This window comes from Pseudarthrobacter sp. NamB4, assembly GCF_005796185.1.
In the GTDB taxonomy this organism is placed as follows: Bacteria; Actinomycetota; Actinomycetes; order Actinomycetales; family Micrococcaceae; genus Arthrobacter.
Map to the genome: position 1 here is coordinate 1 of NZ_VAHM01000013.1, position 115,343 is coordinate 115,343.

The 115,343-nt window shown below is 65.5% G+C and carries 103 protein-coding genes, 4 tRNA genes, 1 pseudogene and 1 riboswitch (1 of these 109 running past the window's edge); of the genes and pseudogenes, 37 read left to right on the forward strand and 71 right to left on the reverse strand.

The window, feature by feature from the left end; genetic code table 11:
• Positions 1-281 precede the first annotated feature (281 nt).
• The 5 genes from FDW81_RS12835 (at position 282) to fabF (ending at position 5,325) form a co-directional block, all read left to right on the forward strand.
• The gene (locus FDW81_RS12835; protein WP_138134577.1) at positions 282-1,526 is read left to right on the forward strand and encodes a CdaR family transcriptional regulator; all 1,245 of its coding nucleotides are present in this window, start codon (positions 282-284) and stop codon (positions 1,524-1,526) included.
• An 88-nt stretch (positions 1,527-1,614) separates the two neighbouring features.
• Positions 1,615-2,544, forward strand: coding sequence for an ACP S-malonyltransferase (locus FDW81_RS12840; RefSeq protein ID WP_171027204.1), 930 nt, complete (start codon positions 1,615-1,617; stop codon positions 2,542-2,544).
• Positions 2,541-3,602 carry a beta-ketoacyl-ACP synthase III gene (locus FDW81_RS12845; protein ID WP_138134579.1) on the forward strand — a complete coding sequence of 354 codons (1,062 nt, stop codon included), beginning with the start codon at positions 2,541-2,543 and terminating at the stop codon, positions 3,600-3,602. Before FDW81_RS12840 ends, FDW81_RS12845 begins: the two co-directional genes overlap by 4 nt.
• Positions 3,603-3,679: 77 nt before the next feature.
• On the forward strand, positions 3,680-3,925 hold the full coding sequence (locus FDW81_RS12850) for an acyl carrier protein (RefSeq protein ID WP_009359314.1): 246 nt from the start codon (positions 3,680-3,682) through the stop codon (positions 3,923-3,925).
• A 164-nt stretch (positions 3,926-4,089) separates the two neighbouring features.
• A complete protein-coding gene (gene fabF / locus FDW81_RS12855; RefSeq protein WP_138134580.1) occupies positions 4,090-5,325 on the forward strand; it encodes a beta-ketoacyl-ACP synthase II in 1,236 nt (411 codons plus the stop codon).
• Between the two features lie 98 nt (positions 5,326-5,423).
• Here fabF and FDW81_RS12860 read toward each other — a convergent pair whose 3' ends face one another.
• The 4 genes and pseudogenes from FDW81_RS12860 to FDW81_RS12875 form a co-directional block, all read right to left on the reverse strand.
• Positions 5,424-5,927 (reverse strand): DUF3145 domain-containing protein, encoded by a 504-nt coding sequence (locus tag FDW81_RS12860; protein WP_138134581.1) that lies wholly within the window; start codon positions 5,925-5,927, stop codon positions 5,424-5,426.
• A gap of 237 nt (positions 5,928-6,164) precedes the next feature.
• Complete coding sequence (locus tag FDW81_RS12865) at positions 6,165-7,091, reverse strand: tyrosine recombinase XerC (protein WP_138134582.1); 927 nt, start codon at positions 7,089-7,091, stop codon at positions 6,165-6,167.
• Positions 7,092-7,184: 93 nt separating this feature from the next.
• Positions 7,185-8,372 (reverse strand): DNA-processing protein DprA, encoded by a 1,188-nt coding sequence (gene dprA, locus FDW81_RS12870; RefSeq protein WP_370279013.1) that lies wholly within the window; start codon positions 8,370-8,372, stop codon positions 7,185-7,187.
• 11 nt (positions 8,373-8,383) lie between these two features.
• Positions 8,384-9,856: pseudogene (locus tag FDW81_RS12875) on the reverse strand (YifB family Mg chelatase-like AAA ATPase); the annotation flags it as partial.
• Positions 9,857-9,872: 16 nt separating this feature from the next.
• Between FDW81_RS12875 and FDW81_RS12880 the strand changes: the two are divergent.
• From FDW81_RS12880 to FDW81_RS12910, 8 genes are all read left to right on the forward strand, one after another.
• The gene (locus FDW81_RS12880; RefSeq protein WP_171027205.1) at positions 9,873-11,387 is read left to right on the forward strand and encodes a recombinase family protein; all 1,515 of its coding nucleotides are present in this window, start codon (positions 9,873-9,875) and stop codon (positions 11,385-11,387) included.
• Positions 11,388-12,196: 809 nt separating this feature from the next.
• Positions 12,197-12,574 (forward strand): hypothetical protein, encoded by a 378-nt coding sequence (locus tag FDW81_RS12885; protein WP_138134586.1) that lies wholly within the window; start codon positions 12,197-12,199, stop codon positions 12,572-12,574.
• A gap of 59 nt (positions 12,575-12,633) precedes the next feature.
• Positions 12,634-12,984, forward strand: coding sequence for a hypothetical protein (locus FDW81_RS12890; protein ID WP_138134587.1), 351 nt, complete (start codon positions 12,634-12,636; stop codon positions 12,982-12,984).
• Positions 12,985-13,043: 59 nt separating this feature from the next.
• A complete protein-coding gene (locus FDW81_RS12895) occupies positions 13,044-13,799 on the forward strand; it encodes a hypothetical protein (protein ID WP_138134588.1) in 756 nt (251 codons plus the stop codon).
• Between the two features lie 80 nt (positions 13,800-13,879).
• Entirely contained in the window at positions 13,880-14,128 is a 249-nt protein-coding gene (locus FDW81_RS12900) for a hypothetical protein (RefSeq protein ID WP_138134589.1), read from the forward strand.
• Positions 14,129-14,250: 122 nt separating this feature from the next.
• Positions 14,251-14,931, forward strand: a complete 681-nt coding sequence (locus FDW81_RS12905; RefSeq protein WP_138134590.1) for a hypothetical protein — start codon at positions 14,251-14,253, stop codon at positions 14,929-14,931.
• Between the two features lie 230 nt (positions 14,932-15,161).
• Positions 15,162-15,284, forward strand: a complete 123-nt coding sequence (locus FDW81_RS18620; RefSeq protein ID WP_255467116.1) for a hypothetical protein — start codon at positions 15,162-15,164, stop codon at positions 15,282-15,284.
• Between the two features lie 145 nt (positions 15,285-15,429).
• Complete coding sequence (locus FDW81_RS12910) at positions 15,430-16,329, forward strand: hypothetical protein (RefSeq protein ID WP_138134591.1); 900 nt, start codon at positions 15,430-15,432, stop codon at positions 16,327-16,329.
• A gap of 146 nt (positions 16,330-16,475) precedes the next feature.
• Here FDW81_RS12910 and FDW81_RS18145 read toward each other — a convergent pair whose 3' ends face one another.
• From FDW81_RS18145 to FDW81_RS12995, 17 genes are all read right to left on the reverse strand, one after another.
• Positions 16,476-16,718, reverse strand: coding sequence for an HNH endonuclease (locus FDW81_RS18145; protein WP_171027206.1), 243 nt, complete (start codon positions 16,716-16,718; stop codon positions 16,476-16,478).
• 383 nt (positions 16,719-17,101) lie between these two features.
• Positions 17,102-17,725, reverse strand: coding sequence for an HIRAN domain-containing protein (locus FDW81_RS12920; RefSeq protein ID WP_138134593.1), 624 nt, complete (start codon positions 17,723-17,725; stop codon positions 17,102-17,104).
• Positions 17,726-17,744: 19 nt separating this feature from the next.
• Positions 17,745-18,512: a hypothetical protein gene (locus FDW81_RS12925; RefSeq protein ID WP_138134594.1), complete on the reverse strand. Its 768-nt coding sequence runs from the start codon at positions 18,510-18,512 to the stop codon at positions 17,745-17,747.
• Entirely contained in the window at positions 18,502-19,023 is a 522-nt protein-coding gene (locus tag FDW81_RS12930) for a hypothetical protein (RefSeq protein WP_138134595.1), read from the reverse strand. Before FDW81_RS12930 ends, FDW81_RS12925 begins: the two co-directional genes overlap by 11 nt.
• A 260-nt stretch (positions 19,024-19,283) precedes the next feature.
• On the reverse strand, positions 19,284-19,640 hold the full coding sequence (locus FDW81_RS12935; protein ID WP_138134596.1) for a YraN family protein: 357 nt from the start codon (positions 19,638-19,640) through the stop codon (positions 19,284-19,286).
• 119 nt (positions 19,641-19,759) lie between these two features.
• Positions 19,760-20,086: a DUF2469 domain-containing protein gene (locus tag FDW81_RS12940; protein WP_138134597.1), complete on the reverse strand. Its 327-nt coding sequence runs from the start codon at positions 20,084-20,086 to the stop codon at positions 19,760-19,762.
• A gap of 50 nt (positions 20,087-20,136) precedes the next feature.
• The gene (locus FDW81_RS12945; RefSeq protein WP_138134598.1) at positions 20,137-20,940 is read right to left on the reverse strand and encodes a ribonuclease HII; all 804 of its coding nucleotides are present in this window, start codon (positions 20,938-20,940) and stop codon (positions 20,137-20,139) included.
• Positions 20,941-20,942: 2 nt separating this feature from the next.
• A complete protein-coding gene (gene lepB / locus FDW81_RS12950; RefSeq protein WP_138134599.1) occupies positions 20,943-21,767 on the reverse strand; it encodes a signal peptidase I in 825 nt (274 codons plus the stop codon).
• Between the two features lie 3 nt (positions 21,768-21,770).
• Positions 21,771-22,448: a signal peptidase I gene (gene lepB / locus FDW81_RS12955; RefSeq protein WP_138134600.1), complete on the reverse strand. Its 678-nt coding sequence runs from the start codon at positions 22,446-22,448 to the stop codon at positions 21,771-21,773.
• A gap of 81 nt (positions 22,449-22,529) precedes the next feature.
• Entirely contained in the window at positions 22,530-22,889 is a 360-nt protein-coding gene (gene rplS / locus FDW81_RS12960; RefSeq protein ID WP_013601396.1) for a 50S ribosomal protein L19, read from the reverse strand.
• A gap of 237 nt (positions 22,890-23,126) precedes the next feature.
• Entirely contained in the window at positions 23,127-23,939 is an 813-nt protein-coding gene (trmD, locus tag FDW81_RS12965) for a tRNA (guanosine(37)-N1)-methyltransferase TrmD (RefSeq protein WP_138134601.1), read from the reverse strand.
• Positions 23,940-24,488 (reverse strand): ribosome maturation factor RimM, encoded by a 549-nt coding sequence (gene rimM / locus FDW81_RS12970; RefSeq protein WP_138134602.1) that lies wholly within the window; start codon positions 24,486-24,488, stop codon positions 23,940-23,942. It lies immediately after the preceding gene.
• Between the two features lie 111 nt (positions 24,489-24,599).
• Positions 24,600-24,842: an RNA-binding protein gene (locus FDW81_RS12975; protein ID WP_138134603.1), complete on the reverse strand. Its 243-nt coding sequence runs from the start codon at positions 24,840-24,842 to the stop codon at positions 24,600-24,602.
• Position 24,843: 1 nt separating this feature from the next.
• Entirely contained in the window at positions 24,844-25,266 is a 423-nt protein-coding gene (rpsP, locus tag FDW81_RS12980; protein ID WP_138134604.1) for a 30S ribosomal protein S16, read from the reverse strand.
• 205 nt (positions 25,267-25,471) lie between these two features.
• The gene (locus FDW81_RS12985) at positions 25,472-25,912 is read right to left on the reverse strand and encodes a hypothetical protein (protein WP_138134605.1); all 441 of its coding nucleotides are present in this window, start codon (positions 25,910-25,912) and stop codon (positions 25,472-25,474) included.
• Positions 25,913-26,045: 133 nt separating this feature from the next.
• On the reverse strand, positions 26,046-26,921 hold the full coding sequence (locus tag FDW81_RS12990) for a VOC family protein (RefSeq protein WP_138134606.1): 876 nt from the start codon (positions 26,919-26,921) through the stop codon (positions 26,046-26,048).
• Between the two features lie 111 nt (positions 26,922-27,032).
• Positions 27,033-28,115: an amidohydrolase family protein gene (locus FDW81_RS12995; RefSeq protein ID WP_138134607.1), complete on the reverse strand. Its 1,083-nt coding sequence runs from the start codon at positions 28,113-28,115 to the stop codon at positions 27,033-27,035.
• A gap of 90 nt (positions 28,116-28,205) precedes the next feature.
• A riboswitch (TPP riboswitch) is annotated at positions 28,206-28,313 on the forward strand.
• On the opposite strand from FDW81_RS12995, the gene thiC reads away from it, so the two are divergent.
• Entirely contained in the window at positions 28,308-30,143 is a 1,836-nt protein-coding gene (thiC, locus tag FDW81_RS13000; protein WP_138134608.1) for a phosphomethylpyrimidine synthase ThiC, read from the forward strand. It overlaps the preceding riboswitch by 6 nt.
• Positions 30,144-30,215: 72 nt before the next feature.
• Here the strand turns inward: thiC and FDW81_RS13005 are convergent, their stop codons facing one another.
• Entirely contained in the window at positions 30,216-30,947 is a 732-nt protein-coding gene (locus tag FDW81_RS13005; protein WP_138134609.1) for an alpha/beta fold hydrolase, read from the reverse strand.
• Positions 30,948-31,048: 101 nt separating this feature from the next.
• A complete protein-coding gene (gene ffh, locus FDW81_RS13010; RefSeq protein ID WP_138134610.1) occupies positions 31,049-32,632 on the reverse strand; it encodes a signal recognition particle protein in 1,584 nt (527 codons plus the stop codon).
• Positions 32,633-32,716: 84 nt separating this feature from the next.
• Here ffh and FDW81_RS13015 point away from each other — a divergent pair, with 84 nt between their 5' ends.
• Positions 32,717-34,120: a glucose-6-phosphate dehydrogenase gene (locus FDW81_RS13015; RefSeq protein ID WP_138134611.1), complete on the forward strand. Its 1,404-nt coding sequence runs from the start codon at positions 32,717-32,719 to the stop codon at positions 34,118-34,120.
• A 77-nt stretch (positions 34,121-34,197) separates the two neighbouring features.
• Here the strand turns inward: FDW81_RS13015 and FDW81_RS13020 are convergent, their stop codons facing one another.
• Together FDW81_RS13020 and FDW81_RS13025 are read right to left on the reverse strand one after the other, a co-directional pair.
• On the reverse strand, positions 34,198-34,536 hold the full coding sequence (locus FDW81_RS13020) for a P-II family nitrogen regulator (protein WP_013601408.1): 339 nt from the start codon (positions 34,534-34,536) through the stop codon (positions 34,198-34,200).
• On the reverse strand, positions 34,533-35,894 hold the full coding sequence (locus FDW81_RS13025; protein ID WP_138134612.1) for an ammonium transporter: 1,362 nt from the start codon (positions 35,892-35,894) through the stop codon (positions 34,533-34,535). Before FDW81_RS13025 ends, FDW81_RS13020 begins: the two co-directional genes overlap by 4 nt.
• 225 nt (positions 35,895-36,119) lie before the next feature.
• On the opposite strand from FDW81_RS13025, the gene FDW81_RS13030 reads away from it, so the two are divergent.
• A complete protein-coding gene (locus FDW81_RS13030) occupies positions 36,120-37,361 on the forward strand; it encodes an MFS transporter (RefSeq protein ID WP_370279024.1) in 1,242 nt (413 codons plus the stop codon).
• Positions 37,362-37,439: 78 nt separating this feature from the next.
• Here FDW81_RS13030 and ftsY read toward each other — a convergent pair whose 3' ends face one another.
• The 9 genes from ftsY to coaD form a co-directional block, all read right to left on the reverse strand.
• On the reverse strand, positions 37,440-38,645 hold the full coding sequence (gene ftsY / locus FDW81_RS13035; protein ID WP_138134613.1) for a signal recognition particle-docking protein FtsY: 1,206 nt from the start codon (positions 38,643-38,645) through the stop codon (positions 37,440-37,442).
• Between the two features lie 84 nt (positions 38,646-38,729).
• Positions 38,730-42,317: a chromosome segregation protein SMC gene (smc, locus tag FDW81_RS13040; protein ID WP_171027207.1), complete on the reverse strand. Its 3,588-nt coding sequence runs from the start codon at positions 42,315-42,317 to the stop codon at positions 38,730-38,732.
• Between the two features lie 137 nt (positions 42,318-42,454).
• A complete protein-coding gene (locus FDW81_RS13045) occupies positions 42,455-43,486 on the reverse strand; it encodes a PD40 domain-containing protein (protein WP_138134614.1) in 1,032 nt (343 codons plus the stop codon).
• Positions 43,483-44,769, reverse strand: coding sequence for an MFS transporter (locus FDW81_RS13050; RefSeq protein WP_370279025.1), 1,287 nt, complete (start codon positions 44,767-44,769; stop codon positions 43,483-43,485). The genes FDW81_RS13045 and FDW81_RS13050 overlap by 4 nt, the downstream gene beginning before the upstream one ends.
• Before the next feature lie 128 nt (positions 44,770-44,897).
• The gene (mutM, locus tag FDW81_RS13055; protein ID WP_138134616.1) at positions 44,898-45,869 is read right to left on the reverse strand and encodes a bifunctional DNA-formamidopyrimidine glycosylase/DNA-(apurinic or apyrimidinic site) lyase; all 972 of its coding nucleotides are present in this window, start codon (positions 45,867-45,869) and stop codon (positions 44,898-44,900) included.
• A gap of 4 nt (positions 45,870-45,873) precedes the next feature.
• A complete protein-coding gene (gene rnc, locus FDW81_RS13060) occupies positions 45,874-46,602 on the reverse strand; it encodes a ribonuclease III (protein WP_138134617.1) in 729 nt (242 codons plus the stop codon).
• Positions 46,603-46,623: 21 nt separating this feature from the next.
• Positions 46,624-46,827: a 50S ribosomal protein L32 gene (gene rpmF, locus FDW81_RS13065; protein ID WP_009356569.1), complete on the reverse strand. Its 204-nt coding sequence runs from the start codon at positions 46,825-46,827 to the stop codon at positions 46,624-46,626.
• Between the two features lie 36 nt (positions 46,828-46,863).
• Positions 46,864-47,388 carry a DUF177 domain-containing protein gene (locus FDW81_RS13070; RefSeq protein WP_138134618.1) on the reverse strand — a complete coding sequence of 175 codons (525 nt, stop codon included), beginning with the start codon at positions 47,386-47,388 and terminating at the stop codon, positions 46,864-46,866.
• 123 nt (positions 47,389-47,511) lie between these two features.
• Complete coding sequence (gene coaD / locus FDW81_RS13075) at positions 47,512-48,012, reverse strand: pantetheine-phosphate adenylyltransferase (protein ID WP_138134619.1); 501 nt, start codon at positions 48,010-48,012, stop codon at positions 47,512-47,514.
• Positions 48,013-48,055: 43 nt separating this feature from the next.
• Between coaD and FDW81_RS13080 the strand changes: the two genes are divergently transcribed.
• Positions 48,056-49,285: an aminotransferase class I/II-fold pyridoxal phosphate-dependent enzyme gene (locus tag FDW81_RS13080; RefSeq protein WP_240720261.1), complete on the forward strand. Its 1,230-nt coding sequence runs from the start codon at positions 48,056-48,058 to the stop codon at positions 49,283-49,285.
• Positions 49,285-50,070 (forward strand): spermidine synthase, encoded by a 786-nt coding sequence (locus FDW81_RS13085; protein ID WP_171027208.1) that lies wholly within the window; start codon positions 49,285-49,287, stop codon positions 50,068-50,070. Before FDW81_RS13080 ends, FDW81_RS13085 begins: the two co-directional genes overlap by 1 nt.
• A gap of 38 nt (positions 50,071-50,108) precedes the next feature.
• On the opposite strand, the gene rsmD is transcribed toward FDW81_RS13085, so the two are convergent.
• Genes rsmD through thiL form a run of 4 tightly spaced genes read right to left on the reverse strand, consistent with a single transcriptional unit; the run spans position 50,109 to position 55,015 of the window.
• On the reverse strand, positions 50,109-50,753 hold the full coding sequence (gene rsmD / locus FDW81_RS13090; RefSeq protein ID WP_138134621.1) for a 16S rRNA (guanine(966)-N(2))-methyltransferase RsmD: 645 nt from the start codon (positions 50,751-50,753) through the stop codon (positions 50,109-50,111).
• A gap of 45 nt (positions 50,754-50,798) precedes the next feature.
• Positions 50,799-53,066, reverse strand: a complete 2,268-nt coding sequence (locus FDW81_RS13095) for an ATP-dependent DNA helicase RecG (RefSeq protein WP_138134622.1) — start codon at positions 53,064-53,066, stop codon at positions 50,799-50,801.
• Positions 53,056-54,042 (reverse strand): DAK2 domain-containing protein, encoded by a 987-nt coding sequence (locus FDW81_RS13100; protein ID WP_138134623.1) that lies wholly within the window; start codon positions 54,040-54,042, stop codon positions 53,056-53,058. The genes FDW81_RS13095 and FDW81_RS13100 overlap by 11 nt, the downstream gene beginning before the upstream one ends.
• A 22-nt stretch (positions 54,043-54,064) precedes the next feature.
• Positions 54,065-55,015: a thiamine-phosphate kinase gene (thiL, locus tag FDW81_RS13105; RefSeq protein WP_138134677.1), complete on the reverse strand. Its 951-nt coding sequence runs from the start codon at positions 55,013-55,015 to the stop codon at positions 54,065-54,067.
• A gap of 279 nt (positions 55,016-55,294) precedes the next feature.
• Between thiL and FDW81_RS13110 the strand changes: the two genes are divergently transcribed.
• Complete coding sequence (locus FDW81_RS13110; protein WP_138134624.1) at positions 55,295-55,798, forward strand: DUF3515 domain-containing protein; 504 nt, start codon at positions 55,295-55,297, stop codon at positions 55,796-55,798.
• Between the two features lie 26 nt (positions 55,799-55,824).
• Here the strand turns inward: FDW81_RS13110 and FDW81_RS13115 are convergent, their stop codons facing one another.
• From FDW81_RS13115 to leuC, 6 genes are all read right to left on the reverse strand, one after another.
• The gene (locus FDW81_RS13115; RefSeq protein ID WP_138134625.1) at positions 55,825-56,973 is read right to left on the reverse strand and encodes a D-alanine--D-alanine ligase family protein; all 1,149 of its coding nucleotides are present in this window, start codon (positions 56,971-56,973) and stop codon (positions 55,825-55,827) included.
• 2 nt (positions 56,974-56,975) lie between these two features.
• Complete coding sequence (locus FDW81_RS13120) at positions 56,976-58,028, reverse strand: NAD(P)H-dependent glycerol-3-phosphate dehydrogenase (protein ID WP_138134626.1); 1,053 nt, start codon at positions 58,026-58,028, stop codon at positions 56,976-56,978.
• Complete coding sequence (locus FDW81_RS13125; protein ID WP_138134627.1) at positions 58,025-58,801, reverse strand: 1-acyl-sn-glycerol-3-phosphate acyltransferase; 777 nt, start codon at positions 58,799-58,801, stop codon at positions 58,025-58,027. The genes FDW81_RS13120 and FDW81_RS13125 overlap by 4 nt, the downstream gene beginning before the upstream one ends.
• 9 nt (positions 58,802-58,810) lie before the next feature.
• Positions 58,811-60,136 (reverse strand): UDP-N-acetylglucosamine 1-carboxyvinyltransferase, encoded by a 1,326-nt coding sequence (gene murA, locus FDW81_RS13130; RefSeq protein ID WP_138134628.1) that lies wholly within the window; start codon positions 60,134-60,136, stop codon positions 58,811-58,813.
• Positions 60,137-60,285: 149 nt separating this feature from the next.
• Complete coding sequence (gene leuD, locus FDW81_RS13135) at positions 60,286-60,888, reverse strand: 3-isopropylmalate dehydratase small subunit (protein ID WP_138134629.1); 603 nt, start codon at positions 60,886-60,888, stop codon at positions 60,286-60,288.
• A 9-nt stretch (positions 60,889-60,897) separates the two neighbouring features.
• Positions 60,898-62,352 carry a 3-isopropylmalate dehydratase large subunit gene (gene leuC, locus FDW81_RS13140; protein WP_138134630.1) on the reverse strand — a complete coding sequence of 485 codons (1,455 nt, stop codon included), beginning with the start codon at positions 62,350-62,352 and terminating at the stop codon, positions 60,898-60,900.
• Between the two features lie 113 nt (positions 62,353-62,465).
• Between leuC and FDW81_RS13145 the strand changes: the two genes are divergently transcribed.
• A complete protein-coding gene (locus FDW81_RS13145; protein WP_009356552.1) occupies positions 62,466-63,185 on the forward strand; it encodes an IclR family transcriptional regulator in 720 nt (239 codons plus the stop codon).
• A 66-nt stretch (positions 63,186-63,251) separates the two neighbouring features.
• Positions 63,252-63,830 carry a DUF1697 domain-containing protein gene (locus FDW81_RS13150; RefSeq protein ID WP_138134631.1) on the forward strand — a complete coding sequence of 193 codons (579 nt, stop codon included), beginning with the start codon at positions 63,252-63,254 and terminating at the stop codon, positions 63,828-63,830.
• 6 nt (positions 63,831-63,836) lie between these two features.
• Here FDW81_RS13150 and FDW81_RS13155 read toward each other — a convergent pair whose 3' ends face one another.
• The 8 genes from FDW81_RS13155 to FDW81_RS13190 all read right to left on the reverse strand — a co-directional run bounded on the left by FDW81_RS13155 (position 63,837) and on the right by FDW81_RS13190 (position 71,769).
• Complete coding sequence (locus FDW81_RS13155; protein ID WP_138134632.1) at positions 63,837-65,453, reverse strand: GTPase; 1,617 nt, start codon at positions 65,451-65,453, stop codon at positions 63,837-63,839.
• Entirely contained in the window at positions 65,450-67,243 is a 1,794-nt protein-coding gene (locus tag FDW81_RS13160; protein WP_370279029.1) for a dynamin family protein, read from the reverse strand. The genes FDW81_RS13155 and FDW81_RS13160 overlap by 4 nt, the downstream gene beginning before the upstream one ends.
• A gap of 212 nt (positions 67,244-67,455) precedes the next feature.
• A tRNA-Glu gene (locus FDW81_RS13165) sits at positions 67,456-67,531 on the reverse strand.
• Positions 67,532-67,667: 136 nt separating this feature from the next.
• Positions 67,668-67,739: transfer RNA gene (locus tag FDW81_RS13170), tRNA-Gln, on the reverse strand.
• Positions 67,740-67,848: 109 nt separating this feature from the next.
• Positions 67,849-68,586, reverse strand: coding sequence for an HAD family hydrolase (locus FDW81_RS13175; protein ID WP_138134633.1), 738 nt, complete (start codon positions 68,584-68,586; stop codon positions 67,849-67,851).
• Positions 68,586-70,100 (reverse strand): glutamate--tRNA ligase, encoded by a 1,515-nt coding sequence (gltX, locus tag FDW81_RS13180; protein ID WP_138134634.1) that lies wholly within the window; start codon positions 70,098-70,100, stop codon positions 68,586-68,588. Before gltX ends, FDW81_RS13175 begins: the two co-directional genes overlap by 1 nt.
• Before the next feature lie 48 nt (positions 70,101-70,148).
• Positions 70,149-70,925 (reverse strand): fumarylacetoacetate hydrolase family protein, encoded by a 777-nt coding sequence (locus tag FDW81_RS13185; RefSeq protein WP_138134635.1) that lies wholly within the window; start codon positions 70,923-70,925, stop codon positions 70,149-70,151.
• Between the two features lie 43 nt (positions 70,926-70,968).
• Entirely contained in the window at positions 70,969-71,769 is an 801-nt protein-coding gene (locus tag FDW81_RS13190) for an MBL fold metallo-hydrolase (RefSeq protein WP_138134636.1), read from the reverse strand.
• Positions 71,770-71,894: 125 nt separating this feature from the next.
• On the opposite strand from FDW81_RS13190, the gene FDW81_RS13195 reads away from it, so the two are divergent.
• The gene (locus FDW81_RS13195) at positions 71,895-72,485 is read left to right on the forward strand and encodes a hypothetical protein (RefSeq protein WP_138134637.1); all 591 of its coding nucleotides are present in this window, start codon (positions 71,895-71,897) and stop codon (positions 72,483-72,485) included.
• 62 nt (positions 72,486-72,547) lie between these two features.
• On the opposite strand, the gene FDW81_RS13200 is transcribed toward FDW81_RS13195, so the two are convergent.
• The 10 genes from FDW81_RS13200 to ilvD all read right to left on the reverse strand — a co-directional run bounded on the left by FDW81_RS13200 (position 72,548) and on the right by ilvD (position 87,683).
• Positions 72,548-73,660, reverse strand: coding sequence for a branched-chain amino acid aminotransferase (locus FDW81_RS13200; RefSeq protein ID WP_138134638.1), 1,113 nt, complete (start codon positions 73,658-73,660; stop codon positions 72,548-72,550).
• Positions 73,661-73,765: 105 nt separating this feature from the next.
• The gene (locus FDW81_RS13205; RefSeq protein ID WP_138134639.1) at positions 73,766-74,818 is read right to left on the reverse strand and encodes a 3-isopropylmalate dehydrogenase; all 1,053 of its coding nucleotides are present in this window, start codon (positions 74,816-74,818) and stop codon (positions 73,766-73,768) included.
• Positions 74,819-74,989: 171 nt separating this feature from the next.
• On the reverse strand, positions 74,990-76,549 hold the full coding sequence (gene metG, locus FDW81_RS13210; RefSeq protein WP_138134640.1) for a methionine--tRNA ligase: 1,560 nt from the start codon (positions 76,547-76,549) through the stop codon (positions 74,990-74,992).
• Between the two features lie 34 nt (positions 76,550-76,583).
• Positions 76,584-77,339, reverse strand: coding sequence for an ABC transporter ATP-binding protein (locus FDW81_RS13215; RefSeq protein ID WP_091721010.1), 756 nt, complete (start codon positions 77,337-77,339; stop codon positions 76,584-76,586).
• A complete protein-coding gene (locus FDW81_RS13220; RefSeq protein ID WP_138134641.1) occupies positions 77,336-80,131 on the reverse strand; it encodes an ABC transporter permease in 2,796 nt (931 codons plus the stop codon). Before FDW81_RS13220 ends, FDW81_RS13215 begins: the two co-directional genes overlap by 4 nt.
• Before the next feature lie 215 nt (positions 80,132-80,346).
• Entirely contained in the window at positions 80,347-81,936 is a 1,590-nt protein-coding gene (serA, locus tag FDW81_RS13225) for a phosphoglycerate dehydrogenase (protein WP_138134642.1), read from the reverse strand.
• A 127-nt stretch (positions 81,937-82,063) separates the two neighbouring features.
• Positions 82,064-83,089, reverse strand: a complete 1,026-nt coding sequence (ilvC, locus tag FDW81_RS13230; RefSeq protein ID WP_138134643.1) for a ketol-acid reductoisomerase — start codon at positions 83,087-83,089, stop codon at positions 82,064-82,066.
• 84 nt (positions 83,090-83,173) lie between these two features.
• The gene (ilvN, locus tag FDW81_RS13235; protein ID WP_009356538.1) at positions 83,174-83,686 is read right to left on the reverse strand and encodes an acetolactate synthase small subunit; all 513 of its coding nucleotides are present in this window, start codon (positions 83,684-83,686) and stop codon (positions 83,174-83,176) included.
• Between the two features lie 2 nt (positions 83,687-83,688).
• Positions 83,689-85,593 carry an acetolactate synthase large subunit gene (locus FDW81_RS13240; RefSeq protein ID WP_138134644.1) on the reverse strand — a complete coding sequence of 635 codons (1,905 nt, stop codon included), beginning with the start codon at positions 85,591-85,593 and terminating at the stop codon, positions 83,689-83,691.
• Between the two features lie 371 nt (positions 85,594-85,964).
• Positions 85,965-87,683, reverse strand: coding sequence for a dihydroxy-acid dehydratase (ilvD, locus tag FDW81_RS13245; protein ID WP_138134645.1), 1,719 nt, complete (start codon positions 87,681-87,683; stop codon positions 85,965-85,967).
• Between the two features lie 243 nt (positions 87,684-87,926).
• Between ilvD and FDW81_RS13250 the strand changes: the two genes are divergently transcribed.
• Both FDW81_RS13250 and FDW81_RS13255 read left to right on the forward strand, forming a co-directional pair.
• Positions 87,927-89,081 (forward strand): hypothetical protein, encoded by a 1,155-nt coding sequence (locus FDW81_RS13250; protein ID WP_240720265.1) that lies wholly within the window; start codon positions 87,927-87,929, stop codon positions 89,079-89,081.
• A 287-nt stretch (positions 89,082-89,368) separates the two neighbouring features.
• A tRNA-Lys gene (locus FDW81_RS13255) sits at positions 89,369-89,444 on the forward strand.
• Between the two features lie 175 nt (positions 89,445-89,619).
• On the opposite strand, the gene FDW81_RS13260 is transcribed toward FDW81_RS13255, so the two are convergent.
• Positions 89,620-90,072 carry a MarR family winged helix-turn-helix transcriptional regulator gene (locus FDW81_RS13260; RefSeq protein WP_138134680.1) on the reverse strand — a complete coding sequence of 151 codons (453 nt, stop codon included), beginning with the start codon at positions 90,070-90,072 and terminating at the stop codon, positions 89,620-89,622.
• A 96-nt stretch (positions 90,073-90,168) separates the two neighbouring features.
• On the opposite strand from FDW81_RS13260, the gene bcp reads away from it, so the two are divergent.
• The 8 genes from bcp (at position 90,169) to FDW81_RS13300 (ending at position 100,143) form a co-directional block, all read left to right on the forward strand.
• On the forward strand, positions 90,169-90,642 hold the full coding sequence (gene bcp / locus FDW81_RS13265) for a thioredoxin-dependent thiol peroxidase (protein ID WP_138134646.1): 474 nt from the start codon (positions 90,169-90,171) through the stop codon (positions 90,640-90,642).
• A gap of 109 nt (positions 90,643-90,751) precedes the next feature.
• A tRNA-Leu gene (locus tag FDW81_RS13270) sits at positions 90,752-90,833 on the forward strand.
• A gap of 207 nt (positions 90,834-91,040) precedes the next feature.
• On the forward strand, positions 91,041-91,715 hold the full coding sequence (locus FDW81_RS13275; protein WP_138134647.1) for a fasciclin domain-containing protein: 675 nt from the start codon (positions 91,041-91,043) through the stop codon (positions 91,713-91,715).
• Between the two features lie 172 nt (positions 91,716-91,887).
• A complete protein-coding gene (locus FDW81_RS13280) occupies positions 91,888-93,558 on the forward strand; it encodes an ABC transporter substrate-binding protein (RefSeq protein ID WP_171027209.1) in 1,671 nt (556 codons plus the stop codon).
• 79 nt (positions 93,559-93,637) lie between these two features.
• Complete coding sequence (locus tag FDW81_RS13285) at positions 93,638-95,140, forward strand: malate:quinone oxidoreductase (RefSeq protein ID WP_138134648.1); 1,503 nt, start codon at positions 93,638-93,640, stop codon at positions 95,138-95,140.
• Between the two features lie 70 nt (positions 95,141-95,210).
• Positions 95,211-98,444: an efflux RND transporter permease subunit gene (locus FDW81_RS13290; RefSeq protein WP_138134649.1), complete on the forward strand. Its 3,234-nt coding sequence runs from the start codon at positions 95,211-95,213 to the stop codon at positions 98,442-98,444.
• 116 nt (positions 98,445-98,560) lie between these two features.
• A complete protein-coding gene (locus tag FDW81_RS13295) occupies positions 98,561-99,670 on the forward strand; it encodes an LLM class flavin-dependent oxidoreductase (protein ID WP_138134682.1) in 1,110 nt (369 codons plus the stop codon).
• A complete protein-coding gene (locus FDW81_RS13300) occupies positions 99,670-100,143 on the forward strand; it encodes a MarR family winged helix-turn-helix transcriptional regulator (protein ID WP_138134650.1) in 474 nt (157 codons plus the stop codon). Before FDW81_RS13295 ends, FDW81_RS13300 begins: the two co-directional genes overlap by 1 nt.
• A gap of 59 nt (positions 100,144-100,202) precedes the next feature.
• Here FDW81_RS13300 and FDW81_RS13305 read toward each other — a convergent pair whose 3' ends face one another.
• The gene (locus tag FDW81_RS13305; RefSeq protein WP_138134651.1) at positions 100,203-101,009 is read right to left on the reverse strand and encodes a transglutaminase family protein; all 807 of its coding nucleotides are present in this window, start codon (positions 101,007-101,009) and stop codon (positions 100,203-100,205) included.
• Positions 101,010-101,710: 701 nt separating this feature from the next.
• Between FDW81_RS13305 and FDW81_RS13315 the strand changes: the two genes are divergently transcribed.
• Positions 101,711-102,370, forward strand: a complete 660-nt coding sequence (locus tag FDW81_RS13315) for a DUF1684 domain-containing protein (protein WP_138134652.1) — start codon at positions 101,711-101,713, stop codon at positions 102,368-102,370.
• A gap of 66 nt (positions 102,371-102,436) precedes the next feature.
• Here the strand turns inward: FDW81_RS13315 and FDW81_RS13320 are convergent, their stop codons facing one another.
• The 5 genes from FDW81_RS13320 to FDW81_RS13340 are packed head-to-tail and all read right to left on the reverse strand — an operon-like array spanning position 102,437 to position 108,394.
• Complete coding sequence (locus FDW81_RS13320) at positions 102,437-103,591, reverse strand: cysteine desulfurase family protein (RefSeq protein WP_138134653.1); 1,155 nt, start codon at positions 103,589-103,591, stop codon at positions 102,437-102,439.
• Between the two features lie 7 nt (positions 103,592-103,598).
• Entirely contained in the window at positions 103,599-104,516 is a 918-nt protein-coding gene (gene nadC, locus FDW81_RS13325) for a carboxylating nicotinate-nucleotide diphosphorylase (protein ID WP_138134654.1), read from the reverse strand.
• Entirely contained in the window at positions 104,509-106,383 is a 1,875-nt protein-coding gene (locus FDW81_RS13330; RefSeq protein WP_138134655.1) for an L-aspartate oxidase, read from the reverse strand. Before FDW81_RS13330 ends, nadC begins: the two co-directional genes overlap by 8 nt.
• Entirely contained in the window at positions 106,380-107,687 is a 1,308-nt protein-coding gene (gene nadA / locus FDW81_RS13335) for a quinolinate synthase NadA (RefSeq protein ID WP_138134656.1), read from the reverse strand. Before nadA ends, FDW81_RS13330 begins: the two co-directional genes overlap by 4 nt.
• Positions 107,684-108,394 carry an NUDIX domain-containing protein gene (locus FDW81_RS13340; protein ID WP_138134683.1) on the reverse strand — a complete coding sequence of 237 codons (711 nt, stop codon included), beginning with the start codon at positions 108,392-108,394 and terminating at the stop codon, positions 107,684-107,686. Before FDW81_RS13340 ends, nadA begins: the two co-directional genes overlap by 4 nt.
• A gap of 303 nt (positions 108,395-108,697) precedes the next feature.
• Between FDW81_RS13340 and FDW81_RS13345 the strand changes: the two genes are divergently transcribed.
• The 3 genes from FDW81_RS13345 to FDW81_RS13355 all read left to right on the forward strand — a co-directional run bounded on the left by FDW81_RS13345 (position 108,698) and on the right by FDW81_RS13355 (position 111,767).
• Positions 108,698-110,077, forward strand: coding sequence for an amino acid permease (locus FDW81_RS13345; protein ID WP_138134684.1), 1,380 nt, complete (start codon positions 108,698-108,700; stop codon positions 110,075-110,077).
• A 180-nt stretch (positions 110,078-110,257) separates the two neighbouring features.
• Positions 110,258-111,085: an alpha/beta fold hydrolase gene (locus FDW81_RS13350; protein WP_138134657.1), complete on the forward strand. Its 828-nt coding sequence runs from the start codon at positions 110,258-110,260 to the stop codon at positions 111,083-111,085.
• Positions 111,086-111,119: 34 nt separating this feature from the next.
• Positions 111,120-111,767 carry a phosphoribosyltransferase gene (locus tag FDW81_RS13355; RefSeq protein WP_138134658.1) on the forward strand — a complete coding sequence of 216 codons (648 nt, stop codon included), beginning with the start codon at positions 111,120-111,122 and terminating at the stop codon, positions 111,765-111,767.
• 196 nt (positions 111,768-111,963) lie between these two features.
• On the opposite strand, the gene FDW81_RS13360 is transcribed toward FDW81_RS13355, so the two are convergent.
• Positions 111,964-113,295 (reverse strand): MFS transporter, encoded by a 1,332-nt coding sequence (locus FDW81_RS13360; RefSeq protein WP_138134659.1) that lies wholly within the window; start codon positions 113,293-113,295, stop codon positions 111,964-111,966.
• Between the two features lie 309 nt (positions 113,296-113,604).
• Here FDW81_RS13360 and FDW81_RS13365 point away from each other — a divergent pair, with 309 nt between their 5' ends.
• On the forward strand, positions 113,605-114,339 hold the full coding sequence (locus FDW81_RS13365) for an IclR family transcriptional regulator (RefSeq protein WP_138134660.1): 735 nt from the start codon (positions 113,605-113,607) through the stop codon (positions 114,337-114,339).
• A gap of 60 nt (positions 114,340-114,399) precedes the next feature.
• Here the strand turns inward: FDW81_RS13365 and FDW81_RS13370 are convergent, their stop codons facing one another.
• A protein-coding gene (locus FDW81_RS13370; RefSeq protein WP_138134661.1) for an MFS transporter crosses the window boundary here: on the reverse strand, positions 114,400-115,343 show its 3' portion. Its footprint extends 493 nt past the window's final position; the window shows 944 of its 1,437 coding nt (coding positions 494-1,437); its start codon lies beyond the right edge, outside the window; the stop codon is at positions 114,400-114,402.

Here is a 115,343-nt window from a genome sequence, read left to right on the forward strand (position 1 = left end):
CGTTCCCTCGAGATGCTGGCGCGCCGCGGCGAGGTTGATGCCCAGGCTCCGATGAAGGCAATCGAGAAGTACAGGCTCCACAACGTGAACGCCGGCACCACCGGCAACGCGGGCGGAGAGGCCTGACCTCACCGTCTGACCCCGTACAGCGACGGCGGCCCCCTCCGAAAGGCGGGGGCCGCCGTCGTCCGTTTGGCCGGCCCGCCCTGTGACACAAGGCAAAGCAGATTGTAGCCTTCGCACAAATGGAGGTTGGGCGGCGCTGCCCGTATGCTCAAAGAATGCCAGCACCTGCCACCCCGTCCGCCCAGCGCAAACCCTCCACTCCGAAGGTCACGCCGGAGAAGTCAGAGACGCTCAAAAAGCTGCGGGCAAACGTGGGCCAGCTCTCCACCACCACCATGCGTGAGCTGGAAAAGTCCCTGCCCTGGTACAGCCGCCTCAGCTCAGACGAGCGCTCGGCGCTGGGGATGGTGGCCCAAAACGGCATCGCGGCCTTTGTCACCTGGTATGAGCGGCCAAGCTCCCCCTCGTGGATCCTGACGGACGTTTTCGGAACAGCCCCCACCGAACTGACCCGGTCGATCAGCCTGCAGAAGGCCCTGCAGCTGATCCGGATCGTGGTGGAAGTGGTGGAGGACCAGGTCCCGGTCATCGCACCCGAAGCCGACCAGCCGTCGCTTCGGGAAGCCGTGCTGCGGTACTCACGCGAGGTCGCCTTCGCTGCCGCCGACGTCTACGCCCGTGCCGCCGAATCCCGCGGGTCCTGGGATACCCGGCTCGAGGCCCTGATCGTGGACGCCATACTGCGCGGGGAGAACACGGACGCCCTGCGCTCCAGGATCGCTGCGCTGGGCTGGAAAGCCCAGGAACGGTTCACCGTCATGGTGGGGAATTCCCCCTCCGAGCCCAGCGCCAGCTATGTCAGCGAACTTCGCCGCATGGCAGGCCGCTACGCGGAGGATGCCCTGGTGGGGATCCAGGGTGACCGGCTCATCCTCATCCTGGGCGGGGTCACGGACCGCGAAACCGCGTATGTGAAGCTAAGCGACATGTTCGCTCCCGGACCTGTGGTGTACGGCCCCGAAGCGGGGTCCCTGCTGGAGGCCAGCGGGTCGGCCCAGTCGGCCTTCGCCGGCCTGACCGCGGCCAGGGCCTGGCCCTCCGCACCACGCCCTGTGGCCGCAGACGACCTGTTGCCGGAGCGGGTGATTTCCGGCGACGACGCGGCACGCCGTTCACTCGTGAAGAACATCTATCGGCCGCTCCTGGCGGCCTCGAACGGCCTGGTGGAAACGCTGGGAACCTACCTGGAGCTCGGGCATTCACTCGAGGCCACGGCCCGGGAACTCTTCGTCCATGCGAACACCGTTCGGTACCGCCTGAAGCGTGTCTGCGACGTAACGGGTTGGGATCCCCTCCTGCCGAGGGAGGCATTCGTACTGCAGGCAGCACTCGTGGTGGGCCGCCTTTCTGCCCCGCCAAAGGCTGCCGCCGAACGCCAGGCGTCCCGGAACCAGCCCTGAGTCGTTGTAGACTTCCTACAACCTGACCCCGTGAGCTTGGTGCGGACAAACACCGCTGGATCACACTGCAATTTGGAAAGCTGGATACGTGCTTGCAATAGTCTGCCCTGGACAGGGCTCACAAACCCCGGGTTTTCTGGCCCCCTGGCTGGAACTGCCCCAGGTGGCAGGCCAGCTGGCCTCCTTGAGCGACATCGCAGGCATCGACCTCATCGCGCACGGCACCACCTCGGATGAAGAAACCATCAAGGACACCGCTGTCGCGCAACCCCTGATCGTCGCTGCCGGCCTGGTGGCGGCGTCTTCCCTCTTTGACGTCGAACTAAGCTCGCTTCCGGTCATTTTGGCGGGTCACTCTGTTGGCGAGATCACCGCATCCGCCCTCGCCGGCGTGCTCACCGACGAGGAAGCAATGACGTTCGTCCGCGAGCGTGCCAACAGCATGGCAGAGGCCGCGTCCGTCACACCCACCGGCATGAGTGCCGTGGTGGGTGGTGATCCTGCTGACGTCCTCGCAGCCATCACCGCCTCCGGCGCCGCCCCCGCTAATGTCAACGGTGCCGGCCAGACCGTCGCCGCCGGAACTTTTGAACAGCTCAAGGCCCTTGCGGACAACCCGCCCGCCAAGGCGCGCGTGATTCCCCTGAAGGTCGCCGGCGCCTTCCACACGAGCCACATGGCACCCGCCGTCAGCGCGTTGAAGGCACTGGAACCGCAGCTGAAGCCGCAGGCGCCCAAGGTTCCGCTGCTGTCCAACTTCGACGGCGGCGAAGTCACCGACGGCCGCGACGGCGTCGAGAGCCTCATTGCCCAGGTGTCACGTCCCGTCCGTTGGGATCTGTGCATGGAAACAATGGTCAGGCGCGGCGTCACCGGCGTCATTGAGCTTGCTCCCGCCGGCACCCTGGCAGGCCTTGCCAAGCGGGGCATGCCCGGCGTCAAGACCGTCGCCGTCAAGACCCCCGACGACCTTTCCGCAGCCCTGGCACTCTTCGCAGAACTGGAGGGAAACGCATGAGCGTTCCCACGCTGAAGCAGGCTCCCCTCCAGGAGCACACCCGCATCCTTGGACTGGGCGCCTACCGCCCCAATGTCATCGTCACCAACGAGGACGTCTGCCAGTGGATCGACTCCTCAGACGAGTGGATCCGCCAGCGCACCGGTATCGTCACGCGCCATCGGGCCGCAGCAGATGTCAGCGTCATTGACATGGCCGAGGGTGCTGCCCGCGAGGCAATGGACAAGGCCGGCATCGAAGCTTCCGATCTCGGCGCCGTCATTGTCTCCACTGTGACCCACCCCTACGCCACCCCCTCTGCCGCTGCCAGCCTTGCTGACCGCCTGGGCGCCACCCCCGCCCCTGCTTTCGACATCTCGGCCGCATGCGCGGGCTACTGCTACGGGATTGCGCAGGGCGACGCGCTGGTCCGGTCCGGCACCGCCAAGTACGTCCTGGTGGTCGGCGCGGAAAAACTGTCCGACGTCATCGACAACCGGGAGCGCACCATCTCCTTCCTGCTCGGAGACGGAGCGGGCGCCGTCGTCATCGGACCTTCCGAAACCCCCGGCATCGCCCCGTCGGTCTGGGGCTCGGACGGCAGCAAGTGGGACGCCATCGGCATGACGCGGTCCATGCTGGATGTCCGCGACCTTGGCATGGCCGCCCGGCAGTCCGATTCCACTGGTGACCTCGCGCTCCTCGAGGAGGCGCAGGAACTCTACCCAACCCTCCGGCAGGACGGCCAGACGGTCTTCCGGTGGGCGGTATGGGAGATGGCCAAGGTTGCCCAGCAGGCCCTTGAGGCTGCGGGCATCGAGGCCGGGGACCTGGTGGCCTTCATTCCCCACCAGGCCAACATGCGCATCATTGACGAGATGGTGAAGAAGCTGAAGCTGCCCGAGACCGTTACAGTGGCACGGGACATCGCTGACGCCGGCAACACCTCCGCAGCCTCCATCCCGCTCGCAACGCACCGCCTCCTGCAGGAGAACCCGGGGCTGAGCGGCGGACTGGCCCTCCAGATCGGTTTCGGTGCCGGACTGGTCTTCGGTGCCCAGGTAGTTGTCCTTCCCTAGAAATGCCCGAGGGCCGCACCCGCGGCCTGACCCATTTCCGGCAGTCCCTGCCGGCAATACAAGAAAAGGAGCCACCAATGGCTAGCAACGAAGAGATCCTGGCCGGCTTGGCTGAAATCGTGAACGAGGAAACCGGCCTGGCCCCCGAGGCCGTGGAGCTGGACAAGTCCTTCACCGAGGACCTGGACATCGACTCCATCTCCATGATGACCATCGTGGTTAACGCGGAAGAGAAGTTCGGCGTCCGCATCCCCGACGAAGAGGTCAAGAACCTGAAGACCGTTGGCGACGCCGTCAGCTTCATCGCCGGAGCTCAGGCCTAGCCCTAGGCTTCTGCCGTCTTTTCGGCAATGGCAGGGCTGCCGGTCCGGTTGACTGGACCGGCAGCCCGCATTTTTCCGGCACATTCCCCAAAGCGGAACGCTGCCGAACATCACAACGCGGGACCTCCGGCAGACGGATTCCCCACCGACGAAAGAGTGATCCCATGACACGCAAAGTAGTCATTACCGGTCTGGGTGCCACCACGCCCATCGGCGGCGATGTGCCCACGATGTGGAACAACGCGCTCAAGGGGGTCTCCGGTGCCCGCACCCTGGAGGACGACTGGGTCAGCAAGTACGAGCTGCCTGTCCATTTCGCTGCACGCTGCAGCACGCCCGCCCTTGACGTGCTTAGCCGCGTGGAAGCCAGGCGCATGGACCCGTCCACCCAGTTCGGTGTTATTGCCGCCCGCGAAGCCTGGGCCGATGCCGGCATCACGGAAATCGACAAGGACCGGCTGGCCGTTGCCTTCGCAACAGGCATCGGTGGCGTCTGGACGCTGCTGGACGCTTGGGACACCCTGAAGGAGAAAGGCCCCCGCCGGGTCCTCCCTATGACCGTTCCCATGCTGATGCCCAACGGTGTTGCAGCTGCCGTCAGCCTGGACCTGGGCGCCCGCGCCGGCGCCCACACCCCGGTTTCGGCATGCGCCTCAGGCACCGAGGCCCTGCACCTCGGACTGGACCTGATCCGCTCCGGCAAGGCGGATGTGGTCATGTGCGGCGGCGCCGAGGCTGCCATCCACCCCATGCCCCTGGCGGCTTTTGCTTCAATGCAGGCCCTTTCCCGCCGTAATGATGAACCGGAGCGTGCCTCCCGCCCCTACGACACGGCCCGCGACGGCTTTGTCATGGGTGAGGGTGCGGGCGCACTGGTCCTCGAGGCCGAGGAACACGCGCTGGCACGCGGTGCCCGGATCTATGGTGAGCTTGCAGGAACTTCAGTCACCGCTGATGCCTACCACATCACTGCCCCGGACCCTGAGGGCCTGGGTGCCACCCGTGCCCTGAAGGCAGCGATGTTCGATGGCAGGATCCAGCCGGAGGACGTGGTGCACGTAAACGCCCACGCCACGTCGACCCCGGTGGGCGACAAGCCTGAGTACACGGCCCTCCGCGCTGCTTTGGGAGCCCATGTGGACAGCGTTGCCGTATCTGCGACCAAGTCGCAGATGGGCCACCTCCTGGGCGCATCCGGTGCCGTCGAGGCTGTCCTTACAGTGCTCGCCGTCCACGAACGGAAGGCGCCCGTCACCATCAACCTGGAAAACCAGGACCCGGAGATCCCGCTGGACGTCGTCACCTCTGCCCGCGACCTGCCCTCTGGCAACATCGTGGCGCTGAGCAACTCGTTCGGCTTTGGCGGGCACAATGCCGTGATTGCCGTCCGCAGCGCCTGACAGACTCTGGCGGACCTGATACCGCACGCATAAGAGGAGGCCCCGCCGGTTGGCGGGGCCTCCTCTTTGCTATGGAATAAGCGTCTGGTCGACGGCGGTCAGCCCACTTGGTGGAGCCAGCGCACAGGGGCTCCCTCGGCGGCGTGCCGGAAGGGCTCGAGTTCTTCGTCCCACGCTTCGCCGAGGGCGAGGGAGAGCTCGTGGTAGACGGCGGCCGGGTCGCCGGAGCCGGATTCGTAGGCGTAGCGGATCCGGTCCTCCGACACCATGATGTTGCCGTGGACATCCGTCACGGCGTGGAAGATCCCCAGCTCGGGCGTATGCGACCAGCGCCCGCCGTCAACCCCGGGGCTGGGCTCCTCGGTAACCTCGTAACGGAGGTGCGCCCACCCGCGCAGGGATGAGGCAAGCTTGGATCCCGTACCGGGGGCACCGGTCCAGGACAGCTCAGCCCGGAACATTCCGGGCGCGGCAGGCTGAGGGGTCCACTCAAGGTCCGTCCGCTTGTCCACGACGGATCCGATGGCCCACTCAACATGGGGGCACAAGGCCGTAGGGGCCGAGTGAACAAACAGCACACCGCGGGTCATTGCAACAGACATTCCATCCTCCATAGCTCTAGGTACGTCTTCCCCAACGACCTCTGCCTGGATGGAACTGCCGTGCCCTGCACTGCGGCGGTGGTTCCTGCCCGAATATTCAGATGTAGTGACTGCTGTTGTCCGTACCCCGTGGCGCAGGAAGCTCTAGAGCTTCAAGCGTGACTTGAAAGTTGCCGGACGTGACTCCTATTGTGCCGTACCCCACCGAATTACGCCAGTGCGATTCCTGCTGGCCCTTTATGCCCTCGGGTGGGCCTGCTGGTAGCTCTTCCGCAGCCGGTCAACGGAAACATGGGTGTAGATCTGGGTAGTGGCCAGACTGCTGTGTCCCAGGATCTCCTGGACGGCGCGCAGATCGGCGCCGCCGTCCAGCAGGTGGGTTGCCGCCGAGTGCCGGAATGCGTGGGGCCCGGATGCGGAGGTGTCGCCCAGTTCCTCAAATAGGCTGTTGACCATGGCCCGGACCTGGCGCTGGTCCACCCTGCCGCCGCGGGAGCCCAGGAAGAGGGCACGTCCACTGGTGGCCTTGGCGAACACGGGCCGGCCCCGCCGGAGCCAGTCGTCCACCGCAAGGGCAGCCGGAACGCCGTACGGGACGGTCCGCTCCTTGTTGCCCTTGCCGATGACGCGCAACGTCCGCCTGTCCGGGTCGAGGTCGTCAATGTCCAGCCCGGCCAGTTCGCCCACCCGGACACCCGTGGCGTAGAGCAGCTCCACGATGGCCCGGTTGCGGACGGCAAGCGGAGCACCTTCCGCCGCCGCCTCTTCCAGGCCTGCGAGCAGCCGGGCCAGTTGCCGGGCCTGCAGCACGCCGGGCAGGGAGCGTTCCCGTTTCGGGGCCTTAAGCCGCAGGGCAGGATCGGCGGTAAGGCGTTCCTCGCCCAGCGCCCAGGCAGTGAAAACCCTGATGGAAGCTGACCGCCGGGCAAGTGTTGTGCGCGCTGCACCGGCCTGGCTCTGCGTCCCGAGCCAGCGCCGAAGGGTGCCGAGGTCAAGGTCCACAAGGGCGCGTGCACCTTCGCCTGAGGCATGGGCAAGGAGGCTGCGGACGTCACCTAGGTAACCGCGGAGGGTATGCGGCGAAACTGCGCGCTCGGCGGTGAGGTAGCGCGCGAAGGCGTCAAGTGCAACGCCTAGCTCCGCGGGCAGTTCCTCGTTTTCCACTCTCCTACTGTCCCAGCTCCGGCCCGGAATGTACCGCCTGACACGGTGCTTCGGACCCGTACCTGCCCGATTGGTGCCCTGGCCACGGCTCCATCAGTTGTTGACCTTCCCGCGTTTCCAGCCGCCGCGCTCCGAGACGGCAAGGCCCATCAGGCCCAACCGGCCCAGCCCTGCGCGGACTGAGTCCTGACCCAGGCCCGCCACCACGCAGAGCTTGTCCACGGACGTGGTGGAACGCAACGGAAGCGCGTCCAGAAGGATCAGGTCTTCGAGCGTCAGCCCGTCCTGCACCGCCGCCTCCCCGTGGCGGGGATCAGGAAGCGCCGAGCCGCTTGGAGCGGCAAGTTCGGCGATTTCGGCAGCGTCGGTCACGCAGACTGCTCCCCCGTCCCGCAGAAGCCGGTGGCAGCCCGCCGAGTTGGCGCTGTGAACCGACCCAGGAACGGCGCCGACAGCACGTCCTAGAGTCTCCGCGTGATGTGCGGTGTTGAGCGCGCCGGAGCGCCACCTGGCCTCGACCACCACCGTCACGGCAGACAGTGCGGCAATGATGCGGTTACGTTGGAGGAACCGGTAGCGCGTCGGGGCGGAGCCCGGCGGCACCTCCGCGAGTACTGCTCCCTGGTTGCACACTGCCCGCAGGAGATCCTCATTGCCTGAGGGATAGAACCTGTCCACTCCCCCGGCCATCACCGCAATGGTGGGAACGGTATTGGAAGCCCCGGCCAGGGCAGCACGGTGGGCATGGGCGTCAATGCCGTATGCTCCGCCAGACACCACGGTAAGGCCTCTCTGGGCCAGAGAGTAGGCGATGTCCCCCGTGACGGCAGCCCCATAGCTGGTACTGTCCCGGGAACCGACAAGGGCAACCGATGCAGCAACTGCGGGAAGCTGTTGTTCCTGCCCCCGCCACCAGAGGCAGATCGGCTCCTGGATCCCGAGGTCGGCCAACTGGGTGGGCCACAATTCGTCTGAGGGAGTGATAAGCCGCCCGCCGAGGCGGGCCATGGTTGCGAGGTCACGGTCGGGAGCAAGGTCAGGTATGCGTGGTTGCCAGCGCTTCAGGGATGCGGCGATTCCCGACCATCCGGCGGAAGAACCGGAGCCAGCCAGGAGGGCGGTGATCTCCTGCTCCAGCTCCGGCCCTGCAGTTAGCTGACCGGTGGCAATACGTAGTGCGTCCACTGCCCCTGTTGCCTGGACAAGTGCAAGGCCTGCAGCGTCCTGCGGCTCCATCAGGCGTGACAGGGCTGCGCGGGACAGGTGTTCGCTGCTGGCCATGCTTGCTTCCTTCATGCTGCGGCCGCCGCTGCCTGCCGAAGCCCCAGGGCCTGCCCAATATCGTTCGTGTCCGGCCTCTCCCCGTGCCCCAGATCCGACAGCGTCCACGCCATGCGAAGTACCCGATCGTAACCGCGGGCAGTCAGAACGCCACGCTCCAGTGAATGGTCCAGGATGCGGGTGACGGCGGGAGGCAGCCGCAGCTCACCCCGCAAGACACGCCCAGGGACCTGCGCATTCGTCTCCAGCCCGTAGGGCCCGAGCCGCTCCAGCTGCCGAGCGCGGGCATCCCGCACACGCCGGGCGACGGTGGCTGTATCCTCCTCAACCCCTGCCTGGCCAAAATCGGCGAGGGAGACTCTCTCCACCTGCAGCTGGATGTCCACCCGGTCCAACAACGGCCCGGACAGCCGGGCCATGTACCGCCGCCTCATCAGCGGCGTGCAGGTGCACTCCAACCCTTTTCCGGTGGCCTTGCCGCATGGACAGGGATTGGCCGCAAGGACCAGTTGGAACCGGGCGGGATAGGCGGCGGTGCCGGCAGAGCGGTGAATCACCAGTTCCCCGCTTTCCAGCGGCTGGCGCAGCGCGTCCAGCACGCGGCGCTCATACTCCGGCGCCTCGTCCAGGAACAGGACGCCACGGTGTGCCCGTGATGCCGCTCCCGGCCGGGGAAGCCCGGAACCGCCGCCGATGATGGCTGCGGCAGTCGCGGAGTGGTGCGGGCTTTCGAACGGCGGACGCCGGAGGAGCTGGACCGAGGATGACGGCAGTCCGCACAGCGAATGGATGGCGGTGACCTCCATGGACTCATGGTCACCCAACTCGGGCAACAGCCCGGGCAACCGTTCTGCCAGCATGGTCTTCCCGGCACCGGGCGGGCCGGTCAGGAGAAGATGATGTGCTCCGGCGGCGGCGACTTCCAGCGCGCGCCGGGCATCGCCCTGGCCCGAGACGTCAGCCATGTCCGGGCAGGTGCCGGTTTCCGCGCCTGCGTCCCCGGTGCTGTCCATGTCCTCGGGTTCGAAATCCAGGACCAACTCCTGGGGGTCGGCCCCGAAATCAAGCGCCAGCCTCGCCAGGGTGCTGTACCCGCGCACATTGGCGTCCGGCACCAGCGCCGCCTCTGCCAGGTTTGCCTGCGCGACAACAATGTCCGGGTATCCGGCCCGTACCGAGGCCATGACGGCGGGGAGGACGCCCCTGACAGGGCGTAGCCTGCCGTCGAGACCCAGTTCGGCGATGAAGACCGTGCGCCCGGTGGGTTTGATGTCATTGGCGGCCCGCAGCACTGCCATGGTGACCGCCAGATCGAAACCCGAGCCCCGCTTGGGCAGTGAGGCAGGAATAAGGTTGGCGGTGATTTTCCGGCGGCTAAGGGGAATACCGGAGTTCTTGGCAGCGGAGCGGATGCGTTCCTTGGCCTCGTTGAGGGAAGCGTCCGGCAGGCCCAGGAGCACGAAGGCCGGAAGTGTTTGGCCGATTCCTTACAATCGACACATGAAAAATTCGACCCCGAAACGCGCAATATTGTATCTGCGTCTTTCTGTCTCGAAAGACGAGTCAACCTCGATCACCCGCCAGCGGCAGGAGCTAACCGCCCTTGCCAAGCGCGAGGAATGGACCATTGTCGAAACTCTCACCGACGACGGCCTCAGCGGTGGCAAGCCCCGCGCCAACGCCGACCACGCCCTCGCCATGCTCCGGAAGAACCAAGCAGACGTAATCGCCGTCTTCAAGTTCGACCGCTGGAGCCGCATGGGCGCTCGCGCCGTGGCTGACCTTCAGGACGCGCTCGACGAACGCGCCGCCAAGGGCAACCCGGCGCTGTTCATCGCGCTTCAAGACGGCCTCCGCTCCGACATGACAAGTTGGGATATTCACGTTGCACTCACTGCGGCGCTTGGTCGCTCCGAGCGCGAACTGATCCGCTCCCGCGTGAAGTCAGCCCGCAAGTACCAGCGCGAAGCACGTCGGCACTCCGGCATCCCGCCCTACGGCTACCGTCCCATCCCCCACCCTTCCGGCAAGGGCCGTGCTCTGGAACTTCACCCCGAGGAAGCTGCGCTCGTGCGCCGCATGGCGGACGAAGTCCTCTCCGGCGCAACCGGGTACGCCGTCGCTAAGCGACTGAACGCCGAAGGGATCAAGCCCCGGAGGGCGGCAAGGTGGAATGCCGCCACCGTCGCCGACCTGCTCCGCGGCGACGCAATCCTCGGATACATGAGCCACCGCCGCCCCGGCGACCCCTCCCGCGCAAGCCGCCCGCTCCTCGGCGAGGACGGCTTGCCTGAGCAGGTGTGGCCGGCAATCATCACGCCCGACGAATCGGCGGAACTGCGGGCCCTCCTCTCCCGGCGCCCCGACTGGAACTCAATGCCCGGCGCTGGAAGGAAGCGCGCTTCTCGCCTCTTATCCGACCTCGTGGAGTGCGTCACCTGCGGAAGCACGCTCCGCGTGAATTACACCGACAAACTTAAGAACGGCACCCGCGCCGCCCGCTATGTCTGCTCCGCGAGCGCCGGTGCATGTCCGAAAAAGGTAAGCATCCATGCCGTAATGCTGGAGGACTACGTCTCCAAGGAGTTCCTGGCCGTTGCTGGCGGAATGGAAGTCTTTGAGATCCGAGAGTCTAGGCGCGACACCGGGGAACTGGCGCAGGTCCAGCAGGCCATTACCGCCACGGCTGCGGATATGGCCATCCCTGGCGCTGACATAGCTGCCCTGGCTTCCCGGCTGACAGACTTGCACGCCCGCCGTGAAGCGCTGGAAGCCGTCCCCGTCGAAACCGTGGTCGAGTCAGTCAGCACCGGCGAGACGTTCGCCGAGGCATGGGAGAACCGCGACACTGCCGGACGCCGCACGCTCATCGCTTCAGTGTTGAACGGCCGAATCGTCGTAAACCCCGCCCCGCGAGGCACCCGCCAGATTGAGGACTCCCGGCTCTACATTCCTTGGCGGTGGACGGCGCCCGATCTGGAAGCTGAGCTGGTTGACGCCGCGAGGGCGGACTGACGGACGCAGAGGAGAGACCCGACCACGCCCGCGACCGCATCTACGGCGGCGGCCAGCCGTTCGAGCTCGGCTACGAGCCAGACGCCGATGATTTCCGGCGCTGGCTTCTCGCGGGCGCCGAACGGATCGTCAAGGCCGAGGAGGATCGTGTAAACGACCCGCCGCCGAACGACTGAGAAAAGCCCCGCCACCTTGGCGGGGCTATTTTCGTTCCGCATGAGCAAGACCGCCCGTTGGGGCAACCTTCTACGGTAGCGACAGAGGATTCATGAGCAAACAGGCGCGGCTGGCCGACTCCTCCCTTGAAAGGGTTTGAGGAGCCGACTTGATTCAGAGAAAAAAGTTGCCCTGGAAGCGAGCAAAAATGGCCCTCTGGCTCCCTCTGTATATGTAATCGGGACTTGCCGCCGCCAGCCCGCACCCACTAACGCCTTGTGCTTCCGTGCGGCGGCCAGACACTCGCCGCGCTGGTTTGGTTGAAGCTCGGCGCCTGTTGGAGAGCGTGTAAACGCACGCCGAGGCGGGCGAGCCGCCCCTTTGCCAGCTTGTGCGTCGACCAAAGACGCCGACGATGGACGCCGACGAGGGACAAGGGAGGTGGCCCAAACGGGTCACAGTGACGCTTCTACGTCTATCTCAATTAACCCCCTAAAAGGGTCTCTCTCTTATAGGTAAATGCAGAGAAGAAAGAAAACGTCACTGTGACCGCTTTGCGCCACCCAGCCCCTAAAACTTTGCAACCGGGCCGCCACCGGCGCCGACGTCATCGGCAACACCGCAACCGCCCCTGAAAGGAATCACACGGCACCATGCAACCCTTTGAACGTGACCTAGCCAACCTCCGCGACGGCCGCTACTACGCCAAGAAAGCCCAGAGGCCCGTCACGCTGAAGACTGCCTCAGGCGTAGCTCTGGAAATTCCTGGCCCGGCCGTCCTCGCAGAGGTCTACGCCCTGCCCTGGCTCCGCTCACGCGTCGACGCCTATCGCTCCGGCTCGGCCCTCTTGACCCGCCCCATCGATATCAGCGGAGAACCCACGCCCATTCACCAAGGCGAGCTCGCAAACGAGCTCCTGGCGGCTATCCAGCAGCTCCCGGAGCGCACCACCACCGAGGCTGGTCGGCCCTACCGCGACCTCGGCTCTACGCCACCGCGGCGTCACCCGGCGCTCGATCGGTCTACCTGACCGACGTCGTAACCTACACGCGGCGCTTATTGCCGGAGTGGCGGGCCCCGAAACTCGCAGTGGAACGCCCGCCGGCCAAGACCGCCGCCGAGCGCAAGGCCGCCAGCCGTGCACATATCAGGCGTGAAGAGGAATTGTCAGCCCGTGACTGGCTGGAAGGCTTTCTTACCGGCTGGGATGGCGACACAGACGCCCCCGTCCCCGGCTCCCGCTGGGTTGCGTACGAGCTCTACGAACTAGCCGTAGAGGCCATCGAGGAGAGCGTCGAGCTAGAAGAGGAACGCATCGACGGCGGTGACTACCGCGTGCCCCGACAGCGCGTCTTTTACGCCGTCGCTGACACGATCCTCGGCCCCCGCCGCCGCGGCGCCCACGGCTCCGCAAGGGTCTACGTGCTCCCAGGCAAATGACCTCACCGACCTCCGGCGTAACCCCGCGCCGGAACCCTAAATAACCGAAAGGAACCCCCGTGAATATCACCCGAAACGACGTGACCAGCGACATTCTCACCAGTGGAGGTAAAGCTCAGATCAGGGCCTCCGCTGACCCCCTGACCGCAGAACAGCGCGCCCTCTCCCCCGCGCTTACAAAGGCCTATGCCGCCATTGAGGAACAAAACGCCGCCGCGCAGGCCCTGACGGACCGGCTCCGGAAAGTAATAGCCGAGAAGAACGTACTGTGGCGATCCCGCAACTCATACGAGCGGTACGACCAGGAGCGTGAAGACGAGCTCAACCGCGAAATCCGGAACCTGGAACGCGCATTGCGACGCAATGAGAGCCTCGCGAAGGAACGTGCCATCGAATACCTCGTCCTCGCGTGGAATGATCCTCACCGGGACCGCATGAAGGCGGAGGGCGCCAACCTAGCCCTGGAAGCCCACGCGGACGCCGTAGCCGCCCTCGCCGCCCTGGAGGAAGCCCTCGCCCGCCGCGAGAAGTTCTACGCTTCGGCCGGCCGTCCTGCTATCTGGCGGCACCACTCAGAAACCATGAGTGTCCCGCGCAACGCCGGGCAGGTCCACCTCGCCCATCAGCTCATCGCCCGCGAGGTCAACGAGTTCCCTGCCGCAGATCTCAAGACCGTCGTCGAGGGTGGCCAGGTCAAATCCCTGGCCGAAATCCAGGCCGAACAGCAGCAGGCTCTTACCGATGCCACCGCGAAGATGAAGGCCGCTGCCCGCGAACGCGACCGGCGCCGGGTAATCAGCGAGAGGAACAACTGATGCCTGCGCCAAATTTGAAAGGCCGCCTCCTCTCCGCCACTGCCGCCAACCACTCCTCCGATACCCCCGAAAGGTAGACAATGCCCTCCTACAACGTGGTCTCCGCGATTGTCTCGAAAGTCCTGGCGAACAGCCCAGATCTCCCCGCCGATTACCGCGACGCCGACACCCAAACTCAGCGCCGCGTCGAGCGTATGGCCGAAACCCAGAGCACCACTCCGGCGCAAATCTGGGAAGTCATCCGCGCCCAGCACGTCAAGGACAAGGCCGAGGCTAAGGGCGAAGGCGGATTCGACGCCGCTGCAATCGCCAAATCCGCCCGCCGTTAGGCCCCTTGGCCCACATCAGAACTGAATAACCACCACGCCTCGAAGGCCGCCCGAACCACGCTACGGCGGCCTTCGGCGCGTAAATCCCCATTCCTCCGCACGAGAAAGCCCCCTGGATACACGTGGAAATCACCCCAACCATCCCCGCCGACGTCTCTGCAACCATCGACCGCCGCGCTGCCCGCCGCATGGAGAAGCTAACCAGGTTCGCAAAAGATCCGGACTCGATTGGCAAGGTGCCCGCGCCGCTCCGTAAACCCTTCAACCTCAAAAGCTGGCGGGCCCTAGCTGAAGACGTCCGCCTCCAGCACCTGACCAAAAAGGTCTGTGAGCAGCTCACGGCCGAGGAACTAGCGAAGCTCCAGTACCGCCAGAAGCTGAACGCCGCCCGCGCTGCTGTCCGCGAAGCTGCGAGGAAGCGCCCCTCCCGCCCGCCGGTAAAAGCCCTTTCCCTACCTGAGGCCAAGGCGCCCACCCTGACAGTAGTGAAAGCCCCCTCACCAGCCGCTCCCCGGCGTCGTCTTGTAGCTTGCGTCGCAGGCTGCGGCGAGTTCCACCCGGCGACTTCACATAAGCCGGTAGTCGTCTCCTGTGGCGGCTGGCTGGCAACCGGGAGGCGCAAGGCCCGCGACCTCTTCAGCGCGCAGAAGGAAGTAAGCCACGAAGGTACCAAATACCTGATTCGAGCACTTCGCCGCGAGGCTGAGGAAGCCCGCCGCCTCGCCGACTTCGGCGCCGAAGCCAAGAAGCAGGAGCGGAAGCCGAAGGCACGCCGCCGAGCAATCTGCTCGAACACTAGGTAAAAGGAAGCAACGGGGCGCCGTGCCCATCATGCGCGGCGCCCTTTTCCCGCTGACCCCGGCCACCCCCTCCCCCTACCCCTCCCTCCGAGCTCGAAGGGGCACAGCGTCTCCCTGTTAGCGCAGGTCTGGGGTTTTAGAGGTCTTGCCCACCGAAAGGACCGCCGATCCTCCTCGCGCCCTGAGCAGTTCGCGCCCCGCTTTGTCGCCACGGACACCCCGGCGTGGAGGCCATGCCCGACGGCCACGAGCTAACCGCTCCCGGCGTCCCCTCCGGCGCCTGCATGGCCCTGCCCTCCTCGGCACCGACGGTCCACGTCGGCGAGCTCGCCCTCCTGCCCGACACCGCCAATTAACCGCAGCTTCGCCCCTGAACTAACAGAAATGCCCCTCACACGAACCCCAGATCTTAACCCCGAGGCCCGCCGAGAGAAGCTTCTTCATTGCTGACCTGCGCGATCCTCTGTTCGCGATACTCCTGCATTGTGGAACCATATGGGAATGACCTCGAAATCTGCCCCGCCTGCGGCGCCGCTTGACGATCAGGCGCCAAAAAAGCGTAATTCAGTGTTTGTCGTATCGCCCATTGGCGCCCCAGGCACTGAAGCGCATCGCAAGGCGTCTTACGCGCTGAAGTACATCTTCCGGGAGGCCCTGAAGGGCGACGAATGGGACGTTCACCGGGCAGACGAGGGGGAGAGCCCGGACTCCATCGGTCAGCACGTAATTCGGAAGTTATGGGAGGCCGATCTGGTCATCGCGGATTTGACCGGTCATAACCCCAATGTTTTTTATGAGCTCGCGATCGCCCACGGTTGGCGGAAGCCGGTAGTCCACCTGATCGCCAAAGGGGAAACAATTCCCTTTGACATTGTGGACCAACGCACCATCTTTTATGACATTACTGACTTAGCATCAGTGGAGGCGACGGTCGAAATTCTCCGTAAATACGCCGAGTATGCGATGGCACATACCGAAGAGCTCATAACCCCGCTGTCAAGCTTTGAGAAATTCAGCCACATACGGGCCGACGACAGCGACGGTGGCGTGGCGGTCGCGGAGGTATTGGAGGAAGTCGTATCACGGCTTTCCAGACTTGAGCACACAATTACCCGACAGAGTGGAACGCATGTGTTCCACGGCGACGGCGCTCCATCTACGTGGTTCCCCCCGGGAAGCGGCAAGACAGCGGAACTTGTGGAGGAATACGCAAAGCTGCTGAACATTGTCAACATGGTCGAGGCCGAGGATTCTATGACAGAGACTTCCAAAGCGGTGAAGGACGAAGTGCAACGAAGAATGGATGCCCTCCTTAAACCGTATCCCAAGGTTATGAAGCACCAGCTACATCGGCGGGCCGAGGAGCTATTGGCGGACGGCTTCGCTGAACAGAAGTCGTGAAGGCCGAAATTGCGGCCTCCTCGTCTAAACGCTCGCCTTCCTTGTGCGCCAGCCGGAGCGCCACGCCGACAGCGAAGATCGTCTCGATCGCGGCCGCTAGTTCGGCAATATGCCCCAGTCCGGCGCGGTGAACAGTTCCCAAATATTCACCCGCAAAACCTCGTCCGTGCAGCGGCGCCGACAGCTTCGGCGTCAGCATACATCCCGTCCCCGAGCACGATGTTGCACCATCGGTGGGCGGTCCGGAGATTCTCCGGATCGTCGTCACGTCCGAACACAGCAATGGACGCAATATGGTCCAGCGTCGGATACCTGTCGTCGGACGGCCTGGCGTCAGGATCGGTAGGAAGCCCGCAGATTTGGCAAATGTAGTTGTCCCGCTCCAGCACCAACTTCCTATGCTTGGTGTGACCGCTGGATGATCCGCGCTTGCGAGCAGAAGGCGGGACCGACAGAACATCGGTAATACCTTTCCGGCGCTTGCAATGGGCGCACCGGCAGTCATCCGACCGTCCCCTCTTGTCCAGAACTGCACGACGGCAAACCTCGTGTTCCTTGACGAAGTCTGCCCGCGACTTGGCTGCCTCATGGGCCTCAGACCAGTAATAGATCTGGCAGCCATAGCAGAAGCCCAACGAGCTGGCCGCCGCCCGCCTCATGGCCCCGCAAAGGTTCGAGCAGTAGTCTCGGCTCCTCTGGTGGGACTCAAACTCGATGCCGCACCCTTCGCAAATTACCTGCTCACGAAAGGGCGGTCCTGGGGGGCGGGGCACTACTCCGCCTTTCCTACCGTCTTGGCAAACGACCTGAGCTTCGGAATTGCAGGAAGGTCCACCCACATGCGGATCGAGTTCGGCGCTGGCGCCGTGCCGCTGACCCGGTAGGCGCCGAACCCAAGCTCGTCAAAGATGGGAGACAGGGCCGCAGCCTTCGCCTCCGACAGGTGACCTATCTTCCGCCCCTTGCCGTAGACGGCGACGGCGTTCGCATCCCACTCATTCTTCGGCTCGCGGACAAGCAAGTACTCATTGCCACCGTGCTTGTATCGGCCTGCGTCGCTGACCCAGAACGCCGAGCCGACGATGCGGAATCGGCTGGACGGAAGCTCACGAAGGTCGAGGATAAACACCTTTGTATCGTCGAGCGTGACCTTCTTAATGCTCGCGGCCTTCGGCGTAAGCTCCCGCTCGGGCTCAGCCGCCGCCTCTTCAGCAGTGACGCTAGGCGCCAGCGGCGGCGCTTGTGGCTCCGGCGAGGTAACAGGGGCGTTCACAGCCACCGCTTCCCTCGGTGGTTGCGTCACCGCCACGGCAGGCTCATCCTCACGCCGTTTCGGCGCGTCTATGTCCTGATCCACGCCCTTCAGCCAGCCGGTTAGCTTCTTCATCATCCCCATGGGGGAAGCGTAACAGCGGCTATGACCCTTGCAGCGACTTGATAAGCTTCTCCGCTTCCTCGATGCCCGGCGGCAACAAACGGAGGGTGCTGTCAGCCTCGTCGAACTCAATCCACCGGGCCTTATGCAGTGGCCTCAGCGTCTGATTCCGCAGGTTGTGCTTGTTGCTGTGCTCCATCCAACGGATCACTTCACTTTCAGTCGCCTCGGTAACGCCGGCCAGAAGCAGCAGCAGTTGCTCCTTACGCGAGAGCCCTGGCTGGAGAACCCGCTTCTTGTCGCCGCGCTGCCACACCAAGGCGATCTGCCGCTCCACCAACTCCTCGACCACGTCAGCCGCCTCCTGCGTGCTGCACGTGTGAAGGAGCCTGACGAGCTCGGCGACGAGCCACTTACTCATGTAGAGGACAACGGTAGCGTCCATCTGGTTGGGGTCGACGTCGCCCCCGGCGTGCCCGACGCCGCGGTTGTTCCTTATCTCGTACAACCCCACCAGCATCCGAGGAATCTGAATCCTCGCCGACCGCACCGCCTGCGGGTACTTCTGTTCCAGCCCTTGGCACGCCTGAACCATGTTGCGGGGCTTCACGGCACGTGCTGAGTAGGTCCCTGACAGGTAGCCGTCGACGGCAGTAAAGACCGCTTCGCACAGCTTGCCGCCGTTGAGCTCCGACGGCTCCCACCTGTGCTGCTCGAAGTTAGCAACAACCTCGGTGAACGCCGAGAGCACATCAGTCGCCAGCCCGACGGGAAGGACGGACAGCGCTCCCTTGGCGTCAACCGGCATTCTCGACCATTTCTTCAACAGCCTTCAACCCCGGCTGGGTCAGCTTCAGAACCCGCCGCGTCTTGTCGGCAGCACCGCCACCCAACTGCGCCACGAACTTAGGCGACTTCGCCTTCATCCGATCCACTACCTTGTTGAGGCCCGGAATGTCCTCGCCTTGGTCCCTAAGGAGTTTATTGATGTCACCGTTGCCGAATGTCTCCTTTGCCAGCTTCACTTGCAGCCAGTAGGCCGCGACAAGAAAACGCTCCTGCGAGCCGGGCGGGCTGCAGTGGCTGTAGAGCTCCCCAAAGTGCTGGAAGCGATCCGCAATGGGGACTTCGGGGTCTGTCGCCTCCAACTCGCCAACAAAAACGGGTGATGCAGGCTCTGGCTCGTTCTGCTGCCGCTGCTGTGGAGACCGCCCCATCGTGAAATCTGACGCCGCCGCGTACTTCGCATACGCCCATCCCAGCACCCGCGCCCGGGTCTCGTCGTCAAGCGAAACGAAGGCGTCTTCGATGGCCCCCATAGCTTCGATCTCAGCACTTGGCATCTGTATCCCCATTTGATCGATCCGGCGGACCCCTCCGGCCCCTACCACAAGTTTACCGGCGGGTAGCGGATAGCACGCGGGAAACGAGCAAGAAACTACACATATGTCATTCCCCCGGTAGCGAACACACCTCATGTGTCATTTGCTGGACAACGGCTGGCCGATGTCGGCTTCCACTTCGACCAGGTATCCGTTCAGCCCCACCAGGGCAATGGAGTAGGTACGGCCCAGGGGCATCACCCCACCCCCCTGAGATGTTCCACCAGGGGGGAGCCGCCGCCGTCGTCAATCACCGCGATGACATCAACACGCCGCAGCGGCATCCCCAGCTCGCGGTCACGGCACCACGCGGCACCAAGCCGGTGAAGCCGGGCGAGTTTGCCGGGGCCGACGGCTTCGAACGGATGGCCGTAATCCAGGGAACGGCGGGTCTTTACTTCAGCGATAACCAGGGCGTCGCCGTCAAGGGCAACAATGTCTATTTCACCTTCGGTACACCGCCAGTTGCGCTCCACCACCAGCATGCCAAGGGTTTCCAGATAGTCAGCGGCCAAGTCCTCGCCGTGCCGGCCCAGCAGGTCTTTTGATTTCATTTCTACCTCCGCAACCAGCCTGATGCGGCGGGTTTACGGAGGACAGGGGGCCAGTCCCGTATGTGGACCAGCCAGGGCCGGAAGCCCCTGTGCAGGACAAGTCCGGGTAGGGTGAAGCGCTAGTGGCCCAAGTCGACGTCCTTCGGCAGCGCCAGTTCCTCGCTGCGCGGCAGCTCTTCGACGTTGACATCCTTGAAGGTCAGGACGCGGACACTCTTGACGAACCGCGCCGAGCGGTAGACGTCCCAGACCCAGGCGTCCTGCAGCGTCAGGTCGAAATAGACCTCGCCGTCCGCGCTGCGGGCCTGCAGATCCACATGGTTGGCCAGGTAAAAGCGCCGTTCGGTCTCAACCACGTAACTGAACAGGCCGACGACATCGCGGTATTCACGGTAGAGCTGAAGCTCCATGTCGGTTTCGTAGTTTTCAAGGTCCTCAGCACTCATGCTTCCATCTTGCACCATCCGCAGGTCTGCTGGCGCCCGGGCGGGAACCTTCAGCCTACGCCGGCCGGCTCTTCCGCGTCAGTTGGCTCTTCGCCGTCGTCCAGCTCTTCCCCGCCGGCCAGCCCGCCGTCGAGCAGGTCGCCGCCCAGGAGCCGCCAGCTGACCCGGTGGTAGGGCGTGGGGCCGGCTGCGCGGAGGACGTCGCGGTGCCGCACGGTGGCATACCCCTTGTTGATGTCCCAACCGAAGTCAGGAAACTCAAGGTGCAGTTCCCGCATCATCCGGTCCCGTTCAACCTTGGCGATGACGCTTGCCGCCGCAACACTCAGGCACTGCATATCGGCCTTGACCTTGGTGTGGACGGGAGCGTCGCAGCTGGCCTCGAACACCGGCTCCTCAAACAGAGAGAGCTGTTCAGCGGGGGAAAGCCAGTTGTGGCTTCCGTCCAGGAGCACAGCCTCCGGGCGGATCCCTGTTGAGACAACGTCCTGCCAGGCCCGGCTCCCGGCCAGGCGCAGCGCAGCGATAATCCCGAGGGAATCGATCTCCTGGGCGGAGGCGTGACCGACGGCAGCTGCCACGCTCCACCGGCGGACCAGCGGGTCCAGGCGTTCCCGCTCGGCGGGGGTCAGCAGCTTGCTGTCCCGCACGCCGGCCAACGGCTTCTGGCGTTCCAGGTCCACCACGGCGATGCCTACGCTGACGGGGCCGGCAAGGGCGCCACGCCCCACTTCATCCACTCCTGCCAGGTAGCGGATGCCCTGCGCCTTAAAGGTCCGCTCATGCCTGAGCGACGGCGCCTTGCTGCGGAGGGGCGCCTTGGAACCCGGGCGGGCCTTGACTGCGGGAGGCATGGTCAAGGTGCCGCCGGCACGTTCCGGAAAACGTCCGGGTGGTTGTCGAGGGTGGTGATGCGGTTCAGGGGCCATGCAATGACGGCGGCCTTGCCTTCGAGGTCGTCAAGATCGATGAAACCGCCGTCGGAATCCATGTGGGCGCGGGAGTCGGCGGAGTGGTTCCGGTTGTCGCCCATCACCCACACTTTCCCTTCGGGAACAACCACATCGAAGTTGCGGATCTGCGGGACCTCAGCGGGGTTGACGTAGGTCTCGTCAATGGCGGTCCCATTGATGGTCAGTTTACCGCCGGTGTCGCAGCACACCACGTGGTCACCCGGCAGTCCGATGACCCTTTTGACCAGGTGCTGTTCGGAGTTGTCCGGCAGCAGGCCTACGAACGTCAGGCCTTCCTGGACCCACGTGAAGGGTCCCTGCGCCTGCTCCGGCGCGGCCGGCAGCCAGCCTTTAGTGTCCCGGAACACCACCACGTCGCCGCGGCTGAGGGAGAAGGGCTCGGGTACCAGGAGGTTGACGAAGATACGGTCGTCCACGTCCAGGGTGTTGACCATGGACTCCGACGGAATGAAAAACGCCCGGAACAGGAACGTCTTGATGAGGAAGGAGAGTACGACGGCGATGACCACCACCGTGGCGATTTCCTTCAGCCAGGCAAAGACAGGGTTGCCTGCAGGCTTTCCTGCCGCTTTCGCGGCCGAACGGCTGCCTGCGGCGGCGGGAGCAGCAGCGTCAGGACGCCGGCCGCCCGCCGTGGAGACATCGGCCGGAGCGTCCGAAGCGCCGTCGTGACGCGGCTTAGGAAGCCGTGCGTGGTTCTCGGGCATCTACTACTGTCCGTTCTCTGTTGAAGGTCCTGCCGCAGGCGGACGGGGTACTGGAGCAAATCTATCAAGGGGCCAGATAATCTGGACCGGCCTGCCGATCACCCTGTCCACGGGAACCATGCCGCCCCCAGGTGCGCCGAGCAGGCTCCGGGAATCGGCGGAACGGGACCGGTGGTCGCCCATCAGCCACAGGCGCCCCTCTGGGACCACGGCGCTGAACTTCTGGCTGCTGGGCGCGTCGCCGCCGAAAATGTACGGCTCTTCCAATGGCTCCCCGTTGACCGTCACCTTGCCGTCTGGACTGCAGCAGGCCACCGAGTCGCCAGGCAAACCAATGACCCTCTTGACGTACGTGGTGTCACTGCCGGTAAACCCAAGCCACTGGGTGATGCCGGCAGCAGTGTCCGCGAGCCGGCCCCTGCCGCTGTTCAGCGGGGCGAACGTGCCCCGGCCGTCGAAGACGACGATGTCCCCGCGCCGGATGGGTTCCTGCTGGAAGCCGGTCCGGGAAACCAGGATTCGGTCCCCGCCGTCCAGCACAGGTTCCATGGAATCGGAGGGGATGAAGTAGACATCAAGCCACAGTGACCTCACCAGCCCGCTGATGGCGACCGCTAGAAGTACGGCAAGGAACGCAAAACGCCAGCCCATGTTCCGGGGCTGGCGTTTTGTCTGGTCCATAGTCCGTATCCTGGCGCTGGTGCATGGCTCCGGCGCTGGCCGGATACGGCTGCGGCCCAGCCTTCGTAGGTCCGAAAGGACTTACTTGGCGGTGCTGAAGTCGCGCTTTTCCTTGATCTTCGCAGCCTTACCGCGCAGGGCGCGCATGTAGTAAAGCTTGGCACGGCGGACGTCACCCTTGGTGACGACCTCGATCTTTTCGATGATCGGGGAGTGTACCGGGAAGGTACGCTCCACGCCGACGCCGAAGGATACCTTGCGGACCGTGAAGGTCTCGCGGACGCCCTCGCCCTGGCGGCCCAGGACGAAGCCCTGGAAAACCTGGACACGGGTGTTCTTGCCTTCGATGATGTTCACGTGCACCTTGAGGGTGTCGCCCGCGCGGAACTCGGGAACATCGCTGCGCAGCGAAGCTGCATCTACGGAATCGAGAATATGCATTGTTTGCACTCCTGGTGAACGCCACAGGTCATTCACTTTGGGTCACGGCAGGAAAGCCCGGACGCCGTACTGGCGGACCGCAGATTTCTGCCGAAAGTTAAGTGTCCGGCCCCTTCACTGATTGACGGGGCCGGTTGTCTTGGCTGTTGGTTGCGCTCCCCCTGTGGCAGGTGCGGACCCAGCAGACACAAGGACTAATTTTGCCACACTGGGCAGGTTACAGCCAATCCCGGCAGGTCAGCCGTGCGGGACACCCGCGCTGTCCGGCCGGCGGCGCAGGCGGCCGTCTACGACGTCGTACCCCAGGTCCTGCAGTTCCTCGCGGTCGGCACGTGGCAGCTTGGCGGCGTCGAACCCTTCGAGGAGGTCAGGACGCCGCTCAGCGGTCCGGCGGAACTGTTCGTGCCGCCGCCACTGGGCGATCCTGCCGTGGTTGCCGCTCAGCAGCACCGCCGGCACTTCCCGCTCCCGCCACACCGAGGGTTTGGTGTAGACGGGGTACTCCAGCAAGCCGTCGGAGTGGGACTCCTCCACCAACGATTCGGGGTTGCCCACCACACCGGGCAGGAGGCGGCCGATGGCCTCAACCATGGCCAGCACAGCCACCTCCCCGCCGTTCAGGACATAATCCCCGAGGCTGACGGGACGGACGTCGAAGTGTTCCCGGGACCACTCGATCACGCGCTCGTCGATCCCCTCATAGCGGCCGCACGCGAACGCCAGGTGCTCTTCCTCTGCCAGTTCGTAGGCAAGGGCCTGGGTGAAGCGTTCGCCCGCGGGCGACGGGACGATCAGGACGGGCTTTCCCGCATTTTGCGGGCGGTCGTCAACGATCGCCGCGAGGGCCTGGGCCCAGGGTTCAGGCTTCATCACCATGCCGGCGCCGCCGCCATAGGGGGTGTCATCCACGGTCCGGTGCCTGTCCGTGGTGAACGCGCGGAGATCATGGACGCGCAGGTCCAGCAGGCCGTCCTGCCGGGCCTTTCCGATCAGCGAGAGTTCCAGCGGGGCCAGGTACTCGGGGAATATGGTGACGACGTCGATCCGCATCTACGCTTTTCCCTCCGCCTCGGGTGAGGCAGGCACGTCTTCCGAATTCAGTTCGAAGAGGCCGTCCGGCGGAGTGAGGAGGATGTACCCTTGGTCGATGTTGACTTCGGGAACGATCTGCTCCACGAAGGGGATCAGGACCTCATCGCCGGCCGGCGTGGTGACCACCAGCAGGTCCTGGACAGGCATGGTGTTGAGGGCGGCAACCTTGCCGACGACCTGGGAGCCCACCCGGGCCTCGAGCCCAACGAGCTCATGCTCGTACCAGCCCTCGTCGTCATCCTCGTCCAGTTCTTCGGTTTCGATGAAGAGCTTGGCTCCGCGGAGGGTTTCCGCTTCATTGCGGGTGGCAATTTGGTCGAACCCCAGAAGCAGGATGTCCTTGTTCCAGCGGGCGCTGCTCACGGTCAGCGGGCCATGGGATGCCGGCTCAACCACGAATTCGGTGCCAGGCACAAACCGGTCCTCAGGGGCATCGGTCAGGACCTGGACCGTAACTTCCCCGCGGATGCCGTGGGGTTTGCCGATTCGTGCCACCTGAAGCTGCATTTGTTCCTCTGTTCGGGTTGTGGTTGGTCCACGTGTACTGGTGAAAGCACTCCGGCCCCTCCACCGCATTGGTGAAGGGGCCGGAGCCAAAAACTGGAGGTTGCCGAGCGCTCAGCGGCGGCGGTCGGTGTCGACGACGTCGACCCGTACCGGCTCCCCGCCGGCCAGGGCTGCCACTACGGTGCGCAGTGCGCGCGCCGTGCGGCCCTGGCGGCCAATCACCCGTCCGAGGTCGTCCTGGTGCACACGCACTTCGAGGGTGTCCCCGCGGCGGTTGCTCTTGGAGCTGACCTTGACATCTTCCGGAGAATCAACGATCCCCCGGACCAGGTGTTCCAGCGCTTCTGCCAGCAATCTACTCAGCCTCGGTGGTCTCTGCTTCGGCCTCGGCAGGTGCTTCGGCGGCGTCAGACTTGGATGCCTTCTTGGTGATGGCTTCCGGGATGATCACGGAACCCTTTTCCGGGGCAACGAAGGCTTCCTTCTCAGACTTGGTCTTCAGGGTGCCTTCCTGGCCCGGCAGGCCCTTGAACTTCTGCCAGTCACCAGTGATCTTGAGGATCGCGGCGACCTGCTCGGACGGCTGGGCGCCGACGGACAGCCAGTACTGCGCACGCTCAGAGTCGACCTCGATGTATGAGGGCTCTTCGGTGGGGTGGTACTTGCCGATCTCCTCGATGGCGCGGCCGTCACGCTTGGTGCGTGAGTCCGCGACGACGATGCGGTAGTACGGGGCGCGCATCTTGCCGAAGCGCTTAAGGCGAATCTTTACGGCCACTGTTGTGGTCACTCCTGTTTCAGAAAAGGGGGTGAACCCGGCGTTCTGCACCCGTGGGGCGGGCCGTACTTGCGGATTCGAAGGACAGGATCCTGACGCGGAGAGAGGGGCCACGCCGATCGAGTACCTGTTTATTGTGCCAGATCAGCGTCCGGATTTCGACTTGACACCGGCGCCGGCCCCGACAGGTTGCGCCGGGGACAGCTCAGACGGACCAGACGTAGAGGCCGGTACGCTCCGAGTCGCCAATTCCGCCGGCGAGTTCGGCCACCTGGTGCACATAGGTCCGTGCCTCGGCGGCACCAAAGGGCATGTCCTCCTGGGCCGCCCACTGCTCGGCAACATCATCGAGGACATTGCCTTCGCCTTCGGTTTCGTAGGACAACAGGTCGGCCAGGGCGCGCACCATGGCCGGCGGAACCGCCAGGAGCGAGTCACTCGCCACGTCCACCATGGTCAGCTCGTAATCCGCCCCGCCGGCGTGCACAGCGATGCCGGCCAGGTCTCCCAGCTGTTCAACCTCGAAGTCGGTGATTCCCGGGATCCGGACCGCGTCACCGGCAGGCGCATGACCGCCCTGGTCAAGGATGCCTGCGCGTTCCAGCGCGGCATCATGGGTGGCCACAAAGATTTCGGTGAAGCCCATGGGGAAGTGCCCTCATTCCGTTGATGGTATGGCCCGTCAGGAAGCAGCAGATGCCGGCCGGCCGTTCGGGTTCAGCAGGTTCGGATTCAGCCTAGTACAGCCGCCGCCGGCTTCCCCGGCGGCGCGGCCCCAGTCAGCGCACTGCCACCCGGATCCGGTTCCGCCATGGATCCTCAAACCGCAGTTCGACTCCTGTGTGGCGGGCAGCAACGCCGGCGACTTTGAGGCGGTCGGCGAGGGCGCCGACGTCGTCCCCTGACGGGACCTCGATGAGCACCTCGCCGAGGCCCAGGGTGTCCTTCCGGGGTCCGGCGCCGCGGCTGTTCCACACGTTCATGGCCATGTGGTGGTGGTAGCGCCCTGCCGAGACAAACAGCGCCTGCCCATGCCAGCCGGCGGTCTTCTCGAAGCCAAGCGTCCCCACGTAGAAGTCGCGTGCCGTCTGGACGTCGCCCACCTGGAGGTGCACGTGGCCAACTCCTGCCACGCTGCCGCGCTGGCGCTCGAGGGATTCCTCGGTGAGGTGCTGCTCAAGGTACCGCTGCGGCGGCAGCGCCAGGCTGTCCATCACCACGTCCGTGCCGTTCCAGGACCAGTTGCTGCGCGGCCGGTCCCAGTAGAGCTCGATCCCGTTGCCCTCGGGATCGTTGAAGTAGAACGCCTCGCTGACCAGGTGGTCGGCACTGCCTGTAAAGGAACGGGGTTCGTACTGCGCTGCAGTGGCGATGGTTGCTGCCAAATCCGCCTGATTCTGGAACAGCAGCGCCGTGTGGAAGAGCCCGGCTTCTCCCCTGCCCGGAAGGTTCAGCCCGGGGGCCGGGGCAAGGTGCACCAGCGGCTTCTGCAGCCGCCCGAGGTACAGTCCGCCGTCCTGTTCGGCGACAACCTCAAGGCCAAGGGCCCGCTGGTAATAATCAGTCATGACGTTCATGTCGCCCACCTTGAGCATGACAGTGCCCATGGCGAGATCGGCAGGAAGAAGATCCTGGCTGGTGGCTTGTGCAGTCATTGAAAACTCCCGGTGGTCGAGGCCGTCCCGGAGCGGAGGCCTTTCACCCTTAAAATTACTTGAAGCTTCAATTTATTCCAACCCTGCGGGGGTAAAATCAGGGCCAAGTCCTCAGCCGATCACCCGCCCGCGGAGGACAACGTGCTCGGGCTCCTTCACCACCCCGGGCACCATCCGCGGATCGTCCCGGAAGAGGACCACGTCCGCGGGCGCTCCCTCCCGGATTCCCGCTGCCCCCAGCCACGTCCGCGCACTCCAGGCGGCTGCGTCAAGCGCCGCTGGCATGGGCAGTCCTGCTGCATGCAGGGCCAGGATTTCGTGGGCAATCCTGCCGTGCCGGATGACGCTGCCGGCATCGGTACCGGCATAGATCCGCACCCCTGCCTCGTACGCCTCGAGCACCCGCTCCGCCCGCCGTTGCCACAGCGACCGCATATGCGCCGCGTACCGCGGAAACTTTAGTTCTGCCCGGGCGGCAATGTCCGGGAAGGTGGCGATATTGATCAGGGTGGGCACAATCGGTACTTGCTGCTCCACGAACCGGGCAAGATGCCGTGGCAGCAGTCCGGTGGCGTGCTCCACGCAGTCGATCCCGGCATCCAGCATGTCGTCGAGCGTCTCTTCGGCAAAGCAGTGCGCCGTAACCCGCGCGCCCTCGTCGTGGGCTGCCTGCACGGCATCACGGACGACGGCGGCCGGAAAGGAGGGCGCCAGGTCGCCGGCGCCCCGGTCAATCCAGTCGGCAACGAGTTTGACCCAGCCGTCACCGGCCCGGGCCTGCTTCCTGATGGCTTCCACCAGGCCGTCGGGTTCAACCTCGTCCGCAAACCCGCGGAGGTACCGGCGGGTGCGTGCAACGTGCCGGCCGGCGCGGATGATCACCGGGACGCCGCTGCGGCCCTGCAGCCATCGTGTATCCGCAGGGGACCCCGCGTCGCGGACCAGCAGGGTGCCGGCTGCAAGATCTGTCCGGGCCTGTTCTTCGGCAACGGCAGGATCAACCGGACCGCCCGGACCGAGGCCGATGTGGCAGTGTGCGTCCACGAAGCCCGGCAGCACCCAGCCGTCCAAAAGCACGTCGGGCTCCTGCTGCGGGCGGGTGAATGTCAGCGTTCCGTCAACTGACCAGAGCCCTTGCTGCTCACGGTGGGGCCCGGTCAGAACCGCCCCGGTGAACCCGATGACTTCCGGCATGCGCACCCCTTCTTCCTCGCCCGTCAGGCTAGCACCGCAATATGACAACCGTTTTTCCTTTCACCCGCCAGGGCGCTGTGGTAGCTTCGTTCCTGACCACACGGGTGCCCCTGCAGGGGCTGAGATCGGGCTGAGGCAGCCTGCGACCGTCGAACCTGTCCGGGTAATGCCGGCGAAGGAAGTGAGTATTCCTTGAGTACACCAAAAGAACGGCTCTACCCTGCCCAAAATCAGGCCCGCAGTGCCCGGTCCGGGGCTGCCCGGGCGCAGCCATTCACACAGTCGCTGAAATCCCATTCGCTGGCCTTCGTCGAGGATGCGGAGTCCGGCATCCGGGTTCCAGTGACCGAAATTGCCTTGGAGCCCTCCCCCAACGGTGAGGCGAACGCCCCCTTCCGGACCTACCGCACGGCAGGTCCGGGCAGCGACCCTGTCCACGGCCTCAGCCCCTTCCGCTCCGGGTGGATCGTAGAGCGGGGGGACACCGAGGCGTACGGCGGCCGGGAGCGGAACCTGCTCGACGACGGCCGCTCGGCCGTCCGCCGCGGCGCAGCATCAGCTGAGTGGAAGGGGGCGCTGCCGGTGCTCCGCCGCGCCGTCGAAGGTAAGACTGTGACGCAGATGCACTATGCCCGGCAAGGCATCATCACCCCCGAGATGCGTTTCGTGGCACTGCGGGAGAACTGCAGTGTGGAACTCGTCCGCAGCGAAGTGGCCGCAGGCCGGGCCATCATCCCCAGCAACATCAACCACCCTGAGTCGGAACCGATGATCATCGGCAAGGCCTTCCTGGTCAAGATCAACGCGAACATCGGCAACTCGGCCGTCACCAGCTCCATAGCCGAAGAGGTGGACAAGCTGCAGTGGGCCACCCAGTGGGGCGCTGACACCGTGATGGACCTGTCCACCGGCGATGACATCCACACCACCAGGGAGTGGATCATTCGCAACTCCCCCGTCCCGATCGGGACTGTTCCGATTTACCAGGCGCTGGAAAAGGTTAACGGCCAAACCAACGAGCTGACCTGGGAAGTGTTCCGGGATACCGTCATTGAGCAGTGCGAGCAGGGTGTGGACTACATGACCATCCACGCCGGGGTCCTGCTGCGGTATGTGCCGCTCACCGCGCACCGGGTTACGGGCATCGTCTCGCGCGGCGGTTCCATCATGGCCGGCTGGTGCCTGGCCCACCACCAGGAAAACTTCCTGTACACGCACTTCGACGAGCTCTGCGAAATCTTCGCCAAGTACGACGTGGCGTTTTCCCTCGGCGACGGACTGCGGCCGGGTTCAACAGCGGATGCCAACGACGCAGCCCAGTTCGCGGAACTGGACACGCTGGCGGAGCTGACCGCACGTGCCTGGAAATACGATGTGCAGGTGATGGTGGAGGGCCCCGGGCACATTCCCTTCCACCTTGTCCGGGAAAACGTGGAGCGCCAGCAGGAACTGTGCAAAGGTGCGCCTTTCTACACGCTTGGGCCTCTGGTTACGGACGTCGCGCCGGGCTACGACCACATCACCTCGGCCATCGGAGCTACGGAAATTGCCCGGTACGGCACGGCCATGCTGTGCTACGTCACGCCGAAGGAACACCTTGGCCTTCCCAACAAGGATGACGTAAAGACCGGCGTCATCACCTACAAGATTGCCGCGCATGCGGCAGATCTCGCCAAGGGCCACGCGGGAGCGCACGAGCGCGACGACGCCCTGTCCAAGGCACGCTTCGAGTTCCGCTGGCGTGACCAGTTCGCCCTGTCCCTGGATCCGGTAACGGCTGAGGCGTTCCACGACGAGACCCTGCCCGCCGAGCCGGCCAAGACCGCGCACTTCTGCTCGATGTGCGGGCCGAAGTTCTGCTCGATGCGCATCAGCCAGGACATCCGGGACGAATACGGGTCAGCCCGATCACAGACAGCCCTGGCGGAAGCGGCCGCGGGCATGAAGGGAAAGAGCGAGGAGTTCCTGGCAGCCGGAGGCAAGGTCTACTTGCCGGAGCCTGCCGTTCCCATGGAAGGACCGCGTTAGCGGCCCCTGCAGGCACCCGTCCGGCTGGCAATTGGGGGCCGGCCGGACGGGGCTACACCCGGGGAGGGAGAGTCAGGACGCGCGTGCCTGCACCCGGCTGGCATCGCTGATGAAGGACCGGATGATGCGGTCCCCCTCGACGGAGTCATGGGGCCGGTGCCCGCCGGTGGCAGTGCGGTGAAGGGCCCCGGTTTCCCGGAGGTAGCCGGCGATCTCCTCATACAGGGGTTCCCAGCCGCCGGTCAGGACGAGCGTCGGCACCCCGGGCACGATGTGCAGCGGAGCTTCCCAAAAAGGGGCCTGCAGCCGCAGCCGCCTGGCAGAGCGCTTCTCCTCCGCCGTGACCGGCTGCTGAAGATCGGTGGCGTAGACCCTGCGGACGAATTCCCGCTGGAAGTCCTCGTCATTGAGCTGGTGCCTGACGGCGAACAGGGGCTGCATCAGCCCGATATGTGCCGACGTGGCGGGCAGTTCGGCGGTCAGTGAAAGGCAGGCCGGTTCCACCAGCGTCAGCGAGTAGACCAGATCGGGACGTTCGACGGCGGCCATCATCGCTGCGATGGCGCCCTGGGAATGTGCCACAACGTGCCCGCCGGCGACGCCGCGGCCGTCATCGGCTAGGGACCGCAGCAGGATGCGGGCATCCTCCCCGAAGGAGGATTCGACGGGTTCAGCCGTGGGATCGTATCCATGCCGGCGCAGGAACAGGGCGTCGTAGGACAAGGCCATGCCATGCTGCCGGGGCCATGCCGCAGCACCGAAGCTGCCCGCGCCGTGCACGAACACTACCCTCTGCTTGAACATGACCCAACCCTATTCCACGGCAACGACATCCCAAGTGAGCAGCAGCTGGTGTCGTTATGAACACTCAAAACGACACCTGCTGCTGCCTGGCCGGGGAAGCGTTACTTGCCCAGGAACTTGTCGAAGCCCTTGGGCAGGTTCAGCTGGGAAGGATCGAAATCACCCGGCTGCTGGCCAAAGGCTGCTCCGGTGGGAAGCGCCTTGGCAGCGTTGGCCCGGCGGGCCTCGGCTTCCTTGCGCTCCTGGGCAGCCTTGGCCGGGTTGCCGGACTTGGCCTTCTTCTTGGGCGCGTTCTTGGCGTTCTTCCGGGCCCCGCCGCCGGCACCGGGCAGCCCCGGCATTCCGGGCATCCCCGGCATGCCGCCCTGGGCCATCTTCTTCATCATCTTCTGGGCCTGGGCAAAGCGCTCCAGCAGGCCGTTGACCTCGGACACGTGGACTCCGGAACCGCGGGCGATGCGCGCACGGCGTGAACCGTTGATGATCTTGGGAGCCACGCGCTCGTGCGGGGTCATGGACCGCACAATGGCCTCCACGCGGTCAATCTCGCGCTCGTCGAACTGCTCCAGCTGCTGGCGGATGTTCTGCGCACCCGGCATCATCATGAGCATCTTCTTCATGGACCCCATGTTGCGGATCTGCTGCATCTGGGCAAGGAAGTCCTCGAGGGTGAAGTCCTCCTGGTCAGCGAATTTCTTCGCCATCCGGGCTGCCTCGTCCTTGTCCCAGGACTTCTCCGCCTGCTCGATCAGGGTGAGGACGTCACCCATGTCCAGGATGCGCGAAGCCATCCGGTCCGGGTGGAAGAGTTCGAAGTCGTCCAGGCCTTCGCCGGTGGACGCAAACATGACCGGCTTTCCGGTGACCGACGCGACCGAGAGGGCGGCACCGCCGCGGGCGTCGCCGTCGAGCTTTGACAGGACGATGCCTGTGAAGTTGACGCCCTCATCGAAGGCAAGCGCCGTGTTCACGGCGTCCTGGCCAATCATCGAGTCGATGACGAACAGGACCTCGTTGGGAACGATGGCGCGGCGGATCTGGCGCGCCTGCTCCATCATGTCCGTATCCACGCCCAGGCGGCCAGCGGTGTCAACGATCACGACATCGTGCAGCTTCTGCCGGGCTTCCTCCACACCGGCACGTGCAACGGCTACAGGATCGCCTGCGGGCTGGTCGAGCTCGGTGGACGTGGCACCGGGGTGGGGCGCGAACACCGGCACCTTGGCGCGCTGGCCCACCACCTGGAGCTGGGTGACGGCGTTGGGGCGCTGGAGGTCGCACGCCACCAGCATGGGGCTGTGGCCCTGGGCCTTGAGCCATTTGGACAGCTTGCCGGCGAGGGTGGTCTTACCGGCACCCTGGAGACCGGCCAGCATAATGATGGTGGGGCCGCTCTTGGCCAGGCGGATCCGGCGGGTTTCGCCGCCGAGAATCTCCACGAGTTCCTCATTAACGATCTTCACGATCTGCTGGCTCGGGTTCAGTGCACCCGAAACCTCGGCACCGAGTGCCCGTTCCCGGACCCGGCCGGTGAACTCACGGACTACTGGTACGGCAACGTCGGCGTCCAGAAGGGCACGGCGGATCTCGCGGACTGTTGCATCAACATCGGCCTCGGTGAGGCGTCCTTTTCCGCGGAGATTCCTAAAGGTTGCTGTCAACCGGTCAGAGAGTGAATTGAACACGCGACGTGCACTTCTTTCAGTGGATGATCGGGACTCGACTATCTAGGGTACCAAGTCGGGACCTGAAGGTGGCATGCTGGCAAAATGACGAGCCAACCAACTGTAAGAACCCTGCTCATCCTTGGCGCCTCAGGAGACCTTACCGGCCGGCTGCTGCTCCCAGGCCTTGCCCGGCTGGTGGCCAAGGGCCGGGCGGCAGGGCTGCAGCTTGTCGGAGCAGGCTCCGATCCCTGGACTCCTGAGCAGTGGCGGGAGCGGGTGCAGGCGTCCTTCGCAGGGGCGGCAGGGGCCGCGGGCCCCGAGTGGAAGGAGGCCCTCCAGGCCCTCGAAAAGGAAACGGTGTACCACCAGCTGGATGTCACCGCCGAGGGCGCCCTCGCGTCGCTGCTTTCCACCCTCGATGGCCCCACCGCCGTCTACTTCGCGCTGCCGCCCCGGATCAGCCAGCTCGCCTGCGAGTCCCTCCGGCCCGGGCAGGTCCCGGCGGGCACCCGGCTGGTGATGGAAAAACCCTTCGGTTCCAGCGAGGAATCTGCCCGGTCCCTGAACCAGACCCTGGTCCGGCTGGTCCCCGAAGACCACATCCACCGCGTGGACCACTTCCTGGGCAAGGCCACGGTGCTGAACATCCTGGGCCTGCGCTTCGCGAATAACTTCCTGGAACCGGTGTGGAACCGGCAGCACGTGGAAAAAGTGGAAATCATCTTTGACGAGGACCTGGCGCTGGAAGGCCGGGCACGATATTACGACGCTGCCGGTGCCCTGCGGGACATGATCCAGAGCCACCTCCTGCAGATCATGGCACTGATGGCCATCGAGCCTCCTGCAAGCATTGGTGAACGTGACCTGCGCGATGCCGTTTCCACAGTGCTGCGCGCGAGCAGCGTCCGGCCCCCGTATTCCGGGTCCACCCGCAGGGCACGCTACACAACCGGCCAGGTGGGCGGGAAGGTTGTTCCGGACTACGCCCGGGAGGAAGGCGTGGACGCGGCGCGGGAAACCGAGACCCTCGCCGAGGTGCAGGTGAACATCGATAACTGGCGCTGGAAAGGCGTGCCGTTCATCCTGCGGTCCGGCAAGGCGCTGGGTGTGAAACGCAAGGAAGCCGTGGTGACCTTCCGCCCGGTCCCCCACCTGCCGCAGGGTTTCACCGGGGTCGACGCACCCAACCAGCTCCGGATCGGCTTCGGGCCGGACACCCTGGCCTTCGACGTCGATGTCAACGGGCCGGGCAACATCTTCAGCCTGGGCCGGGTAACGCTGGATGCGGAGCTGAGCGCATCCGAACTCCTCCCCTACGGTGAGGTCCTTGAAGGCGTGCTGGCGGGCGACCCGCTGCTGTCCGTCCGCGGCGACACGGCGGAGGAATGCTGGCGGATTGTCGAGCCCGTGCTGAAGGCCTGGCAGCAGGATGCGGTGCCGTTGGAGGAGTACGACGCCGGCTCTGCAGGTCCCGCCGGCTGGCCCACCACTGCAGCAAGGGACTAAGCGGGACAACAGCAGGGCGGGCAGGAAACCGTCCGGTTTTCCTGCCCGCCCTGCTGTTGTTGTCTTGTGTGGCTGCCCTAGATGGCTGCGACGCCGCGTTCGCCGGTGCGGACGCGAACCGCCTCGGAGACGTCGACGGTCCAGACCTTGCCGTCCCCGGCCCTGCCCGTATTCGAGCTGGCGATGATGACGTCCAGGATGTCGTCGGCCTGTTCGTCCGTGGCCAGGACCTCGACCCGGATCTTCGGCAGCAGGTCCACGTTGTACTCCGCACCGCGATAGACCTCCGTGTAGCCGCGCTGCCGGCCGTAGCCGCTGGCCGCGCTGACCGTCAGACCCTGCACGCCATAGGCCTCCAGTCCTTCCCGGATGGCTTCGAGCTTTTCCGGCCTGACGATCGCAGTAATCAGTTTCATGCCCCCACGCTTTCCTTGCCTGTTGCTGATTCAGTCTTCTGCGCATCCGCTGTTGCTGCGGAAGCCTGCGCGTTGTCTGTCTGGGTCTTGCCCGTGATCATGTCGTGCAGCGGCTGGAAGCTCCCGCCGTGGCCGCCGACGCCGAACTCGTAGGCGGTCTCGGCGTGGAGGCTGAGGTCCACACCCACCGTCTCCTGTTCCTGCGAGACCCGGAAGCCCATGGTCTTGTGGATGGCCAGGGCGATGATCGCCGTCAGGATGGCCGAGTAGGCGATGGCGATGCCGGCGGCTGCGAGCTGTGCCCACATCTGGGCCATGCCGCCGCCGTAGAAGAGGCCGCCGCCCACACCGTCGGCAGGCAGTGCGATGAAGCCCAGTGCCACGGTGCCGATGATGCCGGAGACAAGGTGTACGCCCACGACGTCCAGTGAGTCATCGAAGCCCCAGCGGAACTTCAGGCCCACGGCCAGGGCGGAGGCCACGCCTGCCACGACGCCGAGGCCAAGTGCTGCGACCGGGCTGACGTTGGCGCAGGCGGGGGTGATGGCGACGAGGCCGGCAACGACACCGGAGGCTGCACCCAGCGAGGTGGGGTGGCCGTCGCGGATTCGCTCGGTCACGAGCCAGCCGAGCATTGCGGCAGCGGGGGCGGCGAGGGTGTTCACCCAGATCAGGCCGCCCTGTTCCGCGGTGGCGGCAGCGCCGCCGTTGAAGCCGAACCAGCCGAACCACAGGATGGCTGCGCCGAGCATCACGAACGGGATGTTGTGCGGGCGGTGGTTCGGGTCCTTTCCGAAGCCCTTGCGGTTGCCGATGATCAGGACCAGGACCAGTGCTGCAACGCCGGCGTTGATGTGGACAACGGTGCCGCCTGCGAAGTCGATGGCCGGGCCGAGGGCCTGACCCACTGCGCCTTCGGGACCGAAGAGTCCGCCGCCCCACACCATGTATGCCAGGGGGCAGTAGACCAGCGTGACCCAGACGGGCACGAAGACGCTCCAGGCGCCGAACTTGGCTCGGTCCGCGATGGCGCCGCTGATCAGGGCGACGGTGATGATGGCGAAGGTGGCGGCGTAGCCGACCTTGATCAGCCCGTCAGGGGTGTCGATGCCTTCCAGTCCGAACGTGGCGAACGGGTTGCCGACGATCTGCAGGAAGCCCTCACCGGAGCTCATGGAAGCGCCCCATAGAACCCAGACAACTCCCACCATGCCAATGGAGATGAAGCTCATCATCATCATGTTCAGCGCGGCTTTGGCCCGGGTCATGCCGCCGTAGAAAAATGCCAGACCCGGTGTCATGAGCAGCACAAGCGCCGCCGACACCATGATCCATACGTGACCTGCGGTAAGTTCCATGGTGCACGTCCTTCCTGATCGAAACTGCGGAGATGATCCGCCTGCCAACGCCTTTTGCGTCCTGTAAAAAGTGTGTCGGCGCCGTGTTTCGCCCACGAAGGTTTTAGATTGCGTGGCTGTTACAACAACCTCTAGGAAGTAAATGGTGCATATCCGGCTTGTTACGGTTATGTTTCCCCTCCCCCGCCGATGCCCGGCGCACCCGTATGCAAGGACCACTCGACCATGACGGCAGGACCCCGCGTAAGCCGCGCCACCTCAAGGATTCTTTCGATGCTGCGGCGGGACAGGCAGAAGCTCCCGCGCGATATCAAGGTGATGCTGGCGGCGGCCTTCCTGATTGCCCTCGGATTCGGGCTTGTTGCGCCCGTGTTGCCACAGTTCGCCACAACCTTTGGTGTGGGAAACACCGAAGCGTCCGTGATTGTGGCGATCTTCGCGTTCATGCGCCTCGTCTTTGCCCCGGCGGGCGGAGCCTTGATCGGCCGGCTCGGTGAACGCCCCGTCTACGTCAGTGGCCTGCTGATCGTGTCCGCCTCCACGGCTGCCTGCGCCTTCGCCCAGGATTACTGGCAGCTGCTGCTCTTCCGTGGCCTTGGCGGAGCCGGTTCGGTGATGTTCACCGTGGCGTCGATGGCGCTGGTGGTGCGCCTCGCTCCGCCTGAGAGCAGGGGGCGCGTTTCCGGAGCCTATGCGTCGGCTTTCCTCGTCGGAAACGTCTGCGGCCCTATCGTGGGCGGGCTGCTGGCCGGCTTCGGTCTGCGGGTTCCCTTCCTGGCCTACGCGGCGGCGCTGGTGGTGGCCGCCGTCGTGGTCCAGACCCAGCTGAGCCATCAGCGCCAGGGCAGCGGACCGCGGCAGGACCGCGCACCCGACATGCCCCTGGCCGAAGCCCTTGGCGAACGTGCGTACAGGACAGCCCTGCTGTCCAGCTTCGTGAACGGATGGGCGACTTTTGGTGTCCGGATGGCCACGGTTCCGCTGTTCGCCGTCGCCGCCCTGGGTTCAGGACCTGAAGCGGCAGGCTTTGCGTTGGCTGTCTTTGCTGCCGGCAACGCTGCAGCCCTTACCTTCTCCGGCCGGCTGGCAGACACCCTGGGCCGCAGACCCATGATGATCGCCGGGCTGCTGGTGGCCGGAGCCGCCACGGCCGCCATTGGCTTCACGCCCGGGCTGGGCTGGTTCCTGGCAGCGTCAGCACTGGCCGGCGTCGGATCAGGCCTTTTCGGCCCTGCCCAGCAGGCCGCGGTGGCCGATGTCATCGGCAGCGGGCGCTCCGGCGGCAAGGTCCTGGCCGTGTACCAGATGACCTCCGACGTCGGAGCGATCGTTGGGCCGGTCCTGGCTGGTGTGCTCGCTGACCAGTTGGGCTACGGCTGGGCCTTCGGTGTCACGGGCGGCATCATGGTGGTGGCGGCAGCCAGCTGGCTCACCACCAGGGAAACGCTGCGGACAGTAAAGTCCTGACCGTGGACCCCGCCCACTGACCAACGGCGCCCGCCCCCGTGGGAGCGGCCGCCGTTTTTCATGGCTTCTTGATACGGGTCAGTTCAGGAGTGCGTCGACGAAGCCTTCGGCTTCGAAGGGGGCGAGGTCGTCGGCGCCTTCACCCAGGCCGATCAGCTTCACCGGAACGCCCAGCGTTTTTTGGATGGCGACGACGATGCCGCCCTTGGCGGTTCCGTCCAGCTTGGTGAGGACGATTCCGGTGATGTTCACGACTTCCGAGAAGACCCTGGCCTGGTTCAGGCCGTTCTGGCCGGTGGTGGCATCGAGCACCAGGAGCACCTCGTCCACCTCGGCGAGCTTCTCCACGACTCGCTTGACCTTGCCGAGCTCGTCCATGAGACCCACCTTGTTCTGGAGCCGCCCGGCGGTGTCGATCATGACCACATCGACTTCCTGGTCGATGCCGGCCTTGACGGCTTCATAAGCTACGGAGGCGGGATCGGCGCCATCGATGTCCGACTTGACGGTGGGAACACCCACGCGCTGGCCCCAGGTGGCGAGCTGCTCTGCGGCGGCGGCACGGAACGTGTCCGCTGCTCCGAGCAGGACGTCCTTGTCCTCGGCCACCAGGACCCGGGCGAGCTTGCCAACCGTGGTGGTCTTGCCCACGCCGTTGACGCCCACCACCATCATGACTGCCGGCTTGTCGGCGTGGCGCTGCACGTTGAGGCTGCGGTCCATGGTGGGGTCCACGAGCTTGATGAGTTCCTCGCGGAGCAGCTCCTTGACCTGTTCCGGGGTGCGGGTGCCCAGCACTTTAACCCGTTCACGCAGCGAGTCCACCAGCTGCATGGTGGGTTCGGTGCCGAGGTCAGCCAGGAGGAGGGTTTCCTCCACTTCGTCCCAGACATCCTCGTCGATCCTGTCGCCGGACAGCAGCGCCAGCAGCCCCTTGCCCATGATGTTGTTGGACCGTACCAGCCGCTCACGCAGGCGGACCAGGCGCCCGGCCACGGGCAGCGGGGTTTCTACCGGGATGACTTCCAGGCCGGCGGCGTTGTCCGGGACCTCAGTGGTCTCCAGCCCTTCGAGGTCCACAGGGGCCGGCACCGTCCGGTCTGCCGCCTCAGGCCGGTCAGCCACCGCCGTGCTGCCGCCCCGCGGCATCTCCGGATCATTGGCATCACGGGTGCCGGGGTACCGGGTGATGTTCCTCCGGGTCTTCACCAGGACCGGAATCAGCCCGCCGACAACCACCAGGGCAGCAAGGATGGACAGAATTATGGGAAGGATGTCATTCACTCCCCTAGCTTCTCACAAACGCCGGAGGCCGCCCGGAGGCCGGAGAGCGCTTGACCTGCCGTTACGCAGCTGTGCGGCCGTGCCTTAGACGTCGGCTCCCAGCCGCTGGCTGATCACGGTGGATACGCCGTCACCACGCATGGTGACTCCATACAATGCGTCGGCCACCTCCATGGTCCGTTTTTGGTGGGTGATCACAATGAGCTGGCTGGATTCCCGGAGTTCTTCGAAGATGGTGATCAAACGGCCCAGGTTGGTGTCGTCCAGGGCGGCTTCCACCTCATCCATGACATAGAACGGCGAGGGCCTGGCCTTGAAGATCGCAACAAGCAGGGCCACCGCGGTCAGTGAGCGCTCCCCGCCGGAGAGAAGTGAAAGACGTTTGATTTTCTTGCCGGCAGGGCGCGCCTCCACCTCGATGCCGGTGGTCAGCATGTCCGAGGGGTCGGTGAGGACAAGCCGCCCCTCCCCGCCGGGAAACAGCCGCTCGAACACCCGGACAAACTGCGCTTGCGTGTCCTCGAAGGCTTCGGTGAAAACACGCTGGACGCGGTCATCCACCTCCTTGATGATGTCCAGCAGATCCTTCCGGCTGGCCTTCAGGTCCTCCAGCTGCGTGCTGAGGAACTGGTGGCGCTCCTCGAGGGCCGCGAATTCCTCCAGCGCCAGCGGGTTCACCCGGCCCAGGCCGGCGAGGTCCCGTTCGGCCTTCCGGAGCCGTTTCTCCTGCTCGGCGCGGACATAGGGCTTGCCCTCCGCGATCTCCGCTCCGGCCTCATCCACCGGGGCGCGAAGCGCTGCCCACTTGTCGCCGCTGTCTTCGGCCGGGACCGGAACCGGAACGTCCGGCCCATATTCGGCCACCAGGGCATCGGGGGTGATTCCCAGTTCATCGATGGAGCGGGTTTCAAGGGCTTCGATCCGGGCCCTTTGCTGGGCCCGGGCAAGCTCGTCGCGGTGGACGTTGTCCGTGAGGTCGGCAACTTCCCGGGCCAGCAGATCGTTGGCGCTCCTGGCCTCCGCGAGCGCCTGGTCCCGTTTCTCCCGGTTTTCTTCAGCCAGGTCCCGTTCATGTCTTGCGGCGTCCACGGACACGTCCAGGTACTGCAGGGCCTGTTTCACGGCGGCGGATACCGCAGCTGCGCGGCGCGCCTGCATGCGGCGCAGTCGGGCGCGTTGGGCGGCTTCCTCCCGGGCGCGGCGCTCGGTGGCGGCGGCGCGCTCCAGTGATGTGGCCCGGTTCCGGATGGCCGCCAGCTGTTCCTCGGCGCTGCGGAGTGAGAGGCGCGCTTCCACCTCGGCGGTCCGTGCCTGGGAGGCGGCCTGGGCGAGGCGGTCGCGGTGCTGGGTGGAGGGCTCCTCTTCCAGCGGTGCTTCCTGGGCTGCCGCCAGGCGTGCCGCCACAGCGGCGAGGGCTTCCTCCTCTGCCGCGACGTTGGCCTCGGCCTTGGCCAGGGATGCCGCCAGGCGTTCGCTTTCGCCGACGGCGCTGCGGAGCACGGAGTTCAGGTGGCCCAGCCGTTCTGCGACGGCGGCCAGCCTGGCGTCAGACTCATGCAGCCTCTCCAGTGCAGCGTCTGCCTGTTCCTGGGCTGCGGCGCGTCTTGCCTCCGCGCCGGCAAGGGCGAACCGGTTCCGCTCCAGCCCCGCCCTGACCTCGGCGAGCCGGCTCTCGGCATCGTCCACTGCGGCCTGCACCTCGAGGAGTGACGGTGCCTTTGCCGAACCGCCAGTGACTGACACCGCGGTGAAGACGTCGCCGGAGCCGGTGACCGCCGTCAGCTCCGGGTGCCGGGCCACCAGGGCGGCCGCTGCCTGGATGTCCGGGACGACGGCGGCCCCGGACAGGAGGTGCGCAACCAGCGGGGCGTAGGGGTCCTCGCAGCTGACAAGGTCGGTGGCCCAGCTGGCACCGGCGGGGAGGGCGGCGGCATTGCCTTCCGGTGCAGCCTCCGCCCCCGAAGCCGAGGAGGGCAGCAGCGCCGCGCGGCCGGCGTCGTCATCCTTGAGCAGCTGAAGCACGGCAGCGGCAGTCCCGGCATCCTTGACCAGGACTGCCTCTGAGGCCTCACCCAAGGCTGCAGCTATGGCCGGTTCAAAGCCTGCTTCCACCGTTAGTCCTGCTGCCAGTGTGCCCAGTATTCCGTCAAGGCCTGACTGCAGCGCGTGCCTTGCTCCGTCTTTCCGCTCGAGGCCCAGCTTCAATGCATCGAGCCTTGCTGACAGCGCGTCGCGTTTCCGGAGTCCTTCGCCTACGGCCTGCTGGAGGCCGGCAATCTCCTGCACCACGGTGTCCAAAGCCTCGCTGGCGGCCTCATAATCGGCGTCGAGGGACTCCTCCCCCGCCTCCACGCCTGCCACCTGGTTTTCCAGCGCCGTGAACTCAGCCTGCGCGCGGGCGCGGCGTTCAGTACCGGCCGTCAGTGATTGGCGCAGCCGGCCCAGTTCGGCATGGGCGGACTCCACCCGCGACCTCGCCGCGGCCACCTGCCCCGCCAGCCTGGCCAGTCCTTCCCGCCGGTCAGCGGCTGCCCTGAGTTCCGCCGTCAGGCGTTTGTCCTCGGCGAGCGCCTCGCGCTCTGCCTCGGCTTTTGCCGCACTGGCTTTTTCAAGGGCGCTTTGCCGTTGCAGAATGACTCGCTCCAGTTCGGCAAGCTCCTCACGAATCCTGGCCGCCTGGCGTTCCAGCTGTTCCGGATCCCGGCCGGCCGCCGGCGGCTCCACGGAGCCGAGGAGGCGGTAGCGTTCCTGCGCCAGCAAGCCCAGGGAGCGAAGGCGCTCCCTGGTGGCCGACAACCGGTACCACGTATCCCTGGCCGCGTTCAGCTCGGGGGTTGCCTCGGCCGCGAGTTGCTCCAGCCCGGCCTGCTGCCGGCGGCCGACCTCCAGCTGCTGGCCGGCAAAGGCACGGCGTTCCTTCAGGGCAGCTTCGTCCGCGACGTCCTTTTCCAGTGCGAGCTGCACCTGGACGAGGTCATCCGCGAGCAGGCGTGCGCGGGCGTCCCGGACATCGAACTGGACGCGCTGGGCGCGGCGCGCCACTTCGGCCTGCTTGCCCAGCGGCGTCAGTTGCCGTCGGATCTCGCCGGTGAGGTCGGTGAGGCGCTGCAGGTTGGCCTGCATGGCCTCCAGCTTGCGCACGGTCCTTTCCTTGCGGCGGCGGTGCTTCAGGATGCCTGCGGCTTCCTCTATGAAGCCGCGGCGCTCCTCCGGGGTGGCATGCAGGACGCGGTCCAGCTGGCCCTGGCCGACAATGACGTGCATCTCCCTGCCGAGGCCCGAATCGGACAGCAGTTCCTGGATGTCGAGCAGCCGGCAGCCGGCGCCGTTGATGGCGTATTCCGATCCGCCCGCGCGGAAGAGGGTCCGCGAAATCGTCACTTCGCTGTATTCGATGGGCAGGGCACCGTCACTGTTGTCGATGGTCAGCGCGACGTGGGCGCGGCCCAGGGGCGGCCGGCCGGACGTACCGGCGAAGATGACATCCTCCATCTTGCCGCCGCGGAGGGTTTTGGCGCCCTGCTCGCCCATCACCCAGGCGAGGGCGTCTACCACGTTGGACTTCCCCGAGCCGTTGGGACCCACCACGGCAGTAACGCCGGGTTCGAAATTGAAGGTGGTGGCGGACGCGAACGACTTGAACCCCCGTACGGTCAGGCTTTTGAGGTGCAAGGTTTTTCGGATCTCCTGGGTGGCTGAGGCGGGTGCTTCGCTTCCTAAATCTACTGGGTTGCCGGCGGAAGTCCCGCCATTCCGGGCGACTGTGCCCTGTCAGGCAGCTTTACCCGTGCCCCAGGGGCTACCCTGGGTCAGCGCACCACGGCGGGCGACCAGGCATGCTGGATGAACAGTTCCGGGGCCGACCCGGCTTCGATGGAGAGTTTCCAGATGTCACTGTCGAGGCTGGCTTCGTCCCGTGGCATGCCGTAGAGCACTGTGCTGTTGTCCAGCCACTCAATCTGGTCGTCGACGTTCCGCTGCTCGGTCAGGACAGTCACGGAGCCGGTGGCGATGTCCAGGACTGCGGGATGGCGCATCCCCACCGCCTTTCCGGTGGCACTCTTCTTGAAGGCGATCCTTTTGCCGTCCGGGGAGATGGACGGACACTCCACGCCGGAAGCGACGACGGTCAGGGTCTGTTCTGTGAGGTTGCCTTTCACGAGCCAGACGCTCTCCCCTGACGATGCTGTGGCGTAGAACTCGGTGGGGTGCCCGGGCACGAAGGTCACGCCCCAGATGTTCCCGTCCGTTGCCGCTATCCGGTTTCCTCCGGACAGCAGTGCGAACTGCTCCAGGTTTCCGTAATCGGTGCCGTCGGTTCCACGGATTATTGTCTCGGTGGAGAACCAGGCGGACGTATAGGAGTGGCCGGTGACGAACACGGTGGAGGCCAGCAGCGAACCGTCGGGGCTCACCCGTGTCCGGCTGGGGCTGCCGGCGAGTACCCATGACTGTTGCGGCTGCAGCGAGGAGCTGTAAGCCACCGCCTCGAACCTCGTGGGAACCTCGTTCCTGGTGGCAAGGCAGCTGACAAGCTGCCTTGTTCCGTACACACGGTCACACATCAGTCCCGTGAGGGACCGGATGCCGGAGGGATCGGCCAGATCCACAAATGCTGCCTGCCCGTTTCCCTGTCCCGGGGCGGTGTTCTGGAAAATGATGAAAGGCTCTGCGGGCAGGGCATCCGCCGTTGCAGTCTCCACCATGGACGCTGCCTCCTGGCTGCTTCTGGCCTGCTGAAACGATGAAACGCCATACACCCCGGCGGCCGCCAGGGTGAAGACCACCACCACAAGCAGGAGCAGCAGGCGGCCCCGCGCGGCGGTTGCTCCAAAGCTCATGGCATTGCCGCCCCGGCTGCGGCACCGCGGAGCAGGAAGGCGGCCGACGCCACCGCGGGGGCCAGGAGCAGCGCGACACACGCCACTGCCACTCCGGAGCCCGCCGCATACCAGAGCACGCCGAAGCCGGCGGCGGATGCCATCCTGCTCAGCGCGACTACCGTCTGCGCCGTTCCAAGGGCGGCACCCAGGTGTTCCCGTGCTGCCACCTGGCTGACCAGCGCAGCCAGCACCCCATCCGTGGCGGCATAGAAGAACCCGAGCAGGAGCAGGCAACCCAGGGTGGCGGCTGTCCCGCCCGCCGGCACCACTGCCAGCACATAGGAAGCCAGGAGCGCCAGATGGCCGGCAAGAAATACCGGCACCCGGCCCCACCGGTCCGCAAGGCGGCCGAGCGGAACCGCGAACGCCAGGAAAGCGGCATTGGTGCCGACATAAAGCAGGGGGAACCACTGGACGGCAAATGCCTCACGGTCCTGCAGCAGGAGGTAAACAAAGCCGTCCCCGATGGTCAGCAGCCCGAGGAGTCCTGCCGCCAGTACCAAGCGGGTCAGGCCCTGCTCTTTAAGCCGTGACCATTTCAGGTCGGCCCAGCGGAACCTGGGCCTGGCCGGTGCAGCTTCCTGCTTCCGCCGCCCGGGGGTCCGGCCCGGCACCATGAGCAGCAGGACGGCAACGCCGATTACCGCGAAGGCCAAAGAAACAACGAATACAGTGCCGAATCCGTTGGGAATCAGCAGCAGGAGCAGGAAAGCAATCAGGGGTCCGGCTGCAGCACCAATATTGTCCATCATGCGGTGGACTCCGAAGGACCGGGCAAGGTGTTCCGGCTGCGCGGCATCCGAAATCATGGCATCCCGGGGCGCAGTCCGGATCCCCTTGCCGATCCTGTCCCCGGTGACGATCCCCGCCAGCGCCCAGAAACCGCCGGCAAACAGGAATCCGATCCTGGCAAGCATGGACAGCCCGTACCCGGCAAGAGCCACGCGCTTGGGGTGGCCGGTCCGGTCCGAGAGCCAGCCGGCGCCGATCCTGACAATCGCGCTCGCGCCTTGGTTAATCCCGTCGATGATGCCGAACGCGATCGTGGAAAGACCCAGGAAACCCGTAACGTACAGGGGCAGGATGGCGGCCACCGACTCCGAAGAGATATCCGTCATCATGCTCACGATGCCCAGCCACAGAATGACCGGTGACAGCCGGAAGGCCGTGGTTGCGGCTGCGGGAGTGCTGTCCAGCTGGTCCTTGTGGCCGCCTTTACGGTCCGACATCGAAATGTACAACGGCTGCCTTTTCCTTGGAGGGACGGTGGCGCTGCACTGCCACGGGCTGCTGACTGCCTGTATCTACACAGTCTTACAGCAGGGGCAGCCCCGGTTCCTCAAGAAATCCGAAAATTAACGGCGCTCGCTTACCATCGTCCGTTCCGGGGCCGGGGCTGGCAGACAGGGCACGTGTGCGAGGACCGGTTCATGAACTGCTCCCGCCGGATGGAGGCCTGGATTCCCACATCGGCACACCGTTTGCAGGCCTGCCCTGCACGGCCATAGGCATTCAGGGAACGGTCGAAGTATCCGGAGGCGCCGTTGACGTTGACGTAGAGCGAGTCAAAGCTGGTTCCACCCGCCGCCAGGGCATCAAGCATGACGTCCCTGGCGCTCGCGAGGACCCTTTCGGCTTCGGCGCGGCGCAAAGTGTCTGTGGCCCTGGCATAGTGCAGCTTTGCGCGCCACAGGGCCTCGTCCGCGTAGATGTTGCCGATGCCGGACACCAGTCCCTGGTCCAGCAGGGCCCGCTTCAGACCGGTCCTGCGTCTTCGGAGGCGCCGGTAGAACAGGTCGAAGGAGAAGGCGGGGTCGAGTGGATCCCGGGCGATATGCGACGCCTCCTCCGCTATCAGCGGCAGGGGTGATTCGGCCAGGCCTCCCGGGCCGCCGTCGTCGGTAGGAACCATCGCTGTAACGAAAAGCCCGCCGAAGATCCGTTGGTCCACGAACCGCAGCTGTGCAGGCATGGCGTCCCGGGGGCTTAGCCGGAAACGGACTTTCAGGTGTTTTTCATCCGGCACCTCCCTGTCCTGCATCAGGAGCTGTCCGCTCATGCCCAGGTGGGCCATGAGTGCAACCTTCGGCCGGGGGGACTCTGGGGCGTCGGCGGCCCTGCCACCGCCGGCAGTATCCACCAGGGGCATCCAAAGGAACTTGCCGCGGCGGACAACGTCCGCCACGGTGGCGCCCTCAAGGTTCCCGATGAAATCCTCCACGCCCAGTGCGTGACGGCGGATGGAGCGGGGGTCGAGGACCTCGACGCCGGTAATGGTCCGTCCGCGGACCCAGCTCACCAGGCCGCGGCGGACCACTTCAACCTCGGGAAGTTCAGGCACGTCGCTACGTGGCGGTGACGGAACCGGCGGATTTGCGTGTCGCTGCGCCGGCGGCAGTTCCGGAAAGCACCCGCCAGGCGTCGGCGGCGGCTTCCTGCTCGGCTTCCTTCTTGGAATGGCCTGAGCCCTTGCCATAGGCAGTCCCGCCCAGGTGGAGGACAGCGGTGAACGTCCGGGCGTGGTCCGGCCCGGAGCCCTCCACTGCGTAGTGGATCGCGCCCAGCTGACGGCTTGCGGCCAGTTCCTGGATGCTGGTCTTCCAGTCGGTACCCGCGCCCAGCGCAGCAGCGTCCTTCAGCAGCGGTCCGATGAGGCGCATCACCAGCTGGCGGGCTGTTTCAATGTCGTTGGACACATAGGTGGCGCCAATCAGCGCTTCCATGGTGTCAGCGAGGATGGAGGCCTTGTTCTTGCCCTGCGTGAGCTTTTCGCCCTGGCCAAGGTAGATATAGTCCCCAATTCCGAGGCTGCGTCCGATGCCTGCCAGTGCGCGCGTGCTGACCACGGCAGAGCGCCGCTTTGCCAGGTCGCCCTCGGGAAGGTCCGGGTTGTCCCGGTACAGTGCGTCCGTCACGGAAAAGCCCAGGATGGAGTCGCCCAGGAATTCCAGGCGCTCGTTGGTGGGTATGCCGCCGTTTTCGTAGGCGTAGGAACGGTGCGTGAGCGCAAGACGAAGCGTCCCGGCGTCAATAAAGACACCGAGACGCTTCAGAAGCTCTTCAGTTGAAGACATCATGTCAGCCTGAGTGGCCGATTAGACGTCCGCGACCTTGCGTCCCTTGTACTCAAGGAACAGCGCAGTGCCGGCCGAGTCGGTGACGACCTTCGCCTGGTGCGGCAGGCTGTAGGTAACCTGGCCGTTCTCTACGGTCTTCACCAGGTGGGGGGCGGTCGCCTTCCACTGGGAGCGGCGGGCGCGGGTATTCGAGCGAGACATTTTCCGCTTGGGAACAGCCACGGCTAACTCATTTCTCTCTAGACAAACACGTACACATCAATTTTGCCGGTCAGGCTTAGCCAAATCAGCTAGGGCAGCCCAGCGAGGATCCGTGACCTCGTGGTGGTGCCCCGGCTCGTCTTCCAGGCGAACTCCGCATTCGGAGCAAAGGCCCTGGCAGTCTTCCCGGCACACCGGCTGGAACGGCAGCGCGGTCACCACTGCGTCCCGCAACACCGGTTCAAGATCGATTAGATCGTGCTCGACTCGACGTTGCTCTTCATCATCTTCTTCGTCCGAGAGCTCAACGCCCTCATAGAAGAAAAGTTCCTGCACATTGACTTCAAGGTCATACGCAAGGGGATCCAGGCATCGGCCGCACTCACCGGTTACCTCGGTAAGAACGGTTCCTGATACCAGAATTCCTTCGTGTACGGCCTCAAGCCTCAGGTCCAGCTCGACATCCGAGCCCTCCTGAACGCCAATGAGCGCCACACCAAGGTCACCTGGTGCGGGTACATGTTCCGTCAGTGTCCGCATGCTTCCCGGGCTGCGCCCGAGATCCTTGACGTCGAACACCAAGGGCGAACCAGCATCTCTTTTAATGAGAACTCCTGTTGAACATATGACCGACGTACCATGTTAGCCCGAAGAGCCGCAGGGACTCAAACCGGCAAGCCGGCGGCGCCGAAGTACCGGACAAGCCTACCCTTTCGGATGCGGGGCCGGCGCAGGCTCGCCGGTGGCGAACCTGCGCTGCACCGAACGCGGGACGTAATCGGCCACGTTGCCGCCCAGGCCAGCCACCTCTTTGATAAGGGTGGAGGACAGGTGGACATAGTGGGCCTCCGCGGGCAGGAATACCGTTTCTACTCCGCTCAGCTGGCGGTTCATGGTGGCCATGGGCAATTCGTAGTCAAAGTCCGAGGACGACCGGAGGCCCTTCACGATGGCCGAGACCCCGCGCTGGCGGCAGTACTCGGCGAGCAGGCCCTCACCTACCGGTTCCACCACGATGCCCTTTAGCGAGGCCAGAGTTTCCCGGGCCATGTCCAGCCGTTCAGCCAGCGCGAATCTGTACTTCTTGGCCTGGTTGGTGGAGACAGCCACAATGACTTCATCAAACAGGCTGGCAGCGCGTGCAATAACCTCGAGATGGCCGTTGTGAATGGGGTCGAAGGAACCGGGGCACACAGCGCGTCTCATGCTCCGAACCTACCCCATGGGAGCGCCGGGATACCATGACTGGATGCATTCACCAAGGGAAGTTTCCACCCCCATGGCTACCGCTCCCTGGCAGCGTGCCGCGCTCGGAGCAAATCTCCTGGCCCCCGATGGAGGGCTGGGGGTCACGATTTTTGAAGAAATGACCACGCTGGCAGTCCAGACCGGTGCCATCAACCTGGGCCAGGGGTTCCCGGACGAGGATGGTCCCCTGGAGATCAGGGAAGCGGCCCGGGCCGCCATCGCCGCCGGGGCAAACCAGTACGCACCGGGCAAGGGGGTCCCTGAACTTCGGGAAGCCGTAGCGGCACATCAGCGGCGCTTCTACGGGCTCTCCCCGGACCCGGCAACCGAGGTCATCATCACCACCGGTGCCACCGAGGCCATCGCCGCCTCACTCCTCGCCTTCGCCGGTCCCGGTGACGAGGTGTTGACCCTCGAGCCGTTCTACGATTCCTACGGTGCGCTGATCGGGCTGTGCGGCGCAACCCATGTGACTGCACCACTGCTGGTTCCTGATTTCATGCCGGACATGACAGCCCTGGAGGCTGCCTTCTCGGAACACACGAAGGTAGTGCTCCTCAACAACCCCCACAATCCTACCGGCGCCGTGTTCCCCCGCGAGGTGCTGCAGAAGATCGTGGAACTCGCTATCAGGCACAACAGCATCATCGTCTCGGATGAGGTCTATGAACACCTCACGTTCGGTGCCAGGCACATCCCGGTCGCATCGTTGCCCGCTGCCGCGGAGCGGACCATTACCATTTCTTCCGCGGGGAAGACCTTTTCCCTGACCGGTTGGAAGATCGGCTGGCTGACTGGCCCTGAAAAGCTGGTGTCCGCCGCGCGCACCGTCAAGCAGTTCCTGACCTACAGCTCAGGCACGCCGTTTCAGCAGGCCATCGCCGCCGGACTTGCTTTTCCCGACTCCTTCTTCGAGGGCATTGCCGCCTCCCTCAAAGCTAAGCGCGACATCCTCAGCGAAGGGCTGCGGGCGGCAGGGTTCAATGTTTTTTCCCCGCAGGGGACCTACTTCGTCAACGTCGATACCGAGCCCCTTGGCATCACGGATGCCGTGGACCTGGCCCGGCGGCTTCCCGAACTGGTGGGCGTGGCCGCCATACCGGTCCCGGTCTTCTGCCATCCGGAAGGAGCCGAACGGACCCGGAGCCTGCTTCGCTTCGCCTTTTGCAAACGGACCGAGGTCCTCGAAGAGGCTGCCGGGCGGCTCGCCAGGCTCAGCGGCAGGCTCTGATGGCCGGAGGGCCGGAGGGGCGGACGCGGTTCCTGCGGACCACCGGGCAGCACGCGTCCATAGAACCGGATGCCTTCATCGCCGGCAGCTACGTCCTCCGCATTGGGGGCGCGGAACAGTCCCATGTGAACCTGGCCCGGCCGGAGGAGATCTTTTACGAGTACCTCCGCCGCATCGGACACCTTGTGGACCTTACGGCCCCTGGCGGCCAACCGGTCACCGCACTGCACTTGGGGGCCGGCGCGCTGACCCTGGCCCGGTATATCCAGGGCACCCGGCCGGGGTCGGTGCAGTACGCAGTGGAACTGGAGCGTGAGCTGCTCGATTTTGTCCTGCGGCAACTGCCCCTGCCCGAGGGGACGCAACTGCAGACCGTTATCGGTGACGCAAGGGAATCGCTCACCCGGATTGACCCTGCGCTCCGGTTCGACGTGGTGATCCTGGATATCTTTTCCGGCCCGGACGCGCCTGAACACCTGGCGTGCAGCGGGTTCTACCGGGAGGTGCGGGAGCGGCTAAGCCCTGCCGGGCTGCTGATTGTCAACGTGGGTGATGAACCGGGACTGACGCTGGTCCGGAGCCAGATCGGCGCTATGCGGCAGGCGATGGCAGATGTGGCCGCGGTGGCGGAAGCAGGAATGTTCGAGGGCCGCTACCCCGGGAACATCGTCCTCGCCGGCACCCAGACCCCTTGGCCCCTGGAGTGGACGGCGGAACTTACGGCCCGCGGGCCGCACCCGGCAAGGGTGCTGGCGGGAGTGGACCTTGACCCCTTGGCCAGATGACCGGCGCTAAGGCATACACGGAGCTGAGGGCCGGCCCGCTACTGCTGGCCTTCTGCCACTTGCGAAGCCTCGGAAAGATCGTCACCGTCAACGGCATCTGGGTCAATGGCATCGGGCACGAACGGCTCCGCGAACCATAGCCTTGTTTCCCCGTATTTTCTCTCCGCGAACCGGGTGAGGCCGTCAGGCCACCACGGCTCCGGCGAACGGGACGAGCGCTCAACCACCACCACCGCGCCGGGTGCCAGGTGGGAGCAGAGCTTCTGCAGCACGGCCTGCAGGGCCACCTCCTCCAGCGGGTACGGCGGATCCAGGAAGACAAGGTCCCACATGTCACCCGCGTCTGCGCGGTCCAGGAAGGGCTCGACTTTGGACCGGTGGACAGTAACAGCCTTGCGGCCCAGGACGCCATTAATCAGGTCGGCATTGCGCTGGCAGACTCCGCTTGCCTTGGCATCGGACTCCACCAGGTCCACTGCCGTTGCTCCCCTGCTGCCGCTCTCCACGCCCAGCGAGCCGGAGCCGGCGTAAAGGTCCAGCACGCGCGCTCCCGTGATGACGTTAAAGGCGTCGAGGCGGGAAAAGAGCGCCTCTTTGACCCGGTCGGTGGTGGGCCTCGTAAGGGAACCTGGAACGGCCGTCAGAGGGGTTCCGCCGGCTGCACCTGCGATGATTCGGGTCATGCCATGGTCCTCTCTGCGCCGCCGGGCCCTCCGGTGTGCACCTTACTATCCGCGTTCAAGGAACGCCTCCTTTTCCGGGTTGAGGTACTTCTCGATGGCGTAGGCCAGTTCCGGGCGGCCGGCGAGCGCCGGATCCTCGGCAACAATCTGCTGCGCATCTTCCCGGGCGCGGGCGATCACATCCCCGTGTTCGAGGACCCGGAGCAGCTTCAGGGTGGAGCGTCCGCCTGACTGTGAGGCTCCGAGGATGTCGCCCTCACGCCGCAGTTTCAGGTCCTCCTCGGACAGGGCGAAGCCGTCGGTGGTGGCTGCCACCGCCTCCAGCCTGCGCCGGCTGGGATGGCCGGGCTCAAGTGAAGTGACCAGCAGGCAGGTTCCCGGCAGCCCGCCGCGCCCCACCCTGCCGCGGAGCTGGTGCAGCTGGGAAATCCCGAACCGGTCGGCATCGAGGATGACCATCAAGGTGGCATTGTGGACGTCCACACCCACCTCGATCACGGTGGTGGAGACGATCAGCTTGGTGCGGTTGGCAGCGAAGTCATCCATGACACCGAACTTCACGTCGGCCTCCTGCCGGCCATGAAGCGGCGCCAGGGGGACCCCTGCCAGCGCGGGCTCCTCCAGCAAATGCCCGACGACGGCCGTCACCGATGCGAGTTCGCGCCCGCCGTCATCCTCGCTGTCCGCTTCCGGAGGTGCCGCCTCCCCCGGACTGAAATCGCCGTCGTCGTCCGTTCCGATCCTGGGGCAGACAACGTACACCTGGTGCCCCGCGTCAATTTCCTCGCGGGCGCGCTGCCAAATCCGGCGCACCCAGCCCGGATTCTCGGCGAGCCCCACCAGGTGGGTGGCGATCGGCGCCCGGCCGGCGGGCAACTCGTCCAGCACCGATGTTTCGAGGTCGCCGAAGACCGTCATGGCGACAGTACGCGGGATGGGGGTTGCCGTCATGACGAGCAGGTGCGGAGGCTTCCGGGCTTTGGCCCGCAGGGCATCGCGCTGCTCCACGCCGAAGCGGTGCTGCTCATCCACGACGATCAGGCCGAGATCGTAGAAAGTGACATTCTCGCTCAGCAGGGCATGCGTACCGATGACGATGCCGGCCGTCCCTGAGGCGGCATCGAGGAGCGCCTGCTTGCGTGCGGCTGTGGGCATGGAGCCTGTGAGCAGTGTGACCTGGACGGAGGCGCCCGCTGTCCCGCCCAGCAGTCCGTCACTGGACAGGGGTCCCAGGGTGCGGCGGATCGATTCGAAATGCTGGGCGGCGAGGACTTCCGTTGGAGCGAGCAGGACAGCCTGCCCACCGGCGTCGACAACCTGCAGCATGGCCCGGAGCGCCACCACTGTTTTGCCCGAGCCCACCTCACCCTGCAGCAGCCGGTTCATGGGGATGTCCCTGGCCAGTTCGGCTGCGAGGGTGTCACCGACTGCGGCCTGCCCGGCTGTCAGCGTGAACGGAAGCGCGGCATCGAAACTGGCCAGCAGTCCCTGCGAAACCGGCCGCCGGGCGGTGGCTTCCTCTGAGGCAAGCTGGGCCCGGCGCCGGGCCAGGGCAGACTGCAGTACCAGGGCTTCCTGGTACCGGAAACGGCGGCGCGCCTGCTGCCAGTCTGCCGCTGACTCGGGCGCGTGGATGAGCCGGTAGGCGTCCGGGACCGGCAGGAACTTCTCCCGGGCCGCGACGGCGGGGGGCACCGGGTCCGGCAGAGACTCAAGATCCACAGTTTCGAGCAGTGTTGAGACGGCTTTTTGGATTTTCCAGCTGGGAAGCTTCGCGGTCGCCGGATAAACGGGGATGGGCATGGCTGCCAATTTTTCCGGGTCACTGCCGTCCCCGCTGAACGGGTCGTCGTCCAGCAGCTGGTAGTCGGGGTTGGTGAGGCCAAGGGTCCCCTTGAAGGATGTGACCTTGCCGGAAAAAAGCGCCCGCCGGCCCTGGAGCAGCTCCGCTTGCGCCTTATAGCCGTTGAAGAAACTGATCTTGAGCGTGCCCGGCGCTTTGCCGCGGTAGTCCGTGCCGCCCACCAGCCGAAGCCCCTGCCTCCCGTCGTCGTCGGAAACAACGACGTCGGTGATGGTGCCGCGGCGTGCCTGCATCCGCCGGGTGCTGCTGGACAGCACCCGTGCTATCAGGGTGACTTCTTCGTCCCGCGGAATCTCGCTGATGGGGGTCAACTCCCCCCGGTTCAGGTAACGGCGGGGGAAGTAGTTGAGCAGCCCCTCCACAGTGGTGATGCCCAGGTGCTTCTCGATGACTGCGGCGGAACGCTTACCCAGCCGGCGTTCCAGCGCCAGGTCCAGCTCAGCGCTCATGCCCGCTGGAGTTCACTGCATCGGTTGCCGGATCACCCGGCAACGCGAGCTCACTGATGCTGATGTTGGCCGGCTCCCCCAGGGACCGGATGATTCCGACTGCCGGCTCTGCGTCAGGAACATGGACGTGGACGCGCCACCGGTAATTGCCGTCGTCGTCCGGCCCGCCGCCAACCTGGCTCATGATGACAGACTCGCCAATCTCATCCAGCCGCTGGCGCAGGGTGGCTGCATTGAGGGGGGAAAGACTGATGGTGCACATGACTTCCACGCCGTCGTCGTCAGGCATTGCTGTATGGATGTGCGGATCGGACACGTCGTACCCGTGCAGCCCGTCGAGGAGTTCGCTTTGGAGTTCCTCTCCCAGGATGGCGGAGCGGAGGCAGTCGAGGATGAGCAGCATGCCAACCCCTCCTGCATCAACAACGTGCGCTGACGCCAGTGCGTCCAGTTGGTCCTCCGTGTGGATGACCGCGGCGAGGGCGCCTTCGACGGCGGCATCCAGGGCAAGGCCCAGGGCGTGATTGCTGTCATCGCCGTTTTGCCCGGCGTCGACGGCTGCGGCGGCACGCGCTGCGGCTTCCATGACGGAAAGCATGGTTCCGGGGACGGGGTCGCTGAGGGCAGACCAGGCACGGATCTGGGCGCGGTTCAGGGCTGCTGCCAGCAGGGTGGAGGTCAGGCGGGTGTGCCCTGCCAACGGCTCTGCCGCTGCGCACAGGAAAACCGACAGAAGGGTTCCGGAGTTGCCGCGGGCCTCTTCCATGGCGGCCTGCCCGGCAGTGGCCAGGACGGCACCCACGTCCATCTGTGCAGGTTCGTCCCCGCCGCTGGTGATAGACCGCGCGGCCGCCCGCACTGTGACGTAAAGGTTTGTGCCGGTGTCCCCGTCGGCCACCGGGAAGATGTTGATGGCATTCAGTCGGTCGCTGTGGTTGCCGAGGGCGGTCTCAGCCTTGCCCAACCACCTCTTCATCGCTTGCGCGTTAGCGGCAACCTTAGTGTGCAAAGTGATCCCATCCCCCGGTGTCAGCGGACCGGCCCGCAATTTTGACGCCCGGGCCTTCATCGATTCCCAGTGCTTGTACTGAGCCTATCGCAGTGAATCCCGGAGGCAGCGGCAGCCCGGAAGGGAATGTGGCCAGCAGTCCATGGTCCTCCCCGCCGCCGAGTACCCATTCCCGGGCATCTGCCGCAAGGAGTCCGGCAGCAGGACGCAGCGTGTCCGCCAGCGTCTGCAACGGACCGGGCTGGAGGTCGACGGCGACCCCGCTGGCTTTCGCCAGCCGCTCCCCGTCGCGCAGCATTCCGTCGGAGATGTCCAGCATGGCTGTGGCGCCGGCGGACCGGGCTGCCGGCCCTGCTGCCAGTGGCGGCCGCGGCCTGCATTGGAGTTCCACGAGTGCGCGCTGTTCACCGGTAAGGTTCTCCACGTGCACCTTTGATTCCAGCAGTGCGAGTCCTGCGGCCGCATGCCCTACAGTGCCGGCCAGGGCCAGGATATCCCCGGGTTTGGCTCCGGACCTCAGGACGGGCTGGCCGCCGTCGAGGGTTCCGAGCACGGCCACCGTTACCGATATCTCTGTCCCCCGCCCCAGGTCGCCGCCGGCCACCGAACAGTTGGCTGCACCCAGCTCCCTGATGCCGGAGGTGAGACCGTCCGCCAGGTCCTCCACCCAGGCGACGGGGGTGTCGGGGGGAAGGGTGAGGCTGACCACCAGCGAGGTAGCCCTGGCTCCCATGGCGTTGATGTCGCTGAGGTTCTGGGCCGCAGCCTTCCAGCCAACATCGAAACCGGTGGTCCGGTAGCCATTGGGCCACTGAAGCCGGAAGTCCTGGTCCTGGACCTGGGTGTCGATGCTGATGACCGTCCTGCCGTCCGGAGCCGCCACCACTGCAGCGTCGTCCCCGGGGCCGAGCAGGGTGGCGTCGCCGTGCGCGCCGCCCATCTCGAGACGGGGAAATATCCGTGCCAGCAGTTCACCTTCGGACAGGGCGGAAACCGTCAGCGGCAGCCCGGTAGCCGGCAGGGGGTCATGGTGGCTCCGCCCACTGTGATGCAGGGGCTCTTCAAGATGCAGCGGCCGTTCAGGATGCGGGGACTTTTCAGGCAGCAGGGGCTTTTCTGGCACGCCACTACGCTATCGCGGGCCCCGGACATTGTTGCAGCGCGCCCGGCGGAGGCCGGAGTGTCAGGGCGGGCTCCGCCGCGGCGATAGGCTGGAGAAATGCACCGTCCCCGCCCTTCCCTGCCCCAACGCGCTGCCCGGCTGGCACTGATCGGCACACTCGCGGCCGTTCCGCTGACCTCATGCTCGCCTGCAGTGGACGTGCCGGCCGCCAAGGACGCAGGCAACCCTGCCTGCGCCCCCATGATGGTGGCCTTGCCCGACGCCATCGGGGACTCGCGGCTGCGGAAGACGAACAGCCAGGCCACCGCCGCCTGGGGCGATCCGTCTCTGGTGATCCTGCGCTGCGGTGTTAATGTTCCCGGACCCACCACGGACCGCTGTGTCACCGTCAACGGCATCGACTGGGTCATCAAGGAAGGCGACCCGGTATGGACCCTGACCACGTATGGCCGGGAACCTGCCACGGAGATTCTCATGGACCCGGACAAGATCAGCTCTGCCACCGTGCTGGCCGACCTCGCAGCGGCTGCCGGCAAGATCCCGGCCGCAAGGAACTGTGTAGGCCAGGAAGACCTGCAGAACCTGCCGCCGAGCCAGTAGCGGGTGGGCCCACACGCCGGCGGGGATCAGCGCAGGCCGGTTTTCCGGTTCAGTGCCAGGTAGATCAGCTCATCGATGAGATCTGCATAGGCCAGCCCTGACGCAGCCCACATTTGCGGGTACATGCTCTTGGGCGTGAAGCCGGGCATGGTGTTGATCTCGTTGATGATGAGTTCACCGGCGGGCGTGTAGAAGAAGTCGACGCGGCTCAGGCCCTCGGCGCCAACAGCATCAAAGGCCGCCGCTGCAAGCTCCCGGACCCGGGCGATGGCTTCCTCCGGTATGTCCGCGGGGCAGCTGAGCGAGGCGGCGTCGTCCTCCACGTACTTGGCGTTGAAGTCATAGAACTCGTGCGTTCCACCGGCCACGGAGATCTCTCCGGGCATGGAGGTCCGGGGCGCGTCAGTGCCCCTGCCTTCCAGGACGGCACATTCGATTTCGCGGCCCGTAATGCCGGCCTCGATGACGAGTTTGAGGTCGTGCCGGCGGGCTTCCTCGATGGCTGCGTCCAGCTCCGCCAGGGAATCCACCTTGGAGATGCCCATTGATGATCCGGCCCGGGCGGGTTTGACGAAGACGGGATATCCCAGCCGGTCAACCTGTTTGCGGACCGCTTCCGGGTCTTTGCGCCACTGCCTGTCCGTAACGGCCACATAAGGACCCACGTTCAGTCCGGCGGCCTCAAACACCACCTTCATGAAGTGCTTGTCCATGCCGACGGCGGAGGCCAGGACGCCTGCGCCGACGTAGCGGGTGTCGGAAAGTTCCAGCAGCCCCTGGATGGTTCCGTCCTCGCCGAAGGGTCCATGGAGCAGCGGAAAAACAACGTCCACGGCACCGAGTTCCTTGGGAACCTCGTTCGGGGATGCCACGATCAGCTGCTGCTCACCTCCGATTTCTGCCAGCGTCACGGTCTGCGGCGACGGCGGCACTTCCGGCAGGGAGGTTGCGGCAAGGGACCACTGGGCGGTGTCGGGGGCCATCAGCACCCATTGCCCGGACTTGGCGATCCCGATGGGGATCACCTCGTATTTATCCTGGTTGATGGCGCTGAGAACCCCGGCGGCCGTCACGCAGCTCACGGCATGCTCGCTGGAGCGGCCGCCGAAAAGTACAGCCACGCGGGGCTTCGTCCGCCGGGTGGGTTCCCCTGGGGCCAGGTTGTCGTGGGACATCGTCAGTAATCGCCTTCAGGTTTCAGTTCCCGGGACAGCAGGACGGGCCCCAGTTGGTCAACGGACAGCTTGCCGGCCAGAACGGCAACGACGGCGGCAGTGATGGGCATCTCGACACCCAGCTTGCCTGCAAGTTCATGGACGGCCTGGCCCGATTTTATGCCCTCGGCAGTCTGGGTCATCTTCTGTCCCACCTGCTCCAGCGTAAGTCCCTGGCCCAGCAGGCGGCCGGCGGTGTGGTTGCGGGACAGCGGCGAGGAGCAGGTGGCCACGAGGTCACCCAGCCCGGCCAGGCCTGCCATCGTCTTGGCTTCACCGCCAAGGGCGAGGGCGAGCCGGGATGTCTCCGCAAGGCCGCGGGTGATGACCGAGGCCTTGGTGTTGTCCCCCATCTGCTTGCCCTCGCAAATGCCGACGGCCAGCGCAATGACGTTCTTGACGATCCCGCCGATTTCCACGCCCACGATGTCGGCGGTGGTGTAAGGGCGGAAGTAGGGAGCAGTGCAGGTCCTGGCGAGCCAACCGGCAGCGGCAGGATCGGTACACGCCACCACCGAAGCGGTAGGTTCTTCCCGGGCAATTTCCATGGCAAGGTTTGGTCCGGAGACAACGGCAATGCGCTCCGTGGGCAGGCCCAGTTCTTCGCTGATGACCTCGCTCATCCGCGCGTCGGTGCCCAGCTCCAGGCCCTTCATCAGGGAAACGACCATCGCGTCGGGGGCGATCATGTCCTTCCACTCACGCAGCTGCGGCCGAAGGGACTGGGCCGGAACCGCGATGACCACGAGGTCGGCACCGTCCAGTACCGCCGCGACATCAGTGGAGGCCCTGATGCTCCCGGGCAGCGGGATGTCCTTCAGGTACTGCTGGTTGCGGTGCGTGGTGTTGATCTGCTCCACGATTTCAGGACGCCTGCCCCACAGTTTGATGGTCCGCGGATGACCGGTGGCAGCTGCGGCGTCAGCCAGGATCTTGGCGAAGGTTGTTCCCCAGGAACCGGCGCCAAGAACGGCAACCGAACGGGCGGAACCCGTCCGCCTGTTGTCAGCGGTCACGGGGTTTCCGTTCCAGACCCGGCCTGCTGCTGGCCGCCGCGCTCCACGAACCTGCCGTGCTTCGCCTGCTGCTGCTTGGCCGGATCCCACCGCTGCGCGGGAGGTTCCTCTCCCCTGAGCTCTGCCAGGAGGGCGGTGATTGCATCCATGATGGCGTCAGTGGCCGCAGCCAGCGTCGCCTTATCGAGGGGACGTCCGCGGAAGGCGCTCAGGTCCACCGGCTCGCCCACCACCACACGCGATGTCTTGCGGGGGAACAGGTGGAACCGTTTGCCGTAGCGCGGAAAGACCTCGTGGGCCCCCCAGTGGGCGATTGGAACCACAGGAATGCCGCCCTCAAGGGCAAGCCGTGCTGCCCCGGTGTGGCCCTTCATCGGCCACAGGTCCGGGTCGCGGGTCAGGGTGCCTTCGGGATAGATGATGATGGCGCCGCCCTCTGCGACCACCTCCTGGGCGACCTGGAGGGAGCGGTTGGCTCCCGCCGTCGATCGTTCCACCGGTACCTGCTTGGTGGCCCGCAGGACCCAGCCCAGGACCGGAACCTTGAAGAGCCCGGACTTGGCCAGGAAGTGCGGGGCACGTTTCTGGTTATAGAGGAGGTGGCCGATGATCAGGGGGTCAATCTCGGTGCAGTGGTTCGGCGCGGCAATAAACCCTCCCGCAGGCAGCCTTTCGGTGCCTTCCCACTCCTTGTTCATCATGAGGTTGAACAGGGGACGCACTATCGCGGCGACCACCACAAAGGTGGCGCGGCTCTTGGCCGATTCCTTCACTGTGGTCCGCTACTTCGTGGTGGTGATGTCGAAATCGGCACCCAGCCCGGCCAGCTTTTCGGTGAAACGCTCATAGCCGCGGTTGATGATATCGATCCCGGTGACACGTGAGGTGCCGGTCGCCGCCAGCGCGGCGATCAGGTGGCTGAAGCCGCCGCGCAGGTCCGGGACGTCGATGTCGGTTCCCTTGAGCTGGGTGGGACCGGAAATGACGGCGGAGTGGAGGAAGTTGCGCTGGCCGAAGCGGCACGGGACGCTGCCCAGGCATTCGCGGTGAACCTGGATGCTGGCACCCATCCGGATCAGGGCGTCGGTAAAGCCAAAGCGGTTCTCGTACACCGTTTCATGGACGATGGACACGCCTTCGGCCTGGGTCAGGGCCACTACCAGCGGCTGCTGCCAGTCGGTCATGAAGCCAGGGTGCACGTCCGTCTCCAGCACCAGCGGGTTGAGCTTTCCGCCGCGGTGGTAGAAGCGGACGCCGTCCTCGCCGATGTCCATGCCGCCGCCCACCTTGCGGTAGGTGTTCAGGAAGGTCATCATGTCCCGCTGCGAGGCGCCTTCAACGAAGATGTCACCGCGGGTGACCAGGGCAGCGGAGGCCCACGATGCCGACTCGTTGCGGTCGGAGAGCGCGCGGTGGTTGTAGCCGCCGAGGTCGCGGACGCCCTCGATGCGGATGGTGCGGTCCGTCTGGACGCTGATGATGGCGCCCATCTTCTGCAGCACGGCGATGAGGTCGATGATCTCAGGCTCGGTTGCAGCACCGGAAAGCTCTGTGATGCCCTCGGCGCGCGTCGCGCTCAGCAGCACCTGCTCCGTGGCACCGACGGAGGGGTACGGCAGCGAAATCTTGGCCCCGTGCAGGCCCTTCGGCGCCGAGATGTGGATACCGCCGGGGCGCTTCTCCACTACCGCGCCGAACTGGCGCAGGACGTCCAGGTGGTAGTCGATGGGCCGGTCGCCGATCTTGCAGCCGCCGAGGTCCGGGATGAACGCTTCACCAATGGCATGGATCAGCGGCCCGCAGAGCAGGATGGGAATCCGGGAGTCGCCCGCGTGGGCGTCGATCGCGGTGCTGGGCGCCGTCTTGGCCGCCTTCGGATCCAGTGTGAGATCCCCGTTGACTGGGTCCTTCTCCACTGTCACGCCGTGCAGCTGCAGGAGGGAGGTGACCACCTCCACGTCCTTGATCTCCGGAACGTTCCGCAACACCGACGGTTCGTTGCCCAGCAACGCTGCCACCATCGCCTTGGGAACAAGGTTCTTTGCTCCCCGGACGCTGACGCGGCCTGTCAGCGGGACTCCGCCGCGAATTGTCAGAACACTACTCATATACCGGTTTCCTTACGATCATTCGCCCCCAAATACTGGCAAAGGCTCCAACCAAGCATAGGAGGTCGCGTTACCGAACCGAAATAAGCGCGCGACGGCGGCAGGGCGTGGCGCGCCGCCGTGACCCTTGCCAGGGCTGCTTCAGCCCCTCAGGAAAGGCGGGCGGGCAGGGTTTTGGGCAGGAACGCGGGACGGGTTGCTTCATAGGCCGTGATGTCCGCCTCATGCTGCAGGGTCAGTCCGATATCGTCCAGGCCTTCGAGCAGGCGCCAGCGGGTGTAGTCGTCAATGTCGAACGGAGCAACGATGTTCCCGCACACTACCGTCTTGGACACGAGGTCCACGGTGACTTCGGTGCCCGGGGCGTTCTCCAGCTCTTTCCAGATCAGCTCGATGTCGTCCTGGGCCACCTGCGCGGCCAGCAGGCCCTGCTTGCCCGAGTTGCCCCGGAAGATGTCGGCGAACCGGGAGGAAAGCACGGCCTTGAAGCCGTAGTCCTTCAGCGCCCACACTGCATGTTCCCGGGAGGAGCCGGTGCCGAAGTCCGGGCCCGCCACGAGGACGGAACCTGCACTGAAAGGTTCCTGGTTCAGGATGAAGGACGGGTCCTTGCGCCACGCCGAGAACAGGGCGTCCTCGAAGCCGGTGCGGGTGATCCGCTTGAGGTAGACCGCGGGGATGATCTGGTCCGTGTCCACGTTGCTCTGCCGCAGCGGGACGCCGATTCCGGTGTGGGTGGTGAACTTTTCCATGGCGTTGTCCTAGGCTGCGTTGGTGCGGATGGCGGCTGATTCAGGGGACGGATCAAGGTCCGACGGCGAGCTGAGCGTGCCCCGGACGGCGGTGGCTGCAGCAACCACCGGCGAGACCAGGTGCGTGCGGCCGCCCTTGCCCTGGCGCCCTTCGAAGTTGCGGTTCGAGGTGGAGGCACAGCGCTCCCCAACCTCCAGCTGGTCAGGGTTCATGCCCAGGCACATCGAGCAGCCGGCAAAGCGCCATTCCGCTCCAAAGTCCTTGAACACCCGGTCAAGGCCCTCAGCCTCCGCCTCGAGCCGCACGCGCGCGGAGCCGGGCACCACCAGCATGCGGACGTTGGGGTCCTTCTGGCGGCCGCGGATGATGTCCGCGGCGGCCCGCAGGTCCTCCATGCGGGAGTTGGTGCAGGAGCCCAGGAACACGGTGTCCACCCGGATTTCCTTCATGGGCGTGCCGGCTTCGAGGCCCATGTACTGCAGGGCACGTTCCGCAGCTGCCTTGGCGTTCTCGTCACCGAAGTCCTCGGGTGACGGCACGGCTTCGGACAGGGAGACGCCCTGGCCGGGGTTGGTGCCCCAGGTGACGAAAGGCTCAAGCGTGTCGGCGTCCAGATCCACCTGTGCATCGAAGACCGCACCGTCGTCGGTGCGCAGCGTGTTCCAGTACTCGACGGCGGCGTCCCAGTCAGCGCCCTGCGGTGCGTGCGGACGGCCCTTCATGTACTCGTAGGTGGTCTCGTCCGGCGCCACCATGCCTGCGCGGGCGCCTGCCTCGATGGACATGTTGCAGATGGTCATGCGCGCTTCCATGGACAGGGCGCGGATGGCTGAGCCGCGGTATTCCAGGACGTAGCCCTGGCCGCCGCCGGTGCCGATCTTCGCGATGACCGCCAGGATGATGTCCTTGGCGGTAACCCCGGGACGCAGCGTTCCCTCGACGTTGATGGCCATCGTCTTGAACGGCTTCAGGGACAGCGTCTGGGTGGCCATGACGTGCTCCACCTCGGAGGTTCCAATACCCATGGCCAGCGCACCGAAGGCACCGTGGGTGGAGGTGTGGGAGTCGCCGCAGACAACGGTCATGCCCGGCTGGGTCAGGCCCAGCTGCGGACCAACGACGTGCACGATCCCCTGCTCGGCGTCGCCCAGGCTATGCAGCCGGACGCCAAACTCGGCACAGTTGTTGCGCAGCGTCTGGATCTGCGTCCGGCTGGTCAGGTCGGCGATAGGCTTATCGATGTCCAGCGTAGGAGTGTTGTGGTCCTCCGTGGCGATGGTCAGGTCCGGCCGGCGCAGCTTCCTGCCGGCCAGTCGCAGGCCTTCGAACGCCTGCGGGGACGTGACCTCGTGGACCAGGTGAAGGTCGATGAAGAGAAGGTCGGGCTGGGCGTTGGCTCCGTCGCCGTCGCCTTTGCGCACCACGTGTGCGTCCCAAACTTTCTCGGCCAATGTCTTTGCCATGGCCATCTCCCTTCACTGCTGTTTGGCTGATGAGATCCACTGAACCAGTACCGCTTCGTACTGCGCCAGCCGAAAGATTTGCATCTCAGATATTGAGACGGCAATATCATTACATGGACAATTCTAGTGGAGTCGGTGTCATTGATAAAGCGGCCCAGGTGCTTGATGCACTCGAAGCCGGCCCCACTACTCTGGCGCAGCTGGTGGCGGCCACCGGCCTTGCCCGGCCCACTGTCCATCGCCTTGCCCTTGCCCTGGTCCATCACCGGCTGGTGAGCCGCGACATCCAGGGGCGCTTCGTCCTGGGCAGCCGCCTGGTTGAGCTGGCATCCGCTGCCGGCGAGGACCGTTTGATTGCTTCCGCCGGCCCAGTGTTGATGCAGCTGCGCGACGCCACGGGCGAGAGCGCCCAGATCTTCCGGCGGCAGGGCGACTGGCGCGTCTGCGTCGCCTCCGCCGAGCGCCCGATCGGCCTGCGGGATACCATCCCCGTGGGCACCCAGCTGTCCATGAAGGCAGGATCGGCCGCCCAGGTGCTGCTCGCCTGGGAGGACCACGACCGCCTGCTCGAGGGGCTGCAGTCGGCCCGTTTCACGCCTACTGTCCTGGCAGGCGTACGACGGCGGGGCTGGGGCCAGAGCCTTGGCGAACGTGAGCCGGGGGTTGCGTCAGTCTCGGCGCCGGTGCGGGGACCTTCCGGCCGGGTCATTGCGGCTGTTTCGATTTCCGGCCCCATCGAACGCCTCACCCGCCAACCCGGGCGGCTGCATGCGGAAGTGGTCTGCAACGCGGGCCGGATCCTCACCGAGGCCCTCCGCAAAAACAACGACTGACGCGGGAACAACGGCTCCTGCCGCCGCCGCCCTGACCCGGGCCCCGCCGGCGCTAGGCTTTTTGCCATGGGCAGCTATGCAGTCTTCCTCCGCGGCATCAACGTCGGCGGCATCACCATCAAGATGGGGGACCTCCGGGAGGCATTGAAGGGCTGCGGTTTTCCAGATGCCAGAACTCTCCTGGCCAGCGGAAACGTGGTGCTGACCAGCAGCCTGGATGCCCCCGCGGTCAAGCAGGAATGCGAGAAGTGCCTGCGGAGCGGGTTCGGTTATGACGCCTGGGTGGTGGTCCTGGACGCAGCCCGGGTGGCAGAACTGGTGGCTGCCTGCCCCTACCCGGACAACGACAAAGCCACGCACACCTACATCACGCTTTCCTCTGATGAAGCAACCCTCGATGAACTCGACAAAGCAGGGGCGGGGCTTGAGGGCCATCAGCAGAAGAGGCTGGGACCCGAGGCTCTCGCGTGGCTGGCCCCTGCCGGCGGAACACTCGACAGCCCCTTCAGCAAGATCTCGGCCAAGCCCCGGTTCAAGTCCGCCACCACAACCCGCAATCTGCGGACCCTGGTCAAAGTGCGGGATGCAGCTGCGGATCCCGCGGCCGCAGGAAGCCAGGAAACTGCAGCCCCTCCCGCCCGCTGAACGCAGTTAACCGGCGGCAGCTGTCTTCAAGGCGGCACTGAAGGCAGCCTGCCTGCTGACTTCCACCTCCACCGGTTCCACCACGAGTTCCTGGGCCACCGCGGCCACGGCGGCGTTGAGCCGTTTCCGCGCTTTCGCCGCCCGTGCATTCGCGGCCGCGGCTGCCATGAACCGACCGGTAACAGCAAGGAAAATCCCCAGTACCACCCCGCCGGCGATCATCAGCGTAGGGACCGGCCAGCCTTCCACCCGGGGCACCTCCGGCACCGGCATCTGGAAATACCCCAGTGCCGCCAGGACGCCGAGCCACCCCAGTCCACCGAGCACCGTGAGCAGCGCCAGCCACTGAATGACGTTGAACATCCCCCACCACCAGGACTTCCGGTCGGCGGCGAGGTCCGTTCCCGCGATGGCCTGGTCAAGTGCGTCCGGCAGCCGTTCCCTGCCCTCCCGTGCGGCTGCCCGGATGGCAGCACGCCAGGGACCGGAGGCGCCGGCGCTGGCCGCGTCAGCGAATTCCCGCACCGCCGCATCCGTGCGCGCCCGTTCCGGCGCCCCGGCCGCCGGCAGGGAGGTGCGGTTCAGTTCTGACGGTGCGGTGCTGCGGAGATTGAGCCGCCGCAGCGGGTCTGCCCGGAACCTGGAGAGCCACCTGGTCACGGGCCAGCCCGTGCGCCTGACTGATTCCAGGCGGTAGGACTGTCCTACCGCCCGGACTACTACCGGAACGTTGGCTGCCACCGCCAGCTCCTCCGCGAGGCGCCGTGTTGAGGCAGGCCTAACGCCTGCGGCAGTCCCGTCGCCGGAAGCGGCACCGAGTTCCGCCGAAGCCTTCGTGATATCGGCGGCAAGGCGCTGCGACTGGGCTTTCCGCTTGACGCCCACACCGCGGATGGCTGCCCGGACCTGGTCAACGCCCGCCCCGGTCAGGGCGGACGCCGCGAGGACCTGGACCTTGCCAAGGCCGTCGCGGGCAAGGATTGACCGCAGGGACTCCATGACGGGCTGCACGTCGCGATCCGGCAGCCGGTCCACCTGGTTCAAAACCACCAGGGTCACCGCCCCATGGGAAGCCAAACGGGACAGGAAGTCATTGTGCACTGCCGCATCCGCATACTTCTGCGGGTCAAGGACCCACACCAGGACGTCCACCAGCCCTACCATCCGCTGCACCACTTCCCGGTTGGAAGCCTCGGTGGAATCGAAGTCGGGAAGGTCCAGCAGGATCAGGCCGGTGCCCTCATCAGCGAATCCCTCCACTGCAGCGGCGTGGTGGCGGTTGCGGACCCCCAGCCAGTCCAGCAGCGGTTCGCTGCCTTCAGCTCCCCATACCCCTGCCAAAGGCTCGGACGTCGTGGGACGCCGGGCGGCCGCCGTCGCGATTTCTGCTCCGCTGACCGCATTGAAAAGGGAGGACTTGCCGCTTCCGGTGGCGCCGAAGAAGCCGACGACGGTGTGCTCGGCAGACAGGGAGCGCCGTGAACTGGCACGCTCCAGGACGCTGAAAACCTCCTGCAGGGACTCGTCGGGGAGCACCCCTTCGCCGAGTTGCCGTGCATCGTTGAGGGCCGAGAGACGGCGGTCCAGCCGGGATGATTCACGGGTGTCGCTGTGCCGGCTCATCCGCGGTCCGCCAGCCGGGCCAGTGCGTCCGCGTGCGCGGCCAACGCCTCCGGTGTCCGCTCATCGCGTTCAGGCAGGCGGGACAGGAACTTCTGCCGCTCTTCCTGCAGCAGGCGCTGGCAGCGCATGTGAAGGTCCTCCCGGGCCTTCTCGGCCATGCGCCGGACCGCGTCCTCACCGAAGACTGCCTCCAGCAGACGCTGGCCCACGACGGCGGTACCTCCTGCCACGCCTACCTCCAGTCCTGTCAGTCCCGCCGTCATGGAAAACACCACGATCATCAGGGCTGCGCCCAGGCCGTTGATGCCAAAGGACAGCCAGCGCGCCTGGGTGCGTTTTCCCTGGCCTTCGGTGCGGATCAGTTCCATCAGCGCTTCCTGCCAGGCCCTTATTTCCGCGGCGGCCCGCTCCTCGAAGCCCGGCGTTGTTCCCGAGAGGTCGTCTGTTCCCAGGAGCTGGCGCCCGGCGGCGTCGGTGCGCCAGCGCTGGTCCGTGTCCTCGGCGGCATTGGCCGCTTCGTCGACGATGACTGCCTGCAGGCCTGTCTCGATGGCTGCTTCCACCCTCACCGCGGGGGGCGGCTCGCCCCGGAAGAAGGCCCCCACCCGGTCACGGAACCGGCCCACGTTCTGCTCGAGGGTGCGGAAGAACTCCCCCGTGCCCACGAAATCCTGCCAACGGGCGAGCACTTCTCCCCGTAGGAGCGCACCGTCCCTGGTCGAATCCAGGATCCGTTCGGCGGCGTCCCGGTAAGCTGCGACGGCGGCAGACTCCAGGGCGTCTGCTGCATGGTGCTGATCCCGGGCCGCCTGTCCCACTGCCGAGACCCGGCCCGCCAGCGCCCTGACAGTACCGTTCAATGTGCGCCGGGCAATGTCGGACCGGCCGGCAGCGTCGGCAGCCAGTTCCGCCAGCCATGTCTTCAGCGGCAGGACGGTCCCGGCGGGCAGCATGCCCAAGGAATCGAGGTCGGTTTCCGGTATGACGAAGAGCTGGGCTGAGCCCAGGCCTTCGCGGCCCAGGAGTCTGCGCAGGTCCTCGCTGACCTCTGCCTCGGCGCCCGCCGGCACTCTGTCCAGGACTACGCCCACCATGATGTCCCGTGAGGCGGCATCCAGGAGGAGTTTCCAGGGGACGGCGTCAGCGTAGCGGTTGGCGGTGGTGACAAAGATCCACAGGTCGGCAGCGGCCAGGAGCTGTGCGGCCAGTTTGCGGTTGTCGTCTGAGATGGAGTCGACGTCAGGAGCGTCCAGGACCGCGATTCCGGCCGGAACGCCGTGGTCGGCCACAAGCACAAGGGAAGACATGGCGCCCGCGTCCGGGGCCGCGCCGGCCCGGCTGGCCGGTACCGGACTGCCGGTGACGGAGCCCCGGATCCTGCTTAGGCTGGGCAGGACCCGCTGGCCTTCAAACCATGCGGCTTCCGAGGGGTGGTGCAGGAGGATCGGCTGCCGGGTGGTGGGGCGGATGGCCCCGGAACGGGTAACAGGGTGGCCCACGATGCCGTTGACGAGCGTTGACTTCCCGGCGCCCGTGGAACCGCCGACGACGGCCAGGAGCGGCGCGTCAAGGCTGCGGTACCGCGGGAGGATGTAGTCGTCGAGCTGGGCTACTGCGCTGGCGGCTTCGCGCCTGGCCTGTTCCGCACCAGGCAAGGCCAGCGGCAAAGTTGCGCCGGCCAAGGCGTCGCGCACTTCCTCCAGCAGTGTCACGGCTGCCGGTGCAGTACCGCCGTAGGACGGCGCCGCTGGCAAACCCTGTAGGTCATCGTGCTCGCTGGATGAGGTCACAGGATCATCATGCCAGTTCAGGCACCCAGGGTTCGCGGTTCCGGCGCGCCTGCAGCTGCTGCCCCGCATGGGCTTGCGCAAAGTTGACGGGACCGAGCTCGTGACACAGCCAGGCCATATACACGTTTCCTCCCATAACCATCCATGCAGCAGCGGCAGGAAGGATCGTGGAAACAAAAACGGTCCCGGGCATATGCCCGGGACCGTTTCCTTGGTGACCCCAGCGGGATTCGAACCCGCGTTACCGCCGTGAGAGGGCGGCGTACTAGGCCGCTATACGATGGGGCCGTGTACTTTACCGTACTTTTTTAGCGTTTCCGCTGGTCAAGCTCAGTGATTGTTTCACACACTTCGCTCTGGTTTCAAATCGGCGGACCGGCTGAAACCTTCTGTTCTGAACACTGAAACAGTCATCAAACCAGAGCTGGGATACCAGGACTCGAACCTAGAATGACGGTACCAGAAACCGTAGTGTTGCCAATTACACCATATCCCAATGGTACTTTCGGGCCGGTTTTCAGGGGCTTTCCCCTGCTCCGTGCGCCTCAGCACGAGAAATTACTTTACCCGACACTTCCGGCCCGCACAAATCGGAGCACTGTGATCTAGGTGACGAGCTCCTCCAGGGAGGCCACCATGCCGCCGTCGAACCCCTCCACCTGCTCCCCCGCCCGGTTCAGCCAGACACCCAGGAGGCCAGCCGCCGTCGAGCCCTCGGCGTCGAGCAGACGGTTGTCGCCCACGTAGAGGGTTTCGCCAGCAGCAGTGCCCAGCAGCCGGACTCCTTCAAGGTAAATGGCCGGATGGGGCTTGGCCACGCCAAGCGTGTCTGTCCCCACCAGGCGCCGTACCCGTTCAAGTCCTGCACCGTCCAGCTTCGCGCGCTGGTAGTCGTGGACGTTGTTGCTGACGGCGCCATAGGGAATGCCCGCCCTGTCAAGCACGTCCAGCAGTGGCATCACGTCCGGAAAGGGCTTCACGTATGCAGGCTGTTTTTCCATGTAGGCCGTCAGCCACTGATGCGATTGCTCACCGTCGCCCAACTCCACCCCGAAGTGGCCCAGGGCAGCCCGGCCGCGCAGCAGGCGCTGTTCGTTGAACGTCAGCTCTCCCGCCAGGTATCGGTCGTAGTAGTGCGTAGTTTCGTGAGTGAAAATGCGTCCGAACCGCTCCCACCCGGCCTGGTCAAGGCCGGGCAGGAGGTGTTCGCTGACTTCCCGCAGGGCGGTGGTCATTGAGAATTCGAGATCCACCAGCGTGTCGTCGATGTCGAACAGGATCCCCCGCACCGTTCCGAAGCGGGTCGAAAGAACACCGGAGGGGGCGGTGCTGGGCGCAGTCATCAGCCGCGGAAGGTCCGGAGCCTGCGGAGGGAGGAGTCCCTGCCCAGGATCACCATGGACTCGAACAGCGGCGGGGAAATGCGCCGGCCGGAGACAGCCGTTCGCACCGGTCCGAAGGCGAGGCGGGGCTTCAGGCCCAGGTCTTCCACGAGCGCCTGCTTGAGGGCTGCCTGAATGCCTTCGGCCGTCCAGTCCTGCACGCCGTCCAGGGCGGTGATGGCCGCGTCCAGGACCTCGCCAAGGTTGGCCGGAAGTCCCTTCCGCGCGTCGTCGGCGATATCGATGGCGTCGTCGTCCTTGAACAGGAAACCGAGCATCTCCGGCGCCTCACCCAGCAGCGTGATGCGCTCCTGGATCAGAGGCGCTGCCTCGGTGAGGACCTCCTCCTGCCGTGCCGTGAGCTGCTCCCCTACGTAACCGGCAGCGCTCAGGTAGGGCACCAGCCGGTCCCGGAAGTCTTGCGGAGCGAGCATCCGAATGTGGGTGCCGTTGATGGCCTCGGCCTTCTTGATGTCAAAGCGCGCCGGGTTGGCCAGCACGTCGTGGACGTCGAAGTTTTCAATGAGCTGGTCCACGGTGAAGATGTCCTCGTCGGCGGAGAGGCTCCAGCCCAGCAGCGACAGGTAGTTGAGGAGGCCCTCGGGTATGAAGCCCCGGTCCCGCAGGAGGAACAGGTTGGACTGCGGATCCCGCTTGGAGAGCTTCTTGTTGCCCTCCCCCATTACGTATGGAAGGTGGCCGAATTCAGGCATGTACTGTGCCACGCCCAGTTCCATGAGCGCCCGGATGAGGACAACCTGGCGCGGCGTGGAGGAAAGCAGGTCCTCCCCGCGCAGCACATGGGTGATGCCCATGAGGGCGTCGTCAACGGGGTTCACCAGCGTGTACAGCGGGGAGCCGTCGGCCCGCACAATGACATAATCCGGAATGCTGCCGGCCTTGAAGGTGATCTCGCCGCGGACGAGGTCGGTGAAGGTGACGTCCTCATCGGGCATCCGGACGCGGAGCACCGGCTTCCGGCCCTCGGACTTGAAGGCCGCCACCTGCTCCTCGCTGAGGTCGCGGTCAAAGTTATCGTAGCCGAGCTTCGGGTCGCGGCCGGCGGCCCGGTGCCGCGCCTCCACTTCCTCCGGGGACGAATAGCACTCGTAGGCGTAGCCGCCCTCGATCAGCTTCGCCACCACGTCCTTGTAGAGGTCCAGGCGCTGCGACTGCCGGTACGGCTCGTGGGGACCGCCAACCTCGACACCCTCATCCCAGCTGATTCCCAGCCACTTCAGGGCTTCCAGCAGTTGTTCGTAGCTCTCCTCCGAGTCGCGAGCTGCGTCCGTGTCCTCGATCCGGAAGACGAAAGTGCCCTTGGTGTGCTTGGCGTGGGCCCAGTTGAACAGCGCCGTGCGGATCAGCCCGACGTGCGGGGTCCCGGTAGGCGAAGGGCAGAACCGGACCCGGACGGGTGTGTCAGCGGAAAGGGAGGGCAGGGAGGCAGCATTCGACGCAGAAGCAGTAGTCATAGTGGCTTCAACTTTACCGTCTGCCGCCAGTGGTTCAGGCGGCGCGGGTCAGCGGCGCACGATGGGGTTGGACAGGCGGCCGATGCCTTCGATGTCCACTTCGATGCGGTCCCCGGCGCTCACCAGGCCAACACCAGCCGGCGTTCCGGTCATGATGACATCGCCCGGCAGGAGGGTGAATGCCTGCGAGACGATGGACACCAGTTCGCGGACTCCCCTGATCATCTGGCTGGTATTCCCGTCCTGCCGCAGCTCCCCGTTGAGCCGGGCCTGGATCTGAACGTCCTCGGTGTCCAGCTCGGTCTCGATCCACGGTCCCAGGGGCGCAGACGTATCGAAGCCTTTGGCCCGGGTCCACTGCAGGTCGGTTTTCTGGACGTCCCGGGCGGTGAGGTCGTTGCCGCAGGTGTAGCCGAAGATGACATCGTCCACGCGGTCCTCGGGCACATCCTTGCAGATCCGGCCGATCACTGCGCACAGCTCAGCCTCAAAAGAGACTTCCTCGGAGAAGTCCGGCAGCACAACAGGATCATTGGGGCCCACGACGGCGGTGTTGGGCTTCAGGAACAGCAGCGGCTGGGCAGGGACTTCATTGCCCAGTTCACGGGCGTGCTCAAGGAAGTTGCGCCCCACGCCGATCACCTTGCTCCGGGGAATGATGGGGGCCAACAGCCGGACGTCCTCCAGTTTGTGGCGGACGGAAGTGCGCTCCACCCCGTTGAAAAAGGGATCTCCGTGGATGACAGTGATCTCCTCACTGCCCGTCTCACCTTCGACAACGCCGTAGAGGGGATCAGAATCGACGACAAACCTGGCAATACGCATGGCTCCTACCCTACCGTCTTGCCAGGCGGCAACCGGGCCGCAGCTACTGCCGTGCTGCCCGGCCCCGCAGGTAGTGCAGCTGCGCTGCAACGGAGGTTTCAGCGGCGCGCCGAACGGAAGGGTCGACGTCGGAATAGACGGCGTCCGTGACGTCACGGACGGCTGCGGCCCGGCCCAGCCGGTCTAAGGCGGCGCGGATCTGCCCCAGCCGGTCGAGACGGTGGCTGCGGTAACTGCCGACGATGCCCTCCAGCGAACTGAGTACGGGACCGTGGGCGGGCAGGACGGCCGCCTCGCCCAGGGCTTCAAGCCTGTCCAGCGAGGCGAGGTAGTCGCCCAGGGTGCCGTCAGGATAGTCGAGCATCGTGGTGCCGCGGCCCAGGATGGTGTCCCCGGTGAGGACCGATCCGTGCGGGCCGTCATCCGGAAGGTGGAAGCAGACTGAATCCGAGGTGTGGCCGGGAGTGGCCACCACCCGGATCTCCAGTCCCGCCGCTTTGATGGACTCCCCGCCCTGAAGAGGTGCTCCTCCCCCATGGCAGTGGTCGGGATCGGCTGCGCGGACAGGAGCCCTGGTCAGTTCCCGCAGCCGGATGGAGCCCGCGGTGTGGTCTGCGTGCCGGTGCGTAACAAGGATCAGCTCTACCGGGCCGGCGGCAGCCAGCGCATGGAGGTGGGCCTCATCCAGCGGTCCCGGGTCAACCACCACGGCGCCTTGATGTTCCGGGGCCCTCAGCACGTATGAGTTGGTTCCGTCCAGGCTCATCGGCCCGGGATTGGGAGCCAGGATGGATTGCGTCAGGGGGGAGCTGCGGTGAAGGGCGGGACCGGAAGCTGAAGTCACCACCCCATCTTTGCATCGACGGCTGGATCGCGGGTGCCCCGGCAACCGGAATAGAACAGCCGGCGGACGGGGTTGACCACTACTGAAGACCCACGAACTCCACCAGGAAGCCGGAAGCAGACACCATGAGCACAACTGCCCTTGCAGACCTCCTGGCCGGCGCCGACGCTGCCGGCCACGACCACGCTGCAACAGAGAAGAACAGCGGACTCCAGCACATCCACAACCACGCTACGGGCAGCATTGTCTGGTTTCCCACGTGGAAGAAGTTCCGGGAGACCAGCGACTGGCGCGAGGAAGTGGATGCTTTCGCGGAGGACCTCACGTCGGGTTCGCAGCTGGTGGAGAAAGCGGCGGCCCGCTCCGTCGCCGGCGAGTTGGAGTCACTGCTGGGACGCGCCGCTGCAGCAAGTGATGCGAATGTTTTTGTCCAGCAGAACCTGACCAGGCATCTGACCCGGACGTGGGCTGTCGCGGACGCCGTCGCAGAGGTAACAGGGAAGGCGTTGCCCTCCGGCGGCACGCCGTCCATTTTTGCCGACTACCCTTACGACGTGTACGCCCAGGACGGCGGCGCCTTCGCGACGGCGCTGTGGAACGACATCATCGATGCCCGCCGCAACCAGGCGATTGCCGAAGAAGCGGCACGGAAGGCACTGAAGCCGGTGTCCCGCAAGGGCCTCAAGAACGCCGCCCGGAAGGCCGGCCGCCGCTGAAGGACGCCGGCTGCCGGAACCCTGGCCGGGCAGCCGCCGTCGTACGTCAGGATTGCGCTGGACTACGCCAGGCGCGTCAGCCAGCCGTGCGTGTCGGGGAGCCTTCCGGTCTGGATGCCGAGCAGCTGCTCGCGGATGGCCATTGTGGTCTCCCCCGCCTTGGCGTCCCCGGAACCAATGAACTCCGTCGCGTCCTTAAGGACACCGATCGGAGTGATAACAGCGGCCGTACCGCAGGCGAAGACCTCGGTGATGTCACCGGAAGCAACGCCGTCTCGCCATTCGTCCAGGGTGATCTTGCGCTCGGTGACCTCTCGGCCCATGTCTTTGGCCACCTGGATGACGGACATCCTGGTGATGCCTTCCAGGATGGTGCCGGTGAGCGCCGGAGTAACCAGCGAGCCGTCCTTCATCACGAAGAAAACGTTCATGCCGCCCAGCTCCTCAACGGCATTGTCGTTGAACTGGTCAAGGAAGAGGACCTGCTTGCAGCCGTTGGCTTCAGCTTCCTGCTGGGCGATCAGCGAAGCAGCGTAGTTGCCGCCGCACTTCGCATCGCCGGTGCCGCCTCGGCCGGCCCGTGCGTACTGGCGTGAGATCCAGATGGAAACGGGCTTCAGTTCGCCGCCGAAGTAGTTGCCGGCCGGCGAGGCGATCACCCGGAAGGACACCTCACGCGCAGCCCGCACACCCAGGAAGGCTTCGGTGGCGATCATGAACGGCCGCAGGTAGAGGGCTTCGCCGTCACCGCTGGGAACCCATTCCTTGTCAGCAGTGACAAGCTCACGGATTGCGCCGAGGAAGTATTCGGCCGGCAGTTCAGGAAGGGCCAGCCTGCGCGCGGACTTGTTCAGTCGTGCCGCGTTTGCTTCGGGGCGGAAGGACCAGATGGAACCGTCCGCGTGGCGGTATGCCTTGAGCCCCTCGAAAATCTCCTGCCCGTAGTGCAGCACCGCAGCGGACGGGTCCAGGACTATCGGACCGTACGCTTCAATCCGGGCGTTGTGCCAGCCGCCGTTGCCGTGCTCGTCCACGCTGTAGTCAACAACCGCTGTGTGGTCGGTGAAGTGATTGCCGAATCCCGGGTTGGCCAGGATGGCTGCACGTTCTTCAGCAGACTTCGGGTTGGCCGAGGGCTGCTGGCTGAATTCAACGCCGGGGGCGGTCTGAGTCATGGTTCCTCCACGATCGGCCGCCCCGGGTTCAGCGCTGAACGGCCAGGGCGGCATTTGGTGATTCGAGACAAGCTTACGCCCGAAGCCGGAGGCCCTGGCGCGGGGTCAGAGCCCGGTGGCGATAGCGTCGCCGATGGCGCTGGTGCTGCGTGCACCACCGTCGCGCTTTTCGACGTCGGCAACCACTGCCGCTTCAATCCTGCGGGCCGTTGCAGCGTAACCGAGATGATCCAGCAGGAGGGCGGCGGAGAGGATGGCGGCTGTGGGGTCCGCTTTGCCCTGGCCGGCAATATCCGGGGCTGAACCGTGGACCGGCTCGAACATGGACGGCGCCGTACGGTCCATGTTGATATTGCCGGATGCCGCAAGGCCGATGCCACCGGTGATGGCCGCGGCAAGGTCGGTGAGGATGTCACCAAAGAGGTTGTCGGTGACGATCACATCGAAGCGGGACGGGTCCGTGACCATGAAGATGGTGGCGGCGTCCACGTGCAGGTAATCGTGGGTAACCTCAGGAAATTCCTGTGCCACTGCCTCGACCGTGCGCTTCCACAGGTGTCCGGCGTATACCAGGACGTTGTGCTTGTGTACCAGGGTGACGTGCTTGCGTTCCCTGGCGCTGGCGCGGCGGAACGCGTCCCGGACTACCCGCTCAACGCCATGGGCCGTGTTGAGCGAAACTTCGGTGGCCACCTCGTGCGGAGTGCCCGCGCGCAGGGTGCCGCCGTTGCCCACGTAGGGGCCTTCGGTGCCTTCGCGGACCACGATGAAGTCGATGGTGCCGGGGTTGGCCAGCGGGGAGCCGACGGTTCCGTAGAGCCGGGAGGGGCGCAGATTGACGTAGTGGTCCAGGCTGAAGCGAAGCTTGAGGAGCATCTCGCGCTCGATAATGCCGGAAGGAATCCGGGTATCGCCGGGGGCTGCGCCTACGGCGCCGAACAGGATCGCATCCCGGGTACGCAGGTCGGCCAGGACCTCATCCGGCAGGGTCTCTCCCGTGGCCAGCCAGTGCTCGGCGCCGAGCTTGTAGTGGGTCTGTTTGAGTTCTACACCCTCCGCTGCCACCGCCTTTTCAAGGACTTTGAGTGCCTCGGCGATCACCTCGGGGCCAATGCCGTCGCCGGGGATAACTGCAAGATCAATGGAGGATGCGCTCATGGAATCAGGGTAGCCAAGGGATCCATATGCTGGTCAAGCCGTCTCGGTGGGTGGACGCCGGAGAACCCTCCTGCAGTTAATGTGCAAAAACGGCGAACGCTCTCTCACTTCCCGTCCTGGGGTGAGAAAGCGTTCGCGGAAAGGCCGCATTAAGTGAGAGAGCCGTCCGGACTAGGCCTCCACGGGCTCCTCGTACTTGGGGAAGACAGGCGCAGGAGCAGGCAGTTCGGTACCGGAAGCGATGCGCGTGGCGATGGCGCTGAACTGGCGGGCATCGCCTTCAAGCTGGCCAAGTGCGTCCAGCAGCTTGGCCGTGGCGTTCGGCATGACCGGCTGCGACAGGATGGCTACGATCCGCAGGACTTCCAGCGTCACGTACAGGACGGTGTTCATGCGTTCGACGTCGGTCTTCCGCAGCACCCACGGGGCCTGCTCTGCGAAGTACGCGTTGGTGTCACCCAGCACATGCCAGATCGCTTCGAGGGCACGGCTGAACTCCTGCTTGTCGAAGGCGGCACGGGCGGCGCCAAGGAGGGCATCGGCCTGGGCGAGGATGGCAGTGTCAGCGGCCGTGAATTCTCCGGGAACGGGAACGCGCCCGCCGCAGTTCTTGGCCACCATGGAGAGCGAACGCTGGGCCAGGTTTCCAAAATTGTTGGCCAGGTCCGAGTTCATCCGGCCCACGATCGCCTCGTGGTTGTAGCTGCCGTCCGCGCCGAAGGGAACTTCCCGGAGGAAGAAAAAGCGCACCTGGTCCAGGCCGTACTGGGCCACGAAGTCGGCCGGAGCCACCACGTTGCCCAGCGACTTGGACATCTTCACGCCGTTGTTGTGCAGGAAGCCGTGGATCATGACCCGCTTGGGCAGTTCCAGGCCCGCGCTCATGAGGAAGGCAGGCCAGTAGATGGCGTGGAAGCGGGAGATGTCCTTCCCGATAATGTGGACATCCGCGGGCCAGTACTTGCGGAACTTCGCGGACTCCACGTCCGGGTATCCAACGCCTGTGAGGTAGTTGGTCAGGGCGTCCACCCAGACATACATCACGTGCTTGTCATTCCCGGGAACCGGTACTCCCCAGTCGAACGTGGTGCGGCTGATGGAAAGGTCTTCCAGTCCCCGTTTGACGAAGCTGATGACTTCGTTGAAGCGGTACTGCGGCGCGCCGAACTCAGGCTGGGCCTCATAAAGGGCAAGGAGTTTATCCTGGTACGCGGAGAGCCGGAAGAAGTAGCTTTCCTCAGCGGTCCAGGTTACCTCGGTATCGGTTTCCTTGGAGTACCGTACGCCGTCGTCCTTGACCACAGTGTCGTCTTCACCGTAGAAGGCCTCGTCACGGACGGAATACCAGCCCTCGTACTTGGAGAGGTAGATGTCGCCGTTGGCCTCCATCTTTTTCCAGATGGCCTGCGAGGCGGCATAGTGGTCGGCATCGGTGGTGCGGATGAAGCGGTCGTACGTGATACCAAGGGCTGCATGGGCCGCTTTGTAGATCTCGGCGTTACGGTCCACGAGCTCCTTGGGCGTGATGCCTTCCTTCTCGGCCGTCTGGGCGATCTTCATTCCGTGCTCGTCGGTGCCGGTCAGGAACATCACGTCATAGCCGTCAAGGCGCTTGAAGCGCGCCATGGCGTCCGTGGCTATGTACTCGTAGGCGTGGCCGATGTGCGGCACACCATTGGGGTAGGTGATGGCCGTGGTGATGTAAAACGGCGTTTTCTCTGAAGCAGTCACGTGGAGGACGTTACCTTCGGTGCGGAGGGACGGGCTAGATGAGTTCAGTCAGGCTGTCGCTGAGCCGAACCAGTTCGTGGTCGTGCGAGGCCACCAGCACGGCGATACCGTCCGATGTGGTGTCCTTCAGGATGCTGATGATGCGGTTGGCGGAGGCACGGTCCAGGCTCGCTGTCGGCTCGTCCACCACCAGCACCCGGGTGCCCAGGATCAGGGCGCGGGCAATGGCCACACGCTGGCGTTCGCCGCCGGAGAGCTGGGCCGGGCGGTGCCGCATCCTGCGGCCGAGGCCGACCAGGTCCAGGAGATCCTTCGCCATGTCCCGCCGCTGGTCCACTTCGCCGTCCGGGACCGCGGGGAGGAGAACGTTCTCCAGCGCGCTCATCCCGTCGATCAGGGCGCCGCCCTGGTCAACGTAACCGATGAGTGCGCGACGGCGGTCGGCAATTTCGTCGTCGCCCATGCTTTCAAGGGAATCACCCTCCCAAAAGACGCGGCCCGACGTCGGGAGCGTGAGTCCCGCGCCGACGGTGAGGATGCTGGTCTTGCCGGAGCCGCTTCGGCCGGCGACGCAGTGCATCTCGCCGGCGTGCAGGGTCAAGTCGAATCCCTCCACCACGCTGACGGCCTCCGCCCCGCCCTTGCCGCCGCCGTAGCGGATGGTGATGTCGCTCAGTTCCAGCGGGGTGGCGTGGTCAGCCGCCTTGACGATGGTGTTGGCGCGGGTCTGCAGGGGAACCTCGCCGGAGCCGCCCCTGCGGCTCCGCTGGACATTCGTCGGGTTTGTCATTGGACCACTTTCGTTGCAATCGGTATCCAGCAAAGTACAGCCACGAGGCCGGCGACGCCTGCCCACAGCGCGGCATAGGGGGCCAGCAGCAGGCCGATGCCCAGGGCGCCCAGCACGCCCAGCGGCAGGGCCACGGTTCCCACCAGGGCATTTTCGAACAGCCGGACCTGGCGGAGCATGTCCGGGTTCCAGCCCATGGCCTGGAGGATGCCAAGGTACTGGCGCTTGGCGTTAAGTTCGAAGCGTCCGGTCACCAGCGTCAGCACCAGGCCCACCACCACTCCGGCAAGGGCCAGGAGGATGCTCGGCATTGCCACGGCGGCGGCTGCCAGACCACTCAGCGCACTGGCTCCGGCAGCGCGCGGGATGTCGATGAGCAGGGCAATGAGACCGCCGACTGCTGCTCCGAACACACCAACTGCTACGGCGAGCGACAGCGTGTTGAACTTGTTGGTGCTCAGCTGGCGGTTGGCAAAGGTCAGCGGTGAATCCACCTGGATCAGCCGTTCGTCATGCTGTGGTTCCTGGTCGATGACATCCCTGTGGCGCAGCTGCTGCGCCGCGAAGAGGGCGGCTGCAGCGTAGAGCACCAGGACGGCGACGCATACCAGGGCTGTGGCGAGGCTCCAGCTGACCAGGCTCAGCACCACCCCCACTACGGCAAGCAGGACGGCGCCGACGCCGAACTCCTCCAGCACCCAGCTGCGGATCCGCCGCTGGGTCCAGCCCATGGCCCTCAGGGTTCCGGCCTCGCTGCGCCGCTTGCGGATGTAGCTCACGGTGGATGCCCCGGTGAGGAGGGCAGCGCCGCACAGCGTCAGGAAGAGCAGCGTGACGTTGGTGCCGGACAGCGAGCCGGTGACGGCGTCAGCGGCGTTCTGCCGGACCCACGACTGCTGGACGGTGCCCAGGGCGGATTCCTTGCCGGCGTCGTCCTTATAGTAGCCGGGGACGAAGATGCTGGCATCCTCGCGGGCCGAGCCGGCAACGATGGTGGCCTCCAGGCCCATCTCGCGGATGTCGGCGGCCAACTGCTCGACGTCGGGCTGCGCCTCCTTCCAGCTGCCGGGCGCCTTGGCACGGACGCGGACCGCGTCAATGACGGCCGCGTTTTCGGTGTAGCCGCGGGCGGCGGCCAAGCCGTAGTAGTCGGTGATGGCACCTGCCGACTGGCTGGCAAGGCCAGTGGCGCTCAGGGACGGTTCCAGCTCGGTGGCGGGAACATCATTCCCGGCGGCATCCTTGACCAGCGTGAAGGGGGTGGGATCATAGCCGCCCAGTGGCAGCTTGTTGACGTCCCCGGCGGCAGCAGCAACTGCGGAGGGGTCGAACGTGCCGTACACCATGGCCAGCGGAGCTGCCGTTTTTTTGCCTGTCTCCAGGTTCTCCCGATAGGCACGCTCGTCTACGGGCTCGCGCTGCGTCTGGTCCACCGGGGTGCCGTTGGCGCTCTTCTCGGGCAGCCGGTTGACGGTCACCCATTCGCCGGGGACCGCCGTCTTGTCCACTGCGCCGTTCGCGGCGGTGTCTCCGTCGGTGTAGCGGGGCGCGGCAGCGAAGTCAGTACTCCATTGGGCCGGGGTGTACAGGCCCTGGTTGAAGTTGCCTGTGGCACCGAGCAGGGAGGAATGGTCTGTGGAACCGGGCCAGGACAGGACGAACGGATCTTTCGAAACGAACGGGAGGTAGTCCTTGTCCAGTGAGCGGGACACGGTGCCCACCTCCTGGACCACCTTGCCGGCGTCGTCAATCTCTTCGATCCTGACGTTGTACTTCAGGTCCAGGGAGGTGCCCGAGCGCACGATCAGTGGAATAGCCTGCGAGTCGGCGGTCAGCTGCCCGGTCCGCTTGGCCTGCTGGTACTGGGTCATCAGGGGCGCCCAGTACTTGAGCTTGACGCCAAGGAAGTCCGGCCCCTCCTGCAGTTCATCCAGGCGGATGCCGTTGGTGAAGAGACCCTCAAAGTAGCGGCCGATGGCTCCGGCGTCACGGGCGTCGGCCGGCGGCGCCTTTTCCAGCGGGGCCAGGAAATCGCCGGCTGAACCCAGCAGTGCACGTTCCGCGGCTGGATCGACGGCCACCACGGACTCCGTCACTTCCGGGGCCAGGGGCAGCGATACGGAAAGGTTGAACAGGTTGTGTTCGGACCCGCCGGCGGGAGACGGAAACTTGATGCCGGTTTCGTCCCTGGGGGCCGCGATACGGATGCTCGTTCCGCCCGCCGCCTTCTCCTCCACGAGGCGGGCCTTGCCAAGGGTGCCTTCAGCCGTGGACTTGAAGAGCGTCTGCTCGGACACACCGTCCGAGGTCACTGCACTGGCGGTCAGCCGGTACTTTTTGGTGTTGTCGCTTAGTACCGATTCGGCGGCGGGCCACTGCTCCGGTGCCGTGGCGCCGGCAGCCTGGTCAGCCGTTGCAGTACCGGCCAGCCCTGCGTTGTAGCCCAGGTAGTCCATAGCGTCGAGGCGGGGCGCCTCGAGGTTCTGGGTGACTCGCGAGACCAGGCTGATGGGTGCTGCTACGGAGGTTCCGGACAGCTTCCTGATGGCGTCCAGCTGTTCGAAGCTGATGCCGCCGGTCCCGTTGGCGATCTCCGGCTGCAGAAGCGCCCCGGTGGGGGCCTTCGCCTGCACCAGGACGTCGTACAGGCCCCGTGAATTTTCATCTACGGTCCGGCTGAGTGCAGCCTGCGACTGGCTTTGGACAAGGACCGACAAGCACATGGCTGCGATCAGAATGGCCGCGGTCAACAGCAGCACCCTGCTTCTGATGAACCTCTGGACGGCGTTCATGGAGCTCCCTGAAACCTGGATTGCGTGCGCACATTCGGGTCCGCCCCAGGCGGACATGGGCTATGACGGACGGATGTGCAAAAAGGTAGTGGCCGGCCTGCGGGCCGGGTCCTGAAACAGGACCAAGCCATTTTAAGCAGACCGGCCAATCATACGTGGCCTCCCCGGGACTCGCCGAAGGGAGGCCGGTGGTTCGGTGTTTCCCCCGTTGTGGGCTAGTCCTCCAGGTCCACTTCACGGACCATCTCTGCACCGATGCCGGCCTTGATGGCATCCAGGACCTGCTGGGGCACAGAGCTGTCGATGGTGAGCAGTGCGAGCACCTGTCCGCCCTCGTTCGAGCGCGCAACCTGCATGCCGGCGATGTTGATGTTGTTCATGCCCAGGATGTGCCCGATGGTTCCCACCACGCCGGGACGGTCGGTGTAGGCCACAACCACCAGGTGTTCACTGATGGGGATTTCCACCTCGAACCCGTTGATGCCCACCAGCTTCTGGATCTGCTTGGGCCCGGTCAGGGTGCCGGCCACGGAGATCTGGCTGCCGTCGCTCAGGGCGCCGCGCAGGGTCAGGACGTTCCGGTAGGACTCAGTTTCCGGGGTGGTGATCAGGCGGACATTGATGCCGCGCTGCTCTGCGATGACCGGGGCGTTGACGTAGGACACCTGCTCGGTAACGACGTCGGCGAAGATCCCCTTCAGCGCGGCCAGCTCCAGGACCTTGACGTCAAGGGAGGAGATCTCACCGGCCACTTCGATGTCGAACTGCGTCAGCGAGGCATGTGTCAGGGCGGTGAAGATGCGGCCGAGCTTCTCGATCAGCGGGATGCCCGGGCGGACATCGGGGGCGATGACACCGCCCGCGACGTTCACGGCATCGGGAACCAGCTCGCCGGCAAGTGCCAGGCGGACGGACTTCGCAACCGAAACACCGGCCTTTTCCTGTGCCTCGTCGGTGGAGGCACCCAGGTGCGGCGTGACCACCACGTTGTCCAGCTTGAAGAAGGGCAGGTCCGTGCTGGGCTCCTTGGCGAAGACGTCGACGCCGGCGCCGGCGATTTCGCCGTCCTGCAGGGCTGTGAAAAGGGCTTCTTCGTCCACGAGGCCGCCGCGGGCCACGTTCACCACGTAGGCGGTGTTCTTCATCTTCTTAAAGGCATCCGCGCCCAGCATGCCCACCGTCTCCGGCGTCTTGGGCATGTGGATGGTGATGAAGTCGGCCTGGGCCAGGAGTTCGTCAAGCGTTACCAGCTGCACCCCAAGCTGAGCTGCACGGGCCGAGGTGATGTAGGGGTCGTAGGCGAGGATCTTGGTGTCGAAGCCCTTGAGCCGTGCAGCCACGAGGGCACCGATCCGGCCGAGGCCGATGATGCCGATCTTTTTCTCGAAGAGCTCGATGCCCGTGTACTTGGAGCGCTTCCACTCGCCGTCCTTGAGGGCTGCGCTTGCCTGCGGAATGTGGCGGGCCAGGCTGAGGATGTGGCCCACGGTGAGTTCAGCGGCGGAGACGATGTTGGAAGTGGGCGCATTAACCACCATCACGCCGGCCTGGGTGGCGGCCTTGATGTCCACGTTGTCCAGGCCAACACCGGCACGGGCGATGACCTTGAGGTTCTTCGCGGCGGCAATCGCCTCGGCATCGACCTGGGTGGCGGAGCGGACCAGGATGGCGTCAACGTCGCCGATGGCAGAGAGCAGCTGGGAACGGTCGGCGCCGTCTGTCTGGCGGATTTCGAAGTCCGGGCCCAGCGCCTCGATCGTGGCGGGGGAAAGTTCTTCGGCGAGCAGTACTACGGGTTTTGACACGGCTGATCCTCTGCGTTGCAGTCCTGGGGATGACATCAAGTCTAGGCCGACGCAAAGGCCGGGCTCACATTGTTAAGTGTGAACCCGGCCTCACGGTGCCCAAGGGGGTGGTTGGTGGCAGACAGCCTTAGCGGGCTGCTGAACCTTCCACGTAGTCCACGTCCTGCTGCTGCCAGGAGAACAGGGAGCGCAGTTCGCGGCCCACGGCCTCGATGGGGTGCTGCTCAGCCTTTGCGCGCAGTTCCTTGAACTCGATGCCGCCGTTGTCCTGGTCCTCGATGAAGCGCTTGGCGAAAGCACCGGACTGGATGTCGGCCAGGACGGCCTTCATGTTTTCCTTCACCTCGGGGGTGATGACGCGCGGGCCGGAGACGTAGTCGCCGTACTCTGCGGTGTCGGAGACGCTCCAGCGCTGCTTGGCGATGCCGCCTTCCCACATGAGGTCGACGATCAGCTTGAGCTCGTGGAGCACCTCGAAGTAGGCGATCTGCGGCTGGTAGCCGGCCTCGGTCAGGGTCTCGAAGCCGTACTGGATCAGCTGGGAGACGCCGCCGCAGAGGACAGCCTGTTCGCCGAAGAGGTCGGTTTCGGTCTCTTCGGTGAAGGTGGTCTTGATGACACCGGCGCGGGTGCCGCCGATGGCCTTGGCGTAGGACTTCGCCAGGTCCCAGGCGGAGCCGGAGGCGTCCTGCTCCACGGCGATGATGTCCGGGATGCCGCGGCCGGCCTCGAATTCGCGGCGCACGGTGTGGCCAGGTGCCTTCGGGGCGACGAGGATGACGTCAACGCCCTCCGGTGCCTGGATGTAGCCGAAGCGGATGTTGAAACCGTGGGCGAAGGCCAGGGCCTTGCCCGGTGCCAGCTTGTCCTTGATGGACTCGTTGTAGATGGAGCGCTGGTGCTGGTCCGGAGCCAGGATCATGATGACGTCGGCCCATTCGGCGGCGTCGGCGACGTTCTTGACAGTGAAGCCTGCGTCTTCGGCCTTCGCCTTGGACCGTGAGCCCTCCTGAAGGGCAATAACAACTTCGACGCCTGAATCGCGCAGGTTGAGCGCGTGGGCGTGGCCCTGGGATCCGTAGCCAACGATGGCAACTTTGCGGCCCTGGATGATCGACAGGTCGGCGTCGTCGTCGTAGAACATTTCAGTCACTTGCGTAACTCCTCTTGAGTGGTTTTGTAGATAGGTGTTGTGTGGTGCTGCGGTTACGGGCGCAGGTCCGCCAGGCCATAGGGGCTAGGCGGAACGCAGCGCCCGGTCACTCATGGAGCGGGATCCCCGTCCAACGGCCAGGGTGCCGGACTGCACGATTTCGCGGATGCCGAAGGGCTCCAGCACTGAAAGCAGCGCTGCGAGCTTCTCCGGGGTACCGGTTGCCTCGATCACCAACGAGTCGGTGGACACGTCGACGACGGCGGCGCGGAACAGGTCTGCAGCCTGGGTTACCTGCAGGCGTGTTGCGGCATCCGCACGTACCTTGACCAGGATGTGGTCTCGCTGTACGGAAGATTCAGAGGTGAGCTCAACGATCTTGATGACGTTGATCAGTTTGTTGAGCTGCTTGGTGACCTGCTCAATGAGGTCGCCGTCGGCGTCGACAACGACCGTCATCCGGGAGATCCCCGGAACCTCGGTGGGGCCGACTGCCAGGGAGTTGATGTTGAAGGCGCGGCGGGCGAAGAGGCTGGCAACCCGGGTCAGGACGCCGGGCTTGTCTTCGACCAGGACGGAAAGTGTATGGCGGCTCATGGTCAGTCCTCTTCTTCCCATTCCGGGGTCATGTTGCGGGCAACCTGGATCTGGTCGTTGCTTACGCCGGCGGGCACCATCGGCCACACCATGGAGTTGGGGCTCACCACGAAGTCAATGACCACAGGACGGTCGTTGATTTCGAGGGCCTTCTGGATGGTGGCGTCGATGTCCTCATCGCGTTCGCAGCGGAACGAGGCGCAGCCGTAGGCCTCACCCAGCTTGACGAAGTCCGGGATACGGACGGTGTCGTGGCCGGTGTTCAGGTCCGTGTTCGAGTAGCGGCCCTCGTAGAAGAGGGTCTGCCACTGCCGCACCATGCCCAGCGAGGAGTTGTTGATGACAGCCACCTTGATGGGGATGTTGTTGATAGCGCAGGTGGCCAGTTCCTGGTTGGTCATCTGGAAGCAGCCGTCACCGTCGATCGCCCAGACCACGCGGTCCGGCTCGCCAACCTTGGCGCCCATCGCTGCCGGAACGGCGTAACCCATGGTGCCGGCTCCGCCGGAGTTCAGCCAGGCGTGGGGGCGCTCATACTTGATGAACTGCGCGGCCCACATCTGGTGCTGGCCCACACCGGCTACGTAAACCCCTTCGGGACCGGTCAGCGCACCGATGCGTTCGATGACTTTCTGCGGGGCCGTGAGGCCGTCCTCCGGTTCAGTCCAGCCCAACGGATAGGTTTCCTTGAGGTTGTTCAGGAAGGCCCACCAGGTGGTGAGGTCCGGGACGCCGGAAGCCTCGAACTGGGTCCTGACTGCCTCGGTGAGCTCAGGAATGATCTCCTTGACGGATCCGACGATGGGGACATCAGCGGGCCGGTTCTTCGAGATTTCGGCGGGGTCGATGTCCGCGTGGATCACCTTGGCCATGGGCGCGAACGTCTTGAGCACGCCGGTCACCCGGTCGTCGAAGCGGGCGCCCAGAGTGATCAGGAGGTCTGCCTGCTGCAGGGCAGTCACGGCGGAAACGCTGCCGTGCATGCCGGGCATTCCCATGTGCTGCGGATGCGAGTCCGGGAAGACTCCTTTGGCCATCAGGGTAGTGACCACAGGCGCTCCGGTAGCTTCCGCAAGGGCACGCAGTTCGGCAGAGGCGTGCGCCTTGACCACGCCGCCGCCGACGTACAGGACGGGCTTGGAGGAGGCGGCGATGAGCTTGGCAGCCTCGCGGACCTGCTTGTTGTGGCCACGGGTGACGGGCCGGTAGCCGGGCAGGTCCACCTTGGGCGGCCAGGAAAAGGTCATCTCTCCCACCTGGGCGTCCTTGGCCACGTCCACCAGGACGGGACCGGGGCGGCCCGTGGAAGCGAGGTGGAAGGCCTCGGCCATGACGTGCGGAATGTCATTGGGGTCGGTCACCAGGAAGGAATGCTTGGTGATGGGCATGGTGATGCCCACGATGTCGGCTTCCTGGAAAGCATCGGTGCCGATTACACCGCTGGATACCTGGCCGGTGATGGCCACCAGCGGCACGGAGTCCATGTGCGCGTCCATGATGGCGGTAACGAGGTTGGTGGCACCCGGGCCGGAGGTGGCGATGCAGACGCCCACCCGTCCGGTGACCATGGCGTAGCCTTGCGCGGCGTGGCCGGCTCCCTGTTCGTGACGGACCAGCACGTGGTTCATGCTGGAGGCCATCAAGGGGTCATAGGTGGGCAGGATCGCGCCACCGGGCAAACCGAAAATATCGTCGACGCCGAGTTCTTCGAGCGAGCGGACAATAGCTTGCGAGCCGGTCATCACCGTTGGTGGTACAACGTTGTTCGGCCCAAGGACAGGAGAGGCGGCGGCAAGGTCGGCGACGACGGCGTGCTCGGCCGTCCGCTCGGCGCGGTCCGGAGCCTTTGCGGCTCCAGCGGACTTAGTAGCCATCAGCGAGGGGCTGATCGGCGATCCTTTGCTCATCGGACTCTTCCTTGTGGATCATCTGTGGTTCGTGGAAACTGCGGGGAATAAAAAAACCCCTCAGCCTGGCGGCTCTTCGAGGGGTTGCGCGTGACGGTTCGTTACCAGTGGAGGCTAATGTGCCACGCGCTTGGTAAGTACGACGACGATGCCGGTAACGAAAGTCATGCGTTCAGTTTTCCCTCTTGGCGAGATCAGTGTCAACGAGGCGTGGCGCGATCTCACCATGTGGACAACACTGTCCACCCTTCGATCCTATCGCGGCTGGATCAAACCGGAGCCATTGACCACTGGCGGCGGCAGGCTTAATGAGGGTGATACGAGAGGGCCCCTTCCGGAAGGCGCCCAGCGCCTTCCGGAAGGGGAAGGTATCATCCGCAGTAAGCGCCCGTGCTGGCGCTGTGCACCAGTTTGGCGTACTTGGCCAGGACGCCCTTGGTGTAGCGTGCCGGCAGCGGCTGCCAGCCCACCTTGCGGGACTCGAGCTCGGCCTCGTCCACCAGCAGGTCGAAGCTGCGTGCGGCGATGTCAACGCGGATCCGGTCGCCGTCCTTGACGAAGGCGATGGGACCGCCGTCGACGGCTTCAGGGGCAACGTGCCCGATGCACAGCCCTGTGGTGCCGCCCGAGAACCGCCCGTCCGTGAGGAGGAGGACGTCCTTACCCAGGCCCGCGCCCTTGATTGCACCGGTAATGGCGAGCATCTCGCGCATGCCGGGGCCGCCCTTGGGGCCTTCGTAGCGGATGACCACCACGTCGCCCTTCTGGATCTGGCCCTTGTCCAGCGCATCCAGGGCGCCCTGCTCGCGTTCGAAGACGCGGGCGGTGCCCTCGAAGACGTCGGCGTCGAACCCGGCGCTCTTGACCACCGCGCCTTCGGGGGCCAGCGAGCCGTGGAGGATGGTGATGCCGCCGGTCTTGTGGATGGGGTTGTCCAGCGCGCGCAGGATCTTGCCGTCAACGTCCGGCGGGTTGATGGCTTCGAGGTTCTCGGCGACCGTCTTGCCGGTGACGGTGAGGCAGTCACCGTGCAGCAGGCCGGCGTCGAGCAGCGCCTTCATGATCACCGGCACGCCGCCGATCTTGTCGACGTCGGTCATGACGTAGCGGCCGAAGGGCTTGAGGTCGCCCAGGTGCGGGATCTTGTCGCCGATGCGGTTGAAGTCATCGAGGGTCAGCTCAACCTCGGCTTCACGGGCGATCGCCAGCAGGTGCAGCACGGCGTTGGTGGACCCGCCGAAGGCCATGGTAACGGCGATGGCGTTCTCGAAGGCCTTCTTGGTCATGATGTGCCGGGCTGTGATCCCCTTGCGCAGCAGGTTGACCACTGCCTCGCCGGACTTGCGGGCATATTCATCACGACGGCGGTCCGCCGAGGGCGGTGCGGCTGAGCCGGGCAGGGACATGCCCAGCGCCTCGCCGATGCAGGCCATGGTGTTGGCGGTGTACATGCCGCCGCAGGCGCCTTCGCCCGGGCAGATGGCCTTCTCGATGCGGGTGAGGTCCTCCATGCTCATCTTGCCCGCGGCGCAGGCACCAACGGCCTCGAAGGCGTCAATGAGGGTGACTTCCTTCTCTGAGCCGTCCTCAAGCTTGACCCAGCCGGGCATGATGGAGCCGGCGTAGAGGAAGACACTGGAAAGGTCCAGGCGGGCCGCAGCCATCAGCATGCCCGGAAGGGACTTATCGCAGCCAGCCAGCAGCACGGAGCCGTCAATCCGCTCGGCCTGCATCACGGTCTCCACGGAGTCTGCGATGACTTCGCGGGACACCAGGGAGAAGTGCATGCCTTCATGCCCCATCGAGATGCCGTCGGAAACGGAAATGGTCCCAAACTGCATCGGGAAACCACCGCCTGCATGAACGCCTTCCTTGGCGCCCTGGGCAAGCCTGTTGAGAGAGAGGTTGCACGGAGTAATTTCGTTCCACGAGCTCGCAACACCGACCTGGGGCTTGGCGAAGTCGTCGTCCCCCATGCCTACCGCGCGGAACATGCCGCGTGCCGGTGCAGCATGGATTCCGTCGGTTACAACCCGGCTCCGGGGTTTGATATCAGGCTTGTTCTCGGTTGCAGTCTGGGTGTCACTCATACGGGAAAGTCTATGGCTCCAGGACGCGCTGCATGAAAGGACTTGGGCCTCTGGGACCAAAAACGGGAAAATTCGCATCCAACAGTGGACGTCCATCTCGAATCGTGAGACGTGCGCTGCCCCACTCCCCTTCGGCTTGTGGCGCACCTCACCCTCCGGGCTGTCCAGCCCGCCCTGCGGCACGTCTGCCTTCCATGAACCTGGACAGCCGTGGCCACCAGACGTAGCGTCGGGCAGGACACCTTGAAAATCCCGACTGAAGGGCTTGATGTGGATCTCGTTTTCTGGATCATTCTTATCGTTCTCCTCGCCGGCGTTGTGTGGTGGCTGTTGAACCGCAGCCGCGCGTCGAAGGATGGAACTTCTTCCAGGGCGCGAGATGCGTCCGGCACTCACGGCACCCGGTCCGACGGGGCGCTCTCCGGTGGCGGCGGGACTGCGGCCTCCGCCGAAGCCGCCGGGACCACCGGCATTGCCAGCGCAGCAGGGTTTGGGCGGGCTGCCGAACCAGCGGCGCCGGCCACTGCGGAGGAACCCGCTGAAACTGCTGCGGCACCTGCAGCTGCCGGCGGCCCGGAAAGCACGGGGGCCGGCTCCCCGGCGTCGTCCACCGGACGCCGGGAAGAACACCGCCGCCAGGACGAAGCCGAGTGGGAAACCCAGTGGTCGGAAGCATCCGGCTCCGGATCCTCCGCCCTTTCCCACGCCAGCGGCCGAAACGACGCCAACGAGGACGTGGCCGGGAAGGCCGGTGGCGGCACGGAGGGCGGCGGCCAGGAAAGTGCGGCCGCGATGTTCGGTGGGTCTGCGCACCCGGCAGGAGCCGCACCGGTGGCAGGCTCCGCGGAACCTGCGCCGGACGCAGCAGCTGGAACCCGGCCTGTCCACCATTCCGAGTACACAGATCCGCACGCCCCCACCCTCCCCGGCGCGGAAACGGCCGCTGTGGAGGACCTGGATGACGCCGGCACGGAGGTCAGTGCCCCAACGTCGGGGCGCCCAGCCACCGGCCCGGGCATGGCAGCGGACCAGGCGCCGGAGCCAGGACAGGCCGGGGCAGTTCCGGCGGGCGCCGCCGCTGCGGAGACTGCAGACCGCACCCAGTCCTCGGCCCTGGTGGAGGCCGGAGCGGACCACACCGGGGAGCCGCAGTCCGCCCCGGTATATGAAGCGGCAGGGCACCTCGCGGCGGAGGAGCCCTACGGTGCCGGCTCCGCCGCCCCCGCAGCTGACGGAAGCGGGCCGGCAGACTACCCGGTGAAGGGTGATGCCGGAGCCATGGTCTACTACGGCGAGGAGCACCCTGACTACGAACAGGCCAGCGCTGACGTGTGGTTTGAGTCCGAGGCCCATGCCGAAGCGGCAGGGTTCCGGGCTCCGCGCCGCAAGCGCCTGTAAGGGAAGGGGGACAGTTCTGCAGAAGCGGCGCCGAAGCGGGATTGGCCTGTGGGCCAATTCACAATCCTCATTGCCGGCCCACGCCTCCGCAGCCGGGCGACCGGGAGGCGGTTACGGCCTCCCGGCCAGCCGGAAACCGCGGATTTCTGCTGGTTTTGCCATCGACAGAGAGGCCAGGCCCCTCAACTCCGGGCCGATTTCACATGAACAAAAAGTTCGTGTAGAGTTTCATGTCGTTGCGGAGGTCAACGGGGAAAGAAAAGCCCGGTGATCAAGGCAAAAGGAATGCACCTCTAGCTCAATTGGCAGAGCAATTGACTCTTAATCAATGGGTTCCGGGTTCAAGTCCCGGGGGGTGCACCAGGGAGAAAAAGCCTCCGGCTCACAGCAATGTGGGTCGGAGGTTTTTTGTTGCATGCCCACTGTGCCGCGCGTTCATCCGCTTCTTGTCGGCGGTGGCCGGAGCACAAAAAAGGCGTGTCCCCAACCTGGACAAGCTGGGGACACGCCGCGGCAGCATCGGGGCCACCCGAAATGTCTAGGGAGTGTTGTTAACCAGGGCGTCCGCGCTGGGCGAGGTGGCGAACTGGCTGGCCAGCTCCCGCACCACCGCCTGGAGCTCCTGCCGGAGCACATCAGGATCGATTGACGCTGATGCCAGCACTGAACGTTCCATTTGCACTGCCGCTGCCACTGCCTCCTTGCCGCGCTCCGTGAGTGACACAACATGGCTCCTGCGGTCCGACGTGCTGCGGACGCGGACAATGTGCCCGTGCGACTCCAGCCGGCTCAGTGTCTTCCCCATGGTCTGGGCCTGGACACGGACGTATTGGGCAAGCTGCGCCTGGGTCATGGGGCCTTGCGCGTCGAGGACCTCGATGGCGATGACACCGGCGTGGGTGAGGCCAATAGCGCCGAGTTTTTCATTCCAGGAGTGTTCAACGAGGCGCGCAGCAGTGGACAAGAGGCGCCCCGTGGGCCAGTGATCCATATCAGGCATAGCAGCAAGTATAGCCAAGTGGTGATTAGCACTGGTTCCCCCTGCTTACTAGGCTGTTGTGTCCCGCCTGCAACAAGGAGAAAAACATTGGCTGAAAGACTCGTAGCCGGAGACGACGCGCCCGGCTTTACCTTAAAGGATTCCTCAGGTGCAGAGGTGTCCCTCGCCCCCGGCACGGGCCGCCACACCATCGTGTACTTCTACCCGGCGGCCGCAACACCGGGATGCACCAAGGAAGCATGCGACTTCCGGGACAACCTGGCTTCCCTCCAGTCCGCGGGCTACGACGTCCTCGGCATCTCCCCTGATCCCGCGGAAAAGCTGGCTAAGTTCGCCGCCAAGGAAGACTTAAGCTTTCCCCTGCTTTCGGACGAGGGTCATGCCGTGGCGGAGGCTTACGGCGCCTGGGGCGAAAAAAAGAACTACGGCAAGACCTACCAGGGACTCATCCGCTCCACTGTCGTGGTGGACCCGGATGGCAAGGTTGCGCTGGCCCAGTACAACGTAAGGGCAACGGGGCATGTGGCCAAACTGCGGCGGGACCTGAAGCTGGACTCCTGACCCGTCACTGGCTCCTGCTGCGGCTGACCCTGGATCCCGCCTTGGCGAGGCTACAATGGACTCTGGCATCCGCCGTCGACCTTTTTGGGAAAGCGCGGCAGGCAGCCTTGCGCGAGTGGTGAAATTGGCAGACACGCAGGATTTAGGTTCCTGTGCCTTCGGGCGTGGGGGTTCAAGTCCCCCCTTGCGCACCTTGTGATCCCCCGGCTTCGGCCGGGGGATCACTGCGTTAAGGCCTGCCGCAGAAAGAAACTCCATGGACGCACCCATCCGCGTCCTGCACCCGGCCGAATACCCAGTGAGACACCAGCCACGGGCAGGTGCCCACCGGAAAAGCCCCATGTGCCGCAGACATCCTGTCCGCGGCGGGCAGAAGCCACAACCCAAGGAGAACTGAAATGCCGACCATCAAGCGCACAACCTTCACCGTCGCAGGCGTTGCAGCAGCAGCTCTGTTGAGCCTGACCGCATGCGGCGGTTCAGCCTCCACGTCAGGCTCCTCCGCCCCCGCAGACTCACCCTCGGCCTCCAGCATGGCCTCTTCCCCGTCGGCCACCTCCTCAGCCGGCGCCATGGATCCCGCCGCCAACCTGGTGGGTCCGGGCTGCGCTGCGTATGCAGAGCAGGTGCCGACCGGCGCGGGTTCGGTTGAGGGCATGGCACTTGACCCGGTGGCCGTTGCCGCATCCAACAACCCGATCCTAACGACCCTTACGTCCGCGGTTTCGGGGAAGCTGAACCCCAAGGTTGACCTGGTGGACACTCTCAACGGGGACGAATTCACCGTTTTTGCACCGGTGGATGATGCCTTCGCGAAGATCGATGCAGCCACCATTGAAACCCTGAAGACTGATGACGCCCTGCTCAGCAAGATCCTGACCTACCACGTGGTGCCGGGCCAGATCACCCCCGATATGATCGCGGGCACGCACGCAACCGTCCAGGGCGGATCCGTGACCGTTACCGGCAGCGGCGACGAGCTCAAGGTGGATGAGGCCAACGTCATCTGCGGCGGCGTCCAGACGAAGAATGCCACCGTTTACCTGATCGACTCGGTGCTGATGCCGAAGTAGCAGCACCTGCGGGCAATCTGTTCCAGCAGGTAAGCCGGGGGTAGCTCCGCGAGGACGCCCCCGGCTTCGCTGTCGGCACCCCGGGGAGCGCCCAGGAACGGCAAGGGACGTCCATTAGACTGGGGTCCGGTCCGCAGGCGGCGGTGCCGCAAGATCCAGAGGTGATGTTTGAGTGCCCAGCAGTACGTCCCGGCGGACAGTCATCAAGACTGGCGCTGTCCTCCTGGCGTTGGGCGTCACCTCCTGCACAGCCACCCCGGCCCCCTCGCCAACGTCCGGCTCCCCCAGCCCCACCCCTGCCGCCGAACCGGCCGCCACCTTCAACTTCGGGACTGCTGCCCAGCCGCTGGGTCTGGATCCCGCCCTCTCGAGCGACGTCGAGTCGCAGCGCATCACCCGCCAGATCCTCGAGGGACTGGTGGGCGTTGACCAGACCACGGGCAAACCCACTCCCCTGCTGGCAACGGAATGGACCGAATCCAATGAAGGCCGCTCGTACACCTTCAAGCTCCGGTCCGGTGTCGTCTTCCAGGACGGCACCCCGTTCAATGCCGACGCCGTATGCGTCAACTTCAACCGGTGGTTCGCTTTCCCGGAGGCGCTGAGGCGGCAGGCGCCGGGCAGTTCGTTCAAAGGGGTCTTCAAAGCGCATTCGGACGAGCCGGAGCTCTCCATCTTCAAGAGCTGCACAGCATTGTCGGCGGACACCGTGCGGATCGACCTTTCCCAGCGCTTCACCGCGTTCCTGCAGGCGCTCACCCTTCCTGCCTTCGCCATCGCATCACCTTCGGCCCTCACCGCAGGCACGGCTGATGTGCTGGACCAGAACCGGGGCGGCCAGACCCTCTCCGTCTTCGGCACCAATCCTGTGGGGACGGGTCCGTTCCGCCTTGCATCGTGGGACGAAGGGAGCGTCACCCTGGCCACCAACACGTCCTACTGGGGCGAACGGGGCCAGATTGCCACCATCAACTTCGTGGCCTACGACCACCCGCAGGCCCGGCTGCAGGCGTTGCTTGACGGCACCATCGACGGCTATGACGCGGTCACAGTCGGCAACTTCGACCAACTCGTCAAGCGCGGGAAGCAAATCGTCCAGCGTGACCCGTTCTCGGTGATGTACGTGGGTATCAACCAGGACATCCCCGTGCTTCAGAACCTGAAGGTCCGGCAGGCGATCGAAATGGCGATCGACAAGGAAACCCTGATCCGCAGGTTCTTCATCGACAACACGACAAGGGCCACGCAGTTCGTCCCGCCAAAAATCAGCGGATTCAACAATGATGCGCCGGAACTGGGCCACGACCCCGCCAGGGCCAAGGAGTACCTCAAGGACGGCGGGTACGCGGGCGAGGAACTGAAGTTCTACTATCCGTTGAATGTCACCCGGCCCTACCTGCCCACCCCGGAGAAGGTCTACGCGGAGATCAGCCGGCAGCTCACAGCTGTCGGGTTCAACATCCAGCCGGTTCCGGTGGAGTGGTCCGACGGCTACCTGCAAAAGGTGCAGTCCCCCGGCGACCATGCACTCCACCTCCTGGGGTGGAACGGCTCCTACTCGGACGCGGACAACTTCGTTGGCCCTCTCTTCGGGGAGAAGAACGGCGAGTTCGGGTACCAGGACGCCCAGGTCTTTTCGAAGATCAACCGGGCGCGCGGGATGCCGGAGGGCGAGGAACGGGATGAGCAATATCACACCATCAACGCCCAGATCGCGGCCACAGTCCCCGCCGTCCCTGTGGCGTTTCCCATCTCCGCGCTGGCCCTTTCCGACCGGGTGCTGAGCTATCCCGCCTCGCCGGTCTTAAATGAAGTTTTCACGAAGGTGCAACTAAAACCTTGACGGACCGGCCCAATTTCAGTATGTCCGTCGCCCGGGGATATTCTGTGACAGCCAGAGCCGCTGCAATCGGAGACTGATCGTGACCTTCATTTCCAAGACCCCACATGCCGACGTCGTCCTGATTGGCGGCGGCATCATGAGCGCCACGCTGGGGGCATTCATCAAGCAGCTGGAGCCGGGCTGGACCATCTCCCTCTTCGAGCGGCTGGACCAGCCCGGCCTGGAAAGCTCCGGCCCCTGGAACAACGCCGGGACCGGCCACGCTGCCCTTTGCGAACTCAACTACTCCCCTGCAGCCAAAGACGGCTCGGTGGACCCCTCCAAGGCGCTGCTCATCAACGAACAGTTCCAGCTTTCCCGGCAGTTCTGGTCCCACCTGGTGGACCAGAACCTGATCGGCTCGCCCAAGCGCTTCATCAACACCGTGCCGCATATGAGCTTCGTGATCGGCGAAGACCACACCCGGTTCCTGCGGACCCGCTACGAGGCACTGAAGCCCCACACCCTGTTCCGCAGCATGGAGTACTCCGAGGACCACGGCCAGATCGCCAAGTGGGCTCCGCTGATCGTGAAGGGACGAGACCCGAAGCAGCGCATCGCCGCCACACGCGCCGCCGAGGGCACCGACGTCGACTTCGGGGCATTGACCCGCGAGCTGACCACCTACCTGGGGAACAACGGCGTCGAAATCAACTACGGCCACGACGTCACGGACGTTTCGAGGGCTTCCGACGGCGGCTGGAACATTTCGCTGAAGTACCCCAAGTCAGGGGAACACGGCAAGATCCACGCCAAGTTCGTGTTCGTGGGCGCCGGCGGGGGCGCCCTGCACCTGCTCCAGGCCTCCGGCATCCCGGAAAGCAAGGGCTACGGCGGCTTCCCCGTCTCCGGGCAGTTTTTCCGCTGCACTGATGAAACCATCGCCGCGCAGCACAGCGCCAAGGTCTACGGCCAGGCGTCGGTGGGAGCTCCCCCCATGTCCGTGCCGCACCTGGACACGCGGTATGTGGACGGCAAGCGCTCACTGCTGTTCGGACCCTACGCGGGGTTCTCCACGAACTTCCTGAAAAGCGGCTCGTACCTGGACCTTCCGCTGTCCATCCGGCCCGGAAACATCATTCCCATGCTTGCCGTGGCGAAGGACAACATGGACCTCACCGCATACCTGGTGAAGGAAGTGATGAAGAAGCACGCCGACAAGGTGGAAGCACTGCGGGAGTACTACCCGGAAGCCAAGGACGGCGACTGGGAACTGATCACCGCCGGCCAGCGTGTACAGATCATTAAGAAAGATCCGCAGAAGGGCGGGATCCTGCAGTTCGGCACTGAAGTGATCGCTGCCCGCGACGGTTCCATCGGAGCGCTCCTTGGCGCCTCTCCCGGTGCCTCGACTGCGGTACCGATCATGATCGAACTGCTGAAGAAGGCTTTCCCCCGGAGCTTCAAGGGGTGGCAGTCCAAGCTTAAGGACATGATGCCCGGCTACGGGGTCAAGCTTGACGAAAACCCGGACCTGGCCATCGAGCTGGAAAAGGCGACGGCGGCATCACTTCAGCTGGAGAGCGTTTCGGCCAGCCGCTGACCCTGCCGGGGTCGGCGGACGGCAGCGTGCGGGTACGTATCAGTCACTTAACCCCACAGGAGATCATGCGATGTTCCGCCTGGCTCAACTTTCCCTCGCGAACCGGGCCCTGATCGCACTGGTCACTGTCTTCGCCTCCGTTTTCGGCGTGATCACCATGTCGTCGCTGAAGCAGGAACTCATCCCATCCATTGAGTTCCCCCAGATCACGGTGCTGACTGCCTTGCCCGGGGCCTCCCCCGAGGTGGTGGACAAGCAGGTGAGCGCGCCGCTCGAAACCGCGCTGAACGGCGTGGAGGGGCTGGAATCCACCTCCTCCACGTCGCGCAACGGCGTCTCCCAGATCACTATGGTCTTTACGTACGGTTCCAACCTGGACCGTGCGCGGAACCAGATTGACCGGGCCATCTCCAACGCCAAGCGGAACCTCCCGGAGGACGTGCAGCCGCAGGCCTTTGCCGGCAGTATCAACGACTTCCCCATCGTTTTCCTGGCGGTTTCCTCCGACAGGAGCCTCAGCGAACTGAACGCCGACCTCCAGCGGCTGAGCGTGCCCAGGCTGCTGAAGATCGACGGCGTCCGGGGCGCCGACGTGACCGGTGGCGCCACCCAGCACATCGAAATCCTTCCCCGCCCCGACGCCATGGCATCCTCCGGGGCGACCATCACCTCCATCCGGGATGCTCTCGGCAACAACGGCGACCTGATCCCCGCGGGCACTCTCGAAGAACGGGGCAAGACGCTGTCCCTGCAGATCGGCAGCCCCGTGGACTCCCTGGACGCGATCAAGGCGCTGCCTCTTGCCGGAGCCACGAATGAGGCCACTATCGGCGCCGTGGCGGACGTGTCCCTCAAGGACGACGAACGGACCTCCATCACCCGCACTAACGGAGCAGAAACGCTCGCGGTGTCGGTGACCAAAAAGCCTGAGGGTGACACGGTGGGCATCTCGCATGATGTGCGGGACACCCTGGACGAGCTGGAGGCCGAACTGGGCTCAAACGCCAAGTTCACACCGGTCTTCGACCAGGCACCCTTCATTGAAAAATCCATCAAGGACCTCACCACTGAGGGCCTGCTGGGCCTGGGCTTCGCTGTGGCGGTCATCCTGGTCTTCCTGATGTCCGGCCGGTCCACGCTGGTGACCGCGGTATCCATTCCGCTCTCGCTCCTGATCACTTTCATCGGGCTGTCAGCCACGGGCTATTCGCTTAATATCCTCACCCTCGGCGCACTCACCATCGCCATCGGCCGGGTGGTGGACGACTCGATCGTGGTGATCGAGAACATCAAGCGGCACCTCAGCTACGGCGAGGACAAGGTCACCGCCATCCTGACCGCCATCCGGGAAGTCGCCGGGGCGATTACCGCCTCCACGCTCACCACGGTGGCGGTGTTCCTTCCCATCGCTTTCGTGGGTGAGCTTGCTGGCGAACTCTTCAGGCCGTTTGCCCTCACAGTGACCATGGCGCTCCTGGCCTCGCTGCTGGTCTCGCTGACCATCGTCCCGGTGCTGGCGTATTGGTTTCTCAAAAACACCGGCGCTGCGCCCGGGGCCGCTGCTCCAGACGCCGCTGCCGCCCGCCAGACAGCGGCGGCAGCCCGTGCGAGGGCGCTGGAGGCAGAACAACGCAGCAGGCTTCAGCGGGGGTACCTCCCCGTCCTTACCAAGACGCAGAAACACCCGGTGGCCACGCTGGTTGCCGCCGTTCTGGTACTCGGGGCCACCGCAGCCATGACGCCGCTGCTGGCCACCAACCTGCTGGGCAACTCAGGCCAGAACAGCCTCACGGTGCGTCAGGTACTGCCGGCCGGCACCAGCCTGGCGGACACCAGCGCGGCAGCCGTCCGGCTGGAGGAAGTTCTGCGCGGCGTCGACGGCATCAAGGATGTCCAGGTGACCTCCGGCAACGCCCAGGCAGGCTTCGCAGCACTTACTTCCACCGGTTCCTCCAACTCAACCTTCACCGTGGTTACGGACGAAAAGGCCGACCAGGAGCAGCTGCAGGAGACTGTCAGGAGCGAACTGGCCAAGGTGCCCGACCCGGGCAAAGTCTCCGTGGGAACCCAGCAGGGCGGCTTCGGCACGTCGTCCACTGTGGACATCACGCTCAAGGCCGCCAGCAGCACCGACCTCCGGGAAGCCAGCGACGCCATGGTTGCCGCGATGACCGGCGTGCCCGGAACCAGCGAGGTTCAAACCAACCTCGCCGCCAGCCAGCCCGTGGTGCAGGTCAAGGTGGACAGGGCGAAAGCTGTGGCAGCTGGACTCAACGAAGAGCAGGTGGCCGGGGTCCTGGCCTCCACCATCAGCCCCATTCCGGCCGGCGAGGTCCGGATCGACACCAATGACTTCCCGGTGCAAATCGGCCAAGGCACCAAATTCACCAGCATCGACGCCGTCCGGCGCATCCCACTTCCCGCGGCAGGAGGCCCAGTGCCGCTGGCCAGCATAGCCTCGGTGGAACAGGTTGACGTGCCCGTGTCCATCACCGCCAGCAACGGCCAGCGCACGGCACGCGTCTCCGTCACGCCGTCGGGCTCCAACCTGGGTGCTGTAAGTGCGGAAGTTCAGAAGCGGCTGGAGGACGTCCAGCTCCCGCCGGGTGTCACCGCTGAAATCGGCGGGGCCTCCAGGCAGCAGCAGGAGTCATTCCAGCAACTCGGACTGGCCCTGCTGGCGGCGATCGCCATCGTGTACGTGATCATGGTGGCCACCTTCAAGTCCCTCATCCAGCCGCTGATCCTGCTGGTCTCGGTTCCGTTCGCGGCCACGGGCGCGGTGGCGCTGCTTCTTGTGACGGGCGTGCCGCTGGGACTTCCGTCGCTGATCGGCATGCTGATGCTGGTAGGCATCGTAGTGACCAATGCCATTGTGCTCATCGACCTCATCAACCAGTACCGCCAGCCCCGGGACGGACGCCCCGGCATGAGTGTGGCGGATGCCATCACCCACGGGTCGCGGCAGCGCCTCCGTCCCATCCTGATGACTGCACTTGCCACCGTGTTCGCCCTGACGCCCATGGCGATGGGACTCACCGGCGGCGGCGGGTTCATCTCCCAGCCACTGGCTGTTGTGGTGATCGGCGGACTCATCTCCTCCACGGCACTGACCCTGGTCCTGGTGCCCGTCCTGTACAGGCTGGCGGAGGGCAGGCGCGAGAAAAAGGCCCTGCTCCGGGAACTGCAGGAACGCCAGGAGTACATCCCCGGCGCCGACGTCGACGAGGAGTTCCGGGACTGGACCACCGGCATGGTTCCGAAGACCAGCGGCCGCCGGGCCAGGCCAGGCAGCCCCGAATAGCCAGTTGAGGAATATTTTCCCGAGGGATGCGTTGTACCCGGCGATAGATGCAAATGCATCTACATGGGACTACACTGGAACCAAGCCCGGACAGCCCAGGAACGGAAAGGCACATGATGCAGATCGGTGTTTTCAGCGTCAGCGACATCACCACTGACCCCACCACGGGTCGGACCCCCACGGAGAACGAACGCATCAAGGCCTCGGTGGCCATCGCCAAAAAGGTCGAAGAGATCGGTATGGATGTCTACGCCCTGGGCGAGCACCACAACCGGCCCTTTTTCTCCTCCTCTCCCACCACCACCCTGGCCTACATCGCAGCGCAGACCGAGCGCATCATCCTCTCCACAGCCACCACGCTGATCACCACGAATGATCCGGTCAAGATCGCGGAAGACTACGCCATGCTCCAGCATCTGGCCGACGGCCGCGTCGACCTGGTCCTGGGCCGCGGCAACACCGCCCCCGTCTACCCGTGGTTCGGCAAGAACATTCAGGACGGCGTGGAGCTCGCGATTGAGAACTACAGCCTGCTGCGCAAGCTGTGGGACGAGGACACCGTCAACTGGTCCGGCAAGTTCCGCACGCCGCTGCAGAACTTCACCTCCACCCCGCGCCCGCTCGACGGCGTTTCCCCCTTCGTCTGGCACGGCTCCATCCGCACTCCCCAGATCGCGGAAGTGGCCGCCTACTTCGGTGACGGATTCTTTGCCAACAACATCTTTTGGCCGAAGGAGCACTACCAGCAGCTGATTGGCCTCTACCGCGAACGCTATGAGCACTACGGCCACGGCAAGGCGGACCAGGCGATTGTGGGCCTGGGCGGCCAGTTTTTCATGCGGAGGAACTCCCAGGACGCCGTCAAGGAATTCCGGCCCTACTTCGACAATGCACCGGTGTACGGGCACGGGCCGTCCCTCGAGGACTTCACCTCCCAAACCCCGCTGACCGTGGGAAGCCCCCAGGAAGTCATCGAGAAGACCCTCACGTTCCGTGAGTACTTCGGCGACTACCAGCGCCAGCTGTTTCTGATCGACCACGCTGGCCTGCCACTGAAGACCGTGCTCGAGCAGCTGGACCTGTTCGGCGAGGAAGTTCTCCCCGTCCTGCGCAAGGAATACGCTGCCCTCAAGCCGGCCCACGTTCCCGAGCCGCCAACACACGCCAACCGTGTTGCTGCCGCATTGGCCGCCCAGGAGGCTGAAAAGTCCGCGGCGGAGGCGTAATGGCAGGCAAGGGTTCCGAATCTCCGGTACGGCTGGCGGCGGAGACCTGGGAGTCACTGTTCCGCACGCAGGTGGCCGTTATGCGCAGGCTGCAGTCCGGACCAGCTTTCCGGAAGCTTCCCGTGAACGAGTACGACGTCCTGTTCACGCTGTCCCGCTGTCCGTCCGGATGGCTGCGGCTCAACGAGCTTAACGACCATGTGCTGTTGAGCCAGTCCAGCCTGAGCCGCCTGGTGGAGCGGCTGGAGAAGCGAGGGCTGGTGGCCAGGATGCCTGCACCCGAGGACGGCCGGGGTGTGCTGCTGAAGCTGACGGACGAGGGACGTGAACTCCAAAAGGAGATAGGCCGTGAACACATCCGGGACATCTCGGCGCTGGTAACGCCGGCGCTGACACCGGAGGAGCAGAAGGAACTTACGCGGCTGACGGACAAGCTGCGCAGTTCTTTGGCGAAACGCCCGCAAGGCCGGTAGTCCCAGGACGGGCAACCCGGCGCAGCTCAGGGCGGCCAACCCGCCCCCAGCCCGGACTGCTAGCCCAGCGCCACCAGCCTGGCGGGGTCCTCGATCGGCAGGTCGCCGTCGACCACGGCGGTCACCTTCATCTGGTTCAGGATCAGGCTTCCGCCTACCGTCGACAGGAACGCAGTGTCCGCCGAGTCCCGTCCCGCGGTGATCCGCAGCATCGACTCCCGGGGGGCAAGCCCCGTGGGGTCGATAACGTGCCACGCGCCCTCGACGTACGCCTCTGTTACGGCGTGGAAGTCCATGGGGCTCAGGCCCGGCGCGTACACGGCAGCCAAGCGGGCAGGGACGTCCTTCGACCTCAGCAGGGCAATGGCGAGGTGGGCAAAGTCCCGGCACACTCCGCGCCGGCTGAGGAGGGTCTCCACCGCCCCGTCCGTCCCCCGGGAGGAGCCGCTGAGGTAGCGCAGTTCCCCATTGACCCAGTCGCGCACGGCGTGCAGCAGCTTGCCGCCATGCACACCCTCGAACTCGGCGTAGGCTGTGGGCAGGAGACGGTCCGATTCCGCGTACCGGCTGGGCCGGACGTAACGGATCCGGTCGGCCAGACCGGATTCCTCAGGCCGGCCCTTCCCGACGACTGTAGCCGAGTATTCCACCGTCACCTCGGCGGGCTCCGCGAACTCCATATAGTGGAGCCGGCCGCCGTGGTGGTCCGGCACCTCGCTCACGGGAACCTGCCCGCCCCCTGCAGTGACGGACAGGCTTTCATCGAAGGAGGAATAGCCGGCGTTCTTCGCTGCAGCTATGGCCATCGCCACTTTCGTGTTGGCTGTGGTTGTGAAAACCAGGCGTGCGGAAACAGTGCGTTCCATGACTCTCCGGGGGTGTCGGCAGGGGAAGGAAGCCGCCGCTTGGTCAGCCATTGATGTGGGCCGGCAACGGGACTAATTCTTGATCTCCAGAGACATTAGCATCCGCTGGACGTTGACGAAGTCCGGGCTCCCGCCAACGAACTGGCCGCCTCCTCCAGGGTGTCGAAAGCCCTGGAGGCCACTTTTTCATCCGGCGCGAACGCTCTAAGCGTCACCACGTCCCCGAACGAGTAGTCCCCCTCGCCCGCAGGCCCCCGCAGTCTTCCAGGCTGACGCCGTGGCGCCGCGCTGCGGCGTTGCGGAGGCACTGGCGCCGGCTGTGGCTGCGGCAGACGCCCCATCCGGGCGCGGAGGCTTCGCCCGGAGCAGATCCGGGCGCGGAGGCAGGTGCAGATGCGGTGGCCGCGGAGGTGCGGGTGAGTCCGGCTGTGCAGTCCAGCCCGGCCGCTGTCTGATGCCGCTGAGCAGCCTGCTGCAAGCGCGCCGGCCAGGATCACGGCTGCGGACAGGACAACCGTTGTTGCCATGCCTCTCATGCAGCCAGCCTGATGGGAGGGACAACGGCGGAAGGTGAGCCGGTACGGTGTTTCCCGGCTCCCCCGTGTCCCCTGCAAGCCGGCGCCGCACGCCAGGTGCGGACACCAAAGCTGCGTGTCGCCGTCGTACGGGCAACGCCGGCACCGGGGACTAGGCTGTTGCCTATGGAAGCGCACCACGGCACGGCTGAAGAAGATTTGGCGGACATGTCCGCCGTTGACATCGCCGACTGGCGGCTCCGGACCTTTGCCCTCTACGCCAACGTCCGGAAGATCGCGGCAGAGAATCCGGCGGAAGCACATCTGCACTGGCGCCACCAGCGCGACCTGATGTTCGCCACCCACCCTGCCTCGCCGCTCACTGCCGCGGACAAGGCACGGTTCTCGGGCCTGAAGACGGCCGACTACGATCCGATCTACCGTTTCCACATCCCGCTGACCAAAGAAGGCGCCGGCCGGGAAATGAGCGTGGAAACCGGGACTGACGGCGTGGTGAACTTCGTCAGGCTGGGCACGTTCGATCTTCCCGAGATGGGACAGCTTGCAGTGTGGAAGCTGCGGGGCTACGGCGGGGGCATCTTCGTGCCCTTCCGTGACGCCACGGCCGGCCAGTCCGGCGGAAGCTACGGAGCAGGCCGCTACCTGCTGGACACCATCAAGGGAGCCTTCCACGGCGTCGACGGGACAGGACCGGATGCCACCTTTGTTGTGGACTTCAATTTTGCCTACAACCCGTCCTGCGCCTACAACGAGGCCTGGGCGTGTCCGCTGGCAGGGCCCTCCAACCGGCTGGCCGTGGACATCCCCGTAGGGGAGCTTTACTAGCGGGCCCTACTGAGCATGGGCGCTGCTTCCGGGAAGCACTGCCGTACCCCAGCCATGGCCCGGCTTCTAGCCGCCGAGGGCCCGTACGCTGGCCACTGCCTGGCGGACGGCGCGGGCAGCGGTGCCGAAGTCTTCCTCCCTGACTGCCGAGTCGAAACTGAACCGCACCGCTGTCTGTGCCACATCAGCTTCGAAGCCCATGGCAGTGAGGACGGGAGACGGGGCGTCGGATCCGGCTGCGCATGCTGAACCGCTTGAGCACACCACCCCCTGGCGCTCCAGCTCCAGGAGTACCGATTCGCCGCTCGTCCCGGGGAAACAGAACGATGCCACGGAGGGCAGCCGGTGGACCGGGTGCCCGGTGAGGACGGCTCCGGGGACACCGGTGAGGACCTCGTTGATGAAGGTGTCGCGCAATGCCGCCACCCGCCGTCGCTCCTCCGCCTGGCGGGCCTGGGCGAGCGTGAGGGCAGTGGCAAGGCCCACAGCTCCGGCCACGTTCTCGGTCCCCGACCTGCGGCCGCGTTCCTGGCCACCTCCATGCAGGAGCGGCTCGATCTTGGTGCGGCCACGGACAAACAGCACCCCGCAGCCCTTGGGCGCCCCGAGCTTATGGCCGGAAATGCTTATCGCATCGGCACCCAGCGCCTTCGTGTCCAGGGGCACCCAGCCTGCGGCCTGGACGGCATCCGTGTGGAAGGGAATTCCCAGCCGGCGTGCGGCGGCGGCCAGCTCCGCAACCGGCTGGACTGTCCCCACTTCGTTGTTGGCATACATGATGCTCACCAGGGCTGTTTCCGGTCTCAGGAGTGCCAGAAGCGCCTCCGGGGTAACCTGCCCTGTCCCGTCCACGGGAACCACGTCCACGCCGAACCCGTGGAAGCGTTCAAGGTAGCGTGCGGACTCCTCTACGGCGGGATGTTCGACGGCGCTGATCACCACCCGGTTCAAGGCGGGGCTTGCGGCCTGCCGTGCCAGGGCAATGCCTTTGACTGCCAGGTTGTCCGCTTCGGTGCCTCCGGAGGTGAACGTCACCTCCCCGGGCCGGCAGCCGAGGAGGGCGGCGACTGTGGCCCGTGCCCCCGCCAGCGCATTGGCAGCTGATTCGCCCAGGGTGTGATGGCTGGAGGGGTTTCCGAAGTCACCGGTCAGGTAGGGCCACATGGCGTCCAGCACTTCGCGGCGGACAGGGGTGGTGGCGGCAGCATCCAGGAAGATCACGGTGTTATCACCCGGCCGTCAGTTCCACGTCCAGGCCAAGGTCCAGGGCTGCGACGGTGTGGGTGAGGGCACCGACGGAGATGACATCGACCCCGGTGCCGGCGATCCCGGCAACAGTGTTGAGGTTGACGTTGCCGCTGGCTTCCACCCGCGCCCGCCCTGCTACCAGGGCCACTCCGGCCCGCAGCTCTTCCAGCGTGAAGTTGTCCAGCATAATGGTGTCCACGCCGGCCGCGAGGACGGGTTCTATCTGGTCCAGGCGGTCCACCTCCACTTCGAAGTGCGTGGTGTGTCCCAGCTGGGCTTTGGCCGCCATCAGCAGTTCAGTGAGCCTGGTTGAATCCCCTCCGGTCATGACGGCCAGGTGGTTGTCCTTGGCCAGCACCGCATCGGAGAGGCTGTACCGATGATTGGCGCCTCCCCCGCACCGCACCGCGAACCGCTCAAGGATCCGCAGGCCCGGGGTTGTTTTCCGGGTGTCGGTGATCCGTGCCTGCGTCCCTTCGGTGAGCTGGACGAATTCCGCAGTCCGGGTGGCGATGGCGGACATCCGCTGGACCAGGTTCAGTGCCACCCGTTCGGCTAGCAGCACAGACCGTGCGCGGCCGCTGACCCGGGCAAGGTGGGCACCGGCGTCGAACCTGTCCCCGTCTGCCAGCAGCAGTTCCACCTCCGTCTCCGTGTCCACCAGGAGCATGGCGTCCCGGAAGACGGTGGCTCCGCTGAAGACGCCCGGCACGCGTGCGTTCAGGACGGCAGTGGCCCGGGCGCCGGCCGGGATCAGCAGCTGGGAAGTGATGTCGCCGGCCGGGGCGTCCTCGGCTAAGGCACGCTCCAGGATCTCGCGGACGGGTGCCGACGGCAAGGCAAGATCGAAGCGCTGCCCGTTGGCCGCCTGCGGAAAAATCACGGAGTTTTCAGTCACGGACAAGGCTCGCTTTCGGGCGGAGTGCAAAGGTTTCTTCGGGTTCATCGCTGCGGTAGTGGGCACCGAGGAATTCAGTGCGGTCAAGGGCCGCTGCCACCAGCAGGCGGGCCGCCAGCAGCAGGTTGCGGTCCTCGTGCCCCACGGGGTCGGCAGTGCCGGCGGGAACGGCGTCGGGACGGACGACGGCGCTCCACCCGTCAAGGGTTTCCGCCGCCTCAGTCAGGAGTTTCCCGCTCCGAAGCACCCCGGCCTTGGCAGTCATCATCCGGCGAAGAGCCTCCCGTGAGAACATCTCCCCCTCCCCGTGGGAGCCAGCCAACCGGTTCCGGCCAGGGGCGTCCGCTTCCGTCGCCGCACGATGTGCAGGTCCTCGTGAAGGTGCCCTGCCTTCGGCGACTGCAGGTGCTCCGGAAGCGTACGTCAAGCGGAGGCCGCCCGCGGCCCTGGGCCCACACGATTCGGGTTCCCTGGCCGAGCCTGCGAGGTTAGGGGGATCGTGGGGAGTACGCGGAGGAGCGCCGGCAGGCTCGACCCAACCAGAGCCACCAGCAAGGAAAGATTCAACAGCGCGACGGCCGAAGACGAGTCCCTCAAGGAGCGAGTTGCTGGCCAGCCGATTGGCACCTTGGACACCGGTGCAGGCAACTTCTCCGGCAGCGTACAGCCCGGTAACGGTGGTGCGGCCGTTGAGGTCGGTGACCACTCCGCCCATCCAGTAGTGTGCCGCCGGCGCCACGGGTACCAGCTCGCGGGTCCAGTCGAAGCCTGCGTCAAGAATCCGCCGGGTGAGGGTGGGGAACCGGCGGGCCAGGAAACCCGGCCCTTTGTCCTGCTCAATGACGCGGGCATCAAGGTACACGTGGCCGTTGGGGTCGCCCAGCTTGGCCAGGTGCAGGGCGATGCTGCGGGAGACTACGTCGCGCGGGGCCAGCTCGGCGTCCCGGTGGTAGGCGGTCATGAAGCGGCGGCCGCCGGCATCAACCAGGACCGCGCCCTCGCCGCGCACGGCTTCGGAGATCAGCAGCGGCTCGCCGTTAGGGCGATTGCCGCTGTCCCCCGGGGCCGGGGGGCGTTCCTGCACCCGGCCCTCCTGCGCCCGGCATTCCTGCATACGGCCCTCCTGTACGAGGCAGGTGGGATGGAACTGGAAGAACTCAAGGTCGGCCACGGCCGCTCCTGCCCGGACGGCGAGCGCCAGCCCGTCGGCCGTCGCAACGGCGGGGTTGGTGGTCTGGGCGAACAGCTGGCCCGCTCCCCCGGTGGCCAGCAGCACGGCGTCGCCCGTGAGGGTGTGATGCCGCCCGTCCCGGAGGTATTCCACGCCGTCCACCCTTCCGGATGAGAGCCGGAGCGCCGTGGCCTGTGCGTGGGACAGCAGCGTGATCTTCCCGTCCGCCTGGCGCGCCAGCACCGACCGGATCAGTGCTTCGGCGATCCTGGCGCCGGTGGCGTCTCCGCCGGCATGGAGGATGCGGGGGGCTGAATGTGCTGCTTCCAGCCCCAGCGCCGGGCCGCCGTCGCCAGCAATATCGAACTGCGCGCCGAACCGCTGCAGCCCGGCGATCTCACGGCGGGCTTCGGTGCACATCAGCTGCACGGCGGCGGCATCGCACTGGCCTGCCCCTGCCTCCAGCGTGTCCTGGACGTGGGCAGCAATGGTGTCGCCGGGAGCCGGACGGTCCAGGACGGCCGAGATGCCACCCTGGGCGTACCACGTGTTGCTTTCGCTCAGCTCACCCTTGGCCAGCAGCACCACGGAGGCACCGGAGTCGGCGGCCAGCAGCGACGCATACAATCCGGCAATGCCGCTTCCGACGACGATCAGCCTCGGTACCCGGGGAGGAAAGACAGCGTCCCGGCTCATGATGGCCTGGCAGCGAGCATGCGTTCGAGCGCTGTCCTGGCGTTGTCCTGGACAGCGTCCGCGACTGTGATCCGGTTGACTACCCGCCCCGTCACCAGCTCCTCAAGCACCCAGGCGAGGTAGCCGGGGTGGATCCGGTACATGGTGGAGCAGGGGCAGATTACGGGGTCCAGGCAGAAGATGGTGTGCTGCGGATACTCAGCGGCGAGCCGGTTGACCATGTTGATCTCCGTGCCGATCGCGAAAGTGCTGGGTTCAGTAGCCGCCGCGATGGCCTTCTTGATGAAGTCCGTTGAGCCTGCAGCATCGGAGGCATCCACCACTTCCATGGGGCACTCGGGGTGGACGATCACCTGGACTCCGGGAAAGTCGGCCCGTGCCTTCTCGATCTGCGCCACGTTGAAGCGCTTGTGCACCGAGCAGAACCCGTGCCAAAGGATGACCCGGGAATCAAGCAGCGACTGTTCGTCATTGCCGCCCAGGTCCTTGCGCGGATTCCACATGGGCATCTGTTCCAGCGGCACACCCATGGCTTTGGCGGTGTTCCGGCCCAGGTGCTGGTCGGGGAAGAACAGCACCCGTTGCGCCCGCTGGAAGGCCCACTCCAGGACAGTTTTCGCGTTCGAGGAAGTGCAGACGATGCCGCCGTTCTCCCCACAGAAGGCCTTGAGCGCAGCGGAGGAATTCATGTAGGTGACGGGGATGACCGGAACCCGGCCCTCAGCGTCGGGCTCGGTACCGTACAGCTCCTCGAGCTGCTCCCAGCACTCGGCCACGGAGTCGGCGTCAGCCATGTCCGCCATGGAACAGCCCGCGGCCAGGTTGGGCAGGATTACGGCCTGTTCGGGTGCGCTGAGGATGTCCGCTGTCTCGGCCATGAAGTGCACGCCACAGAAGACGATTGCTTCCGCGTCCGGCCTGGTCAGTGCTGCGTTGGCCAGCTGGAAGGAGTCGCCCACGAAGTCCGCGTACTGGATCACTTCATCGCGCTGGTAGAAGTGGCCCAGGATGACGGCACGGTCACCGAGCACAGCCTTGGCGGCGCGGATGCGTTCGCCTAACTCGGCATCACTGGCGAGCCTGTACTCCTCCGGCAGCTGGCCCTGCCGGGGCGTGGACGCCGGCGCCACGTCTGAGCTGGAGGCGCCCGGACCGTAGGCGGGGACGCCGGCGAGCGCCTCAGCGAGGTCGTAGTCCCACGGGCCCTTGGCCAGGGCGGGGCTGCAGGTGCCGCCCTTCGCCGTCGTGCCGTTTTCGGCCTGTTCGCGCGTGATCAGCTGGATTGCTGTGTTGACGCTGCTCATGGTGTGCTCCTGTTGTCTGGGTCAAGGCCGGGCCGGCCGGTGTAGCGGTAGAGGCGCGGGGGGCGGTGCTTGCCGCCCTGGAGGTATTCGCCGGTTTCTTCGATTTCAGGGGTGGCCTTGAGCTGCCGGCGGAAGTTGGCGGGGTCCAGTTGCCGGTCAAGCACGGCTTCATACACCTCGCGGACTTGGGCGAGGGTGAAGTACTCGCCGAGCAGGTGGTACGCCACGGAGCCGTAGGCCAGCTTGTTGCGCAGGCGCCACAGGGCGTAGTCCACGATCGCGTTGTGGTCGAAGGCGAGCTCCCCCAGCCGGTCCGCCCGGAACCACCGGACGTTTTCGGATTCGTCCGCCAGGGCAGCCTCGGTGGGCTGGACCAGCGCCCAGTAGACAATCGACACCACGCGCTGCGTGGGTGACCGGTGGAGGCCGCCGAACGCGTACAGCTGTTCCAGGTAGCTGGGCGCAAGGCCGGTGGTCTCCCGCAGGTTCCGGGACGCCGCGTCCTGAAGCGATTCCGCGTGGCTAAGGGGCCCGCCCGGAAGGGCCCACATGCCTTTGAAGGGCTCGCGGATGCGGCGGACAAGGGGCAGCCAGAGCGTTGGCCGGCCGGAGCTTTCGCTGGGCCGGAGCGCGAAGATGACCGTGGAGATGGCCAGTGACGGCGGCGCAGCCTGGCGCTCCGAGACATTCGCCGAGCTGTAGTAGATGGTGCCACCGCCTTTCAATCAGTACGAGTTCAGCCATTCAGAGGAACCCTGCTAGTTATGGTCATTTTGACCAAAACTAATTCTAGATGCAGGAATGACCGAATTGCCAATGTTTCCTGCATGGGGAGATCGTGCCGCCCGCCCGCGGCCTCCACTGGCTCTGCCGCGACCAGGGGTCACCGCCGGCGTGCGGCAGCAAGCGGCGGCAGTAATCCCGGGCGGGGTCAACGGGCCGTGGCTGGAGGCGGTAAATTCGAGTGGTCCCACAAGGAGCCCCCAGACCCCAAGAAGGTTCACTGCATGATGACGACGAAGTCCGCAACGCCCCGTCCACAGGGACGCGCGGTCCACAGCATGAAGCCCCGCCAATTGACCATGATGGGCCTGGGCAGCGCCATCGGCGCGGGACTGTTCCTGGGCTCGGGTGCTGGAGTGCAGGCAGCCGGCCCGGCGGTACTCATTTCCTACCTGGTTGCCGGAACACTCATCATCCTGGTCATGTGGGCGCTGGGGGAGATGGCGGCCGCAAACCCGAACAGCGGCGCCTTCTCGGTCTATGCCGAACGCGCCCTCGGAAACACGGCCGGAGCCACCATCGGCTGGCTTTGGTGGCTCCAGCTCGTAGTGGTGATCGCAGCCGAAGCCCTGGGAGCGGCCGCGCTGCTCTTCTCCGTCTGGCCCGTCATTCCGGTCTGGGCACTGGCACTGGCGTTCATGGTGGCCTTCACCGGCATCAACCTCACCGGCGTCCGGAACTTCGGTGAATTCGAGTTCTGGTTTGCCCTCCTGAAGGTTGTGGCCATTGTGCTGTTCCTTGCCGTGGGCGCCGCGCTTCTCCTGGGCCTGCTGCCGGATGCCGCGTCCCCGGGCTTGGCCACCCTCACCAGCGACTTCGCCCCGCAGGGCCTCGGCGGAGTCGCGTCCGCGCTGTTCATCGTCATCTTCGCGTTTGGGGGAACAGAGATCGTGTCCGTCGCGGCTGCCGAGACCGAGGACCCGGAACGAAGCGTTGCCTCAGCAATCCGCACGGTGGTCTGGCGGATTCTGGTGTTCTACATCGGTTCTGTCTTTGTCATCGCTGCCGTCCTTCCGGCAACCTCGGAAAGCCTGGCGTCACCCTTCGCCGGCGTCCTGGATGCGGCCCGGATCCCAGGCGCGGGGACAGCAATCACCCTCGTGGCCGTCGTCGCACTCCTGTCCGCCCTGAACGCCAACCTCTACGGAGCATCGCGGATGGCCTATTCGCTGGCGCAGCGGTCGGCGGCGCCGCGTTTCCTGTCCCGCCTGGGCCGCGCGGCAGTGCCCGTGCCGGCGGTATGGTTATCGGTGGCGTTCGGGTTCATTGCCACGGTGCTGGAACTGCTGTTCCCCGAGCGGGTCCTTCCCGCCCTGTTCCAGCTGGTGGGTTCCACCTGCCTGGTGGTGTGGGGAAGTGCGCTGGTCTCGCAGCTTGTCCTGCGGCGGCGGGCAGACCGCGCAGGCCTGCCCATGCCCCTGAGGATGAAGGGCTTTCCCGGCCTGACCATCCTGGGGCTAATTCTCCTCGGCCTCATTTTCGCTGTAGGTTTCAGCGCCGAGGACAGCCGTCTGCAGCTCTTCAGCACCTTTGGCCTGATCGCCGGGATAGCCCTGGCCTGCGCAGCGGGTGCCCGGTTCAGCAAGGGAACCCGTGGGCCAGAGTAGCCAGCGTCAACTGCGGCCTTCGGGCCGCAAAGCGGCGCTGGGCACCCGCCCAGGGTGAAGTCCCGGACTTCCAGTTGGGGGCCGGAAGTGCCGGATTCCCCGGCAGGTAGAGTAATTTCAAAGCGCGAGGCACCGATGCGCCGGGTTTGCCCGGGCGCCGTACTTGATGAGGATGAGAGCATGAGCGGCAGGCACAGCGGCCAACAGCAGACGCACACCGTGGAAGGCACGGACCCGCAACTCTACGTGGGGATCCACGATCCCGCCGCCGACGCCGGACTGCGGCCGGTCCTCCTGGTGCACGGCTTCTCCTCCTCCAGCAAACTCAACTGGGAGGACACCGGCTGGGTGGCTGCCTTGTTGGAAGCGGGCCGCCGCGTCATCACCGTGGACCTGCCCGGCCATGGACGCAGCGGCGCGCCGGAGGACCGGGATTCCTACTCCCCCAGCAGGATCAGGGCGGACCTGCTGCAGACAGCGTTCGACGCCGGCGTGCGGCCCGTGCAGGACGGCGACCCTTCCAGCGGCCTGGACGTAGTGGGCTATTCGCTGGGCTCCCGGCTGGCGTGGGAGTTTGGGGCCACCCAGCCGGAGATTGTCCACCGCCTTGTCCTGGGTGGCCCCAATAGTTCCGATCCCCTTGCCGAGTTCGATCTTCGGGCTGCGCAGGACTACCTGGCTGACGGTACCCCCATCGCAGACGAGTCCACAGCACGCCTGCTGAAGATGGCCCTGCTGCTTCCCGGGAACAACATCTTTGCGCTGCTCTCCCTGGTGGAGGCCATCAAGTCCGAGCCCTATGACCCCTCGGAAGCAGTTCCCCATGTGCCTATGCTCCTGGTCGCCGGCGAAAACGACGAGCGGATCGGCAGCCTTCCTCAGCTCGCGGAACTGGCACGTAAGGCCGGCTCCCCGGCCGAGCAGCTGATTCTTCCCGGCCGGAACCATACGAATGCCGTCACCAGCAGGGCATTCAAGCAGGCGGCCATTTCCTTCCTGGCCGTCTAGTTCCCCGCCTTACAGACATAAAGCCAGGAGCCTGATGGGCATTTATTTCGAAGACCGCACGGACGCCGGAGAACGGCTTGCAGCCCTCCTCGCCCAGTTCCGCAAGCGGCCGGATACGGTGGTTCTGGGCCTGGCCCGCGGCGGCATCCCCGTGGCAGCCGCAGTGGCCAAGGCGCTTTACCTGCCACTGGGAACCGTCCTGGTACGGAAGCTGGGAATTCCCGGCCACGAAGAGACCGCCTACGGGGCCCTGGCATGGGTTCATGGCCGCACCGTCCGGCTGGTCAACAAGCCGCTGCTGGACCGGGTCCTGGAACGCGGCATTCGGCAGGAGTGGCTCGATACGGTGGAGCAGCGGGAACGCGCAGAGCTGGCCCGCCGTGTGGAGCTCTACCCGGGAGCAGACCTTGACCTGGCGGGGAAGACGGCCCTGCTCATAGATGACGGCCTGGCCACGGGGGCCACCATGAGGGCAGCCGTGGAAGCGGCGAGGGAGGCCGGTGCAGCCACGGTGGTGGCAGCCGCACCGATTGGCTCGATCGAGGCGGAGGCCTCCGTGGAGAGGGTGTGCGACGCCGTGCTGTTCCTGCACCTGCCGGGCAAGTTCCGGGCGGTGGGCACCTTCTACCGTCACTTCGAACAGCTGGGCGACGACGACGCGATCAGCCTGCTCAGGCAGTAGCGTCGTGCCGCGGTGGCCCGGGCCGTGGCGCAGACAGGCGCGTGCGGGACGCGCACAGCTTAGCGTGATGCAGACAGCTGTGGCCTGGAGGCCTGGATGAATACGGCGGCGGGCACGGACCGCCCTGGTCCGCGCCCGCCGTCGTTGCTGTTGTTCCGCTGGTTGTGCCGCCCTTCCGCGTTGGCTCCCCTGGTGCCTAGTGGTGGCTGACGCCCAGCGGCCTGCCCTTGGTTTCCTTGGCCAGCACCACACCGATGGCCGAGATAACGCACAGGATCATGATGTAGATGCCGATCGAACCAGTCCATTTGGTGGTCTGAAGCAGGGCTTCCGCGATGGTTGCGGCGAATGCCCCGCCCAGGATGGCGCCGAACGCGTACCCGATGGAGATGCCCGAGTACCGGACGTTGGCGGGGAACATTTCCGCATACATGGCTGACATGGGGCCGTAAGACAATCCGAGTCCGACGGTGAGGACAAACAGGGCCAGGCCGTAAAGCCAGATGTTCTTTGTGTCGATGAGGGCGAACATCGGGATCATCCACGCGAAGATGATGGCGTAGCCCGTCAGGAAGGTCTTGACCCGGCCGATGCGGTCCGAAAGCCAGCCGCCGGCCAGGGTGAAAATCAGCCAGCCGAAGGATGCGAGCGTGGTGGCCAGGAGAACCTGGGGCGTCGGCATCTGCAGCGTCCTGGTGGCGTAGGCGATGAAGAAGGCAATGAGCAGGTAGCCTGCCGCGTTGTTGGCAATGAAGATCATGGTGGAGTACAGGACCGGCTTCTTGTGCCTGCGGACCAGTTCACCCAGGGGTGCCTTGCTTTCCTGCTTCCGGGCGGCCATCTCCTGGAAAACGGGGCTTTCGGCTACGGCCCGCCGGATCAGGTAGCCCACCACGATGAGGATGATGGAGAGCAGGAACGGCACCCGCCAGCCCCAGGCCGCAAAGTCTTCCTTTGACATGCTGCTGTTGAGGAAGAACAGCAGGCCGGTGGCCAGGATCATGCCGATGGGCACTCCGACCTGCGGGTAGGCACCAAACAGGCCCCTCTTGTTCAGGGGTGCATGCTCAACAGCCATCAGCGCCGCTCCGCCCCACTCGCCTCCGGCCGAGAAACCCTGGATCACCCGCAGCGTAATCAGCAGGACGGGAGCCCAGGCGCCGATCTGCGCGTAGGTGGGCAGCATGCCGATCAGCGCGGTGGCTGCCCCCATCATCACGAGGGTGAAGACGAGCATTGCCTTGCGGCCCAACCGGTCACCCAGATGGCCTGCAACCACCGCACCCAGGGGCCGGAAGAGGAAACTGATGCCAATCAGGGCAAACGAGAGGATCTGGGCCAGCCCGGGGTTTGACTGGTTCAGCGGTGCCAGGAACAGCGGTGAAAGCAGCGTTGCGGTCAACTGCGCAAAGATGAAGAAGTCGTACCACTCGATGGTGGTGCCAACAAGGGTGCCGGCGAGGACCTTGCGCTCCTCCCGCCGGGAACTGGGACCGGCGAGGGTGTCCACCTTGGAAGGTGTGGTCATTGAAACTCCATTGTTCAAGGCAGCAGTGCTGCCGGATCGCCTTCAGAATTACCGACAGAACGGTCAGTTAGTTAGTAGGGTACTACGAAAATGTGAGTCCGAACACGCCCCGAGGGAACTTTTATGCTCCGCTAAAAACGCCTCCGGCATCGCTTGCGGTGGTAGCCGAGCCCTGCAGGACATCGTGGACTGCCGTGGCAGGGAGTTCTATATTGGAACCGTTGTTGCACTTTCAGAACATGTCCGGACTGATGAACCATGACAAGAGGTGGCGGCACCTTCAGTGGCTGTCAACCTAGGATGGACACCATGAATTCCACCGCCGCAGCCCCGGCCGGAGCAGCGCCGGCCCAGGCTTCCCCCTCCCAGACCCTCTCCCGGGGAATCCGTGCCCTGGAGATTCTGGCAGCCGCGCCGGGGCCGCTGACCATTGCGGAACTGGCAGAAGCCATGGGCGTGCACAGGTCTGTGGCATACCGCATCCTCCGGACGCTTGAGGACCACTCGCTGCTGGTAAGGGACGACGCCGGACGCTTCCAGCCCGGTCCCGGACTCGCGGTGCTCGCACGCGGCGTATCGCGCAGCCTGCAGGCGGCGGCCCTCCCGGAACTGACGCACCTCGCCAACAGCCTGGACATGACGGCGTTCGTGGCCGTCTGGGATCATCATGACTGCATCACCCTGCTAACCGTGGAGCCCAGGCATTCCGGAGCCACCGTTGCCCAGCATCCCGGCACCCGCCACCCCATCAACGCCGGCGCACCCGGCATTGCCATCCAGTCTTCGCTCACTGAGGCCGAATGGGAGAAGCTGGGCACCGGAATCCCCTACCGCCCCGAGGCCGCCGAAGCCCGCTGTGCCGGATATTCCGCCAGCCATGATGAGGTTATCCCCGGCGTTTCCTCCCTGGCCGCCCCCATCCGGGTTCCCGGCGCCCGTCCAGCCGCCCTCGCCGTCGTCTATATCCGCTCCTCCCACCAGCCCCCTGCAGTGGGTGCGGCGCTGGTGGAGAGCGCCCGCAGGATCGAGAAGCAACTGGCGTAGGAAATACCGTACCAAGGGTGCGTCCCGCACAGCGCCGAGGTTACCTCACGCCTGCAAACCTCAGGCGCGGCTGCGGTGAAGCACGACGGCGGCTCCCGCGCCCAGGAGCGCCAATGCCGATGCCGCGCACGCAGGGACCATGAAGGCGGCAGTGTAGCCGGATGCCTCAGCAAAGTGGCCGCCCAGAGATGAACCCAGTGCAGTCCCGGCCACAATGCCGCTGGCCAGTGCGGTCATCACCGTACCGAGCCGTCCAGTCGGAGCCAACGTGCCCCCTACCGCAAACACCGTCACCATGACCGGCCCCACCGGGAGCCCCAGGACCAGCAGCGCCGCCACCATTGCAGGCATCGACGACGGCAGGAGCAGCAGCAGGGCCAGCGCCGCCATCAGCACGGCGCAGAGCATCCATCGCCACGACAGGCTGAAGCGCCGCGGCCAATATGCAACCGAGAGTGCTGCCACCGCTGAACTGAGCCCCATCGCTGCATACAGCAGGCCCGCCACCTCCGAGCCGGCAAAGCCCGCCGAGAATGAACTCAGCGCAGCCTGCGTCGAACCGAAGAAGGTTCCCATGCAGACCATGGCCAGCACCGGCAGCGCCACGGCCTGCGGAAGTCTGCGGGCCCTCTTTGTGCTGATTGCGTTTGTACTGGTTGCGGGGGTGCGGCGGGGTCCGGAGCCGTGCAAGTGATCTCCGCGCATCGTTTCATCGCCGCCGTGTTCCAGGGGGCCGCGGCGCGTCTGGACTGCGCGGTGGGTCTGAACTGCGCGGTGGGTCCGGTGCACAGCGAACGCGGGAACCAGCGTGATGGTGAGCGCCACCGCCACGGCAAGCGGCAGCCAGGGAGCCATCAAACTGGCGAGGACCCCCACCAGCGCAGGCCCCAGCACAAAGGTCACTTCATCGGCGGTGCTTTCATAGGAAAGGGCGGTGTCCAGGTCCCGCGACCTCTCGGCAACAGTTCCGCGGGAGGCGAGGGCCATCCAACGGACCCGCGCCA

Bases quoted from the DNA above. Each gene is read 5' to 3' on its own strand.
- FDW81_RS12930 (WP_138134595.1), bottom strand. From the start codon at position 19,023: ATGGGGGCCATCGAAGACGCCTTCGTTTCGCTTGACGACGAGACCCGG.
- FDW81_RS13020 (WP_013601408.1), bottom strand. From the start codon at position 34,536: ATGAAACTGATTACTGCGATCGTCAGGCCGGAAAAGCTCGAAGCCATC.
- FDW81_RS12885 (WP_138134586.1), top strand. From the start codon at position 12,197: ATGCAACCCTTTGAACGTGACCTAGCCAACCTCCGCGACGGCCGCTAC.
- trmD (WP_138134601.1), bottom strand. From the start codon at position 23,939: ATGCGGATCGACGTCGTCACCATATTCCCCGAGTACCTGGCCCCGCTG.
- FDW81_RS12985 (WP_138134605.1), bottom strand. From the start codon at position 25,912: ATGGGCTTCACCGAAATCTTTGTGGCCACCCATGATGCCGCGCTGGAA.
- FDW81_RS13015 (WP_138134611.1), top strand. From the start codon at position 32,717: ATGACGAGCCAACCAACTGTAAGAACCCTGCTCATCCTTGGCGCCTCA.
- FDW81_RS13365 (WP_138134660.1), top strand. From the start codon at position 113,605: ATGAATTCCACCGCCGCAGCCCCGGCCGGAGCAGCGCCGGCCCAGGCT.
- FDW81_RS12860 (WP_138134581.1), bottom strand. From the start codon at position 5,927: ATGTCTGTTGCAATGACCCGCGGTGTGCTGTTTGTTCACTCGGCCCCT.
- FDW81_RS12920 (WP_138134593.1), bottom strand. From the start codon at position 17,725: ATGGGGATGATGAAGAAGCTAACCGGCTGGCTGAAGGGCGTGGATCAG.
- FDW81_RS13205 (WP_138134639.1), bottom strand. From the start codon at position 74,818: ATGAGCGCATCCTCCATTGATCTTGCAGTTATCCCCGGCGACGGCATT.
- FDW81_RS12925 (WP_138134594.1), bottom strand. From the start codon at position 18,512: ATGCCGGTTGACGCCAAGGGAGCGCTGTCCGTCCTTCCCGTCGGGCTG.
- FDW81_RS13030 (WP_370279024.1), top strand. From the start codon at position 36,120: ATGACGGCAGGACCCCGCGTAAGCCGCGCCACCTCAAGGATTCTTTCG.
- FDW81_RS13185 (WP_138134635.1), bottom strand. From the start codon at position 70,925: ATGCGTATTGCCAGGTTTGTCGTCGATTCTGATCCCCTCTACGGCGTT.
- rnc (WP_138134617.1), bottom strand. From the start codon at position 46,602: ATGTCTTCAACTGAAGAGCTTCTGAAGCGTCTCGGTGTCTTTATTGAC.
- FDW81_RS13150 (WP_138134631.1), top strand. From the start codon at position 63,252: ATGGGCAGCTATGCAGTCTTCCTCCGCGGCATCAACGTCGGCGGCATC.
- gltX (WP_138134634.1), bottom strand. From the start codon at position 70,100: ATGACTACTGCTTCTGCGTCGAATGCTGCCTCCCTGCCCTCCCTTTCC.
- FDW81_RS13200 (WP_138134638.1), bottom strand. From the start codon at position 73,660: ATGACTCAGACCGCCCCCGGCGTTGAATTCAGCCAGCAGCCCTCGGCC.
- FDW81_RS12900 (WP_138134589.1), top strand. From the start codon at position 13,880: ATGCCCTCCTACAACGTGGTCTCCGCGATTGTCTCGAAAGTCCTGGCG.
- FDW81_RS13240 (WP_138134644.1), bottom strand. From the start codon at position 85,593: ATGAGCAAAGGATCGCCGATCAGCCCCTCGCTGATGGCTACTAAGTCC.
- FDW81_RS12910 (WP_138134591.1), top strand. From the start codon at position 15,430: ATGACCTCGAAATCTGCCCCGCCTGCGGCGCCGCTTGACGATCAGGCG.
- FDW81_RS12990 (WP_138134606.1), bottom strand. From the start codon at position 26,921: ATGACTGCACAAGCCACCAGCCAGGATCTTCTTCCTGCCGATCTCGCC.
- FDW81_RS13005 (WP_138134609.1), bottom strand. From the start codon at position 30,947: ATGTTCAAGCAGAGGGTAGTGTTCGTGCACGGCGCGGGCAGCTTCGGT.
- FDW81_RS13330 (WP_138134655.1), bottom strand. From the start codon at position 106,383: ATGAGCCGGGACGCTGTCTTTCCTCCCCGGGTACCGAGGCTGATCGTC.
- FDW81_RS13155 (WP_138134632.1), bottom strand. From the start codon at position 65,453: ATGAGCCGGCACAGCGACACCCGTGAATCATCCCGGCTGGACCGCCGT.
- FDW81_RS12940 (WP_138134597.1), bottom strand. From the start codon at position 20,086: ATGAGTGCTGAGGACCTTGAAAACTACGAAACCGACATGGAGCTTCAG.
- FDW81_RS13195 (WP_138134637.1), top strand. From the start codon at position 71,895: ATGAGCACAACTGCCCTTGCAGACCTCCTGGCCGGCGCCGACGCTGCC.
- FDW81_RS13305 (WP_138134651.1), bottom strand. From the start codon at position 101,009: ATGGAACGCACTGTTTCCGCACGCCTGGTTTTCACAACCACAGCCAAC.
- FDW81_RS13080 (WP_240720261.1), top strand. From the start codon at position 48,056: ATGCATTCACCAAGGGAAGTTTCCACCCCCATGGCTACCGCTCCCTGG.
- FDW81_RS13290 (WP_138134649.1), top strand. From the start codon at position 95,211: ATGTTCCGCCTGGCTCAACTTTCCCTCGCGAACCGGGCCCTGATCGCA.
- rplS (WP_013601396.1), bottom strand. From the start codon at position 22,889: ATGCATATTCTCGATTCCGTAGATGCAGCTTCGCTGCGCAGCGATGTT.
- FDW81_RS13145 (WP_009356552.1), top strand. From the start codon at position 62,466: ATGGACAATTCTAGTGGAGTCGGTGTCATTGATAAAGCGGCCCAGGTG.
- FDW81_RS12935 (WP_138134596.1), bottom strand. From the start codon at position 19,640: ATGAAATCAAAAGACCTGCTGGGCCGGCACGGCGAGGACTTGGCCGCT.
- fabF (WP_138134580.1), top strand. From the start codon at position 4,090: ATGACACGCAAAGTAGTCATTACCGGTCTGGGTGCCACCACGCCCATC.
- FDW81_RS13275 (WP_138134647.1), top strand. From the start codon at position 91,041: ATGCCGACCATCAAGCGCACAACCTTCACCGTCGCAGGCGTTGCAGCA.
- rsmD (WP_138134621.1), bottom strand. From the start codon at position 50,753: ATGACCCGAATCATCGCAGGTGCAGCCGGCGGAACCCCTCTGACGGCC.
- FDW81_RS12845 (WP_138134579.1), top strand. From the start codon at position 2,541: ATGAGCGTTCCCACGCTGAAGCAGGCTCCCCTCCAGGAGCACACCCGC.
- FDW81_RS13295 (WP_138134682.1), top strand. From the start codon at position 98,561: ATGCAGATCGGTGTTTTCAGCGTCAGCGACATCACCACTGACCCCACC.
- FDW81_RS13300 (WP_138134650.1), top strand. From the start codon at position 99,670: ATGGCAGGCAAGGGTTCCGAATCTCCGGTACGGCTGGCGGCGGAGACC.
- thiL (WP_138134677.1), bottom strand. From the start codon at position 55,015: ATGGGCGGCGCGCACGGCGACGCCACCCTGCTCGGCCCCGGGGACGAC.
- FDW81_RS13045 (WP_138134614.1), bottom strand. From the start codon at position 43,486: ATGAGCTTTGGAGCAACCGCCGCGCGGGGCCGCCTGCTGCTCCTGCTT.
- FDW81_RS12850 (WP_009359314.1), top strand. From the start codon at position 3,680: ATGGCTAGCAACGAAGAGATCCTGGCCGGCTTGGCTGAAATCGTGAAC.
- FDW81_RS13095 (WP_138134622.1), bottom strand. From the start codon at position 53,066: ATGAGCGCTGAGCTGGACCTGGCGCTGGAACGCCGGCTGGGTAAGCGT.
- FDW81_RS13360 (WP_138134659.1), bottom strand. From the start codon at position 113,295: ATGACCACACCTTCCAAGGTGGACACCCTCGCCGGTCCCAGTTCCCGG.
- ilvN (WP_009356538.1), bottom strand. From the start codon at position 83,686: ATGAGCCGCCATACACTTTCCGTCCTGGTCGAAGACAAGCCCGGCGTC.
- FDW81_RS13115 (WP_138134625.1), bottom strand. From the start codon at position 56,973: ATGTCCCACGACAACCTGGCCCCAGGGGAACCCACCCGGCGGACGAAG.
- FDW81_RS13025 (WP_138134612.1), bottom strand. From the start codon at position 35,894: ATGGAACTTACCGCAGGTCACGTATGGATCATGGTGTCGGCGGCGCTT.
- rimM (WP_138134602.1), bottom strand. From the start codon at position 24,488: ATGCAGCTTCAGGTGGCACGAATCGGCAAACCCCACGGCATCCGCGGG.
- FDW81_RS13175 (WP_138134633.1), bottom strand. From the start codon at position 68,586: ATGACTGCGCCCAGCACCGCCCCCTCCGGTGTTCTTTCGACCCGCTTC.
- FDW81_RS13315 (WP_138134652.1), top strand. From the start codon at position 101,711: ATGGAAGCGCACCACGGCACGGCTGAAGAAGATTTGGCGGACATGTCC.
- FDW81_RS13350 (WP_138134657.1), top strand. From the start codon at position 110,258: ATGAGCGGCAGGCACAGCGGCCAACAGCAGACGCACACCGTGGAAGGC.
- nadA (WP_138134656.1), bottom strand. From the start codon at position 107,687: ATGAGCAGCGTCAACACAGCAATCCAGCTGATCACGCGCGAACAGGCC.
- FDW81_RS13085 (WP_171027208.1), top strand. From the start codon at position 49,285: ATGGCCGGAGGGCCGGAGGGGCGGACGCGGTTCCTGCGGACCACCGGG.
- FDW81_RS12945 (WP_138134598.1), bottom strand. From the start codon at position 20,940: ATGCCTCCCGCAGTCAAGGCCCGCCCGGGTTCCAAGGCGCCCCTCCGC.
- FDW81_RS12880 (WP_171027205.1), top strand. From the start codon at position 9,873: ATGAAAAATTCGACCCCGAAACGCGCAATATTGTATCTGCGTCTTTCT.
- FDW81_RS13220 (WP_138134641.1), bottom strand. From the start codon at position 80,131: ATGAACGCCGTCCAGAGGTTCATCAGAAGCAGGGTGCTGCTGTTGACC.
- murA (WP_138134628.1), bottom strand. From the start codon at position 60,136: ATGAGTAGTGTTCTGACAATTCGCGGCGGAGTCCCGCTGACAGGCCGC.
- ilvD (WP_138134645.1), bottom strand. From the start codon at position 87,683: ATGAGTGACACCCAGACTGCAACCGAGAACAAGCCTGATATCAAACCC.
- FDW81_RS12995 (WP_138134607.1), bottom strand. From the start codon at position 28,115: ATGCCGGAAGTCATCGGGTTCACCGGGGCGGTTCTGACCGGGCCCCAC.
- FDW81_RS13355 (WP_138134658.1), top strand. From the start codon at position 111,120: ATGGGCATTTATTTCGAAGACCGCACGGACGCCGGAGAACGGCTTGCA.
- leuD (WP_138134629.1), bottom strand. From the start codon at position 60,888: ATGGAAAAGTTCACCACCCACACCGGAATCGGCGTCCCGCTGCGGCAG.
- FDW81_RS13110 (WP_138134624.1), top strand. From the start codon at position 55,295: ATGCACCGTCCCCGCCCTTCCCTGCCCCAACGCGCTGCCCGGCTGGCA.
- lepB (WP_138134599.1), bottom strand. From the start codon at position 21,767: ATGCCCGAGAACCACGCACGGCTTCCTAAGCCGCGTCACGACGGCGCT.
- leuC (WP_138134630.1), bottom strand. From the start codon at position 62,352: ATGGCAAAGACATTGGCCGAGAAAGTTTGGGACGCACACGTGGTGCGC.
- FDW81_RS18620 (WP_255467116.1), top strand. From the start codon at position 15,162: ATGCCCGACGGCCACGAGCTAACCGCTCCCGGCGTCCCCTCCGGCGCC.
- FDW81_RS13100 (WP_138134623.1), bottom strand. From the start codon at position 54,042: ATGAAGAGGTGGTTGGGCAAGGCTGAGACCGCCCTCGGCAACCACAGC.
- lepB (WP_138134600.1), bottom strand. From the start codon at position 22,448: ATGGACCAGACAAAACGCCAGCCCCGGAACATGGGCTGGCGTTTTGCG.
- FDW81_RS13345 (WP_138134684.1), top strand. From the start codon at position 108,698: ATGACGACGAAGTCCGCAACGCCCCGTCCACAGGGACGCGCGGTCCAC.
- dprA (WP_370279013.1), bottom strand. From the start codon at position 8,372: ATGGCCAGCAGCGAACACCTGTCCCGCGCAGCCCTGTCACGCCTGATG.
- coaD (WP_138134619.1), bottom strand. From the start codon at position 48,012: ATGAGACGCGCTGTGTGCCCCGGTTCCTTCGACCCCATTCACAACGGC.
- FDW81_RS12835 (WP_138134577.1), top strand. From the start codon at position 282: ATGCCAGCACCTGCCACCCCGTCCGCCCAGCGCAAACCCTCCACTCCG.
- FDW81_RS13215 (WP_091721010.1), bottom strand. From the start codon at position 77,339: ATGACAAACCCGACGAATGTCCAGCGGAGCCGCAGGGGCGGCTCCGGC.
- FDW81_RS13260 (WP_138134680.1), bottom strand. From the start codon at position 90,072: ATGGATCACTGGCCCACGGGGCGCCTCTTGTCCACTGCTGCGCGCCTC.